Origin of the sequence: Dyella sp. OK004, assembly GCF_900114495.1 — a bacterium.
Taxonomy (GTDB): Bacteria; Pseudomonadota; Gammaproteobacteria; order Xanthomonadales; family Rhodanobacteraceae; genus Dyella_D.
Genome location: NZ_FOZI01000003.1, coordinates 456,093 through 571,435 on the forward strand (window position 1 = coordinate 456,093; position 115,343 = coordinate 571,435).

Below are 115,343 nucleotides of genomic sequence, written 5' to 3' on the forward strand. Positions count from 1 at the left end.
CGCAGTCCTGGCCATTGGCGGCTTCCGCGATCACGACCATGTCCGACTGCCGTCCAATAATCGCTGCCAGACCCTCCCGCACCGTGACATGGTCGTCGGCGATCAGGACCCTTATCACTGTGGGCGATGACTGTTTCGTATTAGACATCGGCGATTCCATTATCTTTGTCCCGATGCATCGGGCGAAGCTGCCGGCAAGCGGATTGAAACCTCCGTGCCGCCACCCTTCGAGCTTCTGACTTCCATTTGGCCATTCATGGCATCGACTCGCTCGCGCATGCCCAAAAGGCCATAGCCTTCGCTTCTCGCAGCCGGATCGAAACCACGGCCGTCATCGATAAATTCCAGCCGAACATCATCGGAGCCGAAGGCGATGGTGGCGACGATGTGGGATGCCTGAGCATGGCGAAGCGCATTGGTCAGGACCTCCTGGGCGATCCGGAATAAATTCGCCTCCCACTCGGGCGGCAACGCGTGGGGTATGCCCAAGAGCCTGAACTCGGCTTGGAGCGCCACGCCCGCGGTCAACTTCTCAAACAAGACTCTCAGTGCGTTCGTAATGCCTCCTTCTTCTAAGGGTTGTGGTCGCAGGGCCTGCACAGAGCGCCGAGCCTCGCTCAGACTCTCGCGCGCCAGATTTCGGGCCGTGATGACATGCTGCTCTGCCTCACGCCCAAGGCCTCGCCGACTGGCGTCTTCAGCGGCTTCCAGCTGGACGATGACGCCGGTGAAACCCTGCGCCAGGGTGTCGTGGATGTCGCGCGCGATACGATTGCGCTCGCCCACCACGGCGGCTTCGCGGCTCTGCGCCGACAGCTCGGCCAGCCGGATCATCAGCATGGCCTGGTTGGTCAGTGCCTGAGCCAACTCCACCTGCTCAGTCTGAAAGATGCGCTGCTGTTTGAAGCGAAGTCCAATGGCGCCTTCCAGCCTTCCAGCGATCATCATGGGCACCAGGAGAACCGTGATGATGCCTAACGGCAGCAGCCGGTCGCGCAAGGGGAATGGCGGAACGGTGCGGATGTCTTCGATCACGCTCGGCTCCCCGGAGCGAAAAACTTCGGGCCAAGGCCAGATGTCTTCCATGGGAAGCACGAGATCGAGCCCCGCGAACCTGGGATCGGTCTTCGGTACCAGCAGGTCGTCCTCGAAAACGAATTCGATGCCTACCGTGCCGTCGGCCAGGCCGCGGCGCCAGACACTGGCACTGTGCGCCCCGAACTGTGCGGTAAGCGTGCGCAGGATATGTGCGACCAGCTGATTAGGGTCCGACTCCATCGCCAGAGTATCTAGAGCGCTCTTGAGAGCGTTGACTTGCCCCCGTGCCAGTTGCTCGGACGCCAGCAGCGCCCTCTCGGCGTGTTTGCGCGCCTCGATGTCGATGTTGGATCCATACCATTTGAGGACCTGACCCGCATCGTCCAGAAGCGGGGCATAGCGAAAAAGGAACCAACGATACTCGCCGTCGAATCCGCGGACTCGGGCTTCGAGTTCGCCCGGCGCGCCGTGCTCCATCGCCCCGCGCCACTCCTTCTCAAGGCCGGGCAGGTCGTCGGGATGGATGGTGGCTGTCCATCCCCATCCCAGCGCGTCGTCCATCGGTATCCCCGTGTACTCGCACCACTGTCTATTCAAGAATTCGACAGGCCCATCGGCGCTACCAAACCAGGCCAACCCCGGGATAGTGTCGATCGCAATGCGGAAACTCTTTTCCCAGGACTGAAGGTCGCCGGAGAGTGTGGCGCCCCTATGTTCCGCGTGTTGCCCGGGGACCTCGGTCACCATGCATGCCGTCCTCGTAGTACGTCCGCCGATCGGTCGGTCAACGCGATCTCGGAAATAAAGTCGACGAGAGGTTCAGGGCACCGCGTCGTTCCTGGTTGCTTTGTCATGGGTCACTTGCTCCACGCAACACGCAGTTTGTTTTCGGCTGTCGGACCACGCAACGCAATGGCGAAGCCACAGCGTGTGGCTCCAGAACCGGTCTGAGGGTGGTCATCCTAGCCTCCTGCTTATGACGCGCCTTGAATGAATCTACCCCATGACACTCATGCAAGCGTCATAGCAGAGCATGGATAGACAAGTCCGGCATTCCCGATCAAGCCATGCATCCGACCAGCGCCTATGTTCGCAGCTCCAGGCAATGCCAAAGGAGCTCTACGATGTTTCGAACGCTTACGTCCTTAATCGCATGCGGCCTTATTCTTGCCGCCTCCCCCTGCGCGGCGAGGGTCGAGCCGTACCCGGCCGACTTCAAGACCGAAACGATCGCCGTCAATGGAACGCGGATCTTCGTCCGTGTCGGTGGCCACGGTCCGGCGGTGGTCATGCTGCACGGCTATGGCGAAACCGGCGACATGTGGCAACCGCTCGCCGCCACGCTCGCCAAGACGCACACCGTTATCGTGCCCGATCTTCGGGGTATGGGCTTGTCCGCCCACCCAGATGGAGGCTACGACAAGAAGAACCAGGGTCGCGATGTCGCTGGCGTGCTGGACGCCTTGCATGTGGACAAGGTCGACGTGGTCGCCCACGACATCGGCAACATGGTCGCCTATGCCTTTGTAGCCGAACAACCACAGCGGGTGACACATTTGGTCTTGATGGACGCTCCCATCCCTGGCATCGGCCCTTGGGAGCAGGTTCTGAAGAACCCACTGCTCTGGCACTTCCACTTCTACGGGCCGGACATGGAGCGGCTGGTGAAGGGACGCGAACGGATCTACCTCGACCGCTTCTGGAACGAGTTCTCAGCCAACCCCAAGAACTTTGACGAAGCGAGCCGAGTGCATTACGCCAAGCTCTACGCTCTGCCGAACGCGATGCACGATGGCTTCGAGCAGTTCCATGCCTTCGACCAGGACGCCGTCGACAATCAGAAATTCGTGGCCGCCGGCCCGCTGTCGGTGCCAGTCCTGGCCATCGGTGGCGATAAGTCCTTCGGTACACAGATGGTAGTAGTGGCCAAAGCTGCCTTCAGCAACGTTCAGGGCGCTGTGATTCCCAACGCAGGCCACTGGTTGATGGAGGAGAACCCGGAGGCCACCATCGCCGTAGTCCAGGAGTTCATTCGATGAGCGCCTCCGGCAAGATCCAGTCCTGCAGAGCAAGAAGCGTTGCTTTCTTGATGCTAGTTGCGACGTCGATTGCCGTGGCCGCTTCTCCCGGTGACCAACTGCGACTGGACCCAAAGGATATTGCGGCCCTCTCAAAGGGCAATGCAGGGGCAGGCACCTCTGGGGTGGCCGGCATTCAGACCACCATTCTATTTGGCGACCCTGCGGCCCCTGGGCCTTACACCATCGCACTTCGGGTGCCGGCCCACACAACCATCGCCGCTCATACGCACCGCGACAATCGCTCCGCGGTCGTGGTCTCCGGTACGTGGTGGTTCGGCTATGGCTCGGTTAACACCAAAGACAAGCTCAAGGCTCTTGCTCCGGGCAGTTTCTACACCGAACCCGGTGACCAGGCCCACTTTGCCCGGACGGAGGACCAGCCCGCGGTCGTCTACATCACAGGCGTTGGCCCCACGGACACCCACTACCTCGACGCCTCTGCCGATCCGCGGCGGCCATAGCCACGCCCGTACCCAAACAATTTCGCTCAAAGGTTTATCGCCATGACGTCCTACGCGACCATCCGAGATCCGATCGCCGATCACCTTCTCACGCCGCAGAACGCCGCTGTCCTAATCATCGACTTCCAGCCGGTGCAGGTGAGTTCCATTGCCTCGCGCGACAAGCGCCAGTTGGTTGCCAATGTCACCGCGCTTGCCCGCATCGCAAAGCTCTACGACCTACCGGTCGTGCTCGCGACGGTAAACGTGTCCACGGGGCGCAACCAGGCAACCATCCATCAGATCACCGAGGTCCTCGACGGCGTTCCGATCATCGACCGCACTTCAATCAACGCCTGGGAAGATCAGGATTTCGTGGCCGCGGTGAAAGCGACGGGCCGAAAGAAGCTGATCATGGCGGCGCTCTGGACTGAAGTGTGCCTCGTCCATCCCGCACTGGATGCTATCGCTGATGGCTTTGAGGTCTACCCGGTTGTTGATGCCTGCGGCGGCACCTCGCTCGAAGCTCACAATGCCGCGCTCGACCGACTCTTACAGGCGGGTGCCAAGCCAACGAGCTGGGTGCAACTTATCTGCGAACTGCAGCGAGACTGGAATCGCGAAACCACCTTGTCCGGCTTTGCTGAGATCCTTTTCGCCATCGAAGGTCATTGACCTGAGATCCCATGATGATCTTGAGGCTTTCAATCAGCGGCCTCACCGCGGTCCAAGTCGCCATCAGCCTGCTGGTGATTGTTAGCGGCCAAGTAGCAGTGGCCGGACTTTTGCGCACTCAACGATCAGGGCCTTGGATCGCGATCTTTCTCGCGACCACCATTGCCACAAGCGTCACTGGCTTCCTCTTCCACTCAAAAGCCATCGGTGCGCCGCTGACCACTGAAACCTTAGTTGTCCCATTACCCGGTCTGATCTGGCTTTTGATCCGGCCCAATCACTAAGGAAATCCAAGATGAAAAAGATACTCGCCGGGCTGGTGCTGGCGGCGGTCACTCTCATCGGCTCGAATGCGTTTGCGCAAATGCAGAAGCCCAGCAAGCCCTGCATCGTGCTGGTACATGGCGCGTTTGCCGATGCCTCGAGCTGGGCCGGCGTTATCAAGATTCTGCGCAAGGACGGCTATGTCGTCATCGCTGCCGCCAATCCGCTGCGCGGCGTGAAGAGCGATGGCCAGTACATTGGGAGCCTGGTGGGTAGTCTCAAGGAACCGGTGGTGCTGGTCGGGCACTCCTACGGCGGCAGCGTTATCACCGAAGCGGCTAACGATCATCCAAACGTCAAGGCGCTGGTGTATGTCGCCGCTTTCGCTCCGGTAACGGGCGAGAGCGCCGCTGATCTGGCCAATAAATTTCCGGGCAGCACGCTCGGCCCGACCCTTGCTCCGCCGGTTCCGCTTTCGGATGGCGGCAAGGATCTCTACATCTTGCAGGACAAGTTCCATGCGCAGTTTGCAGCCGATGTGCCAGTGGCGCAGGCGGCTCTGATGGCAGCCACCCAACGTCCAATCACCGAAGCTGCGCTCAATGAAAAGAGCGGCAAAGCCGCATGGCAAGCCGTTCCTTCATGGCACATATACGGCGCTGCGGACAAGAACATCCCGCAGGAGGCGATGGCTTTTATGGCCAAGCGCGCCAACGCGAAAGACGTCAAGGTGGTGAAGGGCGCGTCCCATGTCGTCATGGTGTCGCATGCGGAAGAAGTCGCGCACTTGATCGAGGAAGCGGCTGCGGCGAAGTAAAGCGCCAGCTTCCGCAGCACTGGCATTGCCCGTGGCTGGATTTGCAGCCAGCTCTTCCAGTCACGGCGCTGCCACACCTACCTCACCTCGGCCAGGACACTCTGACATGACCACGATTACCGCTAAAGACGGAACGCAGATCTACTACAAGGATTGGGGCAAGGGTCAGCCCGTCGTGTTTTCGCACGGCTGGCCGCTGACCGCCGATGCCTGGGATGCCCAGATGCTGTTCCTGAGCTCGCACGGCTATCGCACCATCGCTCACGATCGTCGCGGTCACGGCCGGTCGGGCCAGCCATGGAACGGCAATGACATGGATACCTATGCCGACGACCTCGCTACGCTGATCGAGAAGCTGGACCTGAAGAGCGTGGTGCTGGTCGGTCACTCCACCGGTGGCGGCGAAGTCGCCCATTACATCGGCCGCCATGGCAATGCACGCGTGGCCAAGCTGGTGTTGATCGGGGCCGTGCCGCCGATCATGGTCAAGACCGCCGGCAACCCCGGTGGACTGCCGATTGACGTGTTCAACGACATCCGCCAGAAGACCCTGGCCGACCGTTCCCAATTCTTCAAGGATCTCTCCGGGCCATTCTTCGGCGCGAATCGCGCGGGATCCAAGGCGACGCAGGGTATGCGCGACTCCTTTTGGATGCAGGGCATGATGGGCGGCCTCAAGGGGCAGTACGACTGCATCAAGGAGTTCTCCGAAGTCGACTACACGCCGGACCTGAAGAAGGTCGAGGTGCCGACGCTGGTCATTCACGGCGACGACGACCAGATCGTGCCGATCGACGATTCAGGTCGCCTGTCGGCCAAGATCGTTAAGCACGCCACGCTGAAGGTCTACCCGGGAGCGCCGCATGGCCTGACCGCCACCCATCAGGAGCAGGTCAATAAGGACTTGCTCGAGTTCATTCGCTCCTAAGTCACTCCGTGCGCCGGTCGTGGTTTCCTACGCCGGCACCACGTCGAGAACGCTTTGCGTTTTCGATGCTTGTCGCACTTTGGATAATGCCGCTTGCCACCCAAGCCCTCGCCTCGCCGCATCCATCGCCGCAACGAGCGACGGGGCAGGGGCGATTGGCTCGTGTTATCGGGGGTAGGGCCAGCGTCTGCTTTTCGACCCTGAGGTGTCATTCGACGTCTTGATTTGGCTGCTACAAAGCCGCCGGTCGGAACTTTGCCTGCGCTCGGCATGCGCAGTTTGGGCTCTGTGCGGCAGAGGAGCTAGGTGCGATTTGTGCCCATGGGGCATCCGCTTGTAAATCACCCATGTGCGCCTTACAGTGAACCATATGGTTCAGTATAAAATCCGCCTCGACACAACGTTCGCTGCGCTCGCCGATGTCACCCGACGCGGCGTGCTGGAGCAGCTCGGGGGTTCAGACGCCTCAATCACCGACCTTGCCCAAAGGTTTGACATGACCCTCACGGGCATGAAGAAGCACGTCAGCATCTTGGAGCAGGCGGGACTCGTGACCACGGAGAAGGTCGGGCGCGTACGAACCTGCAAGCTCGGACTGCGCCGGCTGGAAGAGGAGGCCGCGTGGATCGAGCGGCACCGCGAACTCTGGAGCGCACGCTTCGACGCGCTGGACGAAATTGTCGATCACTTGAAACGCAAGGAGAGGGCAGATGCTCACCGAAAAAGAAGGTAGTCCCGCCGCCACGAACCGCACCGTCGTGAAACGCAAAGCCGACTGCGAACTCGTCGTGACGCGAACGTTCGATGCCCCGGCGCACATCGTCTTCGAAGCGTGGAGCAAACCCGAATTGTTCAAGCTTTGGTGGGTTCCGAAATCGGTGGGGATGTCGCTGGTCTCGTGCGACATGGATATTCGCACCGGAGGCACCTATCGCCTCGTGTTCCGCCATCCGGCCTTCGATCAACCGATGGCGTTCTTCGGCACGTACAAAGAAGTGACGCCGAACAAACGCCTCGTGTGGATGAACGAGGAAAGCGACCAGGGCGCGGTGACCACGGTGACGTTCGAAGAACACGCCGGCAAGACGCTGGTCACCCTGCACGAACTCTACCCCACGGAAGCGGCCCGCGACGAAGCCATCGCTGGTTCGGCGGAAGGCCTGCCCGAACAGTTTGCGCAACTGGATGAGTTGCTCGCAGACAGATCGTGATCACACCGCGGTCACCGGCGTATGGAAGGGAAGGGATGACGATGAACACACGATCACCGCCGCGCTGGCCAGTTCGGCGCCACGTGAGGACGATATGCTCAGGCGCGATTTCCTGAAGACTGCCATAGCGACCGCAGTGCTGACTGCGGTCCTTCCTGTTCAAGCCAAGAAGACTCTCGCCATGTCGAACGAGCATTTTGCCGACGTCAATGGCCAGCATCTCTTTTACAGCGTGCATGGCGCCGGCAAGCCGCTCATTCTTCTCCACGGTGGCATCAACCCAGACAGCTTCGGGAACAATGTGGCCGAACTGGCCAAGGGCCGGAGGGTGATCGCCGTCCATCTCCAGGCACATGGGCGCACGCCGGACACTGACAGGCCACTGCGCAGTGAAACGATGGGCGATGACGTTGCCGCCCTGATCGGCCATCTGAATCTCGGCAAGGCCGACGTCATGGGCTACTCGCTTGGCTCCAGCGTCGCGCTGCAGACCGCCATCCGCCATCCGGATGTGGTCGACCGGCTCGTGCTCGTGTCCGCGGCGATGAGGCAGGACGGCTTTTATCCGGATGTGGTGGCGGCCTTCAAACAGTTGGAGGCCAACGCTGCCACGCTCGGCCCTGGCGTCAAGGCATCGCCGTTAGGGAAGGCCTATTCCGATGTCGATTGGACCAACCTCTTCAGGAAGGTCGGTGACCTGACCAAACGCCCCTTCGACTGGAGCGCCGACGTCGCCAAGCTTCAGGCCCGCATACTGCTGGTCTTTGCCGACGCTGACGCCATCCGGCCCGAACACATGGTCGAATTCTGGAAGGCGCTGGGAGGCGGCCAGCGCGATGCCGGGATCGATGGCTCCCTGCGACCCGCAAACGAGCTTGCCATCTTGCCGAACACCACCCACTACACGCTCCCCGTCGAGCCGATGCTGCCGGAGATCGTCGAACGCTTCCTCGGAGCTGCATTAAAGGCAGTAGGTTAGGGGCCCGCGAAGCGCTCACGGAGCTATCAGGGCGCGGGAGAGTTGCGTGTGTCCTTTGATGTTTTGAACGAACGGACACGCCGCCGCGGACACGTGATGGTTCATGGGTGAGGGTGGTTGTGATGTGCAGTGCCTAGCTCGGCGGCAGGCACCATCCGCACAGCTCTAAGTAGCTTTTCCCGCGGCTTAACTCCGACGTTCGAGCAGCAGCGGCGAAGCCAGCCTACAGTCTGGGTGCATCCGGTTAAGGCTGTGGATCGCGCCAGCCAGACCAGTCATCAGACCCGGCGTAAAGGCGGCGCGAGTCATCCCGCCGATCACGCCGTGATGCTCCTCAATGGCCGAAATGACCTGGGCGGTCGGCTCGTCCGGGTCGATGGTGGAGACGTCGGGATCCAATGCCGCGGCGCGTACGAACAACTCCCATAGCGACAGGTCACCGTGGCAAAGCGTATGGCTTGAGCCCCACTGGCCATGCGAGGCCGCAACGGCGCGACGCAGGGTGCGCAGATGACGCGGATCGCGCGTGCGCGCGTACAGGTCGCTTGCGGCCAAGCCGATCCCGACACTGCCGTTGCACCAGGTGTGGAAGGTTTCGGTGGCGCCCAGTTGACGCATATCGAGCCAATTGCCCAATGTCTCGTCGTAGAGCGAATCCTGGAACGCGAACGCAGCGTCGGCGAGCGCGCTCCAGCGCATACGGTCAGCCTCGTCGCCGGCATCGGTCAACGCCAGCCGCGCCAGTGACCAGCCGATGCCGACGGCGCCGTGGGCGAATCCGCCGATCGGCTCGGCGAACACGGGTGTCCGCCAGCGTGCGCCACGCGCATCGACGATAGCTGCGGCTTCCAAGTGCCGTGCCGCCCGCGCAGCGAGCGCGAGCCATCGCGCGTCGTCGGTGGCTTCGGCCAGTTGTAGCAGTGGCACGATGGCGCCGCTGGCCCCGTCGATGATGTCAAAGTAGAGATCGTTGTCGAAGCCTTCGTGCGCCAAAGCCTCGGCACATGTCACGGCGTTCGCGATCAACTCAGGACGCCGCAACAGATCATGCAAAGTCAGCCAGGTCCAGATCTGCGCACCGTAGCCGCTAAAGCCGCCGATCGTCCTGGGTTTGTCGGCCGCTACCAATGTCTGCAGGATGTGCAGGGCGCCGTCGAGTGTCTCTTCGATACCGGGCACCATGTCTGCGCGACCGCATTCGACCTCGCATACGTAGCCAGCCAGTGCGATCACCACACCACCGAGGCCGAAGTAGACATCGGCTTGCAGCGGTTGGACCAGCCAGCCACTTTGGGTAGTTTCCGGGGTAATCCAGGTCACCGAGCCATCGTCACCGCGCACCGCAAGCCGCAGCAGGCGCTCGACCGCTTCCAGGGCAAGCTTGCGGCGGCGTGCATCGAGACGATCAGTATGCGGATGACGAGCGAAGTAATGGCGCCTGTTATCTACGGGCTCGTCAACGCTTCGATTGAGTTTTGTCGCGACCAGCGCACTGCGAATGGTCAGTTCTTCCAGATCGATACGCATCGCCCGCCAGTCGGCCACGGCCGCATCGATCCGCGCGCGCGTCAGCGGCGCCGCGAATACCGGCACATCGCCGTAGCGCAGATCGTCGATCTCGGCCGCTATCTCCTGCGCAGCCGATGGCGCGATCGATACCACGAGAGCATTGCGTGCGAGTAAGTCTCGGGCGCGCTCGATCGCCTTGGCTTCATCGTGCAGCGAAGCGGGGTGCCACAGCATGCGCCCGATTTCCATATAGGCCTGGGTCGGTCGGCGGATGTCGCGGGCCTGGCAGTGCTCGAATGCGGCCAGCAACGGCATCAATTGACCATCGGTGTCGACTTTGCGCAGTTGCGCTGTGGCGGCGAGAAACCCTTCGCTTATCTGGTCCCAGTACAACGATACGTCCGGATTCGAGCCGGGATGATTCCGGGCCGGGGTCACGTCGACATTGATGACCTTTAATCGCGCCTCCGTCGTGCCTTCGCCAACGATAATCGGCGCATGCACTTGTGGTTGCTGGTTCGGCAACGCGCCGGCTGCAGAAATGTCGACGCCATCAAAGCCTAGCGCCGGCGCGCGGTATGGGACGATGCCGGTACGCAACACTGAGCTGCGAATCAGCACCTGGGCAAGATCGTAAGCTTGACCGTATGGCGATGGCATGCCTTTGTCGATGACGGCGAATAGACTCTCGACGTCGATCACCACCGGTACCGGACCTGCGGCGATCAGATTCTCTAAATGTATGTCTGTGCCACCGAGCAAACGCAACACCGCCAGCCAATGTCCCAGGCCGCGATAAAAGATCCGCAGCTCGTCTTCGCTTTCGCAGTGGCGCTGGACAACGTAGGCGGCCCAGCCATAGTCGCCGCGGTCGATCACCTCGGGCACGCGGATGCGATCCGCGGTGGCGCCGAAAACGCCGGCAAGAAATGCATCGAGCACGCTGTCGATGCGTAGTGAGCGCGGCTTGTACATTACCTCGCCACCTTCCAGCGACAACCGCGCCACGGCTTGTCCGCCTGCGTGCAGGTCGCCTTGCCCCAGGGTCAGCGCAGTCAGACGTCCAGCGGGTCGGCCAAGCAGGCGCGCCAACGCGCTACGGTCGGCGATAAACCGCATCAGTAGCGTCTCGATGGATGTTCGCTGCTGGCTGAGTGCGCGCTGCAGGCGTTTGCGCAATGGCGGGTAGCGACGATCCAGATGCTCGGCGAATTCCGGTTGCAGTGAGCGCTCGACGAATTGGGCGAAGCGACCGGCGTCGTCTTCGGCTGTCAGTTCGCCCGCTCGCTTGGCCGCATGCAGCTCCAGCAGTAGTACGCGATTGAGCTTGAGTCGCGCTGTATTGTGCACGGCCTCTTCGGCCGCCGAGCGGATCGATGCTGCTTCGCCTAGGTCGAGCTCTGTTGATAGTTCCGCGAGGCGGGCAGCGAACGCTGCGCGTGTAGAGGCGGTGAAATGCTCAATGATGCGGGCGAAAGCATCGGGTGTGCTTGTCTCGACCATCGTTTGCTTGGAATCCTTCCAGTGCAGGAGGCAGTTCGCAAAACTGTCGATGATCAACGCGCAGCCATCATCGGGCTGCGCGTTGATAGAAACTTAGTTCAACAACAATCACACCCGCCGAAGCCACCGCATGAAACGGTCGTGGCGCTGGTAAACATGTTCATCCCAGCGGTCGAGCCGGTCAGTGCCGCCTCGGTCGCCGCTGCACCTTCGATGTAGAGTGGGCCGGCCGGATTCTCCATGCCGTCAATGCTGTCCGAACCACTAAGCCAGCCCGAAACAATATCGTCAGTCTGTTGCATAGCGTTACTCCTGAGCTATTGAGTTGGATTTGAATGGCAGCCAATCCCACTCGTTCGGGATTGAGGCCACTTCCGAACATTGCTCTTCAAGACGTATGCGGGAGTCCTTAGCCAGGCCGACTTGGCAGCGTGTCGAAGCCCTCCGTGGAAACACCGCGCCATACGTTGGGCGCACTGGGGCGCGATTGTCAACGTGAGTGGCGGCCCTGCGCTGCTTTTGTTTGGCGACCTGCATCACCTGCATAGAGGCAAAGGCGCGCAGGCGTGGAGGGCGCCGGGGATCGCCCCCCCTCACTGGTTGCTATTCGGACCGGCTGCTATCTGACAGATAGCGGACTTGCGGCTAAGGCCAGTCATCGGCGAGCTGGGAATGTCCGCCTACCAGGGTGGACATTGGCAAGCCAGAGCTAGTCTGTGGCGGCCAAAAGGAGCAGGGGGATTAGGTCAAGTTATCGGGGGGTAGGGGTGGGCGTCTGCTTCCCATCCGTTGCCGCCATAGGCTTGCATGGAAGCAAACGGCAACCAGCTAGTACATCGCCAGCGCCAGCATCGATTGTGGCCAGCTAGAATTGAGCACATAGCGTGAGCACGACTCGTCGGTGGGGATCTTGTCGCAGACCTGGCCGCTTCATCTAGGAGGCACTGGCATGGCGTTGGTTGCAGAGCAAATCCGGAGTGCAAACGCAGCGATCTGCCAGAACATCGACGCGCTCGGCGAGCAACGCCCGCTACTGTCTCAGAACGTGCTCGCGCAGCTTCGCAACCTGGTCGAAGGCGTCCTAGTGCGCCTGCATCTTGGCACAGGCGACGCTGAGTTCGGGTACGACGCCGTCAAGCCGGCGCTGGCGTACGTGCGGAGCCAGGGAAAGCTGAACTTCCTCAGCCGTTTCCATAGCTTGCTGCAAGTCAGCAGCTCGCACTACACCCTCGACGGCGATGCCTCCGAGCGGCTGATGCTCAAATACTGCGAATACATGTACCGTCTGCGCAGCCTGGTCCGGACTGCCTGCGCCATGGACGTACTGGGCAACCTGGAATTATTCCCAATCGACCTGGATCCGTCGCTGCGCGAGTATCACCTGAAAATCGCACGACGGATCGAGGCAGTGCGTGGCACGAAGCTGGATCGGGAGGCTGGTGCGCGCTACTACATCCACAGGATCCGACCCTTCTTCGTAGAGGGTCACATCTATTACGAGGTGACCTTTTATCGCGCTGTGAACCGGGTGAGCAAGTTCGATCGCGCCATCGCATTCACCGACATTGACATGACCGACAAATACTCGGCCTACCTGGTTCTGCAACGCGACGCGATCCGCGTGCTCGACCAGACGATGCCCATCACGCTCATCCGCGCATGGGACGTATCGATACGACCGTGCGAACTGGACAATTTCGCGCGACTGCTCGGCATCCGGACCAAGGTCCGTAGTAGCTCGGCCGAGTTCCACTACCTGATGCAGGGGCTGACAGCGACCTCAGGAAGCTTGTTGGATCTAATGGACATGGAAGAGAAGGATTATCGATCGGCCCGCTTCGTTCCCAAGGCCGGTGACGCCCCCATCATCTTCTCGATACTGGATGAAGCGCGGCGGATCATCCGCTCCCGAGCCAACGGCTACAACCTAATTCGTTACTTGATGCTCCGCATGCACAACCATGTGCTCAAGTCGCAATATGCCGCCGACCCATGCCGGTGGCTGTCGAACCTGCGCTTGCAGCTGGGCTGCATTCCATTCGAGAAGATGCCGTTTTGCACCTCGCCCCGCGACCACAACCCGCGCTTTTCGGACCTTATCGAAGCATTGGATGCGGGCCAACGGCGGCACGAATTGCTGGCGCGGCGGCTGCAAATCAATGTCGAGCAACACGGCATGCTTTACACCCCGGTTGAAGACTTGGAAGCCTTTGGCGACCCGAAGGCGTTGATCGCGGCATTCAACGGCAATCTTTACCATAAGCACGGACACAGAACGCTCGAGCAGGACAAGGACCACGTCTTCATTCGCGGCTACGAAGATGAGACAGCCGCCATCGTCTCGACTTTACAAGCGGCAGCGGCTGACGGTATCGCTGGCTACACTCAAGCAGTGGCGCGCTGGCTGGAACATACGCTCCGTGAGATCGACGACCCGGCAAAAAAGGATGCGCTCGAGCGCCTTTTCAGCGACTCCAAAGTCGCTTTGATTTATGGTGCCGCGGGCACAGGCAAGTCGACCATGGTCGATCACATCGCCAATTATTTTAACGACAAGTCGAAGCTTTTCCTGGCGCACACCAATCCGGCCGTCGACAACCTCAAGCGCAAGGTCAATACCCAGAACGCCACGTTTCGGACCATTAGCAGCCACATTTATCGGACAGGCTTCGATCCGGAATACGACTTGCTGATCATCGACGAGTGCAGCACGGTCGGCAACTCAGACCTGCTCAAAGTGCTCCAGAAGACCTCGTTCAAGCTGCTAGTGCTTGTGGGGGATGTATATCAGATTGAGTCCATCCAGTTCGGCAACTGGTTTTCTATCATCCGCGCGTTCCTGGCCGACAGCGCGATCTTCGAGCTGACAACACCCTTCCGGACGAAGAGTCCTGCGCTGCTGCTGTTCTGGAACAAGGTTCGTAACATTGACGACGATATCGACGAAGTGATTGCGAAGAATGGCTATTCCGGAGTTCTGGACAAGACCCTCTTCGAGCACGTCGGCGACGACGAGATCATCCTGTGCCTGAACTACGACGGCCTGTATGGCATCAACAATGTCAATCGCTTCCTTCAGAGCAGCAACCCCAACCCCGCTATTCTCTGGCGCGAGGCGACCTATAAGGTCGGTGACCCGATTCTTTTCAACGAGTCCGAGCGTTTTCGATCGGTCCTATACAACAATCTTAAAGGTCATATCGTGGCCATCGAGCAGGGGCAGGGTTCGTTGCGCTTCGATGTCGAGGTCGATCGCTCGCTCAGTGCCTTCGACGTCGTTGGCACCGAGTTAGAGTGGGTGGCCGGATCGACGGTGCGGTTTACCGTTGTCGACCAGGACACAAGCGATGACGACGATGACGCGTTGTATACCGTGGTGCCTTTCCAAGTCGCCTATGCGGTCTCCATCCATAAGGCACAAGGCCTGGAGTACGATGCGGTAAAGATCGTAGTGACCAACGCCAACGAGGAAGATCTGACACATAGCATTTTCTACACGGCGATCACCCGGGCGCGGCAGCACTTGCGGATCTTCTGGACGCCGGAAACCCAGCGGAAGGTATTGGCGAATCTTCGCCGCACGATCAATCCCAAAGACGTCGCGCTACTTGCGGCTCGTCGTGGATTCACGCCCGCGCGCTAGTCTTTTGAGCAGCAAAACGTGCGTCAGAATCGAGCTTCCTGGATTTCCGCTTCTGGCCGATTTCGGACGCTAGGGGAGGGCAATTAGCCCATGCTGTCGGGGGTAGGCTACGATTCTAATCCGCGCTCCTCATCCCATTCGAAGGGAACGAGAGCCACCCCATTTCGCCAGCGCTCGACGATAGTCTCTTGATACCATGGCTCCATTATGTCCGCGTGTTCAGTGATGATGACCTGCATGCGAGGAGACAAATCCTGGACGACATCCTTTATGAGCTGAAAGATCCGAATCACGGCCAATCTGTCCTCATCGTGCACGTCGACCTCGTTCACATCTCTCCCTTTCTCAGCAGGGAAATAAACCTGCGATGGCTGATCGAGAAAGAGGAAGCGAGGCACGGGACGGACCTTACGTGCGAAGAAGTCATGAAGCGAAAGCAGTGCAATAAGGTGGCAACCAAGCCAGGTGGCGCCGCTGCCCATGCGATTCATCGGAACCGGACCTTCATCAGCGTCTGCAACGACTAGTAACTTCTTAGGATCGAGCCGAAAAGGAATGCCGCTGTGTTCCAACTCAAGATGTTTTGCCCAACGAGTCATCAGGTTGCCGAGTCGGCTCATAATCGAGGCAGTGCGTTCTCGAACACTATCATCGCTCAGCAACGAATCGAGTTGGGCGATTCGTTCACGCAATGCACCAATTTCAGCGGCAAGCTTATCGTTATCCTGAGCGGTAGGCAGGGATTCTAGCGTGAGACTAATGCGCCCGAGGACATGAGCCCTCCGGGATGCTGCATCGCGCATCGATTGGAGACGCGCGTCGGAAGCACGAATCGATTCGAGAGCAGACCAGTTGTTACGAAGTGACCCTTTTAAGTCGTTTAGCTCTTTAGTCTTTTCAGAGATCAAGGTGTCTAGGCCGGGGGTATGCCTAAGCACGTTCTGCAGTTGGCTTCTCGCCATCTCGAGTTCGGAGCGTAGCTCTTCCACCAGCGGCATCGTTGCTGGTAAAGGCTGGATACAAATCGGGCAGGTGTGCTTGTCGTCACCTAGCAGGCCTATGCTTTCGAGCCTAGCGACCTGTTCGCCGGTTTCGTTAGCAAAACTGCCCTCATCCTTCCGAAGCCCGGTCATCGCCTGCAACTCGTCGTTGATGAAATGCAGCCTTTCTCGTAGCTTGATCCGTTCACTACTGAGGCGCACCAACTCTGCTTGATCGACCTCTGATGCAACCATTTCCAGATGCTCCGCGGTTGGAGCATTGCCAGCTGCACGCAGCGACTCTATGGCATTGCTATAAGAGGCTGCTGAGAAGTCCGGTGCAATCAAACCTACGTTTTTTGCCTCGGCAACAAGGCCGTCCACCCTCCCTTCACTTGTGAGCGATAGTGAACGCGCCAGCTCGGATTCCTTCATGCGAAGGTCTCGTCGTAGCGTCCTTAGCTGAGCGGAAAGCTCGACGTGGTCGTCTTCGACGGCTCCGATAAAGTAGGGGAAAGTGTCCTTGATCCCCTGAGCAATCCAGTGATCACTTTGGCCATGAAACAGGAACCCAGGCTGCGAGATCTCCGTCTGCTTTTGGAACGCGTAGGCCAGCGCGTGCCGAATGCCCGCCGAGAGCTCGCGGCGGGTCTGACCTTCAGGTGGCGTATGACGATGCGCGCCTATGCCTATGGCCAGCTCAATTCGAGCCATCACTGCGTCAATATTCGCGGTGACTGATAGCTGTTGGAAAGTGGGAATAGTGAGCGCCGAGCCCGTGACATAGTATGCGTCCGATGTCGTTGTCTTACCCCGGTCCGGCGCGCGGCGAGCGACGAAGTGTTCGGAACTGCCGTCGGTTAGGCGCAGTCCATACCAGTCAATAGTCCGAGCCATGATGCCGTGTGGAATGTTGCACGTTGAGCTGCCGAGGCAATAGTCAACAATATCGATCAGGGATGATTTTCCTGTGCCGGACTCGCCTGTGATGATGTTTACCTTGCCGGGCTTCAACGGAACGATCCGTGGGGAACGTCCGGCGGAGTAGATGACGATGTCGAGAATTTGAATGCTCATGGACGAACGCCCCATAGGGCCATAACAGTGGAATAGTCGCCTGAAGCCGCGAACCAACGACCCACGAAGTGGGCCATCTTTGCGCAGTCGATCACTTCTGCGGTCGCAAACCCTGCACCATATTTATTGACCCGCCTCTGTGACGCGAGCGGTGCGATATGCGTGCCCTGAAGTTGAATGAGGCCTCCGGCCGATGAAATGGCGATCGCTTGTCGAACCAGCGGAGCAAGGGCGCGAGCCCTATCGGGAAACCCCACCTGCGCGAAGGGGTTAACGCTCAGCCACGCCACAAGGCTCGTATTGATACGCCGAGGGAGCGCCTCACGTGTCACTTTCTGCAATACAACCGGAAGTACGACGAAGGCGAGCGCGTATGGTAGTCCCTGCTCATCGTCTTGCTCCTCCTGGTGCCCCTTTGCGGCCATGTAAAGCAGGGTGCCCAGGAACGATGGATTCAGCAGGCGGATCTGCTCTATCGGCTGGCGGTGCCAGGATGCGTCCTTTTTTCGGAGCCCAATGGTCTCATTCATGCGGCTTGCGTCCGGCTTTCCAGCAAATGCTGCAGCTTGGACATGAAGTGGGGATGCCAACCCACTCTCAGATCATTAGCCAGCATATGAAGCGAGCCACGAGAGATGCTGGGATTGTCCACGTTCTTATGGATGGGAAAGCAAGAAGTCTCCACCCACTCATAGATCCTCTTAGCCATCTGCTCCTGTTCTACCTCTGCCAGCTCCCGCCCAATATCGTCAAGTGCGCGCTGGAAAATGAGATCCCATTCCTCACAAAGTTTCTGCTCATACTTATCAAGGTCGCCTACCATCACTAGGCTCTCTCGCACCCAGCGCGATCGCTGTTCAAAAGCGCGGTAGTAATCGCGCACGGCAGCAAGTACGCGGCGATCATTGATGCCAACTAGCTTGGCCTGATGAACGAATATTTCATTTTCATAAGCAGTCATGTCGACCACGTGATCGAGGATGTCGTTGTCAACGGGAAGAGCGCTGACCAACTGCTCACGAATATCATCCATCTGCGCCTGGAGATCGACGCTCCTGATGGGAAACTTCGAGCCCGCTATCAAATGTCTAAGGGAGGCGGTCAACCACCAGCCCTCAAGCCGGGATAGGAAGGACTCAACGTGATCTCGCCTCACGGTGAAGCGTATCTCGTGACGAATATCGTGCCCAACCTGCTCGATGTTCGACGCTCCCGGAGCGATGACGATCGATGACACTAAAGCAGCTTGCTCCTTTTCAGGCATCGCGAGGAAGAGAGTGTATGCGGGGATATTCGTGGAGTTCGTCGAAGTCTGAGCAGTGATGCGCATCGCGGAGAGCGCGCCAGCCTCATCTCGGGACGCGGCTAGGAGGCGGCTGGCTATCGACCCTGATGCAACGCCATGCGTTGTCATTAGGATCAGGCGATCGCCGGAAGCAATTGCCCCGGATGCACGGCCTTCAATCCAGATACGAAGTGACTTCCAAATGTCTGGAGATGCGTCCGTCAGATTGGCCAAGCTGTTGGTGTGGTGCTTGAGCTGGAATAGCTCCAAGGGCGTGCCAATGGATTCGAAGACGACGTCGTCCAAGGTCTCTAGATAAACGGAGAAGCCGTCGTCAGAACTGGTGTCTATACGACGAAGGGCTGTCAGCAACGCGACGCGTATCTGATATAGGTACCCCAGTGCAGAATCGCCTGCTCCGAAAGCAGAGCTTCCGCTCGCGATTGACGTTGTCATCCGTCCCCCCTGTCCCTTGATCGCTTCGATAAAGCGCACCAGCGATTCGACTGCCGGCTTTCCTGCCAACGGCGCGATGGTCGCATGGATGAGGCGGGCGCTCCACTATGCGTCCAGCTCAGTCATTACCGCATAACCCGCACAACTGCAGCCTGTCGTTTCTAATCCTCAAGCAAACGAGCTGCCGGATTGTCTGCCGCGCCACCCGTTTGGAAATACCCCATCACGCTGGACACCGCGCGGTGCTCGGTCATCGCCATGATCGCCGGTAGCGCCCCCCCCCTGACGGCTCGCCTCGGTCACGAAGCCCGAGCGCAAGCTATGCCCACGAGAGGGCGGGGCCCACGCGCTGCTTCCAGAGCCGCCGAAAAATCGCCCCTTCAGTGATGCCAGCGGCCACCAACCAAGCCTCCAGCGCTTGCGTGGCCCGATCAAGAACGGGCTTGTCGGGCGTCGACGATGCTGTCACGCCCGCCTGCTGCGTCTTGCTGTGCTCCAAGCGATAAATGAAGCCCTGCGGGCCAATGCGGCGCAGGTCGCGCAGATCCGCGGCCGCGACCTCGCTGCGCCGACGGCCACCGCTGGCAAAGCCAAAGCAGAGCAGGGCGCGATCAGGCAAGCCTTCCAGACTCTCATCGCAGGTCGCCAGCATCGCCTCGAGCTCGGTCAGGGTGATCGCGGTTTTCTTGCGCGGGCGGACGCCGCGCTTGACCGCCGCCCGCGCAGCGCGACTCAGCACCGTGCGGATCGCCGGCTGTTCGCACGGGTTGGCCGCATGCTTGAGGCGATGTGCCGTCGACAGCACGGCCACCCGGTGGCGGACCGTTGCCAGGGTCCACGGTCCGAGCTTGGCCTTGAGGCCGGCGGCCACCAGCGCCTGGTCGACGACCGGCGGCAATTCCCAAGCCAGTTCGCCATCGACGGATCGGCGGGCCACGTGATCGACCACAAACTGCAGCACAGTGGCTTCCGCCACCGGCAACGCCGGTCGACGCCGTAACGGGCTGCATGCCAACCAGCCCAGTAGCGCAGGGCGCTGGCGTAACTCCGCGTGGTGTTCGCGGCGGCCGCTTCGGCGAGCAATTCGCGCACCGCGAAATAGGGCGTATACCCACGATAATCATCACTTATCGCGAGTACGTCAAGGCAAGGGCAGGGCACCGATCGAGGAGACCATTGCATGGCTCGTGGCATCACCCAAGAGCAGGTCAACACGGCCGCCGACACCATTTTGGGCGCCGGCGAAACCCGGGCCCAGGCAGCCCGAGATCTGGCCGAACACGCCTGCGCCACCCTGGATGGCCAATTGCAGGACAGTCATGCTCTTCGGGCGGACCTTGTACAGCAATGCGATCGCCTGAAGACGCGAAGCAGTGGCAGCAGCGCAACGAAGTGGCCGAACGAACACACCGAGAGGCTGTCACCACCATGCAGAATTCGAACCGCGATGCCAGCATGCGGGTACGTCACTTGGAACAGGGGATCGCGCGCCAAGCAGGCCAGGTTACCGCCTTAGAAAAGGCGCTTTCCGTGGCTTCAGTTAAGCAAAATCCACCGGCAACGACTGCCACAACCTCCGCGAAACGCAGCCCACGGAAGAAGGGCCCAGCTCGCCCGGCCAAGTGACCCCTCGACTACATCCCTAGGCCGATCCAGATAAGGATGGAAATGCTTCGTCAAAGAGTTATGGTCAGCATCAAGGTTTTTCTTGAGGAACACTTCGGGCACTTCAGCAAGGACGACTTTGGGTCGAAATCATCATTACAAGCCGGCCTGGCCATCTCATCGGCATGGGCTGTTACATCATCTGCAGTAGTGATTGCTTGCCAGATATGGCCTGACAGCTCGTACTTGAGCTACATAAGAACTGCGATTCCCGAAGCAATAGGGCCGCACCTGTGGAATGTCATCGGCACGATCGCAGCCATGGCTGTCGGCTGGGCGCTGCTATTCCCCCGAGTGGAGCACTTCGCAAGGTTTGCGAACTATCTACTGCTAACCACCTTTGGCATTGGCATCCTTATGTTCGGAACCCTTGCCGGCAAGCTTTTCAGCACCTCACCCCCAGAGAATCTTTCTGCCTTATCACGGGCAGGCCTTTATATCTTGGTCGCCGCGCTGATGATGATTTGTTTCGCCCTTAACTTTGCTCTGTGGATTGCCGCATCGCTCCTGGATGGCACACCAAAACACGCAAGGTTCGCGCAAAAGTGGCGCCAGACCACCTTGTGGCTGAGGCTGGCGATTGCCATCGCGATGATCGCGCTCCCTGGCTACTTACTCGTCACAAGCAAAGCCGCACCGTCAGGAGATGCAACCTGTACAGCGGCCACAGGAACAAGCCAACAACACAGCCCAGGGACTTCGACAGCAGCACGAGACACAGCTTGACGCCAAAAGATGACCGGGTAAGCGGGACATGACACGGTTAGCGGGACACGCGACCGAATTAAGAGGACTGCGACAACGGCGCACCACATGATCGACCACGATTTGACATAATATACATTATGCGCAATTGCAGATGTATCCGGCGCTGGGCCGACACGCTCCGTGCATTCCTGCGTTCCCTGCTGCATGGAACGCGCGAATGCCACGTAAGCGCCATCGACTTCGAAGTCCCGCGCACCGTGCCGGACAGCCGGCGCCGAATTAGCCAACTCTTGAAGTGCCCGGACAAAAGTCAGGCTCGCTCATCAATGACTCGAGGTGAGCCTGACTTTATTTTTGCCCCTCAGGCAGCTTCGCCTTCCAGCAGGAAATCCAGCACCGTACATACGTACGTGTCCGGATGCTCAACGTTGGGCAAATGGACGGCCGGCAGGATCACCAGGCGCGCCCCTGGCACGGTCGCAGCGATGTGCTCACCATAACTTGCCAGCGTGACGGTATCGTCCTTGCCCGCGATCACCAGCGTGGGGCGATTGATAAGTGCGATCGTTCGCCGCATGTCGTTGTCGCGCACTGCGGCGTAGGAGCCCGCCAAACCCCGTGGGGAGGTGGAAAGCAGCATGTCGCGGAATGGCTCAATGGCGGGGTGCTTTGCTTCAAGCATGTGGGCCGGGAACCATTTGGCCAGGAACGCCTGTGCTACGGCGGCCATGTCGGGCGCTGTCTGCAATGCTGCGATACGTGCATCGAACTCGTTGGCAGGACCCAGGTGGGCTGACGTATTGCTCAGGATGAGCAGGTCGATGCGATCCGGTGTATGGATGCCCAGCCATTGCCCCACCAGGCCGCCGAGCGACAGGCCAAGAAAGTGCGCACGTTCAATGCCGAGCGCATCGAGCAGCTCGATCACGTCGCGACCAAGTCGATCCATCGAATAGGCCCCTCCGGGAGCGTCCGATTCACCGTGGCCGCGGGCGTCGTAGCGCAGCACGCGAAAGTGCGGGGTCAGTGCGGCTATTTGACCATCCCACATGTGCAACGTCGTGCCGATGGAGTTTGACAGGACGAGCACGGGCTTGTTCTCGTTGCCATCGACGCGGTAAGCCATGCGGTATCCGTCGCCGGTGGTGATGAAGCCGGTGATGATGAAAGTGGCGTCATTCATAACGCTTTGCTCCTTGGGGTGGGGTCGGAGCCTGTGCGGGTGGAGATGCTAGACGCCACCGACTCAGGCAAAAATACAAAGGTTGGAAAAATTCAGTAGTAATGCAGGGCCTGAGCGCCCTCCCCTGCACGACCTCCAATGCTTCGGAGTCGTGGTCAAGGCGAGCAGCTTTCAAACCGCAGCTCAGGATCGATTTCCAGTCCGAATCCGCGTTACGGCTTGTCGACCTTGACGGTTGCCGTAGTCGACGGGACGACGGGTAGATCCTCGCTGGTGTACTTGTAGATGTCTGAGCCGATGGCATAGGCAGTGAAGTGCTCGCCATCGGGCAGCACGCGGATCTTGTTGGTCACGCGCCCCATCTCCACGTGTTCCCAGTGCTTGCCACCATCCCTGGTTTCGAAACCGCCCTTGGTGGTGCCGACCCAGCCAAGATCCGCATTGGCGAAGCCCACGCCGAACTCGGTGACTTCCTTGTCGTCGACTAGTGGTAGCTCCTTCCATGTCTTACCGCCATCGGTAGTTTTCGCTACACGGCGCTGAATGGACTTCGGATCGGTGTCGTAGCTCTGGATGGTGGCGTAACCCACGTGCCGTGTCGGGAAGGCGCCCTTCCAAATCAGTTCCGCAGGCCGTTTGGATTCGTACGCACGCGTCCAGTGCGCACCGCCATCGTGGGTGGTGATGATGACGGCATGCGATTTCGACAGGTCTGTGTCCGAGCCGCCGTAGATCACGCCGTTCCTGGCATCGAAGAATTTGACGTCCACGATCATGGCGATCCATGGCGTCATGTCGGTGTTGGTCCAGGTCTTCCCGCCGTCCAGCGAGCTGAGCAGTCGGGCGGGGCCGCTTACTCGTCCGGCCGCGTGGATCACCGTGGCAGAGCTGTTGTGCGAGGCGTTATCGGGGTGAAGGATGTCGATGCCACAGACGCCCTTCATCGGTTCGCCGGGAATGTTTGTCACGGCATGCCAGTGGTCACCGCCATCATCCGTCTCGTAGAGCGGCGTGCTGTCCGTGACGCCAGGGTAATAACCGGTGCCGATGTTTCCCGCATAACCGTGCTGCGCATCGATCATGCCGATGGAGCGGAAGTAGGTTCCTGGCTGCTTGAGTACGTTCTGCCAATGCTGGCCGCCATCGGTGCTGCGCCAGATGTTGCCCTTGCCATTGACATAGAAGCCGATGTCCTGGTTCACAAAATAGATATCGTCCTGTTTTCCTTTGTATGGCTCGGTCGGGAGCTTCTGCCAATGACTCCCCGCTTGTGGTGTTAACGAGGCGTCGTTGGCTAAGGCGACACCTTGAGAGCATGCAAGTGCCAGCGCCGCAAATGGCAATGCCTTGCGGGCAAGCATGATCGATCGGAAAAAGAATGCATCGTTAGGCATGATTGGGTTGTCTCGATCCTTTTTCATACTCATACCCTCTGGAGGGTGCGCATTTTTGTAAACGAAATTCTCTTTGCGGCAGAAAAGTGCGGCCAACGAATTGAGTGGGTGATCACAAGCTAGAAGCCGCCATCGTTTGCTTGACTACGCAAAATTTGTAGCCGCCCACCCTCTCGAAGCCATGTTTGACATCATTGCATAAGCACTTATATATTTGTCTACATGACGCCTGGGCTAGGAACGAAATTACGCCATTTGATTGAGCTGCTCGATGGAGCGGTGGAGGAAGCCTATGCCTCGGCGGGACTGCGTTATCGACCTCGGTTCACGCCGGTAATGCGTGCCTTGATGGTGTGCGAGCCTTCCACGATCGGACAGATTGCGGAGGCCGCAAAGATCACTCAACCTGCGGCAACGCAGACGGTTGCCTTGATGATCAAGGAAGGGCTGCTCGCCTCCGAACCCGGGCCGGTTGATGGTCGCCAGCGATTGATCCGCCTATCACCGCGAGGTCGCGCGATGCTGCCGCGACTGCGCGAATGCTGGCAGATAACGCAAATGGCTGCCGATAGCCTCGATGCATCGCTATCGCGCCCTCTATCGCAGTTACTCGACGAGGCGATCGCGGCACTGGACGCGAAATCGTTCTGCAACCGGATAGCGAAAGCACGCACGCAACTATCCAGTGCGGAACCTCTATCTAGTAAGAGTGCTGTGAGGAAGCGCAATACAGGCGCAGGCAAGGACGCCGCGAAAAAGAAACGGACGAGCGATGCGTGACTGCCAGCCTTGTGCAAGCACGAAACCTCGCGAGCGACGGCAATAGATACGCGACCACCACTCCATTCCGTCGGCAGATCCCCAATTGAGTTCACAGGATCTCGCTGTGAACTACCGCTACTCCCATGCAAATGGGCACGGCGCCCATGCATATCTTTTAATCAACGTGCAGAAGTACTTGGCGTAGCCCCTCTATGAAACACATCCTGCTGACCATGTCATTGGCACTCTGCTCCTGCTGCGCAGCCGCCGCCGACCTCGACGCTTCGGTGATCACAGCGAACCATCAACGCGAAGTGATCGAACAGGCCGCCGAGGTGATCCAGGCCCGCTATGTGGATCCGGCGCTCGGGCGCAAAGTCGCCCAAGCGATTCGCCAGCAGGCCAACACCGATGCGTTCAAGCACGACCGCGAGCCCGAAGCGTTCGCCCAGGCGCTGACCGTCGAGCTGCGCAAGCTTTCCGGTGATGGGCACTTTCGCATCAACTACAGTGCGCAGCCGGTGCCCGAGCCCAACGCGCAAACCGCCGATCAATACGAAGAAGACGACGACAGCTGGGCTGGCCCCGCGGTCAACCATGGCTTCGAGAGTGTGCGGCGCCTGAATGGCGACATTGGTTACCTCGACCTGCGCGTATTCGCACCACCGCGCGTGGCGGCCGACATGCTGCAATCCGCGATGACCTTGCTGGCACAGTCCAAGGTCCTGATCATCGACTTGCGCAACAACGGCGGCGGCGACAGCAGCATGGACATGCTGATGGCCGCCTACCTACTGGACCAGCCGGCAGAGATGAGCTCCATCTACGATCGCCCAAGCAACCGGCTTACTCGTGCCACCTCACCGGTATGGGTGCCCGGCCGCCGATTCGGCGGCACCAAGCCGGTCTATGTGCTTATCTCGCACAAGACCTTTTCCGCGGCGGAAGCGTTCACTTACGACCTGCAGGCCATGAAGCGCATCACCGTGGTCGGCGAAGCCAGTGGCGGCGGCGCGCATCCCTATGAGCGTCGGCGCCTCACCGATCATTTCCTGATCAAGTTACCGGAAATGCGCTCGATCAATCCCATCACCGGCACCGACTGGCAGGGCGTGGGCGTGAAGCCGGATGTGCCGACCCCGCCCGAGCTTGCGCTCGACAAGGCGCTCGAACTGGCACACGCGGCGCTAGCCGAAGCAGCCAGGCCGAGTGAAAAGTCAACGCACTGACATTCCGCACTTGCAGGGCCGCCTGTAACAGCCCGCTGCCGCCGCCAGGCGGCAGCCATCTACCCCGTACCATCGCGCCCTACTGGCAATAACACGGGCATCGCCTTGCGGCGAGCCGCCTTACCCACCAGCCCCCAGGTACTTCGCGAACCAATCCAGCGAACGCTGCAGCATGTCACGCACGTGCTTCGAGTCGGCGAATTGATGCCCCTCGTTTCCATTTTTCCCGGAAACACTCCTGCGTCCGCCGTCAATTGGCCAGCTGGTTGACGACCATATCCAACAGCACCCTGAGTCTTGCGAGCCGACGCATGTCACGGTGATAGCCCATCCAAATATCACGCACAGGCGGCTCTTCGCCTAGATCGATGCGATGGAGTTGCCCGATGGCGTCGCCCAACGGCCGCGGCAACACGGCAATCCCTACGCCCTCGACACACATACGTGCCTGTACTGAGCGCGAGTTGCTACGAAAGACGACGCGCGCGTTCGGGAGTATGCGCTGCAGCCAGGTGACTTCCGGCATGCCGCCAAACGCAAGATTCATCACCAGTAACGATGCGCCTTCCCCATCGCCGAGCACTGGGCGCGGATGGTCCATCGACGCATAGACGCCGTAAGGCATGCGAAGCAGTTTGCGGGAAACGACATCCGGCTCGTCGAACGGCTGGATGCGGAACGCCAGGTCAGCCTCCTGCCGTGACAGGCTGAAAAGCCGCGAATCGGTCAGCAGCTCGACGCTCACGCGCGGATACTGCCTGGAGAACTGGGCGGTGACAGGTGTCAACACATACTCGGCAAACCAGTCCGCCGATGTGATGCGCAACATGCCATCGAGCTGCCGTCCCTTTCCGGCGAGCTGACGCTGAAAGGCGAGCGCCTCTTCTTCCATGCGCTCGGCATGGCCGAGCACGAGCGAGCCTTCGTCGGTCAGAACGAAACCATCCTTGGTGCGCTGTAGCAGTTGCTGTCCGAGCGCCTGTTCAAGTGCCTGCAATCGCCGCCCCATGGTGGGCTGGCTCTGCCCTAATTTGCGCGCGGCACCACCCAGCGTTCCCTCACGGGTAATGGCAAGAAACACGCGCAGATCACCCCATTCCATCAACGCCCACCCCTGGTCGAACCCCACGAATTTGTCGCCATGAACTACCGCGCAACCCATTCAATTATGCATGGAACCCATGCGCATCTTTCGATCAACATGCAGAAATTTTTGTCGTAGCGTACGCACTCACTCGCCTCCCCAGCGAGCCCGCCCCACCCGTTCGATGAGTTCGATAGCACGCTTGCGATCCGTACCGATCCAGCTGTTCCACCCCATCCCAAGGAAACGCAATGAAAGCCATGATGCGCAGGACGCTTCCCCTTTGTCTGATGCTCTCGTTGATGGCTTCATATGGCAGTACTGCAGCTGCTGCAACTCACTCGTTGCACGTAAGTGTGTTGCCGTCGGCGAAAACAAAGATTGCTACCAAGGCTTCCTTGGCGATGGTCATGCTTCCCGTCGGCGTCACCTTGCGTGACATTGATGGCGGCCCTCAGTACTTCTCCAATAAAGATCCCCGCAGTGCATGGATGGATAGCCACATCATGCTGGGCGCATGGATGGAACAGCCGGCTGATGCCACTCAGGTGGGTTATGCCGTGGCGATGGGCAACAACATCTATTGGAACCTCGGCGGCAAGGCCGGCGATCCGGAGCAGTGGCGCGCTGACTATGACCTGATCCGCGCGGCAGGCATGCACGTTTCCGCACCGGACACCACGCCCAACAGCGGCACCGAAACGGTGGCATACGACGGCTGGGACGAGGCGGATATGCAATACGGCGCAGGCGCCAATGGCTGGAACCCCGCTGCGCCCAATGCCAATCTCGACGACTGCCTGCCGGCCGGAAGCGAGTGCGGCTACACCGTGGCGAAATGGTCCTACACAGGTCAGCCCACCGGTTATGGTTCGCCGGGTTACCCCATCAACAACATGGCCAAGCACCAGGGCTACGGCAAAGGCGTGCTGTTCTGGATGTGGGATTCCGAGGCCGCAGTATTTTTGGGCTACTCGGACATCCTTTCGGCCGACAGCTATTGGATGACCGATCCCGACCTGGAAGCGAATTCCCAGGGCGGCTGCGCGTTTTTCCCCCATAGCGAAAACATTTGCTATGGCGCGAATCCCGTCGGACTGACCCGCATCCAGCGCGCCCTGCCTGCCAACTATGCGTTCAACGTGACGCGACTGCAGACGCTGTCCAGCACGCTCAACCACCAGTCGAAGCCGGTGGTGGTCGATGTCGAGACGGGCTGCCCCATCTATGGCGGAACGGAGTGCATCACTCCTCCGGCGATGAAGGCGGCGGCCATGCACGGCCTGATCGCCGGTGCGCGCGGCATCTTGTGGTTCCAGCACAACTTCAGCGGGCCTTGCACCGACTACACCACGCTGATCGACGGCTCGGATCCCAGCACCGGCGATTACAACTGCCAGCAGACCCCGGGCGTCACCATTCATGACGTGGTGTTGAACATCAAGGCGTTCAACCAGCAGGTGAGCAGCGTGAACAATGCCCTGTTGTCGCCATTCGCCGATAGCTACGTAAGCCACACGGGCAATGTCGCTGCGATGGCGAAGTACGACGGCAGCCATTTCTACGTCTTCGCCGCCTCCGGCACGCCAGCGACCCCGCCGCCGGCGAATCAATCGGTGACGTTTACGGTAAAGAGCTCCGGCGCGACCAAGGTCACCGTCGTCAATGAGGGACGTACCATTCCCTTGGTCAATGGCACGACGTTTACCGATACCTTCGCCGACGCCAATGCGTATCACGTCTACCGCATGGATTGACCGCTCCGCCGCAACCGCGCAGCGCTGCCATCGGGTAGGTGGCGACCCAGTAATTGCAGATGCATCCGGTCCCGAATTCACGACCGGCTAGGTGGGTGTTGTCGATCAGCTAGCGGTATCCCCTGCCCGTTATCCCATATCTCCATCAACAAACGAGACAATCCATGTCGACCAGCAAGACCACGCATTTCCTGGCACGAACCCTTTCGTTGGCTCTGATCGGTGCCTGGGCGGGACCGGCCCTGAGTGAACAAGGCATCGTCGACCATGTGAATGCGGAGGCCGCCAAAGGGGCCGTCATCACGCATCCACTGCGCGCCAACGTATCGGAGCTGGAAGGGTCCGGCGGCAACATCACCGTGCTTAGCGGCCCGGACGGTAAGTTTCTGGTCGATGCCGGCATCGCTTTGTCCAAGGCCGCCATGCAGGCGAGTCTGTCCAAGCTTGGCCCGGCGCCCGTCAAGTATGTCGCGAACACACATTGGCATTGGGATCACTCGGACGGCGATGCGTGGCTTCACGAGGCGGGCGCCACAATCATCGCCACACCGCAAACCGTCAGCCATCTCACCAAGGCATCGCGCGTCTCGGATTGGGACCATACCTTCCCCGCCGTCACCGCGGACGGCGTGCCGTCGGTCCGATTAACAACGGACAAGACTTACACGATGAATGGTGAGTCTGTCGTGGTGCATCCGCTTATGGCGAGCCACACCGACGGCGACATCTCCGTCTACTTCAAGCATGCCGATGTCCTGGCGACGGGCGACACGTTCTGGAACGGCATTTACCCGTTCATCGATCATGAACACGGCGGCGGCATTAATGGAACCATCGCCGCGGTCGACTCCTATCTGAAATTCGTTACCGACAAGACGATCATCGTTCCAGGGCATGGCGCGGTGGCGGATCGAAAACAGCTACTTGAGTATCGCGACATGCTAATCGCCGTCCGCGATCGCGTCGCGGCACTCAAACATCAGGGTATGACAGTAGCCGAGGTTGTCGCGACCAAACCCACCGAGCCGTTTGACGCCAAGTGGGGGAAGTTCATCGTTACGCCGGAGCTGTTCACGAGGCTCGTCTACGACGGCGTATGAGCGACTGTTGATGAATAGCCGTCCGTCGTTCGGATGCAGACGGCTATTTGAAGCTACGCCCTCTAAACTAGCGATTTCGGCCGCCCGGCGTCGGGCGTCACCGGCGAATCAAGACTTCCATTCCTCGGTGTAGGCAAAGCGCGTTGGTCGCAGTGACATGTATTGCACGACGCGTGGTCGCTGTGCACGGTTCGGACTGCTGCCATGCGGCAGCAGGTGATGCCAGATAATCATGTCGCCGCGCTTTGCGGCAACTGGCTTCATCGTCAAGGTGCGCCGCGCATAGTCATGCACATTCACGCCTGAGGGAATGCTTTTCAGCCACTGCTTCAGTGTGTGATGAAAGCCCGGTACGCAGCTGAAAGCTCCCTGGTCCTCATCAACGTCGGCGAGATACAGGATGCCCTGCAATTCAAGGCAGTGCGGTTCGGCGAGCGTGGAATCCCAGTGCAAATGCGGTCCGGGAAACGGCCAGTTTTCGCGCTCCGGTGGATTAAGCCCGCCTTGGTCGATGGTTACCCAAAGATCCTCGCGCCCCCACAATTGTGCATGAGCCTTATGAATACGTGGCGCGCGACGATTGGCGACCAGAGCCGGATGCCGCAGTAGCGGCACCCAAATGGAATGGCCCAGCGATTCGCGATACCAGGACTCCGGGTTGTCGCGGTCCATCCCTAAAAAATCGTAGATGGCCATCTCTGCGATTTCCGCCGCCTCCGAGCTGATCGCGTTGCGCAGGATGACGTAGCCATGCTCGTGCCAGTGCACGAGGTCGTCGGCGGTCAGGCCTTCGACATGCTCGAGACTACCGACTTCGGCGCCGACGGCTTCGCCTGCTAGTGCACGCCGCAAGCGATTCAACGAGACTTCTTTCAGTTCGCCGCCATTGCGCTCCCATACCCAGGCTTCGAATTGCGCATAACTCGGCTGCTGCTGATGCAAGTAGCGCAGGGTTTCCAGCACATTAAGACGCAAGCCGGCCAGCAACGTCTTCACGACATCCTGCGGTAGCGGCGCAGCAGATCCTGGCGCGCACACGCGAGCCCAGTAAGTGTGCAGCTCATCGATACCAAGACTTGTCGCCGTCTCGCTCATCGTGCTCCTTACTGCTTCAAAATTTCTTCCAGCCCCTGACGTCTCGGCGACGCTGCATGGAATCATGAGGCGTTTCGTGTCTGCGGGGAAGGCTGGCTTGGAGCACTCCTTATGCATATGGGTCGCTTGTAGTTTTGGGCCAAAAGCCCCCTCCCCTACCCGCGATAACACCGACTAATCGAGCAGGGTTTCGATTGTCCACTCAGCTCCTCATCAGGTCTTACCCGCCGGCATACGGCCGTACCCGGCTCATGGCGAGCAGAAGATCACGACGTGTCGATCGCCCGCGCGGAATATGGGGTTGTCTTGTTGTTTTAGAGGGCCCACCCTTCGCGATACTCGCGACGCAGAAACGTGCTGGCGCCCGGCATGTTGGTGATGCGCATGTTCGCCGCGTCGTACTCGATCCTGCCGCCCGCGCGAAGGGACACGACGCCCAGCAGCATGACCTCCGTCAGCCGTGCGGCGTACGAGAACGGCGACGACGCTTCCGCCTTCCCCATGCAGGCGTCCACCCAGTTCATCTCGTGCGAGGTCTTGATGCGCGCGAACGTTTGAGGAGGCGTGCCCACCGAATCATGCAACGACTGCGGCAGCAGGCGCGGGTTCGCGCCGTAGGTCTCGTGGATCAGCTCGCCCTTGTCCCCAACGTACAGGACACCACCGTCCTTGCTCATCTGCCCGGCTCCCAACGCTTTCAGCCCCGGCGGCAGCAATGCGCCGTCATACCAGGTGAGCTTCACCGGCGGCCTGTTGCCGCGTGCGGGGAAGTCGTAATGCGTCATCGTCGCCATGGGGTACGACTCCTTGTTGAATGGCGTCGAGACGGTCTCCACGGACGTCGGAAAACCCAGGTCCAGCGACCAGAACGGGGAATCGATCAGGTGCGCCCCCATGTCGCCGATGGCACCCACACCCCAATCCACCCAGCCGCGCCAGTTGAACGGGTGATACAGGGGGTGGTAGTCGATGAGGGGGCCGGGGCCAAGGAAGAGATCCCATGCCAGCCCTTCCGGCTTCGGATAGTTGCCGACCATGGCATTGGCGAGCCGATCCATCACCGCGTCCTCGTTCCAGCTCGCGTCGTCCGGCCGTGACCTGGCTTGCGGACGTGGAATTCCCTGCGGCCAGTAGGCAAGTGGGCGATTCGTCCAGGCGTGGACCTCGCGAACATCGCCGATCGCCCCAGCCGCGATGTACTCGTTGATTAACCGGGCATCGTCGGTTGAGTGCCCCTGGTTTCCCATCTGCGTGACGAGCCTGGGATTGTCTTTCGCTTTCCTGGACAGTTCGCGAGCTTCATAAATCGACCAGGTGAGTGGCTTCTGCAGATACACGTGCTTGCCATGGCTCATCGCCGCGCTGGCGATCACCGCATGCAGGTGATCCGGCGTCGCAATGACCACCGCGTCGATGTCCTTCTGCTGTTCGAGCATCCGGCGGTAGTCGGTATAGCGCTTGATCGAATTGAACTTGCTGGAAAGCAGCCTTGTCTGCTCGATCTCGTCCTGCAGCTCCCGGCGTTCTTTAGCGGTCTGGGCCTTGTCGAGGCGTGCCTGCGCTTTCCCCAGCCCGTCGACCATTCCGCGAAAGGACTTCTCCGTATAGCGCCAGTCCACATCGCACAGGGCGACGATGTTCTCGCCAGCCAGCGCGCGCATGTTGTGCATGCCCATGCCACCGACACCGATGCCGGCAATGTTCAATCGATCGCTGGGCGGCGTATAGCCGGGCCCGCCCAGGACGTGGCGGGGCACGATCATCAGCCCGGCCGCGGCGATGGCCGTGCCCGTGAGGAATTCGCGGCGGGAGAGCTTGCCGCTCGCCTCCGTATCCCCGGAGGCTCCACTGGCGCAATGGCTCTGCTTCTCTTTCGCGATTTTCGATTCATCCGTCATGGGCGCTGCAACCCCGGGTTGGATATCGATATCCGATGCGCAGCATTCTGGCCGCAACGAGATCAGGGGATCAAGGTGACCCGTTCGGGACGTCACGCGGACTGAGGACAGCCACTGGCCGATGTCTGTCGCCGCTATATGCAACTGGCGGCCGCGGACATCCGCGTACGGGGCCGTGTCCGCAATAGATCGGAAGTTGACCTCTCCTACCCTTGATAACTTGCCCTAATCGCCCTGCCCTCGTTCGCTTCCGGCCAAAAGCAGCCCTTGGTATCGAGGTTTTTCGACGATGCGTAAATCCAATCCAATTTGTCATTAGGTGAATGACGGAACGCGCGTTCGAATACCTTACGTCCACTACGTGTGAGCCACAAAGATTCGCATCTCTGGATTGATCGTGCGCAGCTCATCGAGGTTCGCGTGGCCTGGCAAGGAGCCCTTGTTCGCCGGCGCGGACAGCTTCACGCGGATTCTGGCGCGTGGCGACTCAGTCCTTTTGCAATGCAACAAGCATCACGCCGCGAAAGCGGGTTACAGTTGAACGCAGGCATTGATCGCTGAGCATCCGGACATCGGGTCCATTACGTCATGGCCTTTTTTTAGATATTGAATTTAGATCGATCTAAAGCTCAGGACCGCAACATGCCGGCTGGGGAGCGCGAGGCCATGGTGCAGTGCTTGTCGGTAACCCGGGGGTATGCCGCGCGCTGGTCATGGTGCTGACGTGCGAGATGACCATGGCGGACGCAACGCAACGCAACGCAACGCAAGGTAAGGGTTTGGGCATGTGGGGCGGGTTCGGCTCCGCCAGGGTGCCTGTGTAGGTTCGCGTGGATGTAGCCGTCTAAACGGCTATATGCGTGCACGTTTCCGTGCCGGATCACCGCCCACGGTCCGGCCTGGGGTTGGTGAGGAGACGTAGTCTCCATCCCTTCGTGGGCATCCGAGAGGAGCGCTTCTGATCATGAATCTCGAAGCCATACGCATACGAGTTCAGACACTATTGGCCGTGGCCAGTCTGATTGCTCTGGCCGTCGTCTTTCCTTCGACGGCAGCCGAACAAGCCTACCCAACCAGCCCGCGAGCCGACGGCTCGACAGCCGTCGCCCGTGCCCGGGTGGCAGCAGATGTATTGATGAGTTCCTACGACCCCGGCAAGGCCTGGTTTCCGTCCAGCTGGTGGAACTCAGCAGTCTCCCTGCAGACCATCGGGGATTACATGCAACGCACCGGCGACGGCCGCTATCTCGGGCCATTGGACAACACTTTCGAAAAAGACAAAGGCGTGTTTCCAGCCGGGGTATTGTCGGGTGACCCCTTGCTGGGCAACTTCACCAGCCGAGCCATCGACGACTCCGAATGGTGGGGCCTGACCTGGCTGCAAGCCTATGATCTGACCAGGAACCCGAAGTACCTGGACATGGCGGTCACCATTGCCAATTACGTGAACGGTTACTGGGACACCAGCACCTGCGGCGGTGGCGTCTGGTGGAATGCCGAGCGCACCTACAAGAATGCTGTCACCAACGGATTATGGATTCGGCTCACCGCCGAATTGCATAACCGGATCCCTGGCGACCAGTTGTGGTTGGCTCGATCCAGTACCGCCTGGGAGTGGCTCCAGAGCAGCGGCATGATCAATGCCAACGGCCTGGTCAACGACGGCCTCACCGACACCTGCACCAACAATGGCCAGACCGTGTGGTCCTACAACCAGGGCTTGGCGATAGGTGGCGGCCTGGAGTTGTGGCGCGCTACCGGAGACCCACGCATCCTCGCGAGCGTGCGGCGCCTGGCTGACGCCGCGATCGGTCCGAACGCTCTGGTGACTAATGGCATTCTGACGGAAACCTGTGACGCCACGGACCAGACCTGCGACGACAACGGCAAGCAGTTCAAGGGCATCTTCATGCGCTACTGGACTGACCTTGTCGACACCACCCATGATCGCCGGTACGCAGCCTTCCTCGATCAGCAAGCCGAAAGCATCTGGGAAAACGACCGCGACGCTGCCGGCCGACTTGGCACCCGTTGGTCCGGTGCCACCAGCAACGAACACCCCAACGTTTTCGACTGGCGCACCCAGGCTAGCGCGCTCAGTGCCCTGATCGGCGACGTACCCACTACGACACCGCAGGAGTCGCTGGCTGCGACCATGTCCCCGGCGCAACCGGTGATCATGCCGCCCGCGTCGGGTGCCACATCCATCGCTATCGATCTCGGTGTCTCGGCAACCGGATTCTTCCCGCTGCAAGCGCGCGCCTCCATCGATGCGCCCTCCGGGTGGAGCGTGTCCCCGCCAACCACCCGAGTGCGCTTGCAGCCCCGCGGCATCGCCGTACCGGTCAGCAGCACCGTTCCACTGATAGTCACCGTACCGAGCACGGCGACGAATGGACATCAGATGGTCACCGCGGACGTGACAGCGGCGGGGCTGCACTTCACCACCCAGGCTGACGTATTGGTCGCGCACAAGATCGACTTCGATACCGGCACCGCCGACGAAAACCCGTGGCTGTTCGATCCTGATGGCTCGCAGAGCAACGGTGTGCAGAACCGCTTTGCCGACGGCAACGCCCACTTCACCTATCGATTCCCCTTCCCCGCCGATACCACCTCGGCGCAGGTCACCCTGACCATCGACAACGAATTCCTGGTGCTAGTCAGCGTCGACAATGAGCACTGGACGACCGTGCTGCAAGAGACCCAGCCAGTCACCGACGGCTCAAACAAGGCCGGCCGCAACATCGACCTGACACCGTACCTCGGCGCCGCCACCCATGGCTCCAAGCCGATTTACCTGAAGGTGTCAGATGCCTTCCCCAATGACGGCTGGGGTGGGCGCGTATATCACGTTACGGCGAACATCGTCGAATAGCCTTATGGTGCCTCCGTCCTCGATCATGCGAGGACGGAGGCACTAACAGTCGCTAAAGGACGATAGCGCCGCGCGTAAGGGCCTCGGGCTGTCGCTTAGTAATCCGCCGACGCGTACAGATTTTGATGGTGGCTTAGCGGAACTGGGCACTCCAACAGTCGCCCGCACCTTCGCAGGATGATCAACCAACTTCATTCCCTTCCTGATGGTCGAAACACCCCCGATAACCTGCCCTAATCACACCGCCCATGTCCCTTAGGTCTAGGCGGCCATTGGTGGCGAAGCCTGTTCAGATGGGACGAGTCGACATCGAATGGATCAGCTTGTTGGTCCACTCCCCTTACCTGCCCACGACCTTGGCAAGTTCCGAGACCTTGTTGTTGAACGCCGCATCGCCGCCGGTGGCACTCAATACACCGGACGCGTTGTTCCAATGCAGTTGGGTCGTGACGCTCTTGCCCTCCTCATAGCCGTACGACGTACCATCGTCGTCATAGAGCGCAAAGTTGGCATCTTTACCTGGATAGACACGGATCTCAGTGACCGACTGCTTCGACGCGGTCGACTGAATGTCCGAACCCAGTGGCACGATGGAGCCAGCGCGAATGAAAACAGGAATCTGGTCGATGGGGGCGACTACCTTGATCCAGCGCCCGCCCGTCAGCTTTTCGTTGGTCCAGAAGTTGTACCAATCACTGCCGGCAGGAAGATAAACGTCTTTCTCCGTCTGGCCTTGCTCGGTAATCGGCGCCACCAGGAAGGCCGGTCCGAACATATATTCCGTACCCAGGTTGGCGACTTGGGCGTCGCCCGGGAAATCCATCCACAACGGCCGCATGAAGGGCGCGCCCGTGTCATAGGTTTTCTTGGCCTGGCTGTAGATATATGGAATCAGGCGGTAACGAAGTTTGTCGTACTTCGCCATGATCGCTTCGGCTTGATGGCCGAATGCCCAGATTTCTGTGTGCTTGCGATCGCCGTGCAAACGCAAGGTCGGCAGAAAGGTGCCGTATTCGAACCAACGCGTGAGCAACTCCGGATAGTCGTTGTTCTGTCCCACCGTGTCGCGTGCATCGGAAGGGTCAAGCAGCGGGGGCTTGGTGGCGCTGGTGGTCTGCGGCAAGTATTGCCAGCCGCCGATGTCGTTGCCCCAGTACGCAATGCCGGAGGCGGTCATGTTGAGACCGGTGGGAATCTGGCGCTGTAGTGCCTCCCAGGTGGGGTCGATATCTGACGACCAGAACAGCGCGCCGGTGCGTTGCGAACCCAAGTAGGCCGCGCGAGAGAGAATCAATACACGTTCGTCCGGCTTCCAGGTGCGCATCCCCTGCGCAACGCCCTCCACGTGCACTAGCGGAAAGACGTTGTGGTAGCGATCACCAGAGCCGATCGAGAAGAAGTAGCTGTCCGGCACGAGATCCGGCTCGGTTTCGTCAAGCCATGGATAATCGAAGCCATGCGAGAGAATGTTGTCGCGGGCGTGTTCCCAGAACCACTGACGAGCTGCGGGGTTGGTCGAGTCGATCAACGCGCCGGCGCGATCCGAACGGAACGCTAGGCCATCGACTGTCTTGCCATTCTTGTCCTTCAGAAAATAACCCTTGGCATCAAGCTCGCTGAAGTAACGTCCGGATCGTTCGAGCCGCGGCCAGATGGATATGATCGACTTCATGCCCGCATCATGAAGCTGCTTGTTCATGCCATCGGGGTCGGGAAATTCCGCCGGATTGATGTCCAGCTGCCCCATGTGGGTCCAATAGAACCAGTCGACAACCATCACGTCGAGCGGATAGTTCTTTTTGCGATACGTATGCGCGACGCGCAACACTTCGGCTTGGCTGTCGTAGCGCGCCTTGGACTGGATCAAACCGAAGGCAGCCTTAGGCGGGATCGGTGTCTTGCCCGTCACCCGTGCGTAGGCCGAATAAATCGCCTCGGGCGTGTCGCCCGTCACGACAAAGAAGCTGATGCGCTCCCCTACTTTCGACTGGAAGCTCGTGTGGCCGCGAACGCCGGCGACAAATCGTGTATCCGACGGGTTGTCCCAGATGATGCCGTAACCCTTGGACGACACCATGAAGGGCACGCAGACGGTTTCCCCACTCGGTGCGTCGTACCAGTGCTGGCAATCGATGACGCGACCGCGCAGATCGAGAGGGCCAAGGCTGTCCTGATTCTGACCCATGCCGTAGTAGTGTTCGTCAACAGGAGCCGAGAATGTGGCGCCCACCTGATAGGTGTCTTCGCCGGCGACCTCATGCGGGGACATCTCCCAACCCGTCATGTTGACGACAGTCGCACCCTTTGCGTTCTTCACTTGCAAGCGAACCGGTGCAAGGTCCGGCGCAAAGTACCGCTCCATGGTGCCTGGCGTGTGCGGTGCTGGCGCCGCATCGACATGCAAGGTCAGCTCGGGCGATGCAAAGGTATCACCGCTCGGGTCGTGCGTCTCATGGAGCGCCGAATGATCGGCGTGGTCAGCAATAATCCCGTAGCCGGGTGCCTTCAATGCCTGGGTTTTATCGGCAGCAATCGTTATATGGACAACGTTCGGGCCATAAGCTTCGATCCTTACCCATGCGCCATGGCGGTCAAGCGTAGCCGCCGACGCAGCGTTGACGGCGGTAACTGCAGTGACGAGGGACAAGGCCAGGCTAAGCAATGCAGTGTTTGAGGTTCGCATGTCAGCCTTCCATCTCTTCGAGTTCCTTGCCGCGCGTCTCCTGCACATAACGCAGGTCGCGGCCATCCTTGAGGATGGTGGGATCGGGATGATCCCCGGTAACGATCGGGTTCACATAGGTGCCATCACCCAGGTCGGCCGTTCGTTGCCCTTCAATGCTCGGGCGCTGCTGGGGACACTTCCGGGCGGCTTGCGGGCCAGCCATGGCATCCCCGATGGAAAACGGCGCAGCGATCGCTCCTGCCAGCATCCACTTGATGACGTCTCGACGAGAACCATCCACCATAACAACGCCCCACTTTGCTCAATCCACAAGCGCTGGATTGTGCATGGTGCGAGGACATGGTCAGCTTATGAAAGTCGCCGCGCGCGGTTGCTTTTTTTGCCGTAGGCGCTGGAATGCCGGGATACCAGCCGCTTTTGGCCAAGAAGGCCCTGGGATCGGACATCTCCAGCAGGAACTCGTTGCTCCTGCTGGAAACAACGCATGTCGTTTAACCAGGCGTTTGATTATGGCTCGCAAACTGCGCAGGGGCTTCCTGTCGCCCTCGCTTTCGCGCTCCAAAGGTCTGCAGAACGGGTTGCATCGGCTGGATCGCAAAGTTTGCTGGGCACGACGTGCCCGCCTCAAGCGCGCAAACGCGCAAACGCGCAAAAGGCTGGGGCGGCTCTTCGCCGGAATAAAACGGACCGTATCGTGGTTATGTTGATATCGCCTCGCATCGAATGGCTTGGCGTTGGGTTCATTCAACAAGGTCCTTGCGCATATGTCGGCTCAAAAACTTTCTATCGCGAACTACACGCGCACCGCCAAAGTCCTGCATTGGCTGGTAGCGCTTTTCATCCTGACAAACTTCGTCATTGGCCTACGCATGGAGCATTTCCCCGGTTACGCTCATACGTCGCCGGAATGGAATGGCATCTTGTTCTGGCACGGCTCTATCGGCGCGTTGGTGTTATGGCTGGGCGTAGCGCGGATGATCTGGCGTGCCGGTCATCGTCCGCCACCGTTGCCGGGCAGCATCCCGGCGTGGCAAGTGTGGGTGGCGCACAGCGTCCATGGACTGCTTTATCTGGCCATGTTGGCGCTACCGCTTTCTGGTTACGCTCATCGTGTCGCGGGAAATCACGCGGTCAGTTTCTTCGGCTTGTGGCATTGGCCTGATCTCTTCGCGCCCAACGAGTCGCTGCGCGTTCTGTTCGGGCAAATCCATATCGGTCTCGTCGTCGGGCTGGGCCTCCTTTTGCTTCTCCATTTCGGCGCGGTACTAAAACATCTGGTGATCAACCGCGACGGAGTGGCCAAGCGCATGCTGTGATTGAGGCGCACGCGGTACGAATTCGACTGCCGCAACTTTGGTGCCCTCGTAATCCTCCTTTGCGTCGCCGATGGTTAATGGCATTGCCAGTGCCGCTTCGGCTCGAAAGCTGACCGCCCTACCCCCGATGGTGCTCTTTAATCACGCAATGATTCGGTGCGCGGTCGCACTATTCCCTCAGCTCGCGCGTACCGAACTACAGCGATGCCACCCACGATGACCGCTTGCGCGCGCGATGGGGCGAGTCCGCGACGCGAGAAATTGCGCCAAGCGGAACGTCTTCACCTTCGACCGGTGATGCTCATCACATTGTCTTCGCGAGTACAAGGATTGCTGTTGCGCAGTTTCAATTTTCGCAATTGCGATTGATGTTCTTCGCAATGCCGCGTGCTGCGCAATGAGCATAAAGTGCCTATGCGTGAGAGAGCCGTGATGCATGCACAGGATCCTTCATCAGCTTCATGCAGGTGCATGGCGTGCGGCATCTCTCGCTGTCACCCGATGTCGTTCGTTCGTCACCATGCGGACAGGGGAATGAAATGCGGCGCGGCATAACGTGCCGCCTCTTTCGCGAAGCACATGGCGAGAGATTTCTTTCGCTGCATTCAAAGCGACGCAATGGTTCGCCGGCATGCGCCCCGCCCTGATGGACCAGCGGCGGCGGAGCACCGCGGCGAGCCGATATCAACCTGGAGGAATCATGCAGAAACTCATGTCGCGGGCCGTCGCCTGCGCTCTTGCCTGTGGCGCGCTCGCGCTGCCATCGATCGCCGCGTTCGCGCAGTCATCGGCACCGGCCTACACCTGGAACAATGTGCAGATCGTGGCCGGCGGCTACGTCGACGGCATCATCGCGCATCCCAAGCAGCAGGGGCTGTTTTACGCGCGCACCGACGTTGGTGGGGCCTATCGCTACAACTCGCAGACCGCCACCTGGGTGCCTCTCAACGACGGCACGCCGCCGGAGAATGCGCAGTGGACGGGCATCAACAGCATCGCCATCGACCCTTCCAATCCGAACATGCTTTATCTGGCGACGGGTTTGTATACGTCATCCTGGGGCGCCAATGGCGCGATGCTCGTGTCGTCCGACCAAGGTGCGCACTTCACTGCACACCCGCTCAGTTTCCGCATCGGTGGCAACGAGGACGGGCGCAATGTGGGCGAACGTCTACAAGTGGATCCGAACAAGGGATCGATCCTGTTCTATGGAACCTCCAACGAGAGTAATCAGGCCAGCACGAACGGCTTGTGGACCAGCGCGGACAGCGGCAGCACCTGGTCGAAGGTGAGCGGGTTCACTGCCCTATCGAACGATGGCACCGGAGCGGGCGTGGCGTTCCTCGCCTTCTACAAACCATCCGGCACGAGCGGTTCGCCAACCAAGACCTTGTTTGCCGGCGTATCTACCGGTACGGCAGCCGCGACGCTCTACAAAAGCGCCGACGGTGGCGCGACCTGGGCACCGATAGCCGGCGGCCCGGTCGGCCTCATGCCACAGCGCGGCCTGATCGGCCCGGACGGCAGCCTGTACATCACTTATGGCAACGCCATCGGGCCCAACGGCATGTCCGCGGGACAGGTCTGGAAATACAGCGTCGGCCTCGGCACCTGGCAGAACATCACGCCGACCGATCCCTACAACTATCCGTCAGGCTTCAGCGGTCTGGCAGTGGATCCGGCGCGGCCCAGCACGCTGGTGGTGATGACGATGGATCACTGGTGGCCAGACGACACCATGTACCGCAGCACCGACGGCGGTTCGACCTGGAAGGAGGTGGGCAGCAGCGCGGTGCGCGACTCCAGCGTGTCGCCATGGATCGTGCCGCCAGGCAAGACCCAGGCGCCGTTCGGCAACTGGGGCGAGGTAGTCATCGATCCCTTCGATTCAGGGCATGCGATGTATGGCTTCGGCGGCGGCATCTGGAGCAGCTCCGACCTCACCGCGGCGGACGCCGGCAAGCCCACCCACTGGAGTGTTGGCGCCAATGGCATCGAGGAAACGGCGGTACTGGGGCTGCTCTCGCCCACCGCCGGCGCACCCTTGATCAGCGCCCTGGGCGACGTCTGCGGTTTCGTGCATAACGATCTCAACACTGCCCCCGCCACCCAGGTCACCAACCCTCTCTGTGGCAATGGCACGGGTCTGGATTTCGCCAAGAACACGCCTCTGACGCTCGTGCGCGTAGGCAGCAGTGGCAACTCCAGCAACAACGTGTACGGCGCGTGGTCGACCGATGGCGGCAAGAGCTGGTCGCCGTTCGCCAACCAGGCAGGTTCCACCAAGGGCAGCGGCACGGTGGCGATCTCCGCCGACGCTGGCACCATCGTGTGGTCGCCGTCGGATGTGGCGCCAGTGGCCTCCACAGATCACGGCAGCACCTGGCATACCCTCGCCTATCCTTCCGCCAACGGCATGGCCAGCTTACCGATCGGCGCACAGGTGTTGTCCGACGGTATCAACGGCAATTTGTTCTACGCATGGAATCAGGCGACAGGCACCTTTTTCAGCAGCTCTGACAAGGGTGCAAGCTGGTATGCGTCGACCACTTCGGGCTTGCCCGTGGTGCCGTCGTGGCAGGCCAGCCAGGCCGTCACCGTCACCGGTGTGCAGGGCGATATCTGGCTTGCGACGCAGTCAGGCCTGTATCGCAGCCAGAGTTCCGGTTGGAACTGGAGTCGAGTGGATGCGACCACGGTCAGCGCTGCCACTTCGATTGGCTTCGGCAAGGCGGCGGTCGGCAAGTTCTACCCGACCATCTATCTCGCCGGCACGGTGAACGGCGTCACCGGTCTGTTCCGCTCCATCGACGTTGGTGCAACCTGGGTGCAGATCAATGACACGCAGCACCAGTGGGGCGGCGTGTCGCGCGTGATCGGCGACCCGCGCAGCTTCGGTACGGTATACCTGGGCACGAACAGCGGCCGCGGCATCATCTACGGAACGTCCACCAACTGACGCCTGAGTGCGTCATGCAGCAACACCTCGCTCCTTTCCGCGGAGGGAAGGAGCGAGGTGTCACGGGAGCAAAGTCGATGCGCAATAGCATGCAAGCCGTACTGCTGATCTTCCTGCTGACCATCGCCGGCGCGACGACAGCACAGGAAGTCAGCCCTACCCCGCCCATGGGTTGGAACAGCTGGGACTCGTTCGGACTCACCATCGACGAAGCCGATTTCAAGGCGAACGCTAGCGTTCTTGCCGGATTACACAGCTATGGCTGGACTTACGCGGTCATCGACCAGGGCTGGTACATGCGCAATCCCTTCGGCGACAAGCTGCAGGCCCGGGACTACGCCTTGGATGCGAACGGCCTGCTGGTCCCCGCGCTTAACCGTTTTCCCTCCGCTGCCGATGGGCAAGGCTTCAAGCCGCTGGCCGATTGGGTGCATGCGCAAGGATTGAAGTTCGGCATCCATATCGTGCGCGGCGTTCCCAAGCAGGCCGTGGCGGCCGACGTGCCGATCGCCGACTCCGGATTCCACGCGAAGGATGTCGCCGACACCGCGGACACCTGCCCCTGGGACGACAGCAACTACGGCGTGCGTGACACGCCCGCCGGGCAGGCGTACTACGATGCCATGCTGGCCTTGTACGCTCGCTGGGGCGTGGACTTTCTCAAGGTCGACTGCATCGCTGACCATCCCTACCGGATCAGCGAAATTCGCCAGATTGCCGCCGCGATCGGCAAGACCGGACGCCCGATCGTGCTCAGCTTGTCGCCCGGCCCGACCCAGTTGTCGCATGCCGCTGAGATTCAGCAGTACGGACAGATGTGGCGCATCTCCAACGATGTCTGGGACGGTTGGTCGTTCGTCCATGAGCATCCTAACGACGATTTTCCTATGGGCGTTCGCGATGTTTTCGATCGCCTACCACTATGGGTGGGTCAGGCCCGTGATGGCCATTGGCCCGATGCCGACATGCTGCCGCTCGGCATGCTCGCGCCGCACCCCGGCCTCGGCTCGCCACGCCCATCGCGCCTGACCCCGGATGAACAGCGCACGCTGCTGACATTGCACGCCATCGCACGTTCCCCGCTGATCCTGGGCGCCAACCTGACCAAGCTGGACGACGTCACGCGCGGGTTGATCACCAACAAGGAGGTGATCGCCATCAACCAGACCAGCCGTGACAATCATCCCGTTACCCGCCTGCCGAAAGGATTCGATAGCGTGCGCGTATGGGTGGCGTCAGGCCGGGGCGACGAACGCTATCTGGCGATATTCAACCTGGACGACAAGCCCGTGACGCTGGACACGGCATGGAGCGCGCTCGGCTTGAACTCCGGCAGCTATCGCGCTCGCGACCTTTGGAGCGGTCACCGGCGGAAAGCATCCATGCGCCTGGCCGTCGACCTGCCCGCCCACGGGTGTGCATTGCTGGTCATGCGACCAGCGCTTTAAATGGACTGATAAGCGATTTCCGGTGCTATCGCGGCGCGCTTTCGGATCAACAGGTGGCGGCGCTCGTGACCTGCTGATTCCGTCGCGATGCAACGGCGGATTTCGTAAAGAACTCCGCCGTATTTCGCCAGTGACTCGCCAGACGATCTGATCCAACGTGGCCGACGCTGAGCCCTGCCCTCAGGGCCGGCCTTCGTTGCCGCCTACGAGCCGCTTATGACCGCAAAGCATGGATGGGCTTTCTGCATAGCCATCGCCGCCCTCGTTTTCTTGCCGCAGGTTGCTGCCGAGCAACGCAGCTTGTCGCAGAACTGGCGATTTCAGCGCGGCGATAGCAAGGACGCCAAACTGGCCACCTACGACGATCGCGCATGGCGGCAGGTGTCGGTGCCGCACGACTGGTCTATCGAGGATAAGCCCGACGGTTCGCCGCCCTTCGACCGCGACGCGGTCAGTGGACAGGATTCGGGCTATCTGCCCGGCGGCGTCGGCTGGTATCGGCGCCACCTGGTGCTCGATGCGCAGTCTGCGGCGCAGACCGTGCTGGTCCATTTCGAGGCGATCTACATGGACGCCGACGTGTGGATCAACGGCCAGCACGTAGAGAAGCATCATTACGGCTATAGCGCCTTCACCGTCGACCTGACTGGCAACGTGCATGCCGGCGACAATGTGCTCGCCATCCGGGTCGATCACGCCGATCCGTCCTCGCGCTGGTATGCCGGCTCGGGCCTGATCCGCCCCGCGACGCTGGAACTGCTGCCTCCCGTGCATATCGAGCCGGACAGCATCCAGGTGACCACACCGGTCGCCACCAACGAGGCTGGCCGAGTGATTGCGCGATTAGCCATCGCCAATGGCACGGCGAAGACTCAGAGCGTGAAAATGGTCTCGCGCATCGTGTCGCCGTCCGGAAGGACGGTGGTCCAGAAAAGTAGCCAGGCCACGCTTGCGCCCCATGCCAAGACCGCGGACGAAACTGCATTCGAGCTGAGCGAACCCGCATTGTGGTCGCCGGACTCACCCAATCTGTACGTACTCGAGCAGACCATTCGCACCAGCGATGGCGTCGCCGATATTCGCCGCACACGCTTCGGCATTCGCACGATCGCTGTCGACGCGGCCAACGGACTGCGCATCAACGGCAAGAAGTTCGTGCTACGCGGCGGCAATATCCACCACGACAACTACATGCTGGGCGCGGCCGGCCTCCCCGATGCCGACGCGCGCAAGGTCGCGCTGATGAAGGGCGCTGGCTACAACGCCATTCGCAGCGCACACAATCCTGCCAGTCAGGCGACGCTCGATGCCGCGGATGAGTTGGGCATGCTCGTCGTCGACGAGGCATTCGATGCGTGGGGCAAGAACAAGAAGGCGATGGACTACGCCCGCTTCTTCAAGGAGGACTGGCAAGCCGATCTGGATAGCCTCGTGCTGAGTGGCCGCAATCATCCCAGCGTAGTGTTCTGGAGCATCGGCAACGAAATCCCCGAACAGGGCACTGAGCCGGGCATCGAGACCGCACGCCAGATGGTTGCCCGCGTCCGCCGCCTCGACACCACCCGCCCGATCACCCAGGCCATCAGCATCGACAGCCCCCAGAGCGACGGGCAGTTCGCCGCGCTCGACGTGGCCGGGTACAACTACCACGCGCACGAGTTTGCCGATGACCATCGACGGTTTCCCGAACGGGTGATGTTCACCTCGGAGTCCACGCCGAAGGATGCCTTCACGTATTGGCGGGCAGTGGAAACCATGCCCTGGGTGATCGGTGATTTCGTGTGGACTGCCGTCGACTACCTCGGGGAAACGGGTATCGGTTGGATGGGCTACAGCCAGGACTGGCAGAAACTGGGGCCCTACCCGTGGCACCTGGCCTACTGCGGCGAGATCGATGCCACCGGCCGCAAGCGGCCGGCGGCGTATTACCGGGAGGTGCTGTGGAAAACCGGCATCGATCCGATATCGGCTTTCATCAAGCAGCCGCCTGGCACCGAAGACCTTCCCGATCGGCATCTGTTTCCCATCACGCCGCCACACCTCGACTGGTCGCTGGACGACGTCCATCCGAGCTGGACCTGGCCGGGACAGGAGGGAAAACCGCTGGAAGTGGTGATCTACTCCGAGTACCCCGAGGTGGAGCTTCTCCTCAACGGCAAGAGTCTCGGGCGCAAGAAGGTCGATGTGGCAACCGAGTACAAGGCGAACTACCAAGTTCCTTATGCGCCCGGGCGTCTTGTAGCGGTTGGGTATCGCGATGGCCAGGCGGCGGGACGCTGGGAGCTGCAGACGGAAGGCGAGCCAGCGACTGTCCGGCTATCTCTCGATCGGATGCAGTTTCGAGCGAACGGCGAAGATCTCGTATATGTGACGGCGGAACTCGTCGACGCCAGCGGCGTGCCGATCTACGCGCAAAATCATGATCGGGAAGTGACCGTCCATGTTGCCGGCGCCGGCCAGCTAGCGGGCATCGGCAATGGCAATCCGCATGATGCCTCCAGCTTTCAGTCGGGACAGCGACGCACGTTTCATGGGCGTGTCGTTGCAGCCATCAAGGCGGCGACGCATGCCGGGGCCGTCACGGTACAAGTCGAAGTTCCCGGATTGCCGCCGCAGCAAACCCGTTTCAATGCCGTATCGCCTTGAAACTCAGAGGCGATACATGCGCATGCTGTGCTCGACGGCCTCTTTCATTAGCGTGATCGATAGCGCAAAGCCCCTGCAAGCGATCATTTATCTCGCCCACGTCGCGTGATTTCGATCAATACAATGTCATTGGACCGCATGGGAATAGACAGCGTGGCGTGTCCGTGGGCGTCGACACTGAGCACATGCACTTCGGCTTTGTCCGCAGTGATCGTCTGCAATTGCCGCAGCTGATCGTTTGTCAGCGCCTTGGGGGATTCCATGCGCAGATAGGCCGAATAGGCATCATTGGCGTCGTAGCCCGTACGGTAGATGGCGGCTTGCCACTGGCCCGGCTGCATATGCTCGAGTTCCAGGCTGAGCGGCCGGCGTGGCTGTGACGGAAACAGCTTGGTGTAGAAGGATCGGTTGCTCTTGTCCTGCTCGGGTTGTACGAAATCCCATACCAGCGCCTTGAGTACGCCGCCATCCCAGGTGACATGGCTTTGCGCGTCCGACGTCTTTAACTCCGTCGGGCCGAGACGATTCAAGTATTTGTAAGCGAAATAAGCCGGCTTTCGGATGCCTTGAGGATTCAACAGGCCGAATCCACCCTGGAATGGCGCAGTCGGTGGGCCGGGTTCCTCGAACAGATCGCTGAAGGTCCAGTAGCTCATGCCCTGCACCATGCCCTCGCAAGCCTTGAGCTTTTGAAGAATGTACGCAGCACTTACATACGAATCGTGTACGGAGTCGCGCGGCGTATAGCTGGTGCTCCATTCGGTGAAATAGAGAGGCAGTCCTGGTTTCGATGAATGGTCGATCTGTTGGCGCACACTACGGACATCGCCGACGATTGCATCCGGCGATGGTGAGAGCTTGGTGTCGCTTTCACCCTTCTCATCGAGAAAGCCCCCATCGACACCATAGGTGTGGGTGGAAACGAAATCGAGAGGTGTACGCGCCTGCGTGGTGTGTTCGATCAATGCCGGCACCCATGCGGCGCCAGCCGTGGCCGGGCCACCCACTTTCAGTTGGGGATCAATCCGCTTGATGGTGCGCGCGGTGGCATCGAAGAGGTCGAAATAAGCCTTTTGATCGCCACCTTCCCAGAAGCCAGCCAGGTTGGGTTCGTTCCAGACCTCGAAGTACCAATGGCGAATTTCCTGTTGCCCATAGCGCTGCTCAAGGTGACGCACGAAGGCATCCACCAATGCGGTCCACTTTGAAAGCACCGGATGGGATGTGTTGCCTTTCCAGTAAAAAATGCTCTGATTCGAGGTCTTCATCGCTTCCGGCGTGAAGCCCAGCTCCACAAACGGCCGGATGCCCATCGCGAGCAAGCGATCGTAGAGATAGTCGATCTTGGTCCAGTCGTAGACAGGCTTTCCGTCGACTTCCCGATAAGTGCCGAGCACGTCATGGAAGATCGCGTGAAACCGAATGTAGCGAAAGCCGAGCTCCGCCTGCACGGTCTTGAGCTGAGCGAGGTTGTCATCGCGGATCAGCGTGCCTGGATAATCGGAGCCAATGGAAGCGTTGTAAGCGCGGTCCGTCGGAAACGAAGACCCCTTCACGTCGATGGCGATCTGCCGAGCCTCCTGCCCCGCTTGAACCGCCAGGGGCAGGCAGGCCAGCATGCACATGAATCCACTTGCCGCCGCCCAGCCTCGACGCCGTGCCATTGCCTTCCCGCGCATAGGGTTTCCTATTTCAAGATCGTCTCAGCGATGAAGTTCAACAAATCCCCGGCAGCGATTTCCAGAGGGAGCCTTTTATGATTTTGACCAGCCACGCGCTGTGGCACGCTACGCGGCAAGTCTGGCTCCAGACACGGGCTCGATTTGAGGTCCGTCGCAACGCATGGCAAAAACATAAGCCGATGCGGCGGATATCTGAAGGCGACTTGCTCTAAACAGCGATGCCACGCTCCGAGGCCAGTCAATCCAGGGGAACCTACCTTGCTCAACGCATCCATGCTCTCGCGCCGCATCCTCCTGGGTCTGATGGCCGCCATGACCGCAGCGCCAACTCTGGCTTCCACCTCAACGCCGGAAGCGACCGTTGCCGGAGGTCGCTTGTCCGGCACTCGCGATGCCAAAACCGGTTTGAACGAGTTCAAGGGCATTCCTTACGCCGCACCACCTGCCGGTCCGTTGCGGTGGAAGCCGCCGCAACCGATGGCCGCATGGACGGGTGTGCGCAAAGCCGATCATTTCGGACCGCGCTGCATGCAACGTCCCGTGTTCAGCGACATGGTGTTTCGTTCCGACGGCATGAGCGAAGATTGCCTGTATCTCAACGTCTGGACGCCCGCGGACAGTCCGCGCAAGAAACTCCCGGTACTGGTCTATTTCTATGGCGGAGGGCTCATCGCTGGCGACGGCTCGGAGCCGCGATACGACGGCGCCAGCCTGGCGCAACGGGGGATCGTGACGGTCACAGTGAACTATCGGCTGGACGTCTTTGGTTTCCTGGCATCCCCTGCCCTGGTTGCCGAGTCGCCCGAGCACGCCGCTGGTAACTATGGGTTGCTCGACCAGCAAGCCGCGCTGCAGTGGGTTCAGCGCAATATCGCCGCATTCGGCGGCGACCCGGACCAGGTGACCATTGGCGGCGAGTCGGCAGGGTCCATGTCGGTATCGGCGCACATGGCCTCTCCGTTGTCGAAGGGCCTGATGCATCGCGCGATAGGCGAAAGCGGCGCCATGCTCGGCAACCTTAATCCGACACCACTCGCCCAGGCGACGCGTGAAGGTGAAGCGTTCGAGCGGCGTGTTGGAGCGCGCTCACTGGATCAGCTGCGCGCGATGAGCGCACAGGCGCTACTCGATGCTGCGGGCCAAAAGGATGCACCCGAATTCCGGCCCACCATCGATGGCTACTTCCTCCCCCGCCCGCCCGAGGCTATCTACGCGGCCGGCGAGCAGGCACATATTCCTCTGCTGCTCGGCACCAACTCGCAGGAGGCCAGTTACACCAGCTTGTTCGAAGATCAGGCGCCGACGCCCAACAACTATCGTGCGGCAGTGCAGAAGCGATTTGGCGAACACGCCACGGAAGCCCTCAAGTTCTATCCGGGCCGGACCGAAGCCGACGTCAAGGCGTCCGGCACGGCGCTCGCGGGCGACCAGTTCATCACTTTCTCGACCTGGCAATGGATGCGTCTGCACCGCCAGACCGGACAAGCGCCGGTGTACTACTACTATTTCACCCAGGCGCGCCCATCCAGGCGCGACCGCAGCAAAGCTCCGGATACCGGCGCGGTGCACAGCGGTGAAATTGAGTATGCCCTGGGCAATTTATCCAGTAACGAGGTCTATGCCTGGACCGTGGCCGATCACCATGTCTCGGACATCATGCAGGGTTACTGGGCTCGTTTTATCAAGACAGGCGATCCCAATGGCCCAGGCCTGCCGCATTGGCCGGTCGCGGCGAGCAAGAATGGCGGCTTGTCGCGTCAGGTCATCGGCGCGGATACACACCCGATGGTTGATCGCGACGCGGCGCGCTATGAGTTTCTGCAGCGCGTCGAGGCTGGTGGCACCCTGTAAAGTCGGGCTGTTGCCATGACTAACGCCGTCAGCTCTCGATTCATTTGCGCGATCACGGCCTACAGCGGCCGAGTGGCAGCGAGCCAGTCGGTTTGTGGAAGTGACGGATTGAGCGGGGCCACGTTGGTGCTTCACCTTTGTAAGTGGGGCACGGAGAGCAAGAACGAGTAACGAGCGCCATCCCGCGTGGGATGAACAGTATCCTGCGCACGGCGAGCTGCACAGATTCCAGGTGGCGTCGACGCCCGAGAAAAGCAGTCGCCAATTATCTTGAGGATCTCGATTGAACCAGTCTCCTGGCATTGTCGGTATGGCACCCTTCGAGTTGCCTGATGACGCATGGGCTTACTGGCGTCCGGGTGTCGCAGATATCGTCGAGCTCGCCCTTGTTCATGGCGAGGACGTCGGCCTTCCGGACCACTTTCACGACGAGGACCAGGTCACGTTCGTGATCTCCGGCTATCGGCGGTTCCTTATTGGTACGGAGCTGGTGATCATTGGGCCGAGCCAAGGCGTCTGTATTCCGGCGGGGACACCTCATCGCTCATTGCCGGAGCCGGATGGCGTGGTATGCATCAATCTTTATTTGCGTGCATCTGAGTGCGACACACGCGCCCTGCTGGATCGCCTTGCTGTGCTCTGGTGCCAGGAGGCGCGTCTACAAGTGGACACGCTGGCTAGTCTGGTCCGCGAGTACCGCTACCCCAGGTCCATAAACCCCGTGCCTATGAACAACGTCGCTCCCCTGCCTTTGATGAGCGACTTGGTCGTATCGGTGACCGCCGCTGCGCGAGAGTTCGCTATGAGCCGTGAGGGCTACTCCCGAGCCTTCCGGCGAGTCCATGGGATGCCGCCGCAAACGTTCGGCATCATGGCCAGGCTAAATGGCGCGCGAAAGCTCCTTCGTGCAGGAGTATCCCCTGCTGATGCGGCCGCGGCGGCTGGATTTGCCGACCAGAGTCATCTTGGACGCTTGTTTCGTCGGACCTTTGGCGTCGCGCCTGGCCGCTACCGCACTGGTCCGTGAGCGTCACATTCGTTCCAGACATCTCTGGCAGGCCGAAATAGCCTGCGATCATCGCGGCGCCTGGCGAATCTCGCACGACTGGTGGGTGCGGCGCTGCTTATCGCCAGCGTGGTCTTGATTCAACGGCAATGGCTGGAACGGAAACGCGCCTATGAAAGTAGTGATCGTCTCGGATCTCCATGGCAACTACGACGCGTGGTCTCACTTGCCCGAGGAGAACTACGATGAGCTGTGGGTGCTTGGGGACTTGGTCAACTACGGTCCTGAGCCCGAGAAGATCGTCGAGGAGATGATGACCAAAGCCCACGTTATTGTTCGCGGGAATCACGACCAAGCCGTCGCTTATGAAGATGACTCGACCTGGTCGCCGCGCTACCGTGAACTGGCCACGGCCAGCAGGCGACACACCTCGTCCGTGCTCAGTGCGCAACAGAAAAACTTTCTGCGCGACCTTCCCCTCCAGGCAACCCGCGAGCAGCGCGGCACCGTGTTTCATATGGTTCATGCCACGCCGTCTAACCCCATGTACGGGCGGCTCGCCCCCGATGCCGATGCTTGGCTTGATGAGATCGAGAGCACGCCCGGCGATGTCCTGTTGGTGGGTCATTCCCACATCCCGTTTGTCCGAACCATCGGCAACAAGGTCTTGCTGAACCCCGGAAGCCTAGGGCAGCCGCGCTCCGGTGGATCCGATGCCTGCTACGCCACCTGGGAGGGCGGCAAGTTCAGCCTGAAGTCCTACCCCTACCCCGTCGATACCACGATCCGGAAAATCGAGGCCTTGGCCCTTGCACCGCCTATTGTGGAACGCCTGACTACCATTCTGCGCACGGGATACGTTTGATCAACGAAACCATGCGTCGAAAGATGGGTGGAACTCTCCAACAGATGCTGGCTAGATTGAGACGACAAGCACCTCATCGTGAGTCGTCCGACAAAACGATGTGTGGTACGTCCCCGCTTTTGTAAAACACATGCACTGACGCGCCCTACCAGGATCAGCAGATGACGAGTGCAACAGGATCCACCGAGCCCGCTTCCCCCGTTGGCATGGCGCCCGATACACCGCGCCGCATTTTCGTGATCTGGATCGTCGTTGTTAGCTTGCTTGCGTTGGGCGGCACGATCGCTGTCCTGGCGATCGGTGGCCGCCCCGACCCATCCGCATTACGTGCCGCTGCCCCATTGCTGGATGGCGCATGGCGATTTCATATCGGCGACGATCCGCACTGGGCCGATGCGGACGTGGACGATAGCGGTTGGGAAACGATGGACCTGAGCGCACCGGCAAGCAGCCATGATGGCGATGTCGGTCTGCCGAACTATGTCGGGGGTTGGATGGTGCACGGCCACCCCGGTTATCAGGGGTATGCCTGGTATCGACGCACAGTGACGGTACCGGCAGGAAACCGTGCATGGGATGTCCTGGGGCCCACTGCCGTCGACGATGGTTACGAGTTGTATTGGAACGGCGTGCGACTGGGCGGATCGGGGCGGCTTGGCGCATCCCCCAGAGTCGTCGGCACACGGCCGATGATTTTTGCGCTTCCCGCTGATACGGTCGGTACTCGTGGGGTGCTCACCATTCGCGCGTTCATGCAGCCGGGCAACGACGCCAACCCCGATGGCGGTGGTATACACGTCGCGCCGACGCTGGCACCGCGCCCGGAGAGCTACGCGCTGTACCGGGTGGAATGGTGGCGCACGATCGCAGGCTACATCGTCGAAGTGGTCGAGCCCCTGGCGATGTTTGCGCTTATCGGTCTGGCGCTTGCGGTCCGGCGGCGCAGCAGCCACCCGGGCTTCATCGCGTTTGTCTGCATCGCACTCGCGCTGTCGGCAGTGAAGCGCCTCGACAACGCGATTGTCTCGTGGACCGATCTGATGAGCCTGCCCACCTACGCCTGGTTGTCAAAAGTACTCTGGATGCCCTTTAGCCTTGCCGCCTGGACGCTCGCCTGGAACCGTTGGAGCACGCGCGCCTCGCGAGCCGTCGATGGAGCCGCCCTGCTGCTTACTCTGGTGGGCATCGTGAGTGGCCTGATGCAGCTTGCGGCGATGACCCACGTCTTTCGGCTCGGACTGCTCGTGTTGCTCGTGCTGATTGCCGTGCGGATACTTCGCAGCGGCCCGATGCGCGGAATGGCGGTCGCCACGATGGCCACTATCCTGGTGTCGCAATATGCAGGCGAACTGGGCTCGATCGGCGTCCCAACCATCTGGTTTCCGTTTGGCATCGGCGTAACGCTTACGCAATATGTCTATGCGATCGCAATACCGCTGCTGGCTTTGCTGATCGTGCGAACCTTGCATTCGAAGAGCGCGCGATGATGGCCGCGATGAAATCGCCAGCCGGATTCGCTCCATCCATTCAACAGAATGAGGTCCCTGCAATGAAGCAGAAGCCGTTCGCACGCACCTCCATTTTTACAAGCCTTGCTGGTCTGCTGGTTATCGCTAGTGCTTCGTGCGTGGCCGGCAGCGCGGCTTCGACACCGACGGCGCAGCAGGTACTTGAGCGGGCTACCGCCAAGCTGGCCGTGCCCGACGGCGACATGGCTGTCGCGCTTCAAATACAAGGTAACCGTAACCAGCCCGAGCAGGCTCAATACCCAACCCAGCCCTTTGCGAAAGTAGCTTCGCAGCAGTCGCTGCTACTGGTTAACGATGGCCGCTTCAGCCTGCAAACCGACAGCCACTACCCGGGCGGCATCGAGTTTAGATTTATGACTGTGGGCTCTCGCAACGGCTCGGCCACTGTGGATCCGATGCATTGGCGTGAGGGCATCGAAATCTTGCGCGACTCGGCTGAAGGTGCGCGTGGAGACTATGCGGATTTCTTGTTTCTGATTCCCACGATGCTGCTGCGCGACGCGGTCGATCATCACCCCATCGCGTCAATGAAGAGCGGCAAAGTAGAAATCACCTATAAGGATGCTGTTGCTCGGCCAGTGACACTGATGCTCGACCCTGTTAGCGCACAGGTGAATGAAGCCATCGTGGGCAAAGATCGCTATGTGTACACCAACTATCGCGAACAGCAGAAACTGAGCCAGCCGAAACACATGGCGCGGTTCAAGGGCGAGCAACTGATTGCTGAGTGGGACACTATCAGCGCTCGGCTCCAGTCAACACTGCCAGCCGATGCATTCCATTTGCCACCGGGTTACCAGGAAAAGGGCTTGCGCGGCCTATTGCGTGCGACGGATCTTGGTCATGGGACTTGGCGAGTCGATGGCACGACTTCCGGCTATCACACTGGCTTTGTGGTTGGCGAACGCTCGGTAGCCGTTTTCGATGCGCCTGTCAGTGTAGATGAGGCCAATCAGGTGGCCGCGCTAATTCATCGCACCGCTCCGGGAAAGCCCATTGCCTACGTTGTGGTTTCGCATGTCCATGGCGATCATGTTGCCGGGCTGCCCGCTTACCTCAAGGATGGTGCACAGGTGCTGGCCGGAACGGATGCGGATATCGCACTGCGACGTCAGTTTGGCGACAAAACAGAGCTGCATTTGCAGCAGGTGGCTCAGCCTCGCGAGCTTGATCTTGGCAAGACGACAGTCACGATCTATCCCCTGGCCAGCACGCATGCTTCAACCATGCTGGTTGGTTATGCACCACAGTCGCATACGGTCTTTCAGGGGGATCTGTTCTATTTGCCGGAGGTCGGCCCCATCCCCCCAGCGTTCGAAGGTGCCGAAGAATTAGCAGGATTGATTGCGCGAGAGAAGCTTGTCGTTGCGCACATTGTTGGCGTGCATGGCCGCAGCGGCGGTACGAAGGATCTGGCTGAGTCTGTGCGCTTACGCCAGGCAGCACCTGTAGCTCAATAAGCCGTCCACTCCCCGATACATTCGTTTGATTCAGTCCGAGGCGGCCAATGACCAGGGCTTCCTTTAATCCAACCCAGCCGGAGCAAGCACATGAAAAGGAACGCCTTCCATACCGACACCCGTGGCTTGGTGGCTGCGGCGGGATACCCGCATCAGATCACTTCTCGTTGACGAGCTTCTCAAGCGCCAACGTTCGCTTGATCAAATCATCCAACTCAAAACTCTCCGATACTTCGAATGCGGCGTCCCCAATATCCGGTTGGGCAGCCAGACGGTGGGTCTCGCTCAAGTGATGCTTCAGCCATGCTCTCTGTTCTTGCTGCAATTGAGCCCGCTCCTTGTCCTTGAACCGACGCAAAAGCGTCTGATAGGCCGCATTCAGTCTCGGGTCCCATCTGCCGATTTCAGCTTTATGGCATTCCGACATTTTCCAGGGAACGCCGCTTGCTTGATCCAGGCATGCGCTGAACTCCGCACCCTCCTGTGCGCTTGCAGAAAATGCGGCGATACAGAGGGCGGCGCCAAAAACGAGAGCTGATTTGCGGAATATCATGGCGATCTTTTGAGTCTCTCTGACTGAGGTAGGGCCTGGTCAGCTGATAGTGGGCCATTTTTGCATCAAAAAATGCGCGCCCCGAACACTGCACTCGATACTGCGCGCCAACAACGATGGCGGTAGTGAATCACAGTGCTGAATGGGCGAGGCCGCTGGAACATCAGAGACGCGACGGATCATGTCTGCCATCTCCGTATGGTTGGATCGCGCTCTCCATTGAAACATCAGGGCAAACCCCCGCCCACTAGGGCGAACCCTAGCCGCTGGCTCGCTCGCGGAGGGCTCAGTCTGCCCACCCTCGATAACCCCCTCTAATCACCCTGCCCGGCGCCCACCCTTGACCACAAGCGGACATTCCTAATCGAGCAGCGAGTTTATGGGCTGGCATGCAGGGCTATCAGGCCGTCGATGGCTTGGTCCACTTCCCCGCCGCGATCCTTGCTCCTTTCAGGCGACAAAGCACCACGAACAAGGGGGCATCACCGCTCCGATTGGTTGGCGAGCTGCACTGTTGCGACGCCCCCTCTGCCCGAGCACCTCCTGATCGCGACCTCGTTGAGCCGGTGAATTCGCGACAATCCCACCGATAGTTGACCTCGATCAACTTCGAGCCTTAGCCACAAGCGGAATCTCTTTCCATGCATGGGGCATGTTCGTGGGGAGATACTTCAATGCGCCACAGCCGAGCGTTTGCGTATAGCGCGGGGTTGGTTGCCTGCTTTAGCTTGCTGACCTGGCTCGCGCTTATCGACACCGCGCGTGCTTTGCCGGCCTACGCAAGGCAGACCGGGCAAGCCTGCGTGGCCTGTCACGTGAGCTTTCCTGAGCTGACGCCTTACGGCCGCATGTTCAAACTCAGCGGCTACACCATCGGCAAACGGCAGGAACTGCCACTGGCGATGATGGCGCAGTTCGGCGTCACCAGTGTGAGCAACAACAAGGATGACCAGGGCCAGAAGATCGTTCCCAAAACCAACCAGCCGGTGCTTTCCGCCGCGAGCGTATTCGCGGCCGGCAAGATCACCGACAACATCGGTGGCTGGATCCAGTGGACCTATAACAATCTCGCGACAAATAGTGCTGGCGGCACGGTAGGCCATAGCGGCATCGACAACACCGACCTGCGCATCGTCGGCCGCTCGGAGAACACCGACCAGACCGATATGCGCTGGCTCTACGGCCTCACTATTCACAACAACCCTACCGTGCAGGATGTGTGGAACAGCACGCCGGCATTCGGCTTTCCCTTCACCGTGCCGCCCAATGGCATTGGCGCAGCTGCCGCCACCATGCTCGATGGCGCGCTGGCTCAGCAGGTCGCCGGTGTGGGCGGCTACGTCTATTGGAACCGCAGCGTGTACGTGGAGCTGACCGGCTATCAGACGGCCGATGGCTTCTTCTCACCACTGCGTGCTGGCCAAGACATTCATTCCCCGGGCGGTGTGCATCGCCTTAGTGGCGTGAACCCTTACTGGCGCGTGGCCTATAACCGCGAATGGGGTTTCAACTCGCTGATGGTCGGTGCCTATGGCGCGCAGTTCCGGCTGTACCCCGACAACACCACGCCATTCACCCCAACCGATCGCTTCACCGACATCGCGGTCGATGCGCAATTCCAGCACATCAGCGATCCGCACACCTACACCTTCCAGTTCACGCGGATCCACGAGAAACAGGACTACCACGCAAGCTATCCCGCCACCCTGACTGGATCGCCGATCGGCGCTGGGCCAACGCCGGCGAATGCCCATGACACGTTGACCACCGATAAATTCAAGGCCACCTATTACTTCAGGCGAAAGTACGGCGCATCGCTGGCGCTGTTTCGAACCCATGGAACGACCGATGCGGGTCTATACGGGCCAGGCTCGGTAGGTGGGAGTGCCAACGGCAGTCCAAATACGAACGGTTATATCGTCGAGCTGGATTATCTGCCGCTGCAAAACCTGCGCCTGATGCTGCAGTACTACGGTTACGGGAAATTCAACGGCTCGCGCAGCAACTACGATGGTTCAGGGCGCCGGGCCAGTGACAACAACACGGTATTCGCCAATGTGTGGCTGGTGTACTGACATGCACAGCTCAGATGCGAAATCCAAGCGAGGACACGTCATGACTCGTATCAACGTGCTGCACCTGGGGATATGCATCCTGCTGCCATGTGTGATCGCGACCGCAGCCAGCGCCCAGTCGACTGCGGCCAGCGATGACGCGGCCACCAAGCTGGCAAGCCAGGTCTGTTCGAGCTGCCATGGTCCCGGCGGCCATAGCGTGTCGCCTACCTTCCCTAAACTGGCCGCACAGCAACAAGCCTATCTCGTGGCTCAGATACAGGCGTTCAAGAGCGGTGGACGCAGCGAGCAAGAGGCGCACGACTATATGCTCGGCATGACCACGCTGATCGACGACGACACGGCAGCCGCTCTTGCGCGCTACTTCGCCAGGCAATCCCCGCCACATGGGGTCAGCTCAGATCCCGCGCTGGTGGCTGCCGGGCAAAAACTGTTTACCCAAGGCATCGGCGATCGTGTGGTGGCTTGCGCCAGCTGCCACGGTGACCATGCCCAAGGCAATGGCATCTTTCCTCGCCTGGCGGGGCAGCACGCGCCCTACATCGTGCGTCAGCTCAAGGTGATCCAGGGGAATCTGCGTAACTCACCAGTGATGCACGGCATCATCAAGAATCTCACCCCGGAAGAAATGAATGAGGTCGCGGCCTATCTGCAATCGTTGTAGGCGCCCTCCAGCACCCGCGCACCACATGGCAGGCCCGCATCAAAGCAGCGTGCCGATGACCACCATCGCCATCGCCGCCGTAGCCAGCCAGCCGAGCCAGCGCAAAGCCCCATCGATGGCAAAACGTCCCATCACAGCGCGGTGGGTGGCCACCCACATGATGCCGACCATCAAGGGAACAGAGATCACGCCATTGATCACGGCTGACCAGAACAGCATGCGGATGGGGTCCATCGGCGAGAGACTCAGCAACGTGCCCAACACCGTTGCGCCGATGATGATCAGATAGAACAGCTTGGCGTCCGCCGGTTTGCGCCCGAGTCCGGATTGACGGTCGAATGTTTCGGCAACCGCATAAGCTGCCGATCCGGCGAGGATCGGCACGGCCAGCAAGCCGGTGCCCACAATGCCGGCAGCAAAGAGCAACGATGCAAAGCGTCCCGCCAATGGCCTGAGTGCCTGCGCTGCTTCCGCCGAGGTATTGATGTCGGTGATGCCGTGCGGATGGAGTACCACGGCCGTCGTCAGCATGATGAAGAACGCCACCACGTTGGAATAGAACATGCCGATGTCGGTATCGAAGCGGATCCGCTCAAACGCGGCACTGGCCTGTTCGGGAGCAGCCTCCAGTGGTGACTGATCCGCCGCGCTCTCTTCTTCCTCCGCTTCCTGTGACGCCTGCCAGAAGAACAGGTACGGGCTGATGGTTGTGCCGAACACAGCAACGACGGTCACCAGATAGTTGTGCCCCGATTGACGTGATGGCCACCACTGGGTAGCTACCTCACGCCAGGGCACGTCGATCACCAACACGGTCAGCACATAGGCGAACAGACTCAGCGTGAGCAACTTGAGCAAAGGCGCATAACGGGGAAAGGGAATCACCACCTCCAGCGCCAGTGACAACAATGCGAAGCCCAGCGCGTATAGGGCGGATGGCCCACCCACCAGAAGGGTCAGTGCCGCCCCCATCGCGCCAATGTCCGCGGCAAGATTGATGATATTGGCCAGCAACAAGAGGCTGACCAATACAAGCACCAGGGGCTGCGGAAAATGCAGGCGCATATTGGCCGCCAATCCGCGCCCGGTCACGCGACCCACATGGGCACAGATCGTCTGGATGCCGATCATCAAGGGCAGCGTAAATAGCGTGGTCCACAGCGTGGTGTAACCAAACTGAGCGCCGGCCTGCGAATAGGTAGCGATGCCGCTCGGGTCGTCATCCGCCGCCCCGGTGATGAGGCCGGCGCCAAGCCGGCGCAGCCAATGCCGGGGCGGCGCCCGAACGGGAGCAACTGCGTGGTCGATGCCAGGTGTCTCAGCCAAGGTGCCACCCCCGTTTCGGTATCAATCGCTGGCACGCTAACGCTTTTTGCCATCGCGAAATTGACGTTCGTCAATCATGGCATCGATCGGGCCTTTAGTTGACTACGATCAAGATCGCCTGCCCCCGGCCCGCGCACGCTGTCACCACATTCTTGTGGGGGTGCAGTCATGGGGCGGCTCGATGGCAAGGTCGCACTGGTAACCGGTGGCGCGCTGGGGATTGGTGCTGCATGCGCCACCCGCCTGGTTGAAGCAAACGCGCGCGTGGCCATCGTCGACCTGCTCGATGACGAGGGACAAAAGCTGGCGGCGAAGCTGGGGGACCGTGCCCTCTACTTTCATGCGGATGTCACGAAGGAATCCGAGGTGGCACAAGTGATCGCCGACATTGTCCATCGGTTTGGCCGGCTGGACGTACTGGTCAACAACGCAGGCATCTCGGGGGCGAATAAACCGACGCATGAACTGACTGAAGCCGAGTGGGACCAGGTGCAGGCCGTCAATGTCAAAGGCGTGTTCTTTTTCACCAAGCACGCCATTGCGCCGATGCGTGCCGCCGGTGGCGGCAGCATTATCAACCTGTCGTCCATCTACGGCCTCGTGGGGGCACCCGATGTCCCCCCGTATCACGCCTCCAAGGGGGCGGTACGGCTTATGAGCAAGGTTGACGCCCTGTACTACGCCGCCGACCGGATCCGGGTGAATTCGATCCACCCCGGTTTCATCTGGACGCCCATGGTGGAGCACCACCTCGCCGCGCTGGGCGGAGACCCGGAGCAGCACCGCAGCGACGTCGGCGCATTGCATCCGCTCGGCCACATGGGCGAACCGGATGACATCGCCTGGGGCGTCGTCTATCTGGCTTCCGACGAATCGAAATTCGTGACGGGAAGCGAGTTGGTCATTGACGGCGGCTACAGCTGCCACTGATCCCCGAAGGGAGCACTGATATGTTCAAGCACATTCTGTTGCCGACCGATGGTTCCGAGCTGGCATTGCGCGCCGTCGATATCGGTATCGCGTTGGCTAAATCACTGGGGTCCCAGGTGCATGCTCTTTACGTCGCAACACCATTTTCCGCGGTGACTTACTTCGCTGGAGTGATTCAAACGCCTGCAGAGCCCGCTTATGTCGAAGGCGTGGTGAAGTTGGCGGAGCGCTGTCTTGAAGAAGTCAGCCAGCGTGCCAACGCCGCAGGCGTTGCCTACGACGGCAACTATACCTTCGACCACCGCCCCTACACGGCCATCGTGGGCGAGGCCACCAAGCGCCAGTGCGACCTGATTGTCATGGGGTCTCACGGCCGGAGCGGGCTGGACCGGCTCATCCTTGGCAGCGAGACCTACAGGACGATGCTGAGCACCGATGTTCCCGTACTGGTGTGTCACTAGCTTCACATCGAAACGGGATCATTCCGCTTGTTGATCCTGGTCAAGTCATGCCGCCAGGTGCGGCGTACAACAACATCGTCGGTATCGCTGATATATGCCGGCCATCCCGTATTTCGTGATCACCGGAGATCGCATCATGACCACTCCCTCCACCCAGCCACCCGGCACCGATACCACAACCCCGCTGCTGACCGGCGAGCACTGGATCGAAACGCTGAACGACGGAAGCCATGTGTTGGTGAGGCCGATCCGGCCTGAAGATCGCGAACGCGAGAGCCATTTCATCGAGCGGCTGTCGCCGGAGTCCAGGCATTTCCGCTTCCTGGGTGAAATCCGGGAGGCGAATCCCGCGTTGCTCGATCAGTTGGTCAACGTGGATTACAAGAAGAGCATGGCGTTTGTAGCGCTCGTGCACGACAACGGCGAATTGCGCGAGGTGGGCGTGAGCCGCTACAGCGCCTCCGGCGACGACCAGCACTGCGAATGCGCCGTAACCGTCGCCGACGACTGGCAGCACCGCGGTCTCGGTGTCGCGCTGATGCGTCACCTGATTGGCGTGGCCCGCCATAACGGATTCCGCCAGATGTTCTCGATGGATGCTGCATCCAATGAGCCCATGCGCGATCTGGCGAAGTATCTAGGGTTCGACCGGAAACGTGATCCGCAGGATGCCGCGCAGGTCATCCATAGCCTGGATCTGTGATCCCTAAGCTCAAAGGGAAACTGAACATGTCCATGTATGCCGAAGAAACAGAGACCGCCGCAACGGGCGCCGATCCCGCGCCGTCGCCTCACTGGCCGAACGATGTGGTGGCATTGGTCACTTCGACCGACCCGTGGAGCCCTGCCGCCACAGCGGGCATCGCCCTGGCCCGGCAGTGGGGAAGCCGCCTGACCGGCTGCTACGTAGACCCGTCGTTGCGTACGCTCAGCGGCGCCGACGCGGAACCCACGGTACTTGGCCTTTTGATGCGTGCGTGGGATGAGGATCACGGCGAACGTGCCGCTTTTGAATCGCTGGCTCGCGCATCAGGAGTGTCCGATGCGGCCTGGGCGGTCACCCATACCGGTGTGGCGCCAACGCTGCGCCAGCTGGGCGCCTGGCACGACCTGGCCATACTGGAGCGCGACATGGTGGAAGGCCATGCCTTGCTCGACATCCTGGGTGAGACGATGCTGAGCTGCCGCCTCCCCTGCCTGATCCTGCCGCCCGACTGGAAGGGCGGGATCGCCTTCAAACGCATCCTGATCGCCTGGAACGGAAGCATCGAATCCACACGCGCGCTGCATGCCGCGCTGCCATTCCTTGAGGCCGCCAAGGAAGTCACCCTGATCGATGGCGAACGACTGAACCCCGAGGATCTCACCGGCCACCCGCCGCGGTTTGACCCCGTTACCTACCTGATGCGCCATAACGTTGCCGCGCAACCTCATTGCATCCGGGGGCCTCATCACCTCGCCGGGGAAAAGTTGCTTCAGGAGGCCGCGCACCTGCATGCCGACCTGCTGGTGATGGGCGCCTACGGACATTCGCGTACACGCGAGCGGATTCTTGGCGGCGCCACCAGGCACGCCCTGCAGCACGCGAAAATTCCATTACTGATGCAGCACTAACGCATGAGTCACGCAACGGAAGCTCCCCGCAAAACCCGGAACATCACTTATAGCTGCCATGGTGCGGCGAAACAGGTAACGGGTTCGTGCCACCTGGTCACCTGCAACGGACGGCGCATATTGATCGACTGTGGACTGTTCCAGGGCGGCGCTGAGCAAGAGCGGGCCAATTACCAGCCCTTTGGCTTCGATCCGGCCAGTATCGATGCGCTTCTGCTTACGCACGCGCATCTGGATCACTGCGGCCGCATTCCGCGGCTGGTGCGCGAAGGGTTTCGCGGGCCGATTTTCACCACCGCGGCAACGCGGGAACTGGCGCGCGTCGTGCTCATCGATGCCGCCGGCCTGCAGGAAGAGGCGGCACGGCGCCAGCAACGCAGCGCACGTCGCCGCGACGAGCCGAAGATGGAGCCGCTGTATACACTCGATGACGCTTTCCACGCGCTTGAGTTCTTCACCGGCGACGTGCGCTACGGCGACTGGGTGGCCGTCACGCAGGGCATCCACGCTCAGTTTCTGGACGCCGGCCATATCCTCGGCTCCGCCTCCATTCTGCTTGAACTCGGTGATGGCGAAGACACTTGCCGAATGGTGTTCTCCGGCGACCTGGGTAGCCCCGGGCGCCCCATCCTGCGCGATCCCGCGCCCGCACCGGACGCCGATTACGTGGTGATGGAAACGACCTATGGCGACCGTCCGCACCGTCCCTTGCCCGATTCAGTGGATGAACTGCATCAAGCCGTGCGCCAGACCATCGAGCGCCATGGCAACGTGATCATTCCCACCTTTGCGCTGGAACGCGCACAGGACGTGCTCTATTACCTTCACCGGGGCATAGAGGACGGCGCCATCCCCTCGCATATCCCCATCTTCCTCGACTCGCCGATGGCGGTTTCCGCCACCGAGATCTTTCGCCGCCACCCGGAGTGTTTTGGCGAGAACTTCGTCAAGGAGCTGCAAAGCGGCGACCCGTTCGCCATGCCGGGGCTGCACTTCACGCGGGAGTCCGCCGAATCGATGGCGATCAACCATATCGAAGGCGGGGCCATCATTCTGGCGGGCTCGGGGATGTGCAATGGCGGCCGCGTCCAACACCACCTCAAACACAACCTGTGGCGTGACAAGAGCAGCATCGTCTTTGTCGGCTATGCGGCCGAAGGCACGCTCGCCCGGCGCATCATCGATGGTGCGCCAAGCGTCCGGATATTCAACGATGAGATCCGCGTGCGCGCGCAAATCTGGACCATCAATGGTTTCTCGGCGCATGCCGATCAGGGATCGCTGCTTGCCTGGCTGGGCCATCGCCATCCGCGCAAAGTGTTTCTCGTACACGGCGAATACAACCGCGGCATGAAGGCCATGGAGCAATGCCTGACTGATCGCGGCATCGCCAGCCAGATACCCGCCATCCACGAATCCATCCCCCTCTGAGAACAACGGCGGTGGCCGGGGGCATGTCTTTGCCGCCGGATCGCCCTTCATAGGCAGGCCTATGTCGCCAGGCTCCAACATGAGTGAAATAGCCATCAGCGCGCTGGGCCTTGGCGTTGCTCTTGGCGTCGGCCTGCTGATAGGACTCGAGCGGGAACGGAACAAACGCACCGGGCCGATGCGTAGTCAAGCCGGCGTGCGCACCTTTGCCTTGCTTGGTCTCGCCGGTGCTATCGCGACCCTGATCGGCACGAAAGGCATTTATGCCGCCAGTTTCTTTATTGCGCTGGCGATGGTGGTCAGCTATCGGCGGACGCGCCAGCGCGACCCCGGCCTCACCACCGAGATGGCGATGCTGGTGACCTTTCTGCTGGGAATCCTGGCGATGTCGATGCCTGAACTGGCCGGCGGGATTGGCGTGATCGTCGCTGTTCTGCTGGCGAGCCGGAGAAGACTGCATATGTTCGCCCGGCAGTGGCTGACCGCGCAGGAACTGCACGATCTGCTGATTCTCGCTACTGCTGCCTTTGTCATTCTTCCCATGTTGCCTGATCGCACCATCGACCCTTGGGCCGCCATCAATCCGCACCGGCTTTGGTTTCTGGTAGTGGCGGTGATGTCGATTTCGTCGCTTGGTTATCTCACCCTTCGTTCGTTTGGTTCGCGGCTCGGATTGGCGGTTGCCGGTCTGGCCGGCGGTTTTGTTTCCAGCACCCTGACCGTCGCCGCCATGGCGGACCGGGCCAGGGAAGCGCCTCGACTCACTGCAGCGGCGGCAAGCGCCGCGGTCATGTCGAACGTAGGCACCATCGTGCAATTGGCGGTGGTGGTTGGCTCGTTGTCACGCGCACTGCTGGCACATATTGCTGTGCCGCTGATGGTCGCTGGCACCACCGCGGTAGCGGCATCGGTCTTGTCCAGCTGGCGAACGTTCTCCTCATCCATCCCGGTGGATACGCTTGCCGGAAATCGCCCTTTCAAGCCGGCCGCTGTGCTGCGATTTGTTGCCGTGCTGGCGGGGATCATGCTTGTGAGCGCCATCATTCGCAGCGCTCTGGGCAACGCAAGCCTGCCCTGGGTGATGATGCTTTCCGGGCTGGCCGACGTTCACGCCGCCGCGGCTTCTGTCGCTCAGGCCACCGCAACAGGACAGGTTGATGTGGAGCGAGCGGCGGTGGGGGTACTGATCGCGCTCACCACCAACTCGTTGCTCAAATGCACCATGGCGCTCGTCAAGGGCAGCCGCTCCTATGCGCTGCGCGTCATCCCCGGGGTTATCGCCATGGTTTCGGGCTTTGCGATCACCTTGCTCACCGTCTAGGCGCGCCGCGTGTAACGACAGGTCATCCCTGGTTGACCTGCATCAAGTCGATGGCTGGGCACACGCGCCAGGATGTGTCCCGGGGGATAGGGATCCCTTGCATAGAGAACGTAACTACGGGGGTGATACACCATGCCGTCCATACTGGTCGTTTACTACAGCCGCTCCGGCACCACGCGCCAGGTCGCCAAACAGCTGGCGGAAAAACTGGGCGCCGACCTCCTTGCTGTTCAGGACATACAGTCTCGTCGCGGACTGTCGGGATACTTGCGCTCCGCACTGGAGGTCATGGGTCGGTCCTTGCCGGCCATCGAGCCCACCTGCACTCCGCTGTCGCGCTATGACCTGATCGTGCTTGGCACCCCCGTTTGGATGGGGCGCCTTTCCAGCCCCATGCGCCGCTTTCTCAATGACCATGCACCTCAGATGCGCAAGGCTGCGTTCTTTACCACCATGGGTGGCAAGGATGCCCGCCGTGCTTTCGCCGACATGCAGGAGCTGCTCAACCACCCACCCGTGGCTACGCTGGCGCTCACGCATGGCCAAGTTCTTCACGACCAATGTCTCGCGCCGATCCACGACTTTGCGAGTGAACTCGAGAGGGCTGCGATGCGGCCAGCGGCTCCACATATCGCGACATGTGGCGAACCCCAGTCAGCGTGTCCTTCACTGAAATGGCAGTCCTGAGCGCTACGACCGTTGAAAGAGGAGATATTCCATGCGCGCGTTTTCGCCTATATCGGTTCTCTTCCTCATCTTCGCCATCGTATGTGCCGTACTGATCGGGCTGGACAAGACGCCCATCCTGAAGCCGACACTTGAATGGCTCTGCGCGGTCAATGTCGTGATGTTTGTCATCGCGCTTTGGAACCGTCGCCGGCTTTAGCGATGCGCGTCGGTGCGGTTGGCGATTCGCGCCGAATCTATGACAAACCGGCCTGACGATCCGGAGGCAAGCTCACTATTTGGCCCGACATGGGTTCCACCGTAGTCAATTCGTCCTCGACGCGGATGACGCCTGGAATGTTTTCCACCAACACCCTCAATGCGTCACGCATGGCATCGTTGACGATCACCCCGTGCAGATGGACAACGCCGCGACGCACATCCGCATGTGCTGTGGTGCGTGGCGCCCAGGATTGCGAGTCAAATTCCATCGCGATGCGCTCGCTGATCGTGGCATCCGAAGTATCGGCCGAGACTAACCCAGGGGTTCTCGACAGAGCGGCCCGCATCAGATCCGCACGACTCAGGATGCCTTCAAGCCGACCCTGATGAACCACCGGGATGCGCCTGATCTGACGCTCCTCCATCAGATTCACCGCTTCGGCCAGCGGGGCTTCTCTGTGGATGGTGATCACCTCTGGCGTCATGACTTCCTCCACCGTGCATCCGTGCGAGTCGACGTACTCGCGCGCAAGGCGCCCCGGCCCCATCAGGAAGCTGAGCCAGCGAGGATGTTTCTGCTCCGTGCCCAGTTCCCCGCGGCGCATGAGATCGCCTTCGGTGAGTATGCCGACAAGCATTCCTTTGCGGTCGACCACTGGCAGACCACTGATATGTGTCCGCAGCATCAGGCGCATGGCGTCGCTGATGTTGGCCCTGGGGGCGATTGTCGCCACCTGGCGTGTCATGGCATCGCTGACTTTCATGGCTTCGGCCCTCGCTGAGATTCTCAGTATCGGTACTGCGTGACATGGCTCATTGACCTGGGTCAACTTCTTGCGCGTCGTTCGCTCTGTCTCGCTCTTTCCGGCAACGACGGCTGCATCGCGGATCTTCAGCTCTTCTTGACGACAGCGGGCGCAGCCTGGGGGCTTCACGCCGGCACCCGCCGACGGAGGGGTCATCATGAAACTCACCTATCTGACTCGCACGGCGTCATTGGGAGTACTGGCCGCGGCGCTGTTCGCCAACGCGCCGCTCCATGCACAGGACAGCATGCCTCCGGCACCGGCATCGCAGGATCGGGCGACGGGCCAACCTGTCGGGCCAGCGAATCGCGTCGGGGTCATGAAGGTCCGCGATGTCGATGGCAGACACACCATGCAGGCGACGGTGACCGCCACCGATCCCGCCACCGGCATCGTCGACGTGACCACCGGAGGTATGGCTTTGCGGGTGCATTTCCCGCCGCCGGCGATGGCTCCGTTGAAAGCTGGTGATCAAATCACCTTGTATCTGGGCTTTACCAAGCCCTAGGGATGCTCTGAGCTATTCCGCGCTGGCGCTACCCGGCGTGATCGTCATGACCCGCCGACCCGGTGGTACGACGGCTTGAGGCCCGTGATGCGCAGTTGATGCAGATCAACGTGCGGATCGCATCGCTGACTACCCTGACCCCTACGAATCGTGGGGGCCCAGTCACATGCATTGGGCCATCAATCCTCTGCCGGGATGAGACGTCATGCGCGATGTGCTGGTTTATTCCGAAAGCTACAAAGTGTGGTCGCCTGGCGTTGAATACGCCGCCCGTCTGGCGACGGCCTTCGACGCTCACTTGACCGGCATATGGATTTGCCCGTCGCCGAGCGCCGCCATCCCGGCCTTCGAAGCGCCGGAGCTGCTCGCTCTGCTATTCGAAACCACGCGCCAGCTTGAAGATGAGGCGTTCGCCGCCGGCCCTCCGTTCGTGGACTACGTGCATAAACTGGGGGTACACAAGACGTCCTGGCAGGTAGCAGAAGGGTATGTACCCGACACCCTGGCGCTAGCCAGCCGCTACCACGACCTGCTGGTGATTGACTGCAGCAATGACACCCCCTGGGGTTCGCTCTCGGCGGTGGGCAATATCGTGATGGGCTCGGGCATCCCCAGCCTTGTCGTTCCGCCAGGCCAGCTCAACCTTCCCGCCCTGGACACCGTGGCCATTGCCTGGAACGGTTCCGCCGAGGCGCTTCATGCTGTGCACGCTGCGTTGCCGCTGCTCGCGCGCGCACTGCGCGTGGTGATTCTGCATGGCGAACAGCAGCAGCCCATCAGCATGCTGTCCTGGCGCCCGCCATTTGATCTGGCCAGCTACCTGCTTCGCCATGGCATCGCTGCGGAAAGCAAACGGCTCAATGACGGTAATAGGGACATCGGCGCTACCTTGCTGGCCGCCGCCGGACATGCCGGGGCCACCCTCCTGGTCATGGGCGCCTACGGCCACACCCGCTTCAGCGAATGGGTGCTTGGCGGAGCGACAAGGTCCGTACTGGAGCAAGCGACGATCCCCGTTCTGATGCTTCATTGATTGCAGAGGTCGATATGTTCAAGCGCATCATGATCCCAACCGATGGTTCGGCCTTGTCTGAGAAAGCTATCGCGCTCGGCGTCGAGCTCGCTGCCAGTCTCAAGGCAAGCGTCTGCGGCTTCTATGCCGCACCCACCTTCCATATGGTCTCCTCGGTGATCGATGTGATCGAAGCGACGCCGGCTGACTATGTCAAAGAAGCCATCCAGCGCGTCGAGCGATATCTGGAAGCGATCAACGCGGCCTGTCGCCAGGCGGGCGTGGCGTGCGAATGCGCGCATGAATTCAACGACCATCCATACCAGGCCATTGTGCGGGTAGCCGCCGAGCAACGCTGCGATCTCGTAGTGATGGCTTCTCATGGCCGACATGGGGTCAGTCGCCTGCTGCTTGGCAGCGAAACAGCCAAGGTGTTGCTGGAGTCGTCCGTCCCTGTACTGGTCTGTCATTAGGTAGAGAAAGTCCGAGAGGCAGGCCGCGCATCCATTGCCGCCGGCCCTTCTGTCGGCCTGCCGGAAGGCATGGCGCAAGCAGTTGCCCTCCTCATCCGCGACGAGGCCAGTTTCATCATCGGCGCCATGCCCGACATCAACGCACGGCAGTTGATGCGCGAACCGCGCCACCCTTCCCAGGCACACTCGGTGCCCGCCTCTCCCGGCGACACGCCGCCGGATGTATCGTTCTGTCCGCAGCAGATACCTTCGCAGGCAGGCCGGACCACGCCTTATAGCGGGTCGGGCCAAAGGCTGAGGCTTGAAGGTAGTGGCGACGCACCTGTCAGTAAGATGCACCTACGCTCAACCAAAGGTTTTCTCGCATGTCGGTTGAAAGCTTTGAGCCCGCCAACGGATCACGCCCGACCCGCCTGCTGGTGGTGGAGGACGACCCGGAAATCTCGACCCTGGTAAATCGCTACCTCACCAGCCAGGGCTTTGAGGTGATGGTCGCGGCTAATGGCGCCATGCTGAGAAACACGCTGGCGGCCACGGCCGTGGATCTTGTGCTGCTCGACCTGGGCCTGCCGGGTGAAGATGGCTTTGCGCTGACCCGCTACCTGCATGAGCACTGGCAAGGACCGGTCATCATCGTGTCCGGCCGTGGCGAATCGGTCGATCGCGTGGTCGGGCTGGAGCTGGGTGCCGACGACTACGTGACTAAACCCTTCGAACTGCGCGAATTGCTGGCACGCATACGCAGCGTGCTTCGCCGGTCCGCCGGGCGGCCGCCGCCGAAAACTCCCTCCGGGGAGGGTTCGCCGGCCCTGCATTTTGCCGGCTACCAACTCGACCCCGGATCGCGCCTGCTCACCGGCCCTGAAGGCCAGGAGATCTCGCTGACCACCGGCGAATTCGACCTGCTGCAGCTGTTCCTGGAGCACCCCAATCGGGTGTTGTCGCGCAACGACATCATGACTCACATCCATGGACGGGACGCTGGCCCCTTTGACCGCGCCATCGACGTGCAGATCAGCCGCCTGCGTCGCAAGATCGACGCCGACCCGACACGCCCCGCCCTGTTCAAGTCGATCCGCGGCGCCGGCTATATGTTTACCGAACGAGTAAAGCGGGCATGAGTACGGTCCCCGATCTGGCCACCAACGCCGACCTGTTCAAGGCGCTCTTCGAGACCGCGCCCGACGCGATGATCGTGGTCGATCATGACGGCCGCATCGTGCTGGCCAATCCGCAGGCCGACCACCTGTTCGGTTATGACGAAGGCCAATTGCGCGGACTGAAAGTCGAGGCATTGTTGCCCGAGCAGGTGCGCAGCGCACATATCGTGCATCGCTCCACCTACATGTCGAGCCCGCGCGTGCGTCCCATGGGCGCGGGTTACGAGCTGACTGGTGTGCGCCGCAATGGCCAGTCCTTTCCAGTGGAAATCGGACTCAGCCCGATTCCGGTCGATGGCCGCCCGTTGTTTGCGGCATCGATCCGCGACATCTCCGAAACGCAGCGGGCCCGCCAGGCCCTGGTGCGTGCCCGCTATGACGCTTTCGTTGCGGAAGCGAGCCGCCTGCTGCTCGAATCGCCCAACTACGACGTGGCCGTGGATGGCATGCCGTCGCTGATCACTGCGGCGCTGAAAACCGATGCCACCGCCATTCTGTTTCGGGACGCCCACGGCACCGATCTCCATGCCCGCGCGGCGACTGGAGCGCCGTCCGACCTGTTGCGGACCGTCTGTGTTCAGATTTCGCAGAGCGCCTGGATGACGAAAGTACTTGAGCGCGACGTCGCACCGATTATGTTGTCGCGTACCGGTGAGACGTTCAGCCAGATGCGGGCCACCCTGATCGAGGCCGGCTTCCGAGAGGCGGGCATGGTTCCGCTGTTCGACCGTTACGAGCCGATGGGCGTGCTGCTTGTGCTGTCCAGGGAACAGGACAGCTTCGATCACGACAAACTCCACTTTCTGCAATCCGTCGCCAACATGCTCGCGGCAGCGGTCCAGCGTAGCCGCAGCGAAGAAAAACTCTCTCACGCACAACGGCTCGATGCGATCGGCCAGCTCACCGGTGGTATTGCTCACGACTTCAACAATCTGCTGACGGTGATCTCGGGCAACTTGCAGTTGCTCATGGCGACGCTGCCAACTCACTCGTCAGCCACGGAGATTATCGAAAGCGCGGCACGCGCGACGGATCGTTGCGCCGCGCTGACCAGCAAGCTGCTGTCCTTCGCAAGTCGCCGGCGTCTCACGCCACGCCCGGTCCATGCCACCCACGTACTCACGGACCTCAAGGAAATGCTGGGCCGCACCCTGGGCGAGCGGATCACGGTGGTAACTGAGGGGCCGGCCGAAATTTCACCCATCCATGTCGATCCGGCCGAATTCGATGCGGCCCTGGTGAATCTGGCTGTCAACGCGCGCGATGCCATGCCACGGGGCGGAACTCTGACCATCACTGTACGCGAAGAACATATCGGCCCCACCCAGGCGGGCATCAAGATCCCGCAGGGTTCTTATGTGGTTTTCAGCATCGCCGACACCGGCATGGGGATGACACCCGAGGTGCAGGCCCACGCGCTGGAGCCCTTCTTCACCACAAAGGAAGTCGGCAAAGGCAGCGGCCTCGGATTGAGCATGGTGTACGGCTTCGTCAAGCAGTCCGGCGGACATCTCAGCATCGACAGCCAACTAGGCTATGGCACCCGCGTCGACCTGCATTTTCCAGTGGCCATTCCCGCGCCCGAAGAAGGTTCTGTGCCGCAGAAACGCGCGGTTCCGCCAGGCCATGAAACCATTTTGGTAGTGGAGGATGAGCCCGAAGTGCGGGGCATTGCGCTGGCCTTCCTGCACTCGATGGGTTACGCCACGCGAGAGGCCGACAATGCCAGCCAGGCACTCGACCAGCTTGAACAACATCCGGAAATCGCCCTGCTCTTCTCCGACGTCGTGCTCGGCAACGGCATGACCGGCATGGAGCTGGCCAAGGCCGCGCAACAGATGCGCCCCGGCCTGCCCGTGTTGTTGACCTCGGGCTATGAGCATTGGTCGCTTGATACCGACGACGCCTCACTCAAGCGATTTAACCTGCTGCGCAAGCCTTATCGCATGGAAGCGCTTGCCGCTGCCATGCACGATGCGTTGAAGCATCGTTCGCCGCCATAGCTTGACAGGACAAGGCTAGGCGCGCATTCCTGCCATGGCCCTCAGGCCGCTATCGTCCAGTACGTGGACTTCACGGCGCTCGACCGAGATCAGGCGAAGGTCATCCAACCGCGACATGACGCGGCTGACGGTTTCGTGCTTAAGCGCCAGGAAATTCGCCATGTCCGTGCGGCGCATGCGCAGCATGAAATGACGGGCGCTGTAACCCAATTGCGCATAGCGCTTGGCGACGTCGAGCAGGAAACTCGCCACGCGCTGCTCGGCATTCAACGTGCCAATCGCCAGCATCCAGGCGTGGTCGTCGCGGATCTCCTGCGCCAGGGCCGCGGTCAGGCGTGCCTGTAGCTCGGGAATCTCCCGGCACGCAGTAAGCATTGCGGGATAAGGGAGTTCCCAGGCCTCGCCGGATTCCAGAGAAACGACACCGCAAGCGTAGGTTTTCAGCCCGATGGACTCGGCGCCCAAAAAGTCGCCGCGCATACGGAAGCCGGTGACCTGGTCGCGTCCGTCGTCCGCCAGCTCAACCGTTTTCAGGAACCCCGAGTTGATCAGGTACAGCGACTGGAAAGGCTGGCCGGCGTGATAGAGATATTGCCCGGCGGAAAGCTTGTGGCGAAGTACCGGCACGTACTTGCGTAGCAGATCGATATCGATGTCGGTGAATCCGGCTTCATGCTCAGTTGCCGGATAGCGGGCGGTCGGCGCCCGGGTTGAAGCAACTGTAGTCTGCATGATCATGACGACACCCCATAGTCCTGGCGAATCCCCGAAACACATGCAGAAAGTAGCGTCGCCGTGTCACAGGGTGACGTCAGCCCGGAAACGGTTTGTAACAGTACGTAACCGACCCATCGCTCAAAAAATTGATGTGGCTCAAGTCCCTCGCCGGCGGCCGTCTAATACTTGCAGGCAAGTTCATCGTGCGGGTCGCCATGCGCCATTCATCGCCCTTCAAGGACATCATCGCGGTCGAAGCCTGGGATGCCTGGTTTCGCTGGCGCGAAGAAGGATATCTGCGCGACCTTTCCATCCATGACACCTGGTCGCGCATCGCGCGGTTGCTGTCGACGGCGGAACCCCGAGATCAGGCGGCAGCCTTCGAACGTCGGATGATCGAAGCGAGCGAAAGTTGGCGCTTGTTGCTGGATGAGCGAATCATAGTCAGCGCCGGAACCGCGAAACCCGACTGGCCCGGCGACGGATTGGCGGCGGTACTGAATGCAGCAAGTTTCGTATGCGCGCCGTATTCGGACGATGCCTGTTTTGAACACGAGCCGTTCGAGGCTGTTGCCGCACTGGCAGTTCACGCGCTGGACAATGCGTGTTGCATGGCCGATCAGTCCGGCGGTCAGGCCCATACCCATTTGCGTATCGGCGTGATGGGGCTGGCCGATGCCATGGCCATGTTGCAGTTGCCCTACGACAGCGCGGCAGGACGCCGTTTCGCACATGACGTTGCCCGGAGCTTGGCCATTGGCTGCCTGCACGGCAGTCTGCGGATGGCCTGCGACCGGGGTGATGCGCATTCGCTGTCGGCATGTCCGGCACAACAGCATAAATTGCAGGCGCAGCCCGCTGAGTTGCTCCGGGATGTTCAACGCCATGGGTTGAGGCATCAACGGCTGACCACGATCGAGCCGCAACGACGGATCGCCCTGCTGGCAAACAATATCGCAGACGCGGTGGACCCGCTGCTAGCCCATGGTTACGCCCACACCATCGCCGATGCCTATACCACCCGATCGATATGCTCGTCCGGCTATGCGATCAATCTGGCCAAACATCTCAACGCACACGGTGCGCTCACGGCCTTGTTCAAGGAATTGGCGATCTTGTCGCCGGAAGCGCAGCTCGCGCTTCGAGCAGCCATGCAGGCGTGGATCGACTACCCCATGGACTACCTGTTGGCGCAGTCCGTTCCGTCAGAAACGTTGAGCGCCGTTGCCGCGCTCCGACCAACTCAGGAAAGAATCGATCCTCGTCAATATGGACCGCGCTACCGCGCGTGAAGTGAGCTGCGTCCACCCATTTGCCTGTTACAGCAACCCCGGCCGCTCTCGCTCGCTTGATCGAGATCAATACACCGTCCGCCACATTGTTTAACGTCGCCCTATCAACCCGAGGAGCAGTGATATGGCGAAGACCATGCGAGCGGCAGTCGTCCACACATTCGGCAAGCCGCTGACGATCGATGAGATACCGATCCCCGTGCCGGGCTATGGCGAAGTGCTCGTCAAGATTGTTTCGACCGGCGTATGCCACACCGACCTTCACGCCGCCGACGGCGACTGGCCGGTCAAACCAACGCCATCTTTTGTTCCGGGCCACGAGGGTGCCGGCTTTGTCGCCGCAATCGGGCCGGGTGTGAAGCATCTCAAGGAGGGCGACCCCGTCGGTATTGCCTGGCTGCACGATGCCTGCGGTGGATGCGAATACTGCACCGACGGCTGGGAGACGCTGTGCGAATCGCAGCACAACAGCGGCTACAGCGTGAATGGCACGTTCGCGGAATACGCTATCGGTTCGGCAGCCTATGTCGCCCGTCTGCCGGCCAGCCCGGATTTTGCGGCGCTTGCACCGATACTTTGCGCAGGCGTCACCACCTATAAAGGCATCAAGGAAACGGAGGCAAAGCCGGGCGAATGGATTGCCATCTCCGGTATTGGTGGTCTGGGCCACATCGCCATCCAGTATGCCAAGGCGATGGGTTTGTACGTCGCCGCGCTCGATGTCACCCAAGAGAAGCTCGACCTGGCCCGGCAGCTCGGCGCGGATATCGCCGTCAATGCCAAAGCGCCGGATGCCGCGGCGCAGATCGTGAAGCAGACGGGTGGCGGCGCGCATGGCGTGCTGGTCACCGCGGTATCGCCGCCGGCCTTCAATCAGGCGCTACACATGGCACGACGCAAAGGCACCGTGAGCCTTGTTGGCTTGCCTCCTGGTGATTTTTCGACCCCCATCTTCGATGTTGTGCTGAAGCGCATCACCTTGCGGGGATCGATAGTCGGCACGCGCAAGGATCTTGCCGAAGCCCTGGCTTTCGCGGCCGATGGCAAGGTGCGCGCCCATATTCACAAGGCCAAGCTGACCGACATCAACCAGGTATTCGCGGACCTTAAGGCCGGCAAGATCGACGGGCGGATCGTCATCGACTTGTAGACGTTGCTTGAAACGCTCGTTTTTGGCTCAAGAGCGAGCGTTGCCAATCACCCGACGATGGCTTGCGAAGCAAGCAGATCTACTCGGGGTATCCGTGAGATAGCACCAGCAATAAACATCCGTTGGCAGCACGAGCGTTGCTGACCGAACTTAAATGTCGCCCGTGATCAGCGAGGCGTTAGTCAGCTTATCTTTGACGCTTACGACGCCGGGAACATTCTCCACCAGCACACGCAGCGCGTGACGCATGACGTCATTTGTAACGACACCATGAAGATCGACAGCGCCCTTGGTCACCTCAACCTGGATCGCCGAATGGGTGATCCATGGATGCCGCAGCATCTCTTGATAGATATGCGCCCGAATATCAGCATCCGGTATGTCGGCCACGCCTTCCTCTCTAGGCATAGCGTTGAGAAACACCCGCATAAGGTCTGCCCGACTGAGCATGCCTATGAGCCGACCTTGATGCATCACGGGCAAGCGCTTGATATGGTGCTTTTCCATGAGGTCTACCGCATCAACCAGAGGGGCGGTCTCGTCAATAGTCAGCACATTAGTCGTCATCAGGTCCCCCACCCGGCGACTGTGAGACTCCACATACTCCTGTGCCAGGCGTCGAGGTCCGAGAATGATTTCCAGCCAGCGTGGCCGCCGACGCTCGGTTCCAATCTCCGTCCGGCGCAGTAAGTCGCCCTCCGTCACTATGCCGATCAAGGCTCCGTGACCATCAACGACAGGGAGCCCGCTCACCCTCACTCCCAGCATGATGCGCATCACGAGAGACACTCTGTCGGTGACAAGAGCGGTACGTACCTGGCAGGTCATGGCGTCGCTGACGATCATGATTCAGACCTCCTCTGACTGGCTCGAGTATGGGCAAGCCAAAAAAGGAAGGATTGACGTATATCAATTCTTGAGCTGAATCACGCCTCCATTTGAGCGCATAGCCGCCGAGAGAAAGTCATGGCGATGCGAGGGCTGCTAACGCGCAGGATGCCCACACCGCCAGACGACGTCCGTATCAGTGATTATGCGTGCCCACAGGCGTTCCGTCGGACCAAGTGGGGGCTGGGACTAAGAACACGAGAATCGGCGGCAGCCCTTTCATTTGGGGCTGTTCTTTCGGGGAGAAGAACCAATACGGGCTGGACATAACCGGCGAGCCCTCAGCGCCTGAACCCCAATCCTTGCCGTCTTTGACCAGGGTGTCGAACATGAGATGCGGCATGTTGTGGTCCCCTTCGTCGGTCAGATACGACGATTTCGACATCATGTAATCCATGGCGCCGCTTTCGAGGTCCGGCAGTTGTTTATTCGCGTACGCGGCTTGGACTGCCGACAGCATCTCCGCCTTGGAACGACCAGCCATCGCCATCTTGGCGCGCAGATTGAAGATGGGCACGATCGAACGTGCAGCTTGGGGGTTCAGGCAATCGGCCGCCCTCACTTTCGGGCTCCAGAACTCGGGCCAGTCAAACGGTCCCGACCAACCTCTAGCCACCAAGCAGACAAACCCGTTCTTGCCTTTGACCGCTGTCTCGTAACCCTTGCGTCCCAGCACCAGGATCGTCGCATCACGGGAAATGGACGCCGGCGCCGCACTGCGTGCCAGGGCTATCTCCGCTTCCCGATCCGCCATGAGGTATTGCTCGATCGGGGCCATCTTCGGATAGGGTGTCGCGGCATCCTGTGCCATCGCCTGGTGTACCGCCCCAAGCCCGATAAGCAGGACAGAGCACTTCATCAAGAATGCGCCAATCTCGTTTTTACGCATGGTCCTTCCCCACAATCGGTTATTTCATATAGAAACGTGCCGTGCGCCTGACCCTCCGCGCAGCACCCGTTCGCTGCTGCCGTACCGCTCAGTTTTCCGCGGGGGCGGGATTAAAGAAAATCTCTCGCACCTCGACCACGCCATGGAGCGCCTTGGCACCCTTGCGCATCCACGCCAACACCTCGTCCAGGTTCTCGGTTTCCAGTATCGAAAGACCGCCCACGAACTCTTTCGTCTCCAGATACGGCCCGTCGGTGACGAGCACCTCACCGTTGGGCTGCGACCGCAGTGTCACGGCCTTCGGGCTCACGCCGCACGCGAACTTCCTGACCCCAGCGGCGATCATTTCCTTGTTGAGCGCGTGGATGGCTTCGATGGTCGCTTCGGTGACGACGGACGGGTCAAAGTCATCGGGGAGGTAGGTAGAGATCAGATACTGCGGCATTTTGGTCTCCTGATAGGGGCATCGGCCAGGCTGGTTGCCTGGCCTTCACTGTAGCGACGAACGGCAAGGCCGGATTTCGACAAGTTGCCCGGAAAAATTTTGGCTCTTTTCGCATGGTGTTGCCCTCCGGGATCGTAAGCACTTCCCGCCTATGATTGGACTGCCCCGATAACGCTCCCTAATCACTAGCGCGAGTGACGTCATGGGTGCTGGCCAAGGTGTATGCCACCGCTCCTGAGAGTGAGTTCCCTCAGCCTGGATCCAGATGTTTCGCCTTAGCTTCGCCGTGCACTGGCAAACGTGATCCTGTTTCCGTCGGGATCGAGAATGCACATAACAAAGTAGCCGCGGGTTTCCTCAATGGGTCCTGGCTCCAGGCCTGCGTCGATCAAACGTTGGCGCTCAGGCTGCATGGGCAGAACGCCCAGGGTCAGATGGGTGTGGCCCGCGTTTTCAGATGCCTGGATGAGTTGTACTTCGGCCGAGTCGCTGAACTGGAACTCCACTTGGGTGGAGCTGGGTTGTCGAATGGGGCGGCGACCGAAGAGTTTTTCGTACCAGGGGGCACTGAGGCGTAAGTCGGAACAGCACACATGTGCAAATACCGTTGCAATGCTCATGGTTCCTCCAGGTTACAAAAAAGCATGCCGGACATATCCCTTTCCTTCTAGTTCATCGCGCAGCTTCGCCGTCATCAGGTGGCGCTGGCAATGGCTGCTACTGGAAGACGTCACCACGGGTTTCATGTATCTGCGGCTGCATGACGCGGCATCACTGACTGCCATGCTCGGCATGAGGCCATGAAATCCCGAAGTTCCCTGCATTTTTCGTACCCACGCCGCGTCACGCGATCTGAGACTGCACGATGGCTGCATGAGCCATATCCGGGTTCACGCCGCTGTCACCCCACCCTATTCGCGAATTATTTACGCTACGGCGCCCAGCCCTGCGGGGAGACCGCCATGCGTAGGCGCGAAGAACACAGCGGAATGATCCTGCTCATCGAAGACGACCGCCATGTCGCCGAAGGCATTGGCGAGTTCCTCGACATCCGTGGCTTTACCGTGGATTACAGCTACGACGGCATCGGTGGATTACATCTGGCTGTGACGCACGGCTACGACGCCATCGTGCTCGACCGCATGCTTCCCGACATGGATGGCCTGGAGGTTTGTCGCAAGTTGCGCAAGGAGGCCAGGAGGTCCACGCCCATCCTTATGCTCGCCGCTTGCGGGACGCTCGACGACAAACTGCTTGGGTTGGAGGCCGGCGCGGACGACTATCTGGTCCAACCTTTCGCCCTGCGCGAGCTGGAAGCCCGCATACGTGCCTTGATCCGTCGCGACCGGCGGCAAGTGTCGACGGAGATTCTCCGGGTTGGTGATCTAACCCTTGAAATGGGTGCGCGGCATTTGCAGCGTGGAGATCAATGGCTGACTGTTTCGCCCATTGGTCTAAAGCTCCTGGCGATTCTTATGCGTGAATCGCCACACATCGTCTCTCGTCAGGGTCTGGAGCGCGAAGTGTGGGGCGACGCGCCGCCTAACTCAGACACCTTGCGTACGCATATCTATCATTTGAGGCGGGTCATCGATCATCCATTCGACTCGCCGTTGCTGCATACGATTCAATCCGCGGGCTATCGAATGGCCGACTTGCAAGCTGAAGTTTCATTGCTTCACCGCAGTGCTGGCGATCATGTCCACGACCGACCGAGTGCGTAGCGTGGTTCTTGTCATCCTTTTTTCACGTTACTGACGTTCACTTAATCGCGCCGCATTGGTCATGGAAAGAATCGCCGAGAAGCATGCAAGAATCGAGAAGTACGCAGGATGCTTACCTAACAAGGGGGATTGTTTTCCTGCGGAATTGATTAGACATGGCATATCGTTTCGGTTGGTTATGGGCTTTCCGTAAAGCCCGCAGCTTGGACGTCTCTTTCGTCCGGGCCATATGGGGAGCGACGAGGTACGTGCTCCTCGGAAACTCGGGCCACCTTGTTTCACGACGAAGAAAGATCTACCGGCTTACGCGCCGCGAGATACATTTGCAGTAGCAACCAGCCTTAGCGGCGCGCGCTTTTCTCCTCCCCCTGCTTGCAGGGGGAGGGAGCCAAGAATTCGCGCCGCTGAGGTTCGACGCTAAATCAGGACGACAGGTGTGTAGCCTCAGGCTGCTGTCGTGATTTCGGTGGCAAAGCCACGATAGGAATGCAGCGGCCGGCCCAACAAGTTCGTCAGGCGCTCGACATCGCCCGCTTCGGGGATCATGCCTTCGCTGACGAAGCGCTCGGCCATCAGGCGCATCTCATACGCCATCCACTTCGGCATGAAGCTGGCCATGTTCTGCTCGAACCCTGCAAGATCATCGCCGCCATATGCCACGGGACGTCCCAGTACATCCGACCAGATCGCAGCCACATCCGAGCCCGTCAACGTGTCAGGGCCGACCAGGTTGATCGTTTCGACAGGCAATGTAGCGGGGGCTTGGTCCCGACGAATCAGCTCGATGGCGGCGACTTCGGCGATATCGCGCGCATCGACCATGGCGATGCCCTTGCTACCGATCGGCATCGGATAGACGCCATGATTGAGGACCACATCCTTGATCGTGTGCTCGTTGTCGATGAAGTAGCTCGGACGCAGGATCGTGGCGCTGAAGCCCATCTGTTCGAGCATCCGCTCGGCGCCGAACTTCACCGCGAAGTGCGGCACGTTCACGAAGCGGTCCGCATGGATGACCGACAGATAGACGACACGCTCGACTCCCGCCTCACGGGCAACGTTGAGCGTGATGATCGCCTGGGTGAATTCATCGCCGGTGACAGCATTGAGCAGAAACAAAGTGCTGACACCATCAAACGCGGCGCGCAGCGTATCGATGTCGAGCAGGTCTCCCTGGACCACGTCGACGCCAGCGGGGAATTGAGCCTTCGACGGGTCGCGGGTGAGCACGCGCACCGAGGCGCCGCGCTTGACGAGCTGGTCGACGACATGGCGGCCGACGCGGCCGGTGGCACCAGTAACGAGGATAGTCATGGAATTACTCCGGGTTGGGTTGAGAACACACCCGACATGTTATTGATCCAATTTTCGGCGAATAGCCGTTAAAATTAGACGCCCCGTCCCACTGGTGAGACACATATGGACCTGCTCGCGCTCGCCGACTTCAACCTGGTGGCCCGCCATGGCGGGTTTGGCAGAGCCGCCCGCGAAGCCGGCCGCCCGAAGGCGACCCTGTCCCGGAGGGTGGCCGAGTTGGAAGCCAGCCTGGACCTGCGCTTGTTCGAGCGAGGCGCGCGATCCCTCAAGCTCACCGAAGAGGGCCGCGCTCTGTTCGAACGAACGGGCCTCTTGCTGACCGAGCTTGAGGAAACGGCCACAGCGATCGCCTCAGGTGGACACGCCGCCCGCGGTCGATTGCGAATCAGCGCGCCGCTGCTCTTTTCGCAAGCCGCCATGGGAAAACTGGCGGCGGGTTTTGCGCTTCGGTATCCGGAGGTGCAGTTGGAGATCACCGCGGAAGATCGCGCCGTGGACATGATTGAAGAAGCCTATGACCTGGTCATTCGCGTCAATCCGGAACCTGATGCAACGCTTGTCGGGCGCATCTTCCTTCGTGATCGGCTGGTGGTTGTCGCGAGCCCGAACCTGCCACTTCCCGCCGACGGCGGACCGGTGCCTACCGTAACCCGCGGACCCATGACGCAGGCAGAAATCTGGACGGTGGCGACGCCCTCGGGGCCATTGACCATAGCGGCCAAGCCCGTGCTCAGCCTGTCATCGCTCATCATGGCTCGCGATGCCGTTCGCATGGGTGTCGGCGCCGCGCGCCTCCCCCTGTCGTTGGCCATCCCGGATCTGGCCGCCGGAACGCTGGTGCATTGGGGTGACGTGGAAGGGCCTGAGATCGCCCTTTGGGTGCTTTACCCCACGCGGCGATTGCTGAGCGCTCGCGTGTCGGCGTTCCTGGACTATCTCAGGGAAGCCTTCCCACTGGGTACGCCCGACGAACTCGCCGCCTATATCGGGAGATGAAGGTTCTCTCGTCGCTCAAGGGAGCCTCGAATAACTGACCTTCAAGTTCGTCATCCCGGCGAAAGCCGGGATCCAGCGACTTTAAATTCTTGAAGAGCAAAGGCACTGGATTCCGGCTTTCGCCGAAGCGCTTTACAACAGCGAAGCTGGTCAATGACGAGTAAGAAGAGGTTATTCGAGCGTTTCACCCGCTGACGCTAGTCAGTCCTTTCCAGCCGCAGACGGCTGCTCCGTCGGCACGACGGTGAGCACAACGCTGGACGGATAAGCACGACTGTGATGTACCGCGTTGCGAGCGATCACGCCTTCGCTCTCGTCGTAGTTGTTGCCACCCGTGTTGAGGTTGCGGTCGAAGCGCGGGAAGTTGCTGCTGGAGATGGCGATGCGCAGCTTGTGGCCCGGCTTGAAGTAATAGCTGGTATCGATCGGCTGAAAGGTCACCGCAACCACCTCGTCCGGCTTCATCCACGCCAGCGGCTTGTCGTAGCCGTTGCGATAGCGCATGCGCTGGATGTTCTCGGTGATGTTGAAGGCGCGACCGTCCGGGTATACATCGATCACCTTGAAGGTGAAGTCGGTGTCTTTCGCGCTGGAGGAAACGTGCAGCGTGACGGTGATCGGCCCGCTGGCTTCGGTGCCTTGCGCGAACGGCTCGGTGTCGTACACCAGCACGTCATTGCGGGTTTCCTGTTCGCGCTGATCGTACGAACCGAACTTCACCGCGTTGCCCTGGCAGCAGCCACCGCCGCCGTAGGTGGGCACCGGATTGGCCGGGTCGTAGACGAACTGGTCGGGGTGATCATCGCCGTCCGGCTGAGCGATCAGTTTGCCGTCGCCGTAGAGTGTGTTGGCCTTGCCTTCGCTGGTGAAGTAGAACTCTCTTGTCGTGGCACCGGCCGGCGGCCACGTGGCCGACTTCTTCCACTCGTTCTTGCCCATCAGGTAATACATCACCTTGGGCTGCTTCTTCACCACGTCGCTGTCTTCGCCCTTGAGGAAGCGATCGAACCAGCCGAACACCAGCGCGTTGTAGTCGAAGCGCGCGTCGCCCATGTCCATGTCACCCACTACGGTGTGTTCGGTGGCGCGGGTGTAGGCGCAGTGCAGCACCGGTGCGATCACCGCGTACTGCTGGTCGGCGACCTCCTTGGGCGCGGTGCGGCGCACCTCGTTATAGGCCGCGAGATTGGGCGACACCGATACGTCGAACCAGCTCATGAACCACAGGCCCGGCTTGGCGATCTTCATGTTGTCGTGCCACAGGCCGCCCTTGTGCCAGGCGGGGTCGTTGGGCGTGCGCGCGATCATGTTGCCGCCGGTGGCGACCGGCATGCGCGTGTCGAAGATGCCCGGCGGGCCGCCTACGGCCTTGATCAGGTCCTTCTCCGGCAGGTGCCGGAACGCCTTGTCCCAATCCACCGGTGGCATCTGCGGCGCCAGGTCAAAGAAGCGCGAGGCGTTAACCAGCTCGGCCTGCGTGGTGTTCGCGGAGAACATCGGCCGCACCTGATTCTGGATGCCGTAGTCGTAGATCCAGGCGATGAACAACATTTGCACCGCGCCGCCGCGATACCAATTGCCCTGCTCGTAATACGGCCCTACCCGGCCCACACCCGCACCGAAGCCCTGCACATTGAAGGTGGCAAGCGCCGGTTCGTTCTGCGATACCACGGCCATCTGCCACTCAGCCGTAGACGAGCAACCCGTGGTGCCCACCTTGCCGTTGGACCATGGCTGCGAAGAAATCCAGCGCACCGCATCCACGCCATCGCTGACCGGCGCGCCGAGAATGTCGTAGTTGCCTTCGGAGAAGAAATGGCCGCGCTCGTTCATCTCGACGTAGGCGTAGCCATGCTTCACCGCGTCGAGCGGGCGCGTCATGTCGCGCGGCGCGCCGAGTTTCACGTCCCAGTAGTTGAAGTTGTACGGCGTGCGCGAAAAGATCGTCGGCAGCTTGCCCTTGGTATTCTTCGGACGGTAAATGTCGGCGGCCATGCGCTTGCCGTCGCGCATCTTCACCATCACTTTGCGGTCGATCACCGCCACATCCTCCAGCGCCTTCTCGGTGTCATTGCGCTTGGCGATCTGCTCGGCCTGCGGGTCTTTGGCCTGAGCTGCCGCGGTGTAAGGCAAGGCGAGGCAGAACGAGGCGGCCATGGCGGCGGCGATCGAGGCCAAATGGTGGCGTGACATATGAGCTCCCCTGGTGGTGATGCCGCCGACTATAAGAAGAATCGGCGCGTGGGGATATTGCGCAGTGCCGCACGGTTGCCTTGTTGCGCCCTCCGATTAGCAATGAGTCTCAGCGACGTGAATGGTGGGCTCCCTCCCCTGCTCGCGACGCGAAGCTAGTCCCGTGGGACAGGGGAGGGTTGGGGAGGGGTGAGTACTTAAGGAAGAGCATCGGGGGAGGTTTTCTTAAGGGCTTACCCCCTCCCAGCCTCCCCCTGCTCGCAGGGGGAGGAGCGCCATCGGAGCTTCGATCAGGCTCGCTCAACGCGCCGACATCATCGCGACACCGCGACGAAGAAAACCCTGACAGACGCGCGATGCATCCTTTGCTACGTTCGGTCAGTCACCGACGCCGTCTCTGAAAGGGCTACGTCGGTGACCATGGCAGCGATGCTGTGGAAGAAGCGCGGATCGTGGGAGCGTTGGACCTCACACGACCCGCTAACCAAACCAACTAGATAGGAGTTGATTGTGGCTACGCCCGATCATACGGCACCTGTTCGCCTGTCGGATCCCCCCGACGAAAAATCCACCGCTCCACGCGACCGCTCGCGCCCTTCCACAGGCGCGACGAGAGGGGCGCGCAAGCGCCGATCCATCAAGCTCACCGGCATCGCCATTGCGGTGGACGCGGTCACGTGTGTGCTTGCACGCAATGAGAAACTTCGTGGTGTGCAAGATCACAGCAATCCGGCTGAAGCGACGTACGATCCACTGACGCTGGAATGCAGCGGCGGATTACTCGTCGCGGTTCACTTTCTGAAGCAGTACGCCAGGAAAGTTAAGCAAGGGAAAGTGACAGACGACTAGCGGCCAATGATCACCCGCGACACATCGCGTTATGAGCACGGTGTGTCGCACCTGGGTGGCTGGTTGCTTGGAGCGCCCCTTCCCAGCTGGCACGCCTATAAGCCGCTGACCGCCAGCTCATAGCACGCTCTCCCCGCCTCCTTGGCCCGATAGAGCGCCACATCGGCGCGTTGCATCAGTTCGTCCTCGGATCCTACGTCGCGGCACAATGCCGCCCCGATGCTCAAGGTGACATCCAGTCTGGCTGAGTCCAGTAGAACTGGCTCGGACATGGCATCGGTAATCTTCTTCGCCAAGGCCTCGGCCGCATAGGTGGCATCCACGTCATTGCATAGAATGACGAACTCATCGCCTCCCAGGCGCGCCACCACATCCGATTTGCGGGTCACGCTCTTGAGTCGATGCGCGATTTCCCGGAGCACCGCATCACCCGTGCCGTGCCCATAGCTGTCATTGATGGATTTGAAATGATCGACATCGATGATCAGCAACATCAAGGGAAAGCGTGCAGCCCGTGCGCGCTCAAGCGCCAGGTGAAGACAGTCGACGAAATAGCGCCTATTCGCGAGCCCGGTAAGCGCGTCGTAGTGGGCCAGGTAGGCCAGCTCTTGTTCGGCGCGTTTGATGTCGGTGATGTCGGTGGTCAGCGCATAGAATCCGGTGCGCTCGCCCGCCGCCGACATCGCCGGAAGATACGTGGTTTGCAGGTAATGGTTCTGGCCATCGCTCCCTTCCATTTCGTAGGAGAAGGTGGCCTCTCCGCCGGCGAGCGCACAGGCGATATGAGCGTAAAAGCGCTCATAGAGAGCCGCACCCCGAACCTCTCGAACGGTACGGCCGATGATGTCCTGAGGCTTCTGGCCGGAGACCTTTTGAACGTACGCATTGATGAAGGTGTAGCGTTCCGCGGAATCTACATGCGCAATAACAGCCGGAATATTGTCCGTGATGGTGCGCAACCGCTTCTCGCTGTCAGCCAGCGCCTGTTCGGCGAGCACACTCTCGGTAACGTCACGCCCGGTGTAGATCAGCTCCGACTCGGCCGGGTTGTCAGGGCTTGGCGCTATGCGTACTAAGGCCTCGATCCAGACATAGTGCCCGTCGCGATGCTGCAGGCGATACTGGGTCAGGGAGGATTTACCCGACGCCCACAGCTCGGCGACGGCTGTGGCTACCCGCTCCCGATCGTCCGGGTGAATGAGTTCCGGGTGAGGCTTCATGAAGTCCGCCACCTCCCAGCCCAGCAAATCTTTGATGGAAGGTGACACATAGCGTCGCTCACCGTTACGGCAAATGCGCATGACCAGGTCGCTCGCGTAATCCGCCAGCAGGCGATAACGAATTTCGCTGTCACGAATTTGCTGCTCCAGCCGCCGACGATCGGCCAGCGTGAGCGCAACGGGCACCGTGATCAGGCAAATCACGCCGAGATAGACCTGCGCCAGCAACGCGTGCGCATTCGGGCTGGCGTTGACCATGAGATCGAATGGCCCCGTGCCCATGGCGGTAGCCACATTGGTGATCAATGCGACCATCAAAACGCCAACCACCAGCCCAGGGAAGTGATGGCGAAACACCGCGAAGAGCAAGGGCGCAAAGACCAGGAAGAGCAGCGGATATCGCGATTGGACAAATACCCCGATGGTCGTCACAGCGACCAGCGTCATATCCCGGAAGAATGCGATGCGGTGCCCTGGGTTGCCGAGCATACGGCTCCGCTGCGTCAGCACCACTAGAGTCGCCGTCGCCACAATCACCATGCCCAGGACATGGGCGCGGAACCACCAGTCGACCGTAGGCCAGTAGCTGCCTTTGTGCGTCGCCGCGATAACCCCTGCCGCCAGGAGCGCGGAGACCGCACTGGCGACCAAGGTCGAGCTCAACGCCACCCGGCCCAGGCGCAGGAAGGTGGTGTCGTCGGCAATGCGCGGGAATGCGCGGCGCACCGCGAAGGCGACGATCAGCGTTTCCAGGCCATTGATGAGGCCCAGGGCCAGGCTGGGTAGCAGCGGCGCCCTCTGCAGTCCCTTGCCAGCCAGGTAGGCGATTAAAGAGACCGCCAGGTAGACAGGCCATTTCTTGCCTGAAACGCGCAAAAGGGAGCCGACCACCACTCCGTTGGCGATCCAGATGGATACCACGCTACTGGTTGCGCTAGTCAGCACCAGCGAGTAGCTGGTCACGGCAAAGATCGCGGCAAACAACCCCAGCGCCTCCCATAGAAGCGTGTGGTGCTTGAACCTTGGTTCTTCGGAAATTCGCCGGTTCATAACCTTCCCCGTCAACACCCGGGGAACACTATGCATAGTTCGGGCCAGCATGCCCGGACATGGCGCACATCGGCGTGTCAAGAAATTGACGCGCTTGGCGTATGAGCGCTGCGGCGGCAGCCTGACCCGCGCGGCTCTTCTGTCAGCCCGCAATGATGTGCTTGCCAATACCTGATTAGCGTCGAGTCTCAGCTAGGCGCGCTTTTCTCCTCCCCCTGCTCGCGACGCGACTTTCATTCACGGATCGATCGCGCGGGTGAAGCGTTTGTGTGAAGCGAGTTGCGACTAGCGCGCCTTTGACCAGGAGCGGTTCGAGTTCGGAGCGGGCTACGCAGAACACATCACCGGCGCTGCGCCACCTCTGCCGCGCTAAGCGTGCCCTGCTGCCCGCCAAAGTGGCTGACTACGTAGTTGGATAGTGCGGCGATCTCAGCATCGGTATAGGCGTGCCCGAACGATGGCATGAAGATGCGCTGCCCACTTACGTGCAGCTGCGATCCATGCAGGATCACCTGGGTGAGATTGGTGGCATGAGGATCGCGCACGGAACGCGTGCCGGTGAGCGAGGCGTAATCGGTCTGGCGCCCCTGCCCGCTATCGAGATGGCAACCCGCGCATGCGCCAACGAAGAGTTGTTCGCCCAGGCCCGCGGTGGACGCCACCGGTGCGCTGCCCGTTGCGGCGGCGGGTGGTACGGATATGCCGCCCGCCTGCGGCTTCACCTCGCGTAGGTAGGCGACCAGCGCCGAGATATCGGAAGGCGTCAGGTATTGCAGGCTGTTCTCCACGACCTCGCCCATCGGGCCAGACGCAGTGCCCCGCCCGGCGGCATGTCCCTTGGATAAATAACTGGCCAGCTCCTGATCGGTCCAGGAGCCAATGCCGTGATCCTTGTCCGGCGTGATGTTGTAGGCCTTCCAGCCCTGCAGCTCGGTGCCGGCCAGCGCCTGGCCGGTCTTCAACGCAAAAGCAGCATTCCTTGGCGTGTGGCATTCATCGCAATGCCCCAACGCCGTTGCCAGGTAGGCGCCACGATTCCAGGCTTCAGACTTGCCCTGCTCCGGCTGGAAACGCTGCTTTTTCAGGAACGCCGCATTCCATAGGCTGATCGCCCAACGCTGGTTGTAGGGAAAGGACAGCTCATTCGTGCGAGCCGGCGCATGGATGGCCGGAAGGCTAAACAGATACGCCTTGATCGCAAGAATGTCATCGCGGCTGAGCGCCGTGTACGACGTATAGGGAAACGCCGGATACAGCGGCTGGCCTTCTTTGTTGACACCCGCATGCATCGCGCGCACGAACTCGTCGTCGCTCCACGTACCGATGCCGGTGTCCTTGTCGGCGGTGATATTGGTGGAATAGATCGTGCCCATCGGCAGCTTGAAGGCCACGCCACCGGCGAAGGCCTGCCCACCGGGCACGGTGTGGCAGGCCGCGCAATCGGCGGCGCGCGTGAGGTATTCGCCGCGCGCCTGTGGTGTCGTGAGCTCGGCCGGTGCGCCGGCGACCGTCGGCTGGGTCGCGGTTTCGTCGCCACTGTGACGTACGGTAAGCAAGGCGTAGGCACTGAAACCGATCACCACCAGCAGAATCAGGGCCACGAGCCGGCCGATGAGGCGTCCGATTTTCATGCGAGGCTCCTCGCTTTTGCGGCGACGTCGCCAACGATGTCCGCCGGCTCGCTCACGGCCGACATCACGGCCTTCAGCGCATTCTTGTCCTGCACCAGTGCGGTGGTATCGATCGGCAACGTTCTGAGACGGACGCCGGTCGCGGCGAAGATGGCATTGGTCAGGCTGGGCATAGCCATCACCGTGCCGGTTTCACCGATGCCGCCAGGCTGCTCCTTGCTCGGCACGATATAGACCTCGATCGGTGGCGTCTCGTTGAGGCGCAGCACGCGGTAATCGTTGAAGTTGCGCTGCTCCACGGCGCCGCCCTTCAGCGTAATGCCGCTGTAGAGCGCCGCGCTCCAGCCGAACACGAGGCCGCCCTGAATCTGCGCTTCCACAGTATTGGGGTTGATCACGGTGCCGCAGTCGACAGCCGCCACCGCGCGCTTCATGCGGATCTCGCCTTGCGGCGACACCTCCACATCCATCACCACGCAGAGATAACTGCCGAACGGCGCGGCCAGGGCGATACCGCGTCCGTGCCGCGCAGGCAATGCGCCCTGGCCCCATCCTGCCTTCTGCACGGCCAGCTCCAGCACGGCACGCGCGCGTGGATTGTCGCCGAGCATGTCGCGTCGATAGGCCACGGGGTCTTTGCCAGCAGCATGAGCAAGCTCGTCCACGAAGCTCTCGACCACGAAGACGTTGTGCGTGGGGCCGACGCCACGCCACCAGCCAACCGGAACGCCCGCAGGCATGTCATGACGCACCCAGTCCACGCGCATGTTGGGTATGGCATAGGGGAGATCGGCAGCGCATTCCACCAGGTCCGGATCGAGGCCGTTCTTGCCCATGGCGCCGGGCGCAAACACCGCCATCACCGAGGCGCCCGTCGTGCGATGGGTCCAGGCCACCGGTTGGCCCTGGCCATCGAGCGTGGCCGAGATGCGGTCGTAATAGGCGGGGCGATAGCGATCCTGGGCGATGTCTTCCTCGCGCGTCCAGATCACCTTCACCGGATAGTCCGCCTGCTTGGCGATGGCGACGGCCTGCTCCACCGAATCCTCGAACAGGCGCCGCCCGAAGCCGCCGCCCATGTACTGGTTGTGCACCATGATGCGCTCAGCCGGCAAGCCGGTGATCTTGGTGGCGACGTCGACGCAGCGCGCGGGCACCTGTGTGCCTACCCAGATTTCGCAGGCATCGGGGCGCACATGCACCACGGTGTTGAGCGGTTCCATGGTGGTATGCGCCAGCATCGGCAACTGATACGTGGCCGAGATCGCCTTGCCGCTCACGCCGTCGACATGCCCGACCTCGCGCCCCATGATGGGTGTGCCGTGCTCGGAGGCATGCGCCATGTCCTGGAACAGTTGTTCCGTGGTGAAGTTGGCATTCGCGCCGCGATTCCAGGTGATGTCCAACGCTTCGAGCCCCTGCTTCGCCGCCCAGAAGTGTTCGCCGATTACGGCGACAGCGCTGTCCAGTTTCACCACCTTGAGCACGCCGGGGATGGCGCGCGCGCGGGTGTCATCCACCGCACCCACGCGCCCGCCAAGCGTAGGACAGGCCTGCACGGTGGCGACCTTCATGCCGGGCACGCGGATGTCGATGCCGAAAGGCAGCGTGCCATCCACTTTCCCTGGCGTATCCACGCGACGCATCGGTTTGCCGATGAGCTGGAAATCACTGGGGTCTTTCAGCGGCGCCTTATCGGGCGGTAGCAATTTCGCCGCCGCGTCGGCCAGTTCGGCGTAGCGCAGCGTGCGCCCGGTCGGCGCATGAGTGACCAAGCCGCGCGACGCCGTGCATTGCGACGCATCCACCTTCCAGCGTTGGGCGGCCGCGCTCACCAACATGGAGCGAGCCGCGGCGCCGGCATTGCGCAGGGTGGTCCAGCAATAGCGGATGGTGGTGGAGCCGCCCGTCGCCTGTTCGCCTAGCAAGGGGTTGGCGTAGAGCTTGCGGTTGGCCGGCGCATGTTCGACGGTGATCTGGTCGAGGCCTACGTCCAGTTCTTCGGCCAGTAAGGTGGCTTGGCCGGTATAGGCGCCCTGCCCCATCTCGATGCTTGGCATCACCAATTGCACGCTGCCATCGTTGCCGATGCGCACATACGCGTTGGGCGCGAACTGCGGATGGCCCGCGTCGATGCGGGCGCTGTCCGCCAATCCCCATACGCGACTGGCGCCGCCCAGCCACATGAAAGCCACCACCAGGCCACCACGCTTCAGCAACTCGCGGCGGGATGGGTCCAGCAAATCGGTATCGGCCTCAGCGGGGTGTGTGCGATGGGTCATGACATCCTCTCGATCGGTATCCGATACATGTGATGGCATCCGCGAAGATGCCGGCCACTCACTCAGGCGATGGTTTGCGGCAGGGTCATCTGTCCCGTGGCGGCCTGCTTGATGGCCGCGCGGATGCGTACATAGGTGCCGCATCGGCAGAGGTTGCCGGACATGGCCGTGTCGATGTCCGCGTCGGTGGGCGTGGGCTTCTGTGCGAGCAAGGCGGTGGCCGCCATGATCTGCCCTGTCTGGCAGTAACCGCACTGCGCCACTTCGATACCCAGCCAGGCCTGCTGCACCTTCTTGCCGAGATCGGTGCCGCTGACACCTTCGATGGTGGTGACTTTCTTGCCGACCGCACCGGCCACCGGCAGCACGCAGGAACGCACCGCTTGGCCGTCGAGATGCACAGTGCAGGCGCCGCATTGGGCGATGCCGCAGCCGAACTTGGTGCCGGTCAGGCCGATGACGTCGCGCAGCACCCATAACAGGGGCATGTCATCGGGTACGTCGACCTGGGTTTCCTGGCCGTTGATGGTAAGGACGATCATGCGGAGCTCCCTGGCAAAGCGTTGTTGTCACAGCACGCGCCAGGATCAACGACCCGTCGAAGCATGCCAGCAGCCATGTGCGCGCTGTCGCCATCGGGCGGGTCACCGCCTACCCGTGAAGACAGCGCCAAATCTTCCTCTTCGGGAACGAAAAGACAAGTGAAGATGTGGCGGCAACCAAGGCCCTGCTGGTGAAGTGCGCCTGTCGCTGGCTTTGACGGGCCGTTATGGCAGAACATCGACTCATGAACGTCGCCCAAGAGTTTGATCCGCTATATCGCGCCGCCCTGGCGCTCAACTTGGAACACAGCCATGACGGCGCGGCATTGGCCACCATTACCCAGACGCGGGGCTCCACCTTCCGTCGCGCTGGTGCCAGCATGCTGGTGCTGCGTGACGGGCGGCTGATCTGCGAGCTCTCCGGCGGCTGTCCGCAGCGCGACATTGCATGGCGCGCACAGCAAGTGATCGACAGCGGCCAACCGGCGCTCGTCGCGTATGGCCGCGAGGCAAATTACGACGTGATGATCGAAACCGGCTGCGGCGGCGAACTGGAAGTGCTTATCGAGCCGTTGCAGGTGCCGCGTGACCTGCAGTTCCTCGATGCCATCGCGCAATTGCGATCGCGTCGTTTGCCAGGTGCCATGGCGACCGTCTACGCAGCCGATGGCGACGTGCTCGGGCCCAGACCGCAGCGCCTGGTGCAAGGCGAAGGCGTTACATGGAGTGATATCGAAGTCGATGCATTGCGGCAGCAGATTGCTGCCGCGCTGCCGACGATCGATGCCAGCATGCCAAAGGCGGCCACGCGGCGCATGTCGGTGGACGGCCGGAGCTATGAAGTACTGGTTGAGTCGCTGCTGCCACCACATGCACTGGTCATCGTGGGCGACGGCGTCAGCGCGCGCGTGCTTGCTGAGTTGTCCGTGCAGCTGGGCTGGCAAACGACGCTGGTCGATCCGGCGCAGACAACTACGGAAACAAGTAACGGCATCCGGCACATCGCCGCCTCCCCCCAGGCATTGGCGACTCAGGTGGTGCTGGACCACCTGACGTCCGCGGTCGTGATGACTCATCGCCTTGAGCGCGACCTGGGTTACCTGGAGGCGTTGCTGGACACGCCAGTGAGCTATCTCGGCGTCATCGGGTCACGCCAGCGCGCCGCGCAGATACAGGGAGCTTTACCCCACGGCCATCCGCGCTTGCACATGCCGGCGGGATTGGACGTGGGTTCGGAAACGCCGCAGGAAATCGCCCTGGCGGTCGCCGCGGAAATCCTGGCGACACGCAACGGGCGAAGCGGCGGTCCACTAACTCACTCGCAAATGCCCATCCACCCGTGAACGGCAGCGACCTGCACATCGGCGCCGTGGTGCTTGCAGCCGGCAACGCCAGCCGGTTTGGAGCAGCCAAGCAAACCCTGCCAATCAAGGGTATGCCCATGGTGCGGCTTGTCGCCATGGCCGCCCTGGAGGCGGGACTGTCGCCGGTCGTGGTGGTCACCGGTGCCTATGGCGACGCGGTGGCGCGCAGCCTTGACGGCTTGGCCGTCCATCGGGCTGACAACCCGGACTGGACCTCCGGCATGGGAACCTCGCTGGCGTTCGGCGTCACCGCTGCTGCAGCACAGGCAGCGTCACTGCAGGCCGTACTTGTGCTGCTGGCGGATCAGCCCGCCATCACCGCTGCAGACTTGCGCGGCATGCTCGAAGCACACGCTTCCGCTCCGGAACGCATTCTGGCCGCCCGCTACGAAGACCACCTCGGTCCGCCCTGCATCTTCCCCCGCACCATCTTCGACGAATTGATGGCGCTCCGTGGCCCGCATGGCGCACGTTTGCTACTGAAACATCACGCCACCTGCGTCGATGCCTACGACCTGCCATCGGCCGCTTTAGACATTGATACGCCGGCGGATTACGCAGCGTGGTCGCCATAAGCGCGCGCCGTCAGTTGATGCCCCGCGCGACCTCTCCGAACCCCGCCTAGGCATGGTTCGGCGACAAGATTTTCGAGCCACTGGCAAACTCTTGCGACGCCGGCGAAGGGCAAGAATTCGAGCATGATTTCTTTCGCGGGGTATTGCTTTTGCACATGCCCGAAGTCTGAAAAGTCGGCGTATAAGAGAAGGCGAAAAGGGGGCATGGGTTCACAAGCGAAACACGGCCCCCAAGGGGTCTGATGGCCGCCATGAACGCCAAAGCTGTATCCGTTATCGATATGGATTGGGATGCATTCGATCCCTGGCGCATCCAGCCGTTGACGCACACGCTGACGGAACACCCGCTGCTGCAATCCGATCAACTGGTGGCGCTGGGAAAGCGTTGCCGAGGAACGAGCCGCTGGTATTCCTTCAGTAGCAACGTGAGCGCTGGTACCAACTTCGATGACGCAGCGAGCCTCTTTCCGAGCGGCCAGTCGGCGGTGGATTCACTTAGGGATATCGCCAACGCCAATGCATGGGTACTGCTACGGCACATTCAGGCCGATCCGCTTTACCAGGAGCTGGTCGACTTCGTCATCAACTCCATTCGGTCGCAGATCGAGCGCAAGGATCCCGGCTTGTACTACCGCGCCGGCTGGATCTTCTCCGCCTCACCCCGCACCGCCACACCCTTTCATATCGACCGGAGCCACGTGGTGCTGCTGCAGGTGCGCGGCACCAAGACGATATATGTGTGGGATCCCGATGACACGGTAGTGGTCAGCGATCGCGCACGCGATTGCTTCCACATGCGTCACGACCTGAGCCGCACCGTATGGCATGAAGAGTTTCGCGACCGCGCCCATGCTTTCGTATTGAAGCCCGGCACGGGTGTCTACATGCCGCTGACCAGCCCGCATATGGTCGAGACAAGCAACGAGGCATCCACCACAATCAGCTTTACCTACAACACCGACGCTACCCGCCGGATTGCAAAAATACACGTCATGCGGGAGATGCTTAACCGCATGGGCATTACTCCACCCGCTTTCGGCAGAAACAACATCTTCGATCATGCGGCACTCGCCGCCGCTTCGGCCATCATCGTATGCAGAGGACCCGGCGGACATCCGCCAGCCTGTCCGTCCCTGCTACATAAAAGCGCGTACGCAGTGGCGGACTGAAGCATCATTCCGGCGTCGCGCCTGGCGGATCATTTCAGATGAAAGGCGTGGCGAAGCTCAGCACTTCGGCGCACTTGCGCCGGCCATGAAGAACGCCAGCGCCTGGGCAAGCTCGTCGCGCAAGCTAGCCTCGCCATGATCCAGCCAGCGCAATACCGCACCCAGATAAAGGAAATGCAGGTGGCTGGATAACAGGAGCGGAGCGATATCGTTGCGGATTTCGCCTTTCGCTTGCGCCTGTTCGATCAACTGCGCATACAGCGTCAGCATGTCGGAGTCGCCCTGCCCGGCCTGCCCGTCGCCGACCGCCTGGAAGCGGTAGCGGATGTAGGGCGCTGCATAGTCGCGGTGCGCCTCCCACCATTGCGCCGAGGCATCCAATACCCCGGTCAGTCTCGCCTGCACGCTGCGGCGTGCCATGGCCTTGTGCAGCAAGGGCCCGAGATCGCTGGCCAATTGCTGGTGCAGGGCGTGCACGAGTGCCGCCTCTTTGACCGGAAAGTGGTTGTACAGCGTGCCGCGTGCGACGTCCGCTTCAGCGGCGATCTGCTCCATGGTGACGGCCTCGTAACCCAACTTCTCAAACAGGGTCAGCGCCACCGCGGACAGATGTTCACGAGTGCGGACGCGCTTGCGATGGGTGCGGGTGGATGTAGACATGCCAGGGCCTTGTGTTGAACAATGCTCATAATTAGACATTGTTCAATTATGTGTTGGGCCAGCTTACCACGCCACGGCAGAAACGGCCGCTGGTGGCGCGTGCGCGCCTGCCATCACCATCCTTCCGCGAGAGTCCTCCATGCCTGGCAGCCATCCTCCCGTCATCGTGATCGGCACCGGCCTGTCCGGCCTTTCCGCTGCGCTTGCACTGGCTCGTGCTGGCCGTGAGGTGGTGGTGCTGGAAGCTGCCGATAGCCTGGGTGGTTGTTGCTCTACCAACGAGATCAATGGCTACACGTTCAACAACGGCGCCGTCTATGTGGCCGTGCCTTCGCTGCTTCGCAGAGCCTTTGATCAGCTGGGGCTGAATTTCGATGTAGAGGTGCCGCTGGTGTCTATCGAGCATCCGCACGAGACGCATCTCGACGATGGCACGGTTGTGCACCTGGGTGCGCTCGACACGGCGCGGATGGAGGGGCACCGGGCATCGGCGCGCACCGCACTGTTGCGCGATGGCCTACACAAGCTGCAAAGCAACTGGCAACCCATTTACCGCCGTCTGCTTGACGGTGTCCTGCCGTTCGAGCCTTCCCTGCCGCGGACACTGGCTCAACTCTGGCGTTATCTGCCGGAGCTGGGCGGCCGGGCAGATCGACTTATCGCTCGTTATTTCCCGGACCCTGCATTGCAAGCGGCGGTTGCCTCCACGTTGCTTTACACCGGTACGGCACCGGGGCGCTTGCCTTCTTCCCAGCTGATCGGCCTGCTGGCCTTGCTGGAGGAAGGGTTCCACTTGCCGAAGACCGGCATGGGCGCGATTACTACCGCGCTGCATCGCGCACTCCTGACGCTTGGCGTGTCCGTGCGATACGGTTGCAACGTTGTGCAAATCGAGGTGGCTAGCGCGGGTGTGACGGGCATTACGCTGGCCGGTGGCGAACACATTCCCGCGCGCGACGTCATCGCGACCTGTTCCGGCTTCAGCGTGGTCAACCGCTTATTGCCATCCACGGCAGTGCCGCCTGCTTTGCGGCGCACAGCGCGCAAGGCGCCACTTTCGCACCGGGCCATCGCCGTACAACTGGGTGGCCGGTTCGAGGCCTCATCCAACGCCTTCATCGTCAATCACGTGCCTGATATGGATCGCCAGGGCGCCATGCATCTGGCCGCGACCGATACGCCGCGCTGGCTTTCCTGGACGTCGCCGAGCCAGGTGCTGACCGGCCTTGCCCCGGCCGGCAAAGCAGTACTCGAGCTGTACGCACCGGTGTCGGGTATCGAACGCGCCGAGGCATGGACGCCGGCTATGACCGAGCATGCGCTCGAAACACACCTGGCCGCGTTGCGAAACCATCTGCCGGCACTGGAGATTGATACTGTGAGAACGCTCGACCCACAGGCCTTCGTGCGCGAGCGGCATCTGCATGAAGGTGCTCTCTACGGCATCGCGCCCGGCGCAAATCCCAATACCTATTTTCCACATCGCACCGCCCTGCCCGGCTTGTATCTGGCCGGCCAGACCACCTTTCCTGGCTTTGGCGTAGCTACGTCGATGTACTCAGGGCTGCAGGCGGTGGAAAGCCTGTTGCTTGCGCGCCGCCAGCTCTGAAACTTTCATAGCGTTGCAAGCAAAGGTTCGAATGATGGTATCGCTTCACAGCTCACATTTGTGCTGATTGCCAGCCTCTATCTCTTGATGCGGAAAGCCGATAGTCAACGACTTGAAGGTCACCAGGAAACCGCCGTTGGCCCAACCCCAGGAACCAGTGCCGTATTGCGGTGAATAGGCATCGCACGTGCGGCCCAGATAGATGGCTATCCCAGCCGATTTAAGTACCGCACCATGCGGGTTGATGCTGGCCGCGTACTCGTTACCCTTGCCGTCGAGATAGCTGGCATTGGGGGCCACTGAGTCGGTGGCTTGAGAATCTGCGATATGGCTGGCCATTGCCATTGCAACGAACGCAGAAAATAGATGCTTCATCATCTTTAAGGGTTCTCTGTTTTGTCAGGGCATAAATGCTTTGAGCCAGCTTTAAGTTCCGCCATTTTTCGCTATGCTCGCTGGAATCCGGCCTCCATGCCATCGGTATTTTCACAGGAGCTTGCATGACTTCTGTTCGTTTGACCGACCTCGCCCATGGCGGCGGCTGTGGCTGCAAGCTCGCGCCTTCCGTGCTTCAAGAGTTGCTCGCCAACAAGCCGGCGGCGATGCCGTTCGCGCAGCTCCTGGTGGGCACCGAGTCCAGTGACGATGCGGCGGTGTGGCAGGTGGATGAGCGCACCTGCGTGATCGCCACTACCGATTTCTTCATGCCGGTGGTCGACGATCCTTATGACTTCGGTCGCATCGCCGCAGCCAATGCGCTGTCCGACGTGTACGCGATGGGCGGCAAGCCGATCATGGCTTTGGCCATCCTGGGGATGCCGCTGGGCAAACTGGAAGTGGAGACGGTGCGCGCGATCCTTGCCGGTGGCGAAGCGATCTGTGCGGAGGCCGGTATTCCCGTTGCCGGCGGCCACTCGATCGATTCGGCCGAGCCGATTTACGGTCTCGCGGCAATCGGTCTGTGCGCGCCTGCTCATGTGCGCCGCAACTCCGCTGCGCAAGCGGGCGATGCGCTGATCCTGACCAAGGGCATTGGTGTCGGCATCTATTCGGCGGCCTTCAAGAAGGAGGCGCTGCCGGCGGATGCGTACGCGGAGATGCTGGCTTCGACCACGTTGCTCAACAGCATCGGCCACGAGCTGGCCAAGGATGAGGACGTGCATGCGATCACGGATGTCACCGGTTTCGGCCTGTTGGGACATGGCATGGAAATGGCCCGCGGCAGCGGCGTGCGAATGAAGATCGAGCAAGCGCGCATTCCCTTTTTCGCCCAGGCCGAAGCTTTGGCCGAAGCGGGCTACATCACAGGCGCTTCCAAACGAAACTGGAACAGCTATGGCGATGGCGTCGCCCTGCCCGCTGACTTGCCCGAATGGCGCCGCGCCTTATTGACCGATCCGCAAACTTCGGGCGGCCTGCTGGTGGCCTGCAAGCCGGAACGGGCCGAAGCGATCCGCGCGATGATCGAGGCCGCAGGCTATCCGCGTGCGAGCATCATCGGAGCGACGATGGCGGGAACGCCGGGTATTGAGGTGGTCTGACTTTCGCTCTCTCCCGGTTGGGGTGTATCGACCTGGCCGCTTATGCAGCGGGCATTCCGACTCGCTGCCGCGAGCCGGGTCACTTTCTCTTTGCTGGCCCAAAGAGAAAGTAACCAAAGAGAAATGGCCTGAGAGCAGGCCGTGTGCTTTGTAGCTGCGCTTTTTCCAGTGTCAGGCATCTGGATAGTTTCTCTTCTTGTTCCGCTCTCCTCTGGATTGGATTAGCGCCGAATCTCCGCTAAGCGCGCCTTTCTCCTCCCCCTGCTCGCAGGGGGAGGCCGGGAGGGGGTAAGCCCTTGTGAAAACCTCTCCCGATACGCTTTCTCAAGTACTCACCCCTCCCCAACTCTCCCCTGCGAGCAGGGGAGGGGGCAAGAGCGAAGGTGAGAGAACCATTTCGACGCCTGACACTGGAAAAAGCTTAGCCACGAAGCACGCCGCGCTCTTTAGACCATTTCTCTTTGGTTACTTTCTCTTTGGGTCAGCAAAGAGAAAGTGACTCGGGCGCCGGCAGGCGTCCGAAATGCCCGCTGCATAAGCGGCCAGGTCGAGAAAACCCAACGATTGACGCCCGCTTCATAAGCGGCCAAGCCGCGACAACCCAACCTGGAGAGCCACCACGAAATGGCGGAAGAGAGTGGGAGTCGAACCCACCCGAGACAGTCTGGCTGCCTCACCCGGATTTGAAGTCCGGACGCCCCACCGGAGACGATTCTCTTCCATTCAACGCGGTCATCATGGCGGGGCGGATCCGAACAAGTCGAGGTACCGCGCCTGGATCCTGCGCAAGGTGCCGTGATTGAGCGTGACGCCTTGCCGGTCGAAGAATTCTAGTATCTGGATCGCGACTTTTCGACCGTTGTCGAGACGGTCGCGAAATTGCGCCGCCGTAAACCGGCCGTCGGCCGCCTGTGAAGCAAGGTCGGCGGCGATCAACGCCATCTCGTGCGTGGTCGCGCGCAGGAAGAAATGGTCGTGCGCCACTTCGTCGGCCAGTCCCAATCGCGCCGCGAATAGCAGCAGCTGCCGGATGTCCTGCTCCGGACGTGCAAGCACCCCGGCGATATCGCGCACCCGCGGTGGACGGAAGCGAATGTCGCCGCCAAGCAGTGGCGCGATCGTCTGCCATAACATTTCGCGTTCCGGGCTCAGCTGCAGGGAATGGCTGGCGAGTCGCACGAAGGCGCCGTCGCGGACCACGTGTCCCACGAAGTCGGTGTGCTGCAGCGCCAGCGCGAAAGCGGCAGCGGGCAGCTTGGGTTGCAACGCCAGTCGCAGTTTTTCCCGACCCACGCCTTGCAAATCCGGATTATTTGCGTGGAAGGTTTGGAGATATTCGACCAGGCCGGCAACGAAGCCTTGCCAGCGTGCCTGGCTGACCGCGACGCGTTCCTCGCCCATACCGAAGACGACTGGTGAGAGCGCGGCGACGATGGCATCGAGTTTGGCAGCGGACAATACGCGATCACGCGCGAAAGCCGAGAGATCCCATGCGAACGGCGGCGCCTCAAGCAAAGCGGCGAAGGCCTCCTGCGGATCGGCGTTAGTCAGCGCAGCGCGCTGGGCCTCGCGCTCGGCGGTGCGGCGTTGTCGCGAAGGCGCGTGCAGATCGAGAAACTGTCCGCCGCCGATTGTACGCTGGGCGGAGACATCGCGCAGCACGAAGCGGTCGAGCGCTGCGGCGGCGATCGGCTGACTCAACACCAGTTGCACGTCGGCCAAGCCGCCTGGCCGCAATTGCTCACCTTCGAGCACGACGACGCGCGCGCCGACATCGACGGCACCATGATGCAGTCGCGCCGGAAACCATTGGCCGATCGGCTTGGGCTCGCCGGGCAGAAGATGCAGTCGCGCGTCGATGCGGTCGGTAGGCGCGTGCAGTGAGGGATCGACGACCATGTCGCCGCGATGGATCACATCCTTGGCGATGTCTTCGCCGGTGAGGTTGAGTGCGCAACGGTCCCCTGCCCGGCCACTCTCCACCGGTTGGTTCTGTGCATGCAGCGAGCGCACGCGTGCAGTGAGTCCCGAAGGGCTGAGCAAGACTTGATCCTTGATGTGCACCACGCCGGAAAGCACGGTGCCAGTCACCACCACGCCGATACCCGGCAAGGTAAACACGCGATCGACGGCAAGGCGGAAACGGCCATCATCGGCGCGCGCGCCCAGCCTGTGTGCTTCGGCAGCGAGCCGGTCGCGCAGCGCATCAATGCCCAGACCAGTGGTCGAAGAGACCGGCAGAATGTCGGCGCTCTCGAGCACGGTGCCCACCGCCGCTTCGCGAATCTGCGCGCTCACTTCGGCCAACCGTTCGGGTGTTACCAGATCGGCTTTGGTGAGTGCGATAAGGCCGCGCCCGATGTGCAGCAGATCCAGGATCGCCAGATGTTCCAGGGTCTGCGGCATCACTCCGTCATCGGCCGCCACCGTCAGCAGCGCGATGTCGATGCCGCTGGCACCGGCCACCATGGTGTGCACGAAACGCTCATGCCCAGGCACGTCAATGAAGCCGAGGATGGTGCCATCTTTCAGCGGAAGATAGGCGAAGCCCAGATCGATGGTGATGCCTCGCGCCTTCTCTTCTTTCAGGCGGTCACCATCGACACCGGTCAAGGCTTTAACTAGCGACGTCTTGCCGTGATCGATATGGCCCGCCGTGCCAACGATCATGGAGTGTGCGCAGCCAGGCCGTCGGTGTTGAGCTCGGCGAGGTTCGCCAGGAACAGTGTTTCGTCGGCTTCGGCAAGGCAGCGCACATCCAGCTGCAGCGCACCGTCGGCGACGCGGCCAATGACCGGACGCGGCAGCGTGCGCAACACGGCGGCCAGATGCTCCAGCGCTTTCTGGCTACCGCGCGCGCGAACCATCAATGCGGAGCTGGCGAGCGTATCCAGCGGCAGCGCGCCTGAGCCGATCTGGCTCAGGCAATCGCCAACCTCTACGAGGAAGGCGTCGCCGAGTCGCTCAGCCACGGCTGGCTGCAGGCGGCGTGCCTGAGCTTCAATGTCCGCTTTGCCGCGCGCCAGGAAGCGCAGCGTGGGCAGCCGTTCGGCGAGGCGATCAGGGTCACGATAGAGATTCAACGTCGCTTCGATCGCGGCAAGGCGAAGCTTGTCCACGCGCAGCGCGCGCTTGAGCGGATTGCTATTGATCTGATCGATCAGCACGCGATCGCCAACGATGAAGCCAGCCTGCGGGCCGCCCAGCAGCTTGTCACCGGAAAAAGTGACCAGCCGCGCCCCCTCCTCCACGGCCTGCCGTACGGTCGGTTCCTTGGCGAGTCCGTAATTCGACAGATCAACCAGGCTGCCGGAGCCCAGATCGTTCAACAACGGCACACCAGAGGCATCGGCGATCGCGGCTAGCTCACGCGCACCGACTTCCGCGGTGAAGCCCTGGATACGATAGTTCGAGGTATGCACCTTGAGCACGAGGCCGGTGCCGGTGTTGATCGCGTTACGGTAGTCCGCAGGATGAGTGCGGTTGGTGGTACCCACTTCGACCATGCGTGCGCCGGCCCGCGCCATGATGTCGGGCATGCGGAACGCGCCGCCGATCTCGATCAGCTCACCGCGCGACACCACTGCCTCGCGTCCGAGCGCGAACGTGTTGAGGCAAAGCAGTACGGCGGCGGCGTTGTTGTTGACCACGGTGGCATCTTCCGCGCCGGTCAATTCGCAGAGCAGGCCGCGCAGGTGATCGTCGCGCTCTCCGCGCGTGCCGTCGGCAAGGTCGTATTCCAGCGCCACGGCGTGACGCATCGCTTCTACCGCTGCATCGATGGCCGCCTCCGCAAGCACTGCTCGGCCGAGATTGGTGTGCAGCACGGTGCCGGTGAGATTGAACAGCGGGCGCAGGGCGGGGGCGCGCGCTTCAAGCAGGCCCCGTGCAATTTGCGCGACTTCAGTGGCGGTGGGCGCTACGGCGAGTGCGGTACGCAAGACCCCGCGCGCTTCGTCGATGGCCTGCCGAACGGCGTCAGTAGTTGCGACGCGGCCGTGGCGTTCCAAAAGCACAGCCGCTTCGGCTGTTGCCAGGACGGCGGCAACCGCAGGGAGGTGGCGCAGCGAGGTTGCCTCGGGTTCGGCCATGCAGCTCATCCTGTGACATCGCCTGACGCGCGGCGACAGAGATTCAGTGTAGTTCGTATGCTGCGGCGCGGAGCGCGTGAGGGTCAAGGTGAACTGGCAGCGGGTATGCAGAGATCTTCAACTGAAGTGAATGCTTCGCTCCCTCCCCTGCTCGCGACGCGAAGCTAGTCCCGTGGGACAGAGGAGGGTTGGGGAGGGCTGAGTACTTGAGGCAGAGTCCGGGAGAGGTTTTCTCAAGAGCCAACCCCCTTCCAGCCTCCCCCTGTCCCACGGGACTAGCTTCGCGTCGCAAGCAGGGGGAGGAGCAAAGCTTAGATTCGCACCATGGTGACTTTGGTCAAATGCCGTAGCATGCTCGACACCGTTGTATTCGCTCAAAAGTCTTGCCCCTCCGCAGCGCACCCGGCCTGCGGCATCCGGCGGGCAATGTCGTGCCCTGTAGGGCCGTCACATCCCAAACGGTTCGCAAGGGGGAACGATGCCCGCCGCATTGCAAACAGCGCGTACTGTGCGTCTGTTCGTGTTCCTGCTGCTGGCGGTCGCCGGCTTGTTCTACGTGAAATGGCATCCGTACTACGACCGCGCCTTCGTCGCTGCGGCTCAGCATTCCATCGGCCATTCCATCCTGATGGGCGACGCGGCGAGCGCGCCGGCGCCGTCCTGGAACGCGGCGTTTGGCTACGCGTTGGCTTACGGCAAGGCGATCTGGCAGGCGATGGTGTTGGGTTTGTTGCTGGGATCGGGCATTCAGGCGTTGCTGCCGGTGAACTGGGTGCAGCGCGTACTCGGCGGCCGCGGCTTCGGCAGTGTGCTGGCCGGCGGTCTGTTGGCGGTGCCTGGAATGATGTGCACCTGCTGCGCGGCACCGGTCGTCGTGGGCCTGCGCAAACACCAGGCGACGCCCGGAGCAGCGATGGCGTTCTGGCTCGGTAACACGATGTTGAATCCAGCGACGCTGATATTTATCGGCTTCGTGCTCGGCTGGCACTGGACCTTGCTGCGTCTGTTGCTGGGTGTGCCGATGGTGTTCGGGCTCGGTTACCTGGCCAACCGGCTGACGGGGCCAAGCCCGACGGCGATGGCCGCATCGTTACCTATGGAGCCCGAGCCGCGCTCGCTGGCTGAGGTGGGCCGGTGCTGGATGCAGATCTTCGCGCGAATGACGGTGCGGCTGATTCCCGAATACGTGGTGATCGTATTGCTGCTGGGTGCGATGCGCGCGTGGATGTTCCCCCACATCGGGCCTGAAATCGGCGACCAATGGTTCTGGATCGCGGCCTTGGCGCTGGCCGGCATGCTGTTTGTGATTCCGACGGCTGGCGAGGTGCCGATCGTGCAGGCGATGCTGGCCCTGGGACTGGGTGGCGGGCCGGCTGCCGCCTTGCTGCTCACCTTGCCTGCGGTGAGTCTGCCGTCGCTGGCGATGTTGGCGCGTTCCTTTCCCGTGCGGACGCTAGTGGTGATCGCCATGGCCGTGGTCGGCTTCGGGATCCTCGGTGGAGCGCTCGCGTCGTTGCTGGGGATGCGCTGAAGCCGCCAGGCCTTACTCGGCCACCGCTTCGCTTTCGCCAACCAGCAGCAACGGATTGGGTGCGTGCCGGGCAAAGCCCGCCTCGGCCACCAGCAAGTCGAGGCCCAACGAGGCGAGATCGTCCGCGTACGGATCGACCTGCATGTCGTGCGCCTGGTAGAGCCGTTTGGCATAGGTATGGCATTCGCCGCAGGTCTCGGCCTTGACCACGCCATCGTCGCCTTCGATGCCTTGCAGGGCTAGCTGACGCGTGCCGCCGCAGGTGATGCACACGGCGCGCACGTGGTTCCACGCGGCGGAGCACAGCGAGCAGTACAGGTAGCGGGTGCCGGGCGTTACGCCGCTCGCCGTGATCAGGCCGGCGACCGAAGGCGAGCCGCAACACGGACAGAGCCCGCGTTCTTCGAGCAATCGCAGGTCTTCGGCCTTGAGGCGCGCCGCTGAGCAGGTGAAGTAGACCTGCAGGGCGGCGGCGACAAAGACAGCCGCTGCCGCATCGGCAGCGGCCAGCCCGCCACGCAGAAATTGGTCAGCCAGTTTGTCTAGTGCGGCGGCGGCGCTGCACCGCAATTGATCCATCGCATCCAATGCGGCGGGCGGCAGCTCGCTGCGATCCATATGATCGAGCAGCAAGGTGAGTCCTTCGCGCCACGCCGCGTCGCGACGATGACCATCCGCCGCCAGTGGTGGCAGGCGCGCTTCCGTGGCCTGGGCCACAGCGTCCGGAGTGAGCGCCGCAGCGGGAGCAAGCGTCGTCGCCACCGCATGCTGAGCCTGTGCCAGTGAGGCCATGAAGTACAGCCAGGCATCCATCGGATGCCCCGCTGCGAGATGTTGCAATCGTTGCGCGGTGGCCGCGAAGCGTTTGGCCGGATCGGCTAGCAGGATCGGATCGGGTGCCTTCACGCCGGCGTGGGACGGACCGGTCCATTTACCGCTGGGTGGTGTTCCGGCCTGCTTCACGGACGCTTCCTGAAAACAGACTTGTCATGCTGGTCGGAAGCCAGCTCCTGCAGCCATTTGCGGTGGTGGCGCCAGGCCCATCCGGGTGTGACATAGCCTTGGGTCATCGAGCGCACCGAGTTGCGAATCCAGATCGCCGCGTACACGTGGACAATCCACACGAGGATCGCCGCGATCGCCGCCAGACTATGGATCAGCACGGCCGCACGCTGCACCGGAATCGACGTGGCCGCACCGAAGTAAACCTCCCAGATCACCAGTCCGCTGAAGAACAGCACCGGAATCAGCAGCGTCATCGACCAGAACACCATCTTCTGGCCGGCGTTGTTGCGGCCGACCGGTGGCACGCGTTGATCGTCGTTGGTCACCACGTACTTGATCGACTTCATCCACTCGACGTCATCTTTGTGCACGAGATTCTCGCGCCAGAACTGCACGATCAGGCCGAGGTAGCTGATCAGCAGCACGATGCCGATCCATGGATGCGCTGCCCGCGCCCACTGTCCGCCACCGAACAGCTCGGACAGGAAGAACAGCATCGGGTGGAACATCGACAGGCCCGACAGCACGAGCAGCACGAAGCAGATGGCGGTGATCCAGTGGTTGACCCGGTTCAGCGTGGTGTACCGGACGATCACGGTCTTCTCGCGCGTCATGATGTCTTCTCCGGTTCGTGCGCCGCACCTTCACGCAGGACGCGCTCGCCCTCTTCCTCGTCCGCTTCGGTCACCTCGTTCGGGCCGGCGGTGATCCAGTGGAAGAAGCCGCCCAGGGCGGCGAGCGCAATACCCATCAGGGCCAGCGGCTTGATGACGCCCTTCCACGCACCGACCATCGGACTGATCCGCGGCTTGTCAGGCAGACCCGAATACAACGATGGCTTGTCCGCGTGATGCAGCACGTACATCACGTGCGTACCGCCGACTTCCTGCGGGTCGTAAAGGCCGGCATTTTCGAAGCCGCGTGACTTCAGGTCGACGATGCGCTCCGCCGCCTGGTGCTTCATGTCGGCCTTGGAGCCGAACATGATCGCGCCGGTAGGACATGCCTTCACGCAGGCCGGCTCCATGCCGACTGCCACGCGGTCGGAACAAAGCGTGCACTTATACGACTTGTGGTCCTTCTTGCTGATCCGCGGGATATTGAACGGACAGCCTTTCTCGCAGTAGCCGCAACCGATGCACTTGTCGCTGATGAAGTCGACGATGCCGTTGGCGTACTGCACGATCGCGCCAGGCGCCGGGCAGGCCTTCAGGCAGCCCGGATCTTCGCAATGCATGCATCCGTCTTTGCGGATCAGCCACTCGAGATTGCCCTGCTCGTTCTCGTACTCGGCGAATTTCATCAGAGTCCACACATTGGGACTCAGGTCCATGGGGTTCTCGTAAGACCCCTCGAAGTGGCCGATGTCCTGCCGCAGGTCGTTCCACTCCATGCACGCGGACTGGCAGGCCTTGCAGCCAATGCAACGGCTGACATCGATCAGCTTGGCGACCTGATCCTCGTGGCTGCGCGCCATGGGAGGCGTCATGGTTGACGCCGAGCGCCGGACATAGTCTTGCGATTGCAGATCTGACATGACTGTCCCCTCAGGCCGCCACAGGCGCGCTGGTCTTTTCCACGTTGACGAGGAATGCTTTGAACTCAGGTGTCTGTGTATTGGCGTCGCCGACGGACGGTGTCAGCGTGTTGGCGCCGTAGCCCTTCCTGGCTTGCCCGGTGAAACCCCAATGGATCGGTACGCCGATCACGTGCGTCGGCTTGCCGTCGACTGTGAGCGGCTTGATGCGCTTGGTCACATAGGCCTTGCACACTACCTCGCCGCGCTTGGAAGACACCTTCACCCAACCGCCCTGCTCGATGCCCTTCTCCTTGGCCAACACCTCACCGATCTCGACAAACTCCTCCGGCTGGAGGATCGCGTTGATCAGTGCATGCTTGGTCCAGTAGTGGAAGTGCTCGGTGAGACGGTAGGTGGTCGCCACATACGGGAAGTTCTTCGGACTGCCGAACGCGGACCTGTCATCCGCAAACACGCGAGCCACCGGATTGGCGCTTACCTTGGGATGCAGCACGTTCTCTACCGGCGATTCCAGCGGCTCGTAGTGCTCGGGGAACGGACCGTCGGCCATCATGTCGCGGGCGAACAAGCGGCCCATGCCTTCCGCATTCATGATGAACGGGCCAACGCCATCGGACGGCTTTACGGTGGGACCGTAGTCGGGCACATCGATGCCTACCCAGCGCGTGCCGTTCCAGGAAATAACCGGCTTGGCCGGGTTCCACGGTTTACCCTCCGGATCGGCGCTGGCGCGGTTGTAGAGAATGCGCCGGTTGGCCGGCCACGCCCATGCCCAGTTCGGCGCGATGCCCTGCTCGCGCGGATCGGTGGCGTCGCGGCGGGCCATCTGGTTGCCCTTCTCGGTAAAGGAGCCCGCGAAAATCCAGCAGCCCGAGGCGGTGGTGCCGTCATCGTGCAGCTGGGCGAAGCCGTCCAGCAGCGTGCCGGCCTTGGTCACTGCACCGGTGGTCGCATCAGTGAGATCGGCCAGCGCGCGGCCGTTCATTTCCTTGGCGAGCTCTTCCGGATCGGGGCTGATTGGGTCGGTGTACTTCCACGTCACGTTGAGGATCGGGTCGGGGAAGGCGCCGCCTTCCTTGCGATACATCTCGCGCAGGCGATGGAAGATGCCACTCATGATCCAGATGTCGGACTGGGCTTCGCCCGGACCATCGGCCGCCTTCCAGTGCCATTGCAGCCAGCGCGCCGAATTGACCAGCGAGCCGTTTTCCTCAGCGAAGCAGGTGGTCGGCAGCTGGAACACTTCGGTCTGGATCTCGGTGGACTTGGCCGGGTTCTGCGGGCCGAAGTCCTGCCAGAAACGCGAGGTCTCGGTGTCCAGCGGATCCATGGTGACCAGGAACTTCAGCTTGCTCAGGCCACGGCGGATCTTGCCGCGATCCGGAAACGCCTGCAGCGGGTTGAAGCCCTGGCAGATATAGCCGGTCATCTGATCGTTGTTCATCATCTCGAACGCTTTGATGATGTCGTACAACGGTACGTCGAGCTTGGGCAGCCAGTCGTAGGCCCAGTTGTTGTCCTTGGTGGCGGCATCGCCGTAGATCGCCTTCTGCAGGCTGACTACGAACTTACGGTAGTTCTGCCAGTAGCTGGTCTGGCCCGGGCGCAGAGGCTTGTACAGCTTCGTCTTCATGTAGTCGTCGAAGCTGGGTTCCTTGTCGGTGGGCAGATTCAGGTAGCCCGGCATCAGGTTGGAAAGCAGGCCGATGTCGGTCAGGCCCTGGATATTGGAATGCCCGCGCAAGGCGTTCATGCCACCACCGGCCACACCGATATTGCCTAGCAGCAGCTGGACCATCGCCATGGTGCGGATGTTTTGCGAGCCCACCGAATGCTGGGTCCAGCCCAGCGCGAACAGGCTGGTCATGGCCTTGTCCGGTGCGGCCGTGCCGGCGATCAGATCGCAGATGTGCAGGAACTTGTCCTGTGGCGTGCCGCTGATGCGCGAGACCATCTCCGGCGTGTAGCGGGAGACGTGTTGCTTGAGCAGGTTGATCACGCAGCGCGGGTCTTGCCAGGTGTCGTCGGACTTGGCGAAGCCATCCTTGTCCAGCTCGTAGTCCCAGCTCGACTTGTCGTAGCTATGGGTTTCCTCGTTGTAGCCGCTGAACAGGCCATCCGCGAAAGCGAAACCATCCTTCACGATCAGGCCGGCGTTGGTGTACGCGCGCACGTACTCGTGCTGGATGGCGTCCTTCTCCAGCAGATAGCGGATCAGGCCGTTGAGGAACGCGATGTCCGTGCCCGGACGGATCGGCGCGTAGTAGTCGGCTACCGAGGCCGTGCGGGTAAAGCGCGGGTCGACCACGATCAACTTGGCGCCGTTCTCGATCTTCGCCTCGATCACCCATTTGAAACCGCACGGATGCGCCTCGGCGGCATTGCCACCCATGACGACGACGACATTGGCGTTCTTGATGTCCTGCCAGGTGTTGGTCATGGCACCGCGACCGAATGATGGGGCCAGACTGGCCACCGTCGGTCCGTGTCAGACGCGCGCCTGGTTGTCGAACACCACCATGCCGAGCGAGCGGGCCACCTTCCACGTGAGGTAGGCGGTTTCGTTGGACGATGCCGAGGCGGCCAGCATGCCGGTGCTGGTCCAGCGATTGACCGTGGTGCCGGCGGCGTTCTTCGCGATGAAGTGCTTGTCGCGATCTTCCTTCATCAACGTGGCGATGCGGTCGAGAGCGAAGTCCCAGGAGACTTCCTTGAACTCGGTGCCACCCGGCGGCCGGTAGCGCGGTGCCTTCAGGCGGGTGGGCGCATGCACGATATCGAGCAGCGCCGAGCCCTTCGGGCACAAGGTGCCGCGGTTCACCGGATGATCCGGGTCGCCTTCGATATGGATGATATTGGAGCGCGCATTCTTGGCACGGTCACCCATGCTGTAGATCAGAATGCCGCAGGCGACCGAGCAGTAGGTGCAGGTATTGCGCGTTTCAGTCGCGTGGGTGAGCTTGAAGGGCCGCACGGCGGCGGCTTGCGCCTCCCCGGAGGCCCCGAAGCCGAGCATGCCTAAGCTCGATGCTGCCAAGCCCAGGCCGGTGAACTTGATGAACTCGCGGCGAGTCATTGCCATCGCTTGCGCTCCCGGGAAATCTGGCTAGACATACCGCCCGCTGGATGGGCGGTGGACGTGGCTCGAATATCTCCTGAAGGCGACGGGAGTGATCCCGTTGCTTGGCCGAAAAGTAGCATAAATCTCTGGACTTGGCGGTCCTGGCTAAGCTTGTAGGCCCATCCCGGGGAACGTCGCGCGGCGTTGCTCGTGCCCTCACCTCACCTTGATCACGATCTTGCCCTTGGCACGCCCGGTCGCGAGATATTCCATCGCTTCGTTGGTTGCCTGGAAGGAAAAGATTCGATCCACGACCGGGCGGATGGCGCCAGCCTCGACGAGCGACGTGATTCCGCTCAGCTGCTCTCCGTTAGCGCGCATGAATACAAACGAGTAGCTGACCCCGTGGCGCCTGGCCTGCTTGCGGATACCGAAACTCAGCAGGCGCATGACCTGCTGCAGGAACCCATTCAAGCCACTCTCCTTGGCGAAGGCCGCATCCGGCGGACCAGAGATGGAGATGAGTTTCCCGCTGGGCTTCAGCACCTTGAGGGATTTTTCAAGCGTACTCTTGTCCAGACTGTTGACGACAACGTCATAGCCGTTCAGGACCTGCGAGAAATCCTCTTTCTTGTAGTCGATCACCACATCCGCGCCGAGGCTTTTGACCAGGTCGACATTCGCCGTGCTGGTCGTCGCTGCCACGGTTGCACCGATGTGCTTTGCCAGTTGGATGGCAAAGCTGCCGAAGCCGCCGGAACCGGCGTGGATCAGAACTTTTTGCCCCCTCTTCAGCTGGGCGCGCTCGATCAATACCTGCCAGGCCGTCAAGCCCACTAGAGGGATAGAGGCAGCCTCTTCCATCGTGAGGTTGGTCGGCTTCAACGCCACGTCGGCCTCGTTCATGGCGATGAACTCCGCGAGCGTCCCGATCCGGTCCTGGCGGGGTCGCGCATAAACTTCATCGCCCGGTTTGAACCGTTGCACCTTGGAGCCGACGCGGACGACCACACCGGCGACATCGTTGCCCAGGATCAACGGCAGGCGATAAGGCAGGATGAGCTTGAATTCACCATCCCGGATCTTGGCATCCAGCTGATTCAAACTGGCTGCGTGGATCGCGACCAGGACGTCATGGTCGCGAACCTCCGGCTCCGGCATGTCGCCGAGGCGCAACGCGCTCTTGCTCTTGTAACGATCGACGATGAATGCCTTCATGCTTGCTTCTCTGGGGTGGTTATGGGTGCGGTGCTGTCGACTGGGGCGATGGCGCGTGCAGTCATGCCTTGGCGTCGGCGTCGAGTCGCAGATCTTTTCGAATGCCCGCGTCCACTAATCCAGCCGGCGCAAATCGGCGCAGCAAGCGCAGACGGTTCGCGAGCCCGCCGGCCGTGTAGCGGAGTTTTGGCCGGGTGGCCGTAGCTGCTTCCAGCACGACATCAGCCACGACGCTCGGCTCGTCCGCGCTTGCCATCACCTCCTTGAGCACCTTGTCCAGAAGTACACGAACGTCGAGGTACTCATCGAGCTTTGCATCGGGGGCCAGAAAGTTCGCATCGAATTTTGTCTTTGTGTAGGCCGGTTCGATCACCGAAACCCGGATGCCTCTTGTGCGCAACTCGTGATCGAGTGACTCCGAATAGCCCTCCACCGCATGCTTCGTCGCGGCATAGAGCGCTCCGTAAGGCATCGGAAGAAAACCGAGCACCGAACCGATGTTGATGATTCGGCCACTCCCCAGGCGCCGCATGTGCGGCACGACGGCGCGAGTCATGCGGACAAGTCCAAAGAAGTTGGTTTCAAAGATCGCTTTGGCTTGCTCGATCGAACTCTCTTCCGCGCCGGCAGGCGCAACGCCGAAACCGGCGTTATTCACGAGCAGGTCGATGCGGCCATGCCGGCGCAGCACCTCCTTGACTACCGCCTCGACTGACTCATCACGGGTCACGTCGAGCGGCAGCATGTCGAACATTCGTCGCCCCGCCTGGCCCCCTTGCCTGCTGGTGCCATAGACCTTGTAGCCGGCCTTCGCGAGTCGCTGCGCCGTAGCCTCGCCGATGCCCGATGAGGCACCCGTGACGAGAGCGACACGATTTTCGATGTTCATGAGAGTGGCCTTAGTGTGTGTATGATGATCATCATATTTCTACTCGAAATTTAAACCGGCACTGACGCGCATAGAACGTCAGTCGCCGGCAGGAGTGAGGTGATTCAGTGTTGCCTTGCGCAACGCAGCGGAAAGTTTTGGATCATCGACGGCCCGCGCCAGAATCAGTGTGCCGACCATCGTCGCCACGGTGACAAGAGCGTGCTCGTGTGCCCCCGGCTGCCCCCAATCAGGCGACTGGCGGGCGACGAGATCGATCATTTCCTTGATGCGGCGCGTGGCGGCGCGCCGGACTTCCGGTGCCTGGCGCGGCATCTCCGACCCCAGCGCGGCAGTGGCGCAACCCGTCTCAACCGCCGCGACGTGCGCTTCCGACAGATAAGCCTGCATCATGGCCTGGAGCGTCAATGGCGACGGCGACTCGGCAGCGATGCGCTCCATCATGGCTACGCTTTCACTGCCAGCGCGGTCCGCGGCTTCGGCGAGCATCGCCTCGCGCGACGGGAAATGAGCGTAAAAGCCACCATGCGTCAGGCCGGCCTCCTTCATGATGTCGGCAACGCCGGTGCCGTTGTACCCGCTACGTCGGATGGCGCGCGCGGCGGCATCGACAATCCTGTCGTGCGTTGCTTCTTTGGAGCGGGTGACGGCTCGTTTCATATGACGGTCATCATACATAATTCAAATGCTCGATGCAAGATGGCCCTACCTGCCCTCGACCGACACCTGGCCCAGCCCGCTTCGCTAGCTCAGAACATGACTTGCGCGCGGACTTCGAAGACGTCGGGATCGACGCTTACATTTCGCTTCTTGCTCTTGGCGAGGATGTAGTTGGCCTGCAACTTCAGATAGCGGTTGATGTACCAGTTGGCGCCGAAGGTCCAGTCATGCTGTTTGCCGCCGAGCACCGCCCCGTCGTTGAGGTCCAGCTGGCTGTAGCGAATGGCGAGTTCCAATGCCCCGAGGGCGCCCTTGGGTTTCACGTCGCTGACATTGCCGCCCGCATAACCGCGCGATTCGCCGGTCACCACCCAGCTGCCGAAGGCATAGAAACCCTCGCCGTGATAGGCGGGCTTGCCATTGAAGAACTTGACCTTGGCGTCGAGATATTCGCCCTGCAGTGACCATGGCCCATGAATCCACAGACTCTCGAAACCGCGCCGGTCTATGTAATCGGTGAAGGGCAGATTGCCGGAGTCGATCAATCGTACGGTGGTCAGCCCCGCCTCCGGGCGGGAACGCAGGCGCGCGCTGGGCGGCGTATGTATGCCACGACCATCGGTGGACCCATCCGGCGTTTCGCGTGATGCCGACACGCCCAGATGCACGACATCGCCGGGCTTGTTGAGGGGTGTCCATGCCGCACGCGCGGCCACGGTATGGCCGTGGTTGTCCCCTTGCAGATCGCGCTGGTAGTAGCCCGCGTTGATCAGATAGGCCGGGCGCAGCCATTGCCAGTCGACGCCAATGCGACGACCGGCATAGACGGCCTGCATGGGTAGCGCGGTTTCGAGGAAGGTGGTCGAGCCGGTGCCGGTGTTGCCTTCGAAGCCGACCGGGAGTTTGGACTGTCCGACGCGTACGGCGCCCAGGTCGTTGCCGAACAGCGCTTTGGTCTGCAGGCGAAAAAAGACGTCTAGCCAGGTCTTGGCCTGAAAGTCATAGACAACCGTGGCGTCGTAGACATCCTTCTTCTTGATGTAAGCGCCGAATTCCTTGCGCCGATTGGTGCTTGAATCTTTCAGCCGTCCATCGTCGTTGGAGAAGTTGTCGAGGTCGTCCTGATACTTGACCGCCAGTCCCAAGTCGGTGCCATCGCTGAAGACGTAGTGGGTAGGCCAGTTGTCTCTGAAGTTGTAGGACGGGCTAGCGGTATCCGCAGCATTGGCCAGGATGGGCAGAGCCAGGGTCAGCGACATCGCTACCAGCGGTTTCTTCATCGTGCAGCTCCCCTCGAGGTTGGATGGGCGGCTATACAGCCGCCCATCAATCAACAATCACGTACGCAGCAGGACACGGCGCCACCCTGGCGCCCGCGCACCCATCGAAACAGAACTCCCCCGCACCGTGCCGGTTTGCACAGATGTCCAGTCAGTTAGACGGCCAGATTATTTTCGGTCTCATCGACGTAACGTGAGTAAGCCAATCCAATCGACCCATTGGAAAGCACCGTGGCCGTCACTGTCAGCTTGAATTTTTCCGGTGCCGCGGCGATGTAAACGTTGGGCTGACCGGGTACGGGCTGGAATTCGGAGCCTGCTATTTCAACGCCACAAGGCGTGGTATCAGGAACGTCCCAGGCTGCCGTATCGTTCTCTCCCGGGGGCGGCGGCATGGGTACGGCGACTTTCAGGTTGCCTTTGAGCATGACCCTATCCTTCTTGGTCAGAACAAAATGGCACGCCATCGCGCGCCATCCGGATCACGGCGCTCAGCCACCGATGTAGTACATCTCGATCTTGTGATTCTCCAGGCCGCCCTTCTTTCCGCGTTCCTCGCTATAGCGATCGGTACGCTCGCGCCACACGTTCTGCAGCACCTCGAGCAAAGCTTCATCAGAGCTTCCGTTGCGCAATAGCGCCCGCAGATCCTTCCCCTGTGTGGCGAACAGGCAGGTGTACAAGACGCCGTCGGATGACAGCCGCGCCCGGGTACAGCTTCCGCAGAATGGCTGACTGATGGACGAGATCACACCAATCTCCCCTGCCCCATCGACATAGCGATACCGCGTCGCGACTTCCCCCGGGTACTTGGAGGGAAGCGCATCCAGCGGCCAGCGGCCATGGATGCTCTGCAGCAGCTCGCGCGACGGCACCACCTGTGCGGTGTCCCAGTGGTTGCGATTGCCGACATCCATGTATTCGATAAAACGCACGACGATGCCCGTGCCGCGAAAATGCTCCGCCAGCTCGAGCACGGCCGATTCGTTAACGCCACGCTGCACGACCGTATTGATCTTCAGCCCTTTGGGGAAACCTTCGGCGCGCGCCGCCTCGATGCCGGCTATCACCTCTTCGAGCTTGCCGCGCCCGCCGGACATCCGCTGGAACAGCTCAGGGTCCATCGTGTCCAGGCTGATGGTGACGCGATCCAGTCCGGCCTCGCGCAGCTCCCTCGCCTGACGGGCCAGCAACGCGCCGTTGGTGGTGACAGCCAGGTCTGTAATGCCCTGAATCTGGCGCAGTCGTTTAACCAGATCAGCCAAATGCGGACGCAGCAGCGGCTCACCGCCGGTAAGGCGCAGCTTGCTTACCCCGAGGCGTGCGGCCAGGCGGCAGAGCCGCTCGATTTCGTCAAAGTCGAGCCGCTGCTCGCTGCTCAGGAAGGTGAAATGCTCGCCATAGGTGGCCTCCGGCATGCAGTAAGGGCAGCGGAAGTTGCACCGGTCCATGACCGAGATACGAAGGTCGCGCAGGGGGCGTCCATGCTGGTCACGAGGTTGCGACACCCGGGCATCTCCATCAGTCATATCGTTGAGTTCAATGATGAGGAAGCTACCAGTGCCTTGATGGCAAAGGCCAGATCAGCTGCCAAGTTCCTGGAAAGCGTGTCCATTGGCCTCCAGTCCTTGCAGGACCGGCGGTGGCAATTCA

At 61.1% G+C, this 115,343-nt stretch carries 96 protein-coding genes, 1 tRNA gene and 1 pseudogene (2 of these 98 cut by a window edge); 51 read left to right on the top strand and 47 right to left on the bottom strand.

Annotation, left to right across the window (positions count from 1 at the left end; genetic code table 11):
• Both BM338_RS14515 and BM338_RS14520 read right to left on the bottom strand, forming a co-directional pair.
• Positions 1-148 carry the beginning of a response regulator gene (locus BM338_RS14515; protein WP_218156353.1) on the bottom strand. Its footprint begins 497 nt before the window's first position, so 148 of the gene's 645 nt are visible here — the first part of the coding sequence; the start codon lies at positions 146-148; the stop codon falls past the left edge of the window.
• A gap of 11 nt (positions 149-159) precedes the next feature.
• On the bottom strand, positions 160-1,785 hold the full coding sequence (locus tag BM338_RS14520; RefSeq protein ID WP_090451864.1) for a sensor histidine kinase: 1,626 nt from the start codon (positions 1,783-1,785) through the stop codon (positions 160-162).
• A 377-nt stretch (positions 1,786-2,162) separates the two neighbouring features.
• Here BM338_RS14520 and BM338_RS14525 point away from each other — a divergent pair, with 377 nt between their 5' ends.
• From BM338_RS14525 to BM338_RS14565, 9 genes are all read left to right on the top strand, one after another.
• Complete coding sequence (locus tag BM338_RS14525) at positions 2,163-3,077, top strand: alpha/beta fold hydrolase (protein WP_090451866.1); 915 nt, start codon at positions 2,163-2,165, stop codon at positions 3,075-3,077.
• The gene (locus BM338_RS14530) at positions 3,074-3,580 is read left to right on the top strand and encodes a cupin domain-containing protein (protein WP_218156354.1); all 507 of its coding nucleotides are present in this window, start codon (positions 3,074-3,076) and stop codon (positions 3,578-3,580) included. Before BM338_RS14525 ends, BM338_RS14530 begins: the two co-directional genes overlap by 4 nt.
• 42 nt (positions 3,581-3,622) lie before the next feature.
• Entirely contained in the window at positions 3,623-4,234 is a 612-nt protein-coding gene (locus BM338_RS14535) for a hydrolase (RefSeq protein ID WP_090451869.1), read from the top strand.
• Between the two features lie 11 nt (positions 4,235-4,245).
• Positions 4,246-4,518 carry a hypothetical protein gene (locus BM338_RS14540; protein ID WP_090451871.1) on the top strand — a complete coding sequence of 91 codons (273 nt, stop codon included), beginning with the start codon at positions 4,246-4,248 and terminating at the stop codon, positions 4,516-4,518.
• 11 nt (positions 4,519-4,529) lie between these two features.
• Positions 4,530-5,315, top strand: a complete 786-nt coding sequence (locus BM338_RS14545) for an alpha/beta fold hydrolase (RefSeq protein WP_090451873.1) — start codon at positions 4,530-4,532, stop codon at positions 5,313-5,315.
• Positions 5,316-5,421: 106 nt separating this feature from the next.
• Positions 5,422-6,243, top strand: a complete 822-nt coding sequence (locus BM338_RS14550; RefSeq protein ID WP_090451875.1) for an alpha/beta fold hydrolase — start codon at positions 5,422-5,424, stop codon at positions 6,241-6,243.
• 370 nt (positions 6,244-6,613) lie between these two features.
• Positions 6,614-6,976, top strand: coding sequence for an ArsR/SmtB family transcription factor (locus tag BM338_RS14555; RefSeq protein WP_090451876.1), 363 nt, complete (start codon positions 6,614-6,616; stop codon positions 6,974-6,976).
• Entirely contained in the window at positions 6,954-7,454 is a 501-nt protein-coding gene (locus BM338_RS14560) for an SRPBCC family protein (RefSeq protein ID WP_090451878.1), read from the top strand. The genes BM338_RS14555 and BM338_RS14560 overlap by 23 nt, the downstream gene beginning before the upstream one ends.
• Positions 7,417-8,433 (top strand): alpha/beta fold hydrolase, encoded by a 1,017-nt coding sequence (locus BM338_RS14565; protein ID WP_255367315.1) that lies wholly within the window; start codon positions 7,417-7,419, stop codon positions 8,431-8,433. The genes BM338_RS14560 and BM338_RS14565 overlap by 38 nt, the downstream gene beginning before the upstream one ends.
• Before the next feature lie 186 nt (positions 8,434-8,619).
• Here the strand turns inward: BM338_RS14565 and BM338_RS14570 are convergent, their stop codons facing one another.
• Together BM338_RS14570 and BM338_RS14575 are read right to left on the bottom strand one after the other, a co-directional pair.
• Positions 8,620-11,445, bottom strand: a complete 2,826-nt coding sequence (locus tag BM338_RS14570) for a type 2 lanthipeptide synthetase LanM family protein (protein ID WP_143109308.1) — start codon at positions 11,443-11,445, stop codon at positions 8,620-8,622.
• 98 nt (positions 11,446-11,543) lie between these two features.
• Positions 11,544-11,747 carry a DUF6229 family protein gene (locus BM338_RS14575; RefSeq protein WP_090451882.1) on the bottom strand — a complete coding sequence of 68 codons (204 nt, stop codon included), beginning with the start codon at positions 11,745-11,747 and terminating at the stop codon, positions 11,544-11,546.
• Positions 11,748-12,394: 647 nt separating this feature from the next.
• Between BM338_RS14575 and BM338_RS14580 the strand changes: the two genes are divergently transcribed.
• Positions 12,395-15,088, top strand: coding sequence for an ATP-dependent DNA helicase (locus tag BM338_RS14580; protein ID WP_090451884.1), 2,694 nt, complete (start codon positions 12,395-12,397; stop codon positions 15,086-15,088).
• A 107-nt stretch (positions 15,089-15,195) separates the two neighbouring features.
• On the opposite strand, the gene BM338_RS14585 is transcribed toward BM338_RS14580, so the two are convergent.
• The 5 genes and pseudogenes from BM338_RS14585 to BM338_RS21635 all read right to left on the bottom strand — a co-directional run bounded on the left by BM338_RS14585 (position 15,196) and on the right by BM338_RS21635 (position 20,234).
• Positions 15,196-17,145, bottom strand: coding sequence for a DUF3732 domain-containing protein (locus tag BM338_RS14585; protein WP_255367316.1), 1,950 nt, complete (start codon positions 17,143-17,145; stop codon positions 15,196-15,198).
• On the bottom strand, positions 17,142-17,675 hold the full coding sequence (locus BM338_RS14590) for a three component ABC system middle component (RefSeq protein WP_090451888.1): 534 nt from the start codon (positions 17,673-17,675) through the stop codon (positions 17,142-17,144). Before BM338_RS14590 ends, BM338_RS14585 begins: the two co-directional genes overlap by 4 nt.
• On the bottom strand, positions 17,672-18,925 hold the full coding sequence (locus tag BM338_RS14595) for an ABC-three component system protein (protein ID WP_255367317.1): 1,254 nt from the start codon (positions 18,923-18,925) through the stop codon (positions 17,672-17,674). Before BM338_RS14595 ends, BM338_RS14590 begins: the two co-directional genes overlap by 4 nt.
• Positions 18,926-19,047: 122 nt before the next feature.
• A pseudogene (locus tag BM338_RS14600) lies at positions 19,048-20,017 on the bottom strand (integrase).
• A 10-nt stretch (positions 20,018-20,027) separates the two neighbouring features.
• Positions 20,028-20,234, bottom strand: a complete 207-nt coding sequence (locus BM338_RS21635; RefSeq protein WP_090451890.1) for a hypothetical protein — start codon at positions 20,232-20,234, stop codon at positions 20,028-20,030.
• A gap of 338 nt (positions 20,235-20,572) precedes the next feature.
• On the opposite strand from BM338_RS21635, the gene BM338_RS14610 reads away from it, so the two are divergent.
• On the top strand, positions 20,573-21,277 hold the full coding sequence (locus BM338_RS14610) for a hypothetical protein (protein WP_090451892.1): 705 nt from the start codon (positions 20,573-20,575) through the stop codon (positions 21,275-21,277).
• 343 nt (positions 21,278-21,620) lie between these two features.
• Here BM338_RS14610 and pcaD read toward each other — a convergent pair whose 3' ends face one another.
• The gene (gene pcaD / locus BM338_RS14615; RefSeq protein ID WP_090451893.1) at positions 21,621-22,442 is read right to left on the bottom strand and encodes a 3-oxoadipate enol-lactonase; all 822 of its coding nucleotides are present in this window, start codon (positions 22,440-22,442) and stop codon (positions 21,621-21,623) included.
• Between the two features lie 212 nt (positions 22,443-22,654).
• Positions 22,655-23,644 carry a WD40/YVTN/BNR-like repeat-containing protein gene (locus BM338_RS14620; protein ID WP_090451895.1) on the bottom strand — a complete coding sequence of 330 codons (990 nt, stop codon included), beginning with the start codon at positions 23,642-23,644 and terminating at the stop codon, positions 22,655-22,657.
• Positions 23,645-24,091: 447 nt separating this feature from the next.
• On the opposite strand from BM338_RS14620, the gene BM338_RS14625 reads away from it, so the two are divergent.
• Both BM338_RS14625 and BM338_RS14630 read left to right on the top strand, forming a co-directional pair.
• Entirely contained in the window at positions 24,092-24,616 is a 525-nt protein-coding gene (locus BM338_RS14625) for a MarR family winged helix-turn-helix transcriptional regulator (RefSeq protein WP_218156355.1), read from the top strand.
• A gap of 194 nt (positions 24,617-24,810) precedes the next feature.
• Positions 24,811-25,827 carry a S41 family peptidase gene (locus BM338_RS14630; protein WP_090451899.1) on the top strand — a complete coding sequence of 339 codons (1,017 nt, stop codon included), beginning with the start codon at positions 24,811-24,813 and terminating at the stop codon, positions 25,825-25,827.
• Between the two features lie 250 nt (positions 25,828-26,077).
• Here BM338_RS14630 and BM338_RS14635 read toward each other — a convergent pair whose 3' ends face one another.
• Positions 26,078-26,908: a LysR family transcriptional regulator gene (locus BM338_RS14635; protein WP_255367318.1), complete on the bottom strand. Its 831-nt coding sequence runs from the start codon at positions 26,906-26,908 to the stop codon at positions 26,078-26,080.
• A gap of 407 nt (positions 26,909-27,315) precedes the next feature.
• Here BM338_RS14635 and BM338_RS14640 point away from each other — a divergent pair, with 407 nt between their 5' ends.
• Together BM338_RS14640 and BM338_RS14645 are read left to right on the top strand one after the other, a co-directional pair.
• On the top strand, positions 27,316-28,668 hold the full coding sequence (locus tag BM338_RS14640) for a hypothetical protein (RefSeq protein WP_090451901.1): 1,353 nt from the start codon (positions 27,316-27,318) through the stop codon (positions 28,666-28,668).
• A 164-nt stretch (positions 28,669-28,832) separates the two neighbouring features.
• Positions 28,833-29,768, top strand: a complete 936-nt coding sequence (locus BM338_RS14645; RefSeq protein ID WP_090451903.1) for an MBL fold metallo-hydrolase — start codon at positions 28,833-28,835, stop codon at positions 29,766-29,768.
• Between the two features lie 108 nt (positions 29,769-29,876).
• Here BM338_RS14645 and BM338_RS14650 read toward each other — a convergent pair whose 3' ends face one another.
• Positions 29,877-30,863 carry a phytanoyl-CoA dioxygenase family protein gene (locus tag BM338_RS14650; protein WP_177229362.1) on the bottom strand — a complete coding sequence of 329 codons (987 nt, stop codon included), beginning with the start codon at positions 30,861-30,863 and terminating at the stop codon, positions 29,877-29,879.
• Between the two features lie 314 nt (positions 30,864-31,177).
• On the bottom strand, positions 31,178-32,761 hold the full coding sequence (locus BM338_RS14655; RefSeq protein WP_090451907.1) for a Gfo/Idh/MocA family protein: 1,584 nt from the start codon (positions 32,759-32,761) through the stop codon (positions 31,178-31,180).
• A 964-nt stretch (positions 32,762-33,725) separates the two neighbouring features.
• On the opposite strand from BM338_RS14655, the gene BM338_RS14660 reads away from it, so the two are divergent.
• The gene (locus tag BM338_RS14660) at positions 33,726-35,639 is read left to right on the top strand and encodes a glycoside hydrolase family 76 protein (RefSeq protein ID WP_090451908.1); all 1,914 of its coding nucleotides are present in this window, start codon (positions 33,726-33,728) and stop codon (positions 35,637-35,639) included.
• 340 nt (positions 35,640-35,979) lie between these two features.
• Here BM338_RS14660 and BM338_RS14665 read toward each other — a convergent pair whose 3' ends face one another.
• Positions 35,980-38,322, bottom strand: coding sequence for a glycoside hydrolase family 31 protein (locus tag BM338_RS14665; protein WP_090451910.1), 2,343 nt, complete (start codon positions 38,320-38,322; stop codon positions 35,980-35,982).
• Position 38,323: 1 nt separating this feature from the next.
• A complete protein-coding gene (locus BM338_RS14670; protein WP_090451912.1) occupies positions 38,324-38,608 on the bottom strand; it encodes a hypothetical protein in 285 nt (94 codons plus the stop codon).
• Positions 38,609-39,059: 451 nt separating this feature from the next.
• Between BM338_RS14670 and BM338_RS14675 the strand changes: the two genes are divergently transcribed.
• The 4 genes from BM338_RS14675 to BM338_RS14690 all read left to right on the top strand — a co-directional run bounded on the left by BM338_RS14675 (position 39,060) and on the right by BM338_RS14690 (position 46,694).
• Positions 39,060-39,641 carry a cytochrome b gene (locus tag BM338_RS14675; protein ID WP_143109310.1) on the top strand — a complete coding sequence of 194 codons (582 nt, stop codon included), beginning with the start codon at positions 39,060-39,062 and terminating at the stop codon, positions 39,639-39,641.
• Between the two features lie 700 nt (positions 39,642-40,341).
• The gene (locus BM338_RS14680) at positions 40,342-42,600 is read left to right on the top strand and encodes a WD40/YVTN/BNR-like repeat-containing protein (RefSeq protein ID WP_090451916.1); all 2,259 of its coding nucleotides are present in this window, start codon (positions 40,342-40,344) and stop codon (positions 42,598-42,600) included.
• Between the two features lie 77 nt (positions 42,601-42,677).
• Entirely contained in the window at positions 42,678-44,048 is a 1,371-nt protein-coding gene (locus BM338_RS14685) for a glycoside hydrolase family 27 protein (protein ID WP_255367319.1), read from the top strand.
• Between the two features lie 216 nt (positions 44,049-44,264).
• Positions 44,265-46,694, top strand: a complete 2,430-nt coding sequence (locus tag BM338_RS14690; protein ID WP_090451918.1) for a glycoside hydrolase family 2 TIM barrel-domain containing protein — start codon at positions 44,265-44,267, stop codon at positions 46,692-46,694.
• A gap of 83 nt (positions 46,695-46,777) precedes the next feature.
• Here BM338_RS14690 and BM338_RS14695 read toward each other — a convergent pair whose 3' ends face one another.
• Positions 46,778-48,313, bottom strand: a complete 1,536-nt coding sequence (locus BM338_RS14695) for a GH39 family glycosyl hydrolase (RefSeq protein ID WP_090451920.1) — start codon at positions 48,311-48,313, stop codon at positions 46,778-46,780.
• 321 nt (positions 48,314-48,634) lie between these two features.
• Here BM338_RS14695 and BM338_RS14700 point away from each other — a divergent pair, with 321 nt between their 5' ends.
• From BM338_RS14700 to BM338_RS14720, 5 genes are all read left to right on the top strand, one after another.
• On the top strand, positions 48,635-50,227 hold the full coding sequence (locus BM338_RS14700) for a carboxylesterase/lipase family protein (RefSeq protein ID WP_255367320.1): 1,593 nt from the start codon (positions 48,635-48,637) through the stop codon (positions 50,225-50,227).
• Positions 50,228-50,510: 283 nt separating this feature from the next.
• Entirely contained in the window at positions 50,511-51,254 is a 744-nt protein-coding gene (locus BM338_RS21700; protein ID WP_218156356.1) for an AraC family transcriptional regulator, read from the top strand.
• 151 nt (positions 51,255-51,405) lie between these two features.
• Complete coding sequence (locus BM338_RS14710; protein WP_090451922.1) at positions 51,406-52,098, top strand: metallophosphoesterase family protein; 693 nt, start codon at positions 51,406-51,408, stop codon at positions 52,096-52,098.
• Positions 52,099-52,259: 161 nt separating this feature from the next.
• The gene (locus BM338_RS14715) at positions 52,260-53,585 is read left to right on the top strand and encodes a glycoside hydrolase family 2 (protein ID WP_255367321.1); all 1,326 of its coding nucleotides are present in this window, start codon (positions 52,260-52,262) and stop codon (positions 53,583-53,585) included.
• Between the two features lie 62 nt (positions 53,586-53,647).
• Positions 53,648-55,087: an MBL fold metallo-hydrolase gene (locus tag BM338_RS14720; RefSeq protein ID WP_177229363.1), complete on the top strand. Its 1,440-nt coding sequence runs from the start codon at positions 53,648-53,650 to the stop codon at positions 55,085-55,087.
• Between the two features lie 157 nt (positions 55,088-55,244).
• Here the strand turns inward: BM338_RS14720 and BM338_RS14725 are convergent, their stop codons facing one another.
• Positions 55,245-55,640, bottom strand: a complete 396-nt coding sequence (locus BM338_RS14725) for a lysozyme inhibitor LprI family protein (protein ID WP_090451928.1) — start codon at positions 55,638-55,640, stop codon at positions 55,245-55,247.
• A 674-nt stretch (positions 55,641-56,314) separates the two neighbouring features.
• Here BM338_RS14725 and BM338_RS14730 point away from each other — a divergent pair.
• Both BM338_RS14730 and BM338_RS14735 read left to right on the top strand, forming a co-directional pair.
• Complete coding sequence (locus BM338_RS14730; RefSeq protein WP_218156357.1) at positions 56,315-57,715, top strand: hypothetical protein; 1,401 nt, start codon at positions 56,315-56,317, stop codon at positions 57,713-57,715.
• A 40-nt stretch (positions 57,716-57,755) separates the two neighbouring features.
• Positions 57,756-58,379, top strand: a complete 624-nt coding sequence (locus tag BM338_RS14735; protein ID WP_177229364.1) for a c-type cytochrome — start codon at positions 57,756-57,758, stop codon at positions 58,377-58,379.
• 39 nt (positions 58,380-58,418) lie between these two features.
• Here the strand turns inward: BM338_RS14735 and BM338_RS14740 are convergent, their stop codons facing one another.
• A complete protein-coding gene (locus tag BM338_RS14740; RefSeq protein ID WP_255367322.1) occupies positions 58,419-59,705 on the bottom strand; it encodes an NRAMP family divalent metal transporter in 1,287 nt (428 codons plus the stop codon).
• A 168-nt stretch (positions 59,706-59,873) separates the two neighbouring features.
• On the opposite strand from BM338_RS14740, the gene BM338_RS14745 reads away from it, so the two are divergent.
• From BM338_RS14745 to BM338_RS21640, 8 genes are all read left to right on the top strand, one after another.
• Positions 59,874-60,635, top strand: a complete 762-nt coding sequence (locus BM338_RS14745) for a glucose 1-dehydrogenase (RefSeq protein ID WP_090451932.1) — start codon at positions 59,874-59,876, stop codon at positions 60,633-60,635.
• Positions 60,636-60,655: 20 nt separating this feature from the next.
• On the top strand, positions 60,656-61,096 hold the full coding sequence (locus BM338_RS14750) for a universal stress protein (protein ID WP_090451934.1): 441 nt from the start codon (positions 60,656-60,658) through the stop codon (positions 61,094-61,096).
• 136 nt (positions 61,097-61,232) lie between these two features.
• The gene (locus BM338_RS14755; RefSeq protein WP_090452577.1) at positions 61,233-61,799 is read left to right on the top strand and encodes a GNAT family N-acetyltransferase; all 567 of its coding nucleotides are present in this window, start codon (positions 61,233-61,235) and stop codon (positions 61,797-61,799) included.
• A 26-nt stretch (positions 61,800-61,825) separates the two neighbouring features.
• Positions 61,826-62,710 (top strand): universal stress protein, encoded by an 885-nt coding sequence (locus tag BM338_RS14760; RefSeq protein WP_255367323.1) that lies wholly within the window; start codon positions 61,826-61,828, stop codon positions 62,708-62,710.
• Positions 62,711-62,713: 3 nt separating this feature from the next.
• On the top strand, positions 62,714-64,141 hold the full coding sequence (locus BM338_RS14765) for an MBL fold metallo-hydrolase (RefSeq protein ID WP_090451936.1): 1,428 nt from the start codon (positions 62,714-62,716) through the stop codon (positions 64,139-64,141).
• A 79-nt stretch (positions 64,142-64,220) separates the two neighbouring features.
• Positions 64,221-65,462 (top strand): MgtC/SapB family protein, encoded by a 1,242-nt coding sequence (locus tag BM338_RS14770; protein ID WP_177229365.1) that lies wholly within the window; start codon positions 64,221-64,223, stop codon positions 65,460-65,462.
• Positions 65,463-65,594: 132 nt separating this feature from the next.
• On the top strand, positions 65,595-66,149 hold the full coding sequence (locus BM338_RS14775; protein ID WP_090451943.1) for a flavodoxin family protein: 555 nt from the start codon (positions 65,595-65,597) through the stop codon (positions 66,147-66,149).
• A gap of 31 nt (positions 66,150-66,180) precedes the next feature.
• Positions 66,181-66,348: a hypothetical protein gene (locus BM338_RS21640; RefSeq protein ID WP_177229366.1), complete on the top strand. Its 168-nt coding sequence runs from the start codon at positions 66,181-66,183 to the stop codon at positions 66,346-66,348.
• A 37-nt stretch (positions 66,349-66,385) separates the two neighbouring features.
• Here the strand turns inward: BM338_RS21640 and BM338_RS14780 are convergent, their stop codons facing one another.
• Positions 66,386-67,315 carry a CBS domain-containing protein gene (locus BM338_RS14780; protein WP_090451944.1) on the bottom strand — a complete coding sequence of 310 codons (930 nt, stop codon included), beginning with the start codon at positions 67,313-67,315 and terminating at the stop codon, positions 66,386-66,388.
• On the opposite strand from BM338_RS14780, the gene BM338_RS21830 reads away from it, so the two are divergent.
• The 5 genes from BM338_RS21830 to BM338_RS14805 all read left to right on the top strand — a co-directional run bounded on the left by BM338_RS21830 (position 67,314) and on the right by BM338_RS14805 (position 72,312).
• A complete protein-coding gene (locus BM338_RS21830; RefSeq protein WP_255367324.1) occupies positions 67,314-67,664 on the top strand; it encodes a hypothetical protein in 351 nt (116 codons plus the stop codon). The genes BM338_RS14780 and BM338_RS21830 overlap by 2 nt on opposite strands.
• 205 nt (positions 67,665-67,869) lie before the next feature.
• Entirely contained in the window at positions 67,870-68,697 is an 828-nt protein-coding gene (locus BM338_RS14790; protein WP_090451946.1) for a universal stress protein, read from the top strand.
• Positions 68,698-68,711: 14 nt separating this feature from the next.
• Positions 68,712-69,149, top strand: coding sequence for a universal stress protein (locus BM338_RS14795; RefSeq protein ID WP_090452583.1), 438 nt, complete (start codon positions 68,712-68,714; stop codon positions 69,147-69,149).
• Positions 69,150-69,514: 365 nt separating this feature from the next.
• The gene (locus BM338_RS14800; protein WP_090451948.1) at positions 69,515-70,270 is read left to right on the top strand and encodes a response regulator; all 756 of its coding nucleotides are present in this window, start codon (positions 69,515-69,517) and stop codon (positions 70,268-70,270) included.
• The gene (locus tag BM338_RS14805) at positions 70,267-72,312 is read left to right on the top strand and encodes a PAS domain S-box protein (RefSeq protein WP_090451951.1); all 2,046 of its coding nucleotides are present in this window, start codon (positions 70,267-70,269) and stop codon (positions 72,310-72,312) included. Before BM338_RS14800 ends, BM338_RS14805 begins: the two co-directional genes overlap by 4 nt.
• 15 nt (positions 72,313-72,327) lie before the next feature.
• Here the strand turns inward: BM338_RS14805 and BM338_RS14810 are convergent, their stop codons facing one another.
• Positions 72,328-73,050, bottom strand: coding sequence for a Crp/Fnr family transcriptional regulator (locus tag BM338_RS14810; RefSeq protein ID WP_177229367.1), 723 nt, complete (start codon positions 73,048-73,050; stop codon positions 72,328-72,330).
• A 128-nt stretch (positions 73,051-73,178) separates the two neighbouring features.
• On the opposite strand from BM338_RS14810, the gene BM338_RS14815 reads away from it, so the two are divergent.
• Both BM338_RS14815 and adhP read left to right on the top strand, forming a co-directional pair.
• Positions 73,179-74,321: a hypothetical protein gene (locus BM338_RS14815; RefSeq protein WP_090451955.1), complete on the top strand. Its 1,143-nt coding sequence runs from the start codon at positions 73,179-73,181 to the stop codon at positions 74,319-74,321.
• A 124-nt stretch (positions 74,322-74,445) separates the two neighbouring features.
• On the top strand, positions 74,446-75,471 hold the full coding sequence (adhP, locus tag BM338_RS14820; protein WP_090451957.1) for an alcohol dehydrogenase AdhP: 1,026 nt from the start codon (positions 74,446-74,448) through the stop codon (positions 75,469-75,471).
• A 150-nt stretch (positions 75,472-75,621) separates the two neighbouring features.
• Here adhP and BM338_RS14825 read toward each other — a convergent pair whose 3' ends face one another.
• The 4 genes from BM338_RS14825 to BM338_RS14840 all read right to left on the bottom strand — a co-directional run bounded on the left by BM338_RS14825 (position 75,622) and on the right by BM338_RS14840 (position 78,313).
• Complete coding sequence (locus tag BM338_RS14825; protein WP_090451959.1) at positions 75,622-76,317, bottom strand: CBS domain-containing protein; 696 nt, start codon at positions 76,315-76,317, stop codon at positions 75,622-75,624.
• Between the two features lie 178 nt (positions 76,318-76,495).
• Positions 76,496-77,248 carry a hypothetical protein gene (locus BM338_RS14830; protein WP_255367325.1) on the bottom strand — a complete coding sequence of 251 codons (753 nt, stop codon included), beginning with the start codon at positions 77,246-77,248 and terminating at the stop codon, positions 76,496-76,498.
• Between the two features lie 88 nt (positions 77,249-77,336).
• The gene (locus BM338_RS14835) at positions 77,337-77,693 is read right to left on the bottom strand and encodes a YciI family protein (protein ID WP_090451961.1); all 357 of its coding nucleotides are present in this window, start codon (positions 77,691-77,693) and stop codon (positions 77,337-77,339) included.
• A gap of 275 nt (positions 77,694-77,968) precedes the next feature.
• A complete protein-coding gene (locus BM338_RS14840) occupies positions 77,969-78,313 on the bottom strand; it encodes a VOC family protein (RefSeq protein WP_090451963.1) in 345 nt (114 codons plus the stop codon).
• Between the two features lie 342 nt (positions 78,314-78,655).
• On the opposite strand from BM338_RS14840, the gene BM338_RS14845 reads away from it, so the two are divergent.
• Positions 78,656-79,417, top strand: a complete 762-nt coding sequence (locus BM338_RS14845; protein WP_090451965.1) for a response regulator transcription factor — start codon at positions 78,656-78,658, stop codon at positions 79,415-79,417.
• 444 nt (positions 79,418-79,861) lie between these two features.
• On the opposite strand, the gene BM338_RS14850 is transcribed toward BM338_RS14845, so the two are convergent.
• The gene (locus BM338_RS14850; protein ID WP_090451967.1) at positions 79,862-80,731 is read right to left on the bottom strand and encodes an SDR family oxidoreductase; all 870 of its coding nucleotides are present in this window, start codon (positions 80,729-80,731) and stop codon (positions 79,862-79,864) included.
• A gap of 105 nt (positions 80,732-80,836) precedes the next feature.
• On the opposite strand from BM338_RS14850, the gene BM338_RS14855 reads away from it, so the two are divergent.
• Complete coding sequence (locus tag BM338_RS14855) at positions 80,837-81,730, top strand: LysR family transcriptional regulator (RefSeq protein ID WP_090451969.1); 894 nt, start codon at positions 80,837-80,839, stop codon at positions 81,728-81,730.
• A gap of 201 nt (positions 81,731-81,931) precedes the next feature.
• Here the strand turns inward: BM338_RS14855 and BM338_RS14860 are convergent, their stop codons facing one another.
• Positions 81,932-83,923, bottom strand: coding sequence for a CocE/NonD family hydrolase (locus tag BM338_RS14860; RefSeq protein ID WP_218156358.1), 1,992 nt, complete (start codon positions 83,921-83,923; stop codon positions 81,932-81,934).
• Between the two features lie 510 nt (positions 83,924-84,433).
• On the opposite strand from BM338_RS14860, the gene BM338_RS21405 reads away from it, so the two are divergent.
• A complete protein-coding gene (locus BM338_RS21405; protein WP_143109311.1) occupies positions 84,434-84,772 on the top strand; it encodes a hypothetical protein in 339 nt (112 codons plus the stop codon).
• Positions 84,773-84,867: 95 nt separating this feature from the next.
• Here the strand turns inward: BM338_RS21405 and BM338_RS14865 are convergent, their stop codons facing one another.
• The 4 genes from BM338_RS14865 to BM338_RS14880 all read right to left on the bottom strand — a co-directional run bounded on the left by BM338_RS14865 (position 84,868) and on the right by BM338_RS14880 (position 91,497).
• Positions 84,868-87,042: a sensor domain-containing diguanylate cyclase gene (locus tag BM338_RS14865; protein ID WP_177229368.1), complete on the bottom strand. Its 2,175-nt coding sequence runs from the start codon at positions 87,040-87,042 to the stop codon at positions 84,868-84,870.
• A 341-nt stretch (positions 87,043-87,383) separates the two neighbouring features.
• Positions 87,384-88,673 carry a c-type cytochrome gene (locus BM338_RS14870; RefSeq protein WP_090451973.1) on the bottom strand — a complete coding sequence of 430 codons (1,290 nt, stop codon included), beginning with the start codon at positions 88,671-88,673 and terminating at the stop codon, positions 87,384-87,386.
• Complete coding sequence (locus BM338_RS14875) at positions 88,670-90,955, bottom strand: xanthine dehydrogenase family protein molybdopterin-binding subunit (protein WP_090451976.1); 2,286 nt, start codon at positions 90,953-90,955, stop codon at positions 88,670-88,672. Before BM338_RS14875 ends, BM338_RS14870 begins: the two co-directional genes overlap by 4 nt.
• Positions 90,956-91,017: 62 nt before the next feature.
• Complete coding sequence (locus BM338_RS14880; RefSeq protein WP_090451978.1) at positions 91,018-91,497, bottom strand: (2Fe-2S)-binding protein; 480 nt, start codon at positions 91,495-91,497, stop codon at positions 91,018-91,020.
• 245 nt (positions 91,498-91,742) lie between these two features.
• Here BM338_RS14880 and BM338_RS14885 point away from each other — a divergent pair, with 245 nt between their 5' ends.
• The 3 genes from BM338_RS14885 to BM338_RS14895 all read left to right on the top strand — a co-directional run bounded on the left by BM338_RS14885 (position 91,743) and on the right by BM338_RS14895 (position 94,605).
• Complete coding sequence (locus tag BM338_RS14885) at positions 91,743-92,840, top strand: XdhC family protein (RefSeq protein ID WP_177229369.1); 1,098 nt, start codon at positions 91,743-91,745, stop codon at positions 92,838-92,840.
• Complete coding sequence (locus BM338_RS14890; RefSeq protein WP_177229370.1) at positions 92,837-93,436, top strand: nucleotidyltransferase family protein; 600 nt, start codon at positions 92,837-92,839, stop codon at positions 93,434-93,436. Before BM338_RS14885 ends, BM338_RS14890 begins: the two co-directional genes overlap by 4 nt.
• Before the next feature lie 251 nt (positions 93,437-93,687).
• Positions 93,688-94,605, top strand: a complete 918-nt coding sequence (locus BM338_RS14895; RefSeq protein WP_177229371.1) for a JmjC domain-containing protein — start codon at positions 93,688-93,690, stop codon at positions 94,603-94,605.
• A 57-nt stretch (positions 94,606-94,662) separates the two neighbouring features.
• Here BM338_RS14895 and BM338_RS14900 read toward each other — a convergent pair whose 3' ends face one another.
• The gene (locus BM338_RS14900) at positions 94,663-95,265 is read right to left on the bottom strand and encodes a TetR/AcrR family transcriptional regulator (protein WP_255367326.1); all 603 of its coding nucleotides are present in this window, start codon (positions 95,263-95,265) and stop codon (positions 94,663-94,665) included.
• A 139-nt stretch (positions 95,266-95,404) separates the two neighbouring features.
• On the opposite strand from BM338_RS14900, the gene BM338_RS14905 reads away from it, so the two are divergent.
• Positions 95,405-96,874, top strand: a complete 1,470-nt coding sequence (locus BM338_RS14905) for a phytoene desaturase family protein (protein ID WP_090451986.1) — start codon at positions 95,405-95,407, stop codon at positions 96,872-96,874.
• A gap of 45 nt (positions 96,875-96,919) precedes the next feature.
• Here the strand turns inward: BM338_RS14905 and BM338_RS14910 are convergent, their stop codons facing one another.
• Positions 96,920-97,252, bottom strand: a complete 333-nt coding sequence (locus tag BM338_RS14910) for a hypothetical protein (protein ID WP_143109312.1) — start codon at positions 97,250-97,252, stop codon at positions 96,920-96,922.
• Positions 97,253-97,374: 122 nt separating this feature from the next.
• On the opposite strand from BM338_RS14910, the gene selD reads away from it, so the two are divergent.
• Complete coding sequence (selD, locus tag BM338_RS14915; RefSeq protein WP_090451990.1) at positions 97,375-98,415, top strand: selenide, water dikinase SelD; 1,041 nt, start codon at positions 97,375-97,377, stop codon at positions 98,413-98,415.
• Positions 98,416-99,040: 625 nt separating this feature from the next.
• Here the strand turns inward: selD and BM338_RS21645 are convergent.
• The 3 genes from BM338_RS21645 to selA all read right to left on the bottom strand — a co-directional run bounded on the left by BM338_RS21645 (position 99,041) and on the right by selA (position 102,506).
• Positions 99,041-99,136 (bottom strand) — tRNA-Sec (locus BM338_RS21645).
• 14 nt (positions 99,137-99,150) lie between these two features.
• Positions 99,151-101,085, bottom strand: a complete 1,935-nt coding sequence (selB, locus tag BM338_RS14920) for a selenocysteine-specific translation elongation factor (protein WP_143109313.1) — start codon at positions 101,083-101,085, stop codon at positions 99,151-99,153.
• Positions 101,082-102,506: an L-seryl-tRNA(Sec) selenium transferase gene (gene selA / locus BM338_RS14925; RefSeq protein ID WP_343124164.1), complete on the bottom strand. Its 1,425-nt coding sequence runs from the start codon at positions 102,504-102,506 to the stop codon at positions 101,082-101,084. The genes selB and selA overlap by 4 nt, the downstream gene beginning before the upstream one ends.
• A gap of 478 nt (positions 102,507-102,984) precedes the next feature.
• On the opposite strand from selA, the gene BM338_RS14930 reads away from it, so the two are divergent.
• Entirely contained in the window at positions 102,985-104,037 is a 1,053-nt protein-coding gene (locus tag BM338_RS14930; RefSeq protein ID WP_090451994.1) for a permease, read from the top strand.
• A 12-nt stretch (positions 104,038-104,049) separates the two neighbouring features.
• Here the strand turns inward: BM338_RS14930 and fdhE are convergent, their stop codons facing one another.
• The 11 genes from fdhE to BM338_RS14985 form a co-directional block, all read right to left on the bottom strand.
• On the bottom strand, positions 104,050-105,000 hold the full coding sequence (gene fdhE, locus BM338_RS14935) for a formate dehydrogenase accessory protein FdhE (RefSeq protein ID WP_090451996.1): 951 nt from the start codon (positions 104,998-105,000) through the stop codon (positions 104,050-104,052).
• Complete coding sequence (locus BM338_RS14940) at positions 104,997-105,656, bottom strand: formate dehydrogenase subunit gamma (protein ID WP_090451998.1); 660 nt, start codon at positions 105,654-105,656, stop codon at positions 104,997-104,999. Before BM338_RS14940 ends, fdhE begins: the two co-directional genes overlap by 4 nt.
• On the bottom strand, positions 105,653-106,579 hold the full coding sequence (fdxH, locus tag BM338_RS14945; RefSeq protein WP_090452000.1) for a formate dehydrogenase subunit beta: 927 nt from the start codon (positions 106,577-106,579) through the stop codon (positions 105,653-105,655). The genes BM338_RS14940 and fdxH overlap by 4 nt, the downstream gene beginning before the upstream one ends.
• Positions 106,580-106,589: 10 nt before the next feature.
• Positions 106,590-109,664 (bottom strand): formate dehydrogenase-N subunit alpha, encoded by a 3,075-nt coding sequence (gene fdnG / locus BM338_RS14950; RefSeq protein ID WP_090452002.1) that lies wholly within the window; start codon positions 109,662-109,664, stop codon positions 106,590-106,592.
• 195 nt (positions 109,665-109,859) lie between these two features.
• A complete protein-coding gene (locus tag BM338_RS14955; protein ID WP_090452004.1) occupies positions 109,860-110,861 on the bottom strand; it encodes an NADP-dependent oxidoreductase in 1,002 nt (333 codons plus the stop codon).
• A gap of 61 nt (positions 110,862-110,922) precedes the next feature.
• Positions 110,923-111,750, bottom strand: coding sequence for an oxidoreductase (locus BM338_RS14960; RefSeq protein ID WP_090452006.1), 828 nt, complete (start codon positions 111,748-111,750; stop codon positions 110,923-110,925).
• Positions 111,751-111,828: 78 nt separating this feature from the next.
• Positions 111,829-112,410: a TetR/AcrR family transcriptional regulator gene (locus tag BM338_RS14965; protein ID WP_090452592.1), complete on the bottom strand. Its 582-nt coding sequence runs from the start codon at positions 112,408-112,410 to the stop codon at positions 111,829-111,831.
• Positions 112,411-112,499: 89 nt separating this feature from the next.
• Positions 112,500-113,690 carry an OprO/OprP family phosphate-selective porin gene (locus BM338_RS14970; RefSeq protein ID WP_255367327.1) on the bottom strand — a complete coding sequence of 397 codons (1,191 nt, stop codon included), beginning with the start codon at positions 113,688-113,690 and terminating at the stop codon, positions 112,500-112,502.
• Positions 113,691-113,845: 155 nt separating this feature from the next.
• On the bottom strand, positions 113,846-114,118 hold the full coding sequence (locus BM338_RS14975; RefSeq protein WP_090452008.1) for a hypothetical protein: 273 nt from the start codon (positions 114,116-114,118) through the stop codon (positions 113,846-113,848).
• A gap of 63 nt (positions 114,119-114,181) precedes the next feature.
• Positions 114,182-115,219 carry a GTP 3',8-cyclase MoaA gene (moaA, locus tag BM338_RS14980; protein ID WP_090452010.1) on the bottom strand — a complete coding sequence of 346 codons (1,038 nt, stop codon included), beginning with the start codon at positions 115,217-115,219 and terminating at the stop codon, positions 114,182-114,184.
• Positions 115,220-115,273: 54 nt separating this feature from the next.
• On the bottom strand, positions 115,274-115,343 hold the final stretch of the coding sequence (locus BM338_RS14985) for a hypothetical protein (RefSeq protein WP_090452012.1). Its footprint extends 128 nt past the window's final position; the window shows 70 of its 198 coding nt (coding positions 129-198); its start codon lies off the right edge, out of view — the gene reads right to left on this strand; the stop codon is at positions 115,274-115,276.

What these genes read in the sequence shown, in the direction of transcription:
- BM338_RS14965 (WP_090452592.1), bottom strand. Translation starts at nt 112,410, where the DNA reads ATGAAACGAGCCGTCACCCGCTCCAAAGAAGCAACGCACGACAGGATT.
- BM338_RS14940 (WP_090451998.1), bottom strand. Translation starts at nt 105,656, where the DNA reads ATGACGCGCGAGAAGACCGTGATCGTCCGGTACACCACGCTGAACCGG.
- BM338_RS14770 (WP_177229365.1), top strand. Translation starts at nt 64,221, where the DNA reads ATGAGTGAAATAGCCATCAGCGCGCTGGGCCTTGGCGTTGCTCTTGGC.
- BM338_RS14865 (WP_177229368.1), bottom strand. Translation starts at nt 87,042, where the DNA reads ATGAACCGGCGAATTTCCGAAGAACCAAGGTTCAAGCACCACACGCTT.
- BM338_RS14825 (WP_090451959.1), bottom strand. Translation starts at nt 76,317, where the DNA reads ATGATCGTCAGCGACGCCATGACCTGCCAGGTACGTACCGCTCTTGTC.
- BM338_RS14910 (WP_143109312.1), bottom strand. Translation starts at nt 97,252, where the DNA reads ATGATGAAGCATCTATTTTCTGCGTTCGTTGCAATGGCAATGGCCAGC.
- BM338_RS14530 (WP_218156354.1), top strand. Translation starts at nt 3,074, where the DNA reads ATGAGCGCCTCCGGCAAGATCCAGTCCTGCAGAGCAAGAAGCGTTGCT.
- BM338_RS14540 (WP_090451871.1), top strand. Translation starts at nt 4,246, where the DNA reads ATGATGATCTTGAGGCTTTCAATCAGCGGCCTCACCGCGGTCCAAGTC.
- BM338_RS14710 (WP_090451922.1), top strand. Translation starts at nt 51,406, where the DNA reads ATGAAAGTAGTGATCGTCTCGGATCTCCATGGCAACTACGACGCGTGG.
- selA (WP_343124164.1), bottom strand. Translation starts at nt 102,506, where the DNA reads ATGGCCGAACCCGAGGCAACCTCGCTGCGCCACCTCCCTGCGGTTGCC.
- BM338_RS14765 (WP_090451936.1), top strand. Translation starts at nt 62,714, where the DNA reads ATGAGTCACGCAACGGAAGCTCCCCGCAAAACCCGGAACATCACTTAT.
- BM338_RS14810 (WP_177229367.1), bottom strand. Translation starts at nt 73,050, where the DNA reads ATGATCATGCAGACTACAGTTGCTTCAACCCGGGCGCCGACCGCCCGC.
- BM338_RS14830 (WP_255367325.1), bottom strand. Translation starts at nt 77,248, where the DNA reads ATGCGTAAAAACGAGATTGGCGCATTCTTGATGAAGTGCTCTGTCCTG.
- BM338_RS14795 (WP_090452583.1), top strand. Translation starts at nt 68,712, where the DNA reads ATGTTCAAGCGCATCATGATCCCAACCGATGGTTCGGCCTTGTCTGAG.
- BM338_RS14575 (WP_090451882.1), bottom strand. Translation starts at nt 11,747, where the DNA reads ATGCAACAGACTGACGATATTGTTTCGGGCTGGCTTAGTGGTTCGGAC.
- BM338_RS14955 (WP_090452004.1), bottom strand. Translation starts at nt 110,861, where the DNA reads ATGAAGGCATTCATCGTCGATCGTTACAAGAGCAAGAGCGCGTTGCGC.
- BM338_RS14735 (WP_177229364.1), top strand. Translation starts at nt 57,756, where the DNA reads ATGACTCGTATCAACGTGCTGCACCTGGGGATATGCATCCTGCTGCCA.
- BM338_RS14525 (WP_090451866.1), top strand. Translation starts at nt 2,163, where the DNA reads ATGTTTCGAACGCTTACGTCCTTAATCGCATGCGGCCTTATTCTTGCC.
- BM338_RS21640 (WP_177229366.1), top strand. Translation starts at nt 66,181, where the DNA reads ATGCGCGCGTTTTCGCCTATATCGGTTCTCTTCCTCATCTTCGCCATC.
- selD (WP_090451990.1), top strand. Translation starts at nt 97,375, where the DNA reads ATGACTTCTGTTCGTTTGACCGACCTCGCCCATGGCGGCGGCTGTGGC.
- BM338_RS14650 (WP_177229362.1), bottom strand. Translation starts at nt 30,863, where the DNA reads ATGAGCGAGACGGCGACAAGTCTTGGTATCGATGAGCTGCACACTTAC.
- BM338_RS14815 (WP_090451955.1), top strand. Translation starts at nt 73,179, where the DNA reads ATGTGGCTCAAGTCCCTCGCCGGCGGCCGTCTAATACTTGCAGGCAAG.
- BM338_RS14780 (WP_090451944.1), bottom strand. Translation starts at nt 67,315, where the DNA reads ATGATGACCCCTCCGTCGGCGGGTGCCGGCGTGAAGCCCCCAGGCTGC.
- fdxH (WP_090452000.1), bottom strand. Translation starts at nt 106,579, where the DNA reads ATGTCAGATCTGCAATCGCAAGACTATGTCCGGCGCTCGGCGTCAACC.
- BM338_RS14975 (WP_090452008.1), bottom strand. Translation starts at nt 114,118, where the DNA reads ATGCTCAAAGGCAACCTGAAAGTCGCCGTACCCATGCCGCCGCCCCCG.
- BM338_RS14655 (WP_090451907.1), bottom strand. Translation starts at nt 32,761, where the DNA reads ATGACGGATGAATCGAAAATCGCGAAAGAGAAGCAGAGCCATTGCGCC.
- BM338_RS14630 (WP_090451899.1), top strand. Translation starts at nt 24,811, where the DNA reads ATGAAACACATCCTGCTGACCATGTCATTGGCACTCTGCTCCTGCTGC.
- BM338_RS14645 (WP_090451903.1), top strand. Translation starts at nt 28,833, where the DNA reads ATGTCGACCAGCAAGACCACGCATTTCCTGGCACGAACCCTTTCGTTG.
- BM338_RS14800 (WP_090451948.1), top strand. Translation starts at nt 69,515, where the DNA reads ATGTCGGTTGAAAGCTTTGAGCCCGCCAACGGATCACGCCCGACCCGC.
- BM338_RS14875 (WP_090451976.1), bottom strand. Translation starts at nt 90,955, where the DNA reads ATGACCCATCGCACACACCCCGCTGAGGCCGATACCGATTTGCTGGAC.
- BM338_RS14570 (WP_143109308.1), bottom strand. Translation starts at nt 11,445, where the DNA reads ATGGTCGAGACAAGCACACCCGATGCTTTCGCCCGCATCATTGAGCAT.
- BM338_RS14775 (WP_090451943.1), top strand. Translation starts at nt 65,595, where the DNA reads ATGCCGTCCATACTGGTCGTTTACTACAGCCGCTCCGGCACCACGCGC.
- BM338_RS14790 (WP_090451946.1), top strand. Translation starts at nt 67,870, where the DNA reads ATGCGCGATGTGCTGGTTTATTCCGAAAGCTACAAAGTGTGGTCGCCT.
- BM338_RS14970 (WP_255367327.1), bottom strand. Translation starts at nt 113,690, where the DNA reads ATGAAGAAACCGCTGGTAGCGATGTCGCTGACCCTGGCTCTGCCCATC.
- BM338_RS14640 (WP_090451901.1), top strand. Translation starts at nt 27,316, where the DNA reads ATGGTCATGCTTCCCGTCGGCGTCACCTTGCGTGACATTGATGGCGGC.
- BM338_RS14760 (WP_255367323.1), top strand. Translation starts at nt 61,826, where the DNA reads ATGTCCATGTATGCCGAAGAAACAGAGACCGCCGCAACGGGCGCCGAT.
- BM338_RS14695 (WP_090451920.1), bottom strand. Translation starts at nt 48,313, where the DNA reads ATGCTGGCCTGCCTGCCCCTGGCGGTTCAAGCGGGGCAGGAGGCTCGG.
- BM338_RS14885 (WP_177229369.1), top strand. Translation starts at nt 91,743, where the DNA reads ATGAACGTCGCCCAAGAGTTTGATCCGCTATATCGCGCCGCCCTGGCG.
- BM338_RS14880 (WP_090451978.1), bottom strand. Translation starts at nt 91,497, where the DNA reads ATGATCGTCCTTACCATCAACGGCCAGGAAACCCAGGTCGACGTACCC.
- pcaD (WP_090451893.1), bottom strand. Translation starts at nt 22,442, where the DNA reads ATGAATGACGCCACTTTCATCATCACCGGCTTCATCACCACCGGCGAC.
- BM338_RS21830 (WP_255367324.1), top strand. Translation starts at nt 67,314, where the DNA reads ATGAAACTCACCTATCTGACTCGCACGGCGTCATTGGGAGTACTGGCC.
- BM338_RS14870 (WP_090451973.1), bottom strand. Translation starts at nt 88,673, where the DNA reads ATGAAAATCGGACGCCTCATCGGCCGGCTCGTGGCCCTGATTCTGCTG.
- BM338_RS14755 (WP_090452577.1), top strand. Translation starts at nt 61,233, where the DNA reads ATGACCACTCCCTCCACCCAGCCACCCGGCACCGATACCACAACCCCG.
- BM338_RS14580 (WP_090451884.1), top strand. Translation starts at nt 12,395, where the DNA reads ATGGCGTTGGTTGCAGAGCAAATCCGGAGTGCAAACGCAGCGATCTGC.
- BM338_RS14550 (WP_090451875.1), top strand. Translation starts at nt 5,422, where the DNA reads ATGACCACGATTACCGCTAAAGACGGAACGCAGATCTACTACAAGGAT.
- moaA (WP_090452010.1), bottom strand. Translation starts at nt 115,219, where the DNA reads ATGACTGATGGAGATGCCCGGGTGTCGCAACCTCGTGACCAGCATGGA.
- BM338_RS14850 (WP_090451967.1), bottom strand. Translation starts at nt 80,731, where the DNA reads ATGACTATCCTCGTTACTGGTGCCACCGGCCGCGTCGGCCGCCATGTC.
- BM338_RS14585 (WP_255367316.1), bottom strand. Translation starts at nt 17,145, where the DNA reads ATGAGCATTCAAATTCTCGACATCGTCATCTACTCCGCCGGACGTTCC.
- BM338_RS14545 (WP_090451873.1), top strand. Translation starts at nt 4,530, where the DNA reads ATGAAAAAGATACTCGCCGGGCTGGTGCTGGCGGCGGTCACTCTCATC.
- BM338_RS14835 (WP_090451961.1), bottom strand. Translation starts at nt 77,693, where the DNA reads ATGCCGCAGTATCTGATCTCTACCTACCTCCCCGATGACTTTGACCCG.
- BM338_RS14590 (WP_090451888.1), bottom strand. Translation starts at nt 17,675, where the DNA reads ATGAATGAGACCATTGGGCTCCGAAAAAAGGACGCATCCTGGCACCGC.
- BM338_RS14715 (WP_255367321.1), top strand. Translation starts at nt 52,260, where the DNA reads ATGACGAGTGCAACAGGATCCACCGAGCCCGCTTCCCCCGTTGGCATG.
- BM338_RS14805 (WP_090451951.1), top strand. Translation starts at nt 70,267, where the DNA reads ATGAGTACGGTCCCCGATCTGGCCACCAACGCCGACCTGTTCAAGGCG.
- BM338_RS14535 (WP_090451869.1), top strand. Translation starts at nt 3,623, where the DNA reads ATGACGTCCTACGCGACCATCCGAGATCCGATCGCCGATCACCTTCTC.
- BM338_RS14685 (WP_255367319.1), top strand. Translation starts at nt 42,678, where the DNA reads ATGCGCAATAGCATGCAAGCCGTACTGCTGATCTTCCTGCTGACCATC.
- BM338_RS14895 (WP_177229371.1), top strand. Translation starts at nt 93,688, where the DNA reads ATGAACGCCAAAGCTGTATCCGTTATCGATATGGATTGGGATGCATTC.
- BM338_RS14845 (WP_090451965.1), top strand. Translation starts at nt 78,656, where the DNA reads ATGCGTAGGCGCGAAGAACACAGCGGAATGATCCTGCTCATCGAAGAC.
- BM338_RS14900 (WP_255367326.1), bottom strand. Translation starts at nt 95,265, where the DNA reads ATGTCTACATCCACCCGCACCCATCGCAAGCGCGTCCGCACTCGTGAA.
- BM338_RS14930 (WP_090451994.1), top strand. Translation starts at nt 102,985, where the DNA reads ATGCCCGCCGCATTGCAAACAGCGCGTACTGTGCGTCTGTTCGTGTTC.
- BM338_RS14520 (WP_090451864.1), bottom strand. Translation starts at nt 1,785, where the DNA reads ATGGTGACCGAGGTCCCCGGGCAACACGCGGAACATAGGGGCGCCACA.
- BM338_RS14730 (WP_218156357.1), top strand. Translation starts at nt 56,315, where the DNA reads ATGCGCCACAGCCGAGCGTTTGCGTATAGCGCGGGGTTGGTTGCCTGC.
- BM338_RS14720 (WP_177229363.1), top strand. Translation starts at nt 53,648, where the DNA reads ATGAAGCAGAAGCCGTTCGCACGCACCTCCATTTTTACAAGCCTTGCT.
- BM338_RS14690 (WP_090451918.1), top strand. Translation starts at nt 44,265, where the DNA reads ATGACCGCAAAGCATGGATGGGCTTTCTGCATAGCCATCGCCGCCCTC.
- BM338_RS14670 (WP_090451912.1), bottom strand. Translation starts at nt 38,608, where the DNA reads ATGGTGGATGGTTCTCGTCGAGACGTCATCAAGTGGATGCTGGCAGGA.
- BM338_RS14555 (WP_090451876.1), top strand. Translation starts at nt 6,614, where the DNA reads ATGGTTCAGTATAAAATCCGCCTCGACACAACGTTCGCTGCGCTCGCC.
- BM338_RS14725 (WP_090451928.1), bottom strand. Translation starts at nt 55,640, where the DNA reads ATGATATTCCGCAAATCAGCTCTCGTTTTTGGCGCCGCCCTCTGTATC.
- BM338_RS14610 (WP_090451892.1), top strand. Translation starts at nt 20,573, where the DNA reads ATGGTCAGCATCAAGGTTTTTCTTGAGGAACACTTCGGGCACTTCAGC.
- selB (WP_143109313.1), bottom strand. Translation starts at nt 101,085, where the DNA reads ATGATCGTTGGCACGGCGGGCCATATCGATCACGGCAAGACGTCGCTA.
- BM338_RS14960 (WP_090452006.1), bottom strand. Translation starts at nt 111,750, where the DNA reads ATGAACATCGAAAATCGTGTCGCTCTCGTCACGGGTGCCTCATCGGGC.
- BM338_RS14905 (WP_090451986.1), top strand. Translation starts at nt 95,405, where the DNA reads ATGCCTGGCAGCCATCCTCCCGTCATCGTGATCGGCACCGGCCTGTCC.
- adhP (WP_090451957.1), top strand. Translation starts at nt 74,446, where the DNA reads ATGGCGAAGACCATGCGAGCGGCAGTCGTCCACACATTCGGCAAGCCG.
- BM338_RS14665 (WP_090451910.1), bottom strand. Translation starts at nt 38,322, where the DNA reads ATGCGAACCTCAAACACTGCATTGCTTAGCCTGGCCTTGTCCCTCGTC.
- BM338_RS14745 (WP_090451932.1), top strand. Translation starts at nt 59,874, where the DNA reads ATGGGGCGGCTCGATGGCAAGGTCGCACTGGTAACCGGTGGCGCGCTG.
- BM338_RS14680 (WP_090451916.1), top strand. Translation starts at nt 40,342, where the DNA reads ATGCAGAAACTCATGTCGCGGGCCGTCGCCTGCGCTCTTGCCTGTGGC.
- BM338_RS14560 (WP_090451878.1), top strand. Translation starts at nt 6,954, where the DNA reads ATGCTCACCGAAAAAGAAGGTAGTCCCGCCGCCACGAACCGCACCGTC.
- BM338_RS14855 (WP_090451969.1), top strand. Translation starts at nt 80,837, where the DNA reads ATGGACCTGCTCGCGCTCGCCGACTTCAACCTGGTGGCCCGCCATGGC.
- BM338_RS14860 (WP_218156358.1), bottom strand. Translation starts at nt 83,923, where the DNA reads ATGTCACGCCACCATTTGGCCTCGATCGCCGCCGCCATGGCCGCCTCG.
- BM338_RS14840 (WP_090451963.1), bottom strand. Translation starts at nt 78,313, where the DNA reads ATGAGCATTGCAACGGTATTTGCACATGTGTGCTGTTCCGACTTACGC.
- BM338_RS14750 (WP_090451934.1), top strand. Translation starts at nt 60,656, where the DNA reads ATGTTCAAGCACATTCTGTTGCCGACCGATGGTTCCGAGCTGGCATTG.
- BM338_RS14660 (WP_090451908.1), top strand. Translation starts at nt 33,726, where the DNA reads ATGAATCTCGAAGCCATACGCATACGAGTTCAGACACTATTGGCCGTG.